This window comes from Planktophila warneckei (SeqCode) (genome assembly GCF_965234675.1).
GTDB classification, from domain to species: domain Bacteria; phylum Actinomycetota; class Actinomycetes; order Nanopelagicales; family Nanopelagicaceae; genus Planktophila; species Planktophila warneckei.
Window position 1 is genome coordinate 1,029,072 of the sequence record NZ_OZ248350.1, and the last position, 113,895, is coordinate 1,142,966.

The window sequence follows — 113,895 nt, forward strand, 5'->3', positions numbered from 1 at the left end:
CCAGCAGTACCAAGCAACAACGCTTCGCATACCCGCAAATTGATCTCCTAAAGCGTTGAGCGCCTTAGGCTTAATTGGCTCTGAATTTCCATGAAGGTTATCCCAACCGCGGCGCACTGCGAGGTCATCGACTGGCCAGACATCTAAACGACCAAGATGGAAGATCAAGAACATTTCTACGGTCCAGCGGCCAATTCCAAACAAAGGCACTAAATCGTTGATGATTTCTTCATCGGTCATATGTGTAAATTTGCGAAAGTTAATCTCACCAGACAGTGATGCGTCAGTTAATTCGCTAATTGTTCGAACCTTTGCACCAGTAAGCCCAATAGATTGCAGCTGCTTTAGTGAGAGTGCGCCGACTTTATAAGAGGTAATCGTTCCTCCGCATTTTTCCTGCAGGCGTCCTGAAATAGTTCGTGCGGCAGCGGTACTAACTTGTTGGGCAATTACCGCTCTAACTAAGGACTGATACTGAGTTACCTTCGGTTTCTCTAATCCAAATGTGCATGGCGCAAGGTTCTTAATTGCAGGGGCAAAGGCAGGATCAATCTTTATGATCTTTCGATTAATTGCTGCTAACTCTTTTGCGCGCTCCATTGCTGAAATTAAGCCTTTTTTACTATGCTTGATTTCAAATTCATTGGCCCGAAACCATCGACCTTTGCATCGATATCGTGATCTCCGGGTCCATCTACCAAACGGATATTGCGAACCTTTGTGCCAACCTTCAAGGTATTTGAACTGCCCTTTACCTTCATGTCTTTGATAATCGTTACATCATCACCATCGGACAACACATTTCCTGCTGAATCCTTGATGACGCGAGCCTGCTCCCCTACCTCTTCCGAAGGATTCCACTCGTGCGCACATTCAGGGCAGACAAGTAGTGCTCCCATTTCGTAGGAGTACTCAGACTTACATTCAGGACACGGAGGTAATTCGCTCATGCCCAAAGTTTAACTGCTAAAAAATAATTTGAGTTACGGGGAGTTAATCCGTGCTTGTGACGTAATCTTTCAGAGCTTGGCTCTCGGAGTCGAGTTCATCCACGTAATTCTTAACGACATCCCCGATAGAAACGATTGATACCAACGCACCATACCCATCAACAACAGGAAACGCTTACGTGCGGCCATGGACACGTAACAATAATTTAAAAAGAGTCGCCCTATAAGCCGGAAACTACGCTTCTACAAGGAATTGACCCATAAGCCCGCCGTCTTCATGGTTTGCCATGTGACAGTGATACATGAAGGGCCACTCAGAACTTGAATAGTCATCAAACTTGGCTATAAAAGTCACTTTCTCATTGCGTTGAATTGAGAAAGTATCTTTCCATCCTTGCTCATACACTGGAATAGCTCCACTACTACGGGAAACGATTTTGAACTGGACATCGTGAATATGAAATGAATGACCAAAAATCTCGTCGTTAGTAATGGTCCAAGCTTCCGTGGCCCCGAGCTTTACATGCTGATTTATAGTATCCATGTCATAACTTTTTCCATCAAATGTGAATGGTGTTCCAGGACCCTTGTCGGTTATCGCGATTGTGCGCGAATTCGTAACTTGAGCTCGAGTGGGGAATGCATTCTTAGTTAATACTGTTGGCAAAGTGGCAATTCCTTTTGATGTTGGCTTTACTACAATGATCTTCAAAACATCAAAATCATTGTTGTTCAATAAACTTCCAAATTGACCAGATTGAGCGGGCTCGCCGCCCCCATACCCAAAAGCCAATCCTTTATTAAACGCCTTCAATGAGAGCGAGGAACCAACTTTATTGTTGGATAAATCGATGAGAATCTCGTATCGCTCACCTGGGGTCATCAAAAGTCGCTTAATTGCGATGGGCTTATCCACCAAGCCACCGTCAGTAGCTATGACATGGAAAGACCTGCCATCTGAAATTCCCAAGTTATACACACGTTCGCTCTCCATATTAAGAATGCGAAGCCGTACATATTGAGCAGGTAGGGAAACTGTGGCATTAGCAACGCCGTTGGTGAGCATCGTGTCCCCATAAATCGTGGTTGTGCCAATTTGATTTGAAGAGGAAAGAGTGCGACTACCAAGTGCCAGAGGAATATCGTCCACTCCATATGTACGCGGAAGCGCCAAGGCCGCTTCGATGGAGTCCTGAACAAAAATGAATCCACCGGCACCAAGAGCTAATTGCTTCTGAGTGGTTTGGTGCATGTGCGGGTGATACCAGTAGGTGGCAGCGTTATTCATAACCTTGAACTTGGGCGACCAGGTCTTTCCAACTTTAATCTCCTGCATTGGTCCGCCATCCATCTCCGCGGGTAAATGCATTCCATGCCAGTGAGTTGTGGTTGATTCAGTAAGGTTGTTTGTAACATTCAACGTCACATTGTCGCCCTTATTCATAAACAAAGTAGGGCCCCAAAAGCCAGCACCGTTATAACTATATGTATTAGTGAGCGCCCCTTTTGCAATTTGTTTTGTTCCTTTGGAGAGCTTTAAGTTAAATACCTTGCCAGAAAGTTTCGGTGGGATCCAGAGCGCATTTGAAACAGAAGCAGCATCGGCGGATTGAGAGTTCAAGAAACTTGGCAATATAACCGCGCCAAGGCCTACTCCGCTTGCCTTTAAGAAACTCCTTCTATCGATTCCACCGCTGTTTACTCGGTTTTTAGTCATTATATTTCCCACTCTCTATTGGATGATTTAAACTCGATTACCAAAAAGAATTTTCCGATTAGTGGACTTCCGATTGGGAAAGCTCTGAGTCAATAACAGGGCCGAGAGATTCATACCATTTTTCATACCCCAAATTATTTAAATGTAAACCAAATGTTTCTGGATCTTCGCAATACTTTAACTCGAGTTTATCTTCTTCTTTACTCTTCAAAAGTGAAAATATGTCGTGATATACGAAGCCCAATCTTTCTAATTCTGGACGAATTTTTGCATTCACTTCGATCATACTTTGTGAGAATTCATCACTTCTGGGGGTAAGAGAATGCCAAATGATTGGAATGTTTGGCAATGCATTTTTTAGCTTGGTAGCGACATTCAATACATTTGCGATTACCTGCTCTTCTGGAAGGCGATGCTTTCCAAAATCATTTGTACCAATCATCACAATGAGAATTTCTGGTTGTGAAGCTACGATCGCAGGAATAAGTGCATCCAAGTCTTCGGTCGTATGTCCTGGAAAAGCAAAATTTGTAACATAATGCTTTTGCAACCAATATTGCCATGGTCCCCCATGCACAATGCTGTCTCCGGCAAATACGACTCTTCTTTTCATTAGATTCCTTCCTTCATCCAAAAATCCAAAGCCGCAGGGGCATAGTGCGCCCATGTGGCGTTTGAATGAGCGCCTTTATTTAAAACGCGTGTGACTAAATTCTTATTCTCTATATATCCGCGAGCTTTGATCTGTTTGTTAGCTAAATCTTGTGATCCCTCGTATAGAGCATCAAGACCTTTGGTTCCGCGGCTCATCCACAATTTATGTTTTCCCGGCAATGGGAACTCGTTCATCATTGTGTTTGCCAATGGATCCCCACCTATTACCCAGTGCGGGGAAAAACTGAGCGCTGTGTGAAAGAAGTCCGGTCTTTCAATAGTGGAATAAATAGCTGCCAATCCGCCCATGCTTGCGCCGATAATGGCTGTGCTCTCTGGTGAAATGTTCTGATTAATGCGTGAGGTAATTTGAGGAACGATTGTTTCTGTTATGTCAGCAATTAGTTGGTCAGCATCTAAATCAGCTAAAAAGCTATCAACTTGAACATTGTAAAGACCATAACTTTCAATCATCCAATTATCAGGATGCCCCATGAAACGTTTAGGGGTGTACTCCTTCAATCTGCCTAAATTATCTTCGTTATACGGGGTGTGATAAACGCAAATAACTGTAGGAGCAACGATGTTATTTTTTTTAGCGATTCTGACAGCTGATTGAGCCAACTCCCACGTTGCCCTCTGGTGTGGGTTGATTCCAATGTTTCTTTTATCTAGAACATTCTGGCCATCGAAGGCAACAATTATGTGTTTGCCGGGGTTCTTGGGTGTCCAATAGTCAACGGTGCGTTTTCCAATGCGCACCTTTTTAATGCTTCCACTGACACCGCGGACTTGGAACTCTTCAAGATCAATCACTGTTCATTAGCCCTTCGTCGATCCGCTGACTAAACCTGAAACAAGGTGCTTCTGGAGGAAAATGAAAAGTGTCATTACGGGAATTGTTGCCAATAAAGCACCTGCCGTGAATGGTCCCCAATTCTTTCCATATTGACCGTATATAAATTGTTGCAGGCCAACTGCGACTGTCATATTTTTTCCATCGAGGCCCAAAATTACTGAGGTAATGAGGTACTCATTAATTATTCCGATGAAGGAGAGCAAGAATGTGACGACGAAAATTGGTGTTGCCAATGGAATGATAATTTTCCTGAAGATTTCAAAATGTCCCGCTCCATCAATTTTTGCGGCTTCATCTATTTCAGTTGGCAAGGTGTCAAAGAAACTCTTCAACATCCAGGTGTTTACACCTAACGCAGATCCACCAAAAATTAGGATTAAGGGAAGTTGATGCCCTAAGCCTAAGAATGCAAAGCTTCTTCCGAAAGTATTGATAATTAAGAATAGAGTTGTAGCCGCAAGTAACTGCGGAAACATTTGTACAATCAAGATCGTTGAAAGGGTGAGCTTTCTTCCTCTAAATCTGTGGCGGCTGAGTGAATACGCAGCCAGGGCACCGATGATTACCTGCATCCCGGCTGCCGAGATGGCAATGATTAATGAGTTCTTGGACCATATACCAAAAGGTTTTTCCTTGTTATTAAAAAGCTGAACAAAGTTGTCCAATCCCTTGTGAACCGGAATCAACTGCTGAGTACTGATTTGACCGGTGATATCAAAGGCAGCTGAAATCATCCATACCAGTGGGAATAGAGCGAAGGCAGCTACGACAATTCCAACTACGTGGCGCCACAAAACCTTTTTAAGCCAGAAGCGCATTTTTCTATTTTTAGTGGAGTCATGTGATCTCATTTAATTGATCCCCTCCATAGTCTTCATTTTCTTCAAACCATAAATAGAGATCAGTCCAACAATTAAGAAGTTCAGAATAGAAAGAGCGCTTGCTAGTCCGTAGTTATTTCCCTCTTGTGAATTAAATGCGAGCTTGTATGTGTATGAGATCAAGATATCCGTGGCTCCGGCATTTCCATTTGAATTAGGAAATGTTGGTCCTCCACCAGTAAGTAAATAGATTGCACCAAAATTGTTTAGTGCCATTGCGATAGAGGCAACCAAAAGTGGAGCCACTGTTCTAACAACTAGCGGAAGTTTGATCTGAGTAAATGACTTATATGGGCTTGCTCCGTCAATTGCGGCCGCTTCTAAAATTTCACCAGGAATGGCTTGAATCGCGCCAGTAGTTATTAGGAACATATACGGGAAAGTGATCCATAGTTCAACAATCAATACCGCAACGCGAGCCCACCATGGGTGGGTTAACCATGGAATCGAGACATGAAACAGACGATCGATAACGCCAGTCTCTGCTGTAAAAAGACCCGACCAAACCAGAAGCGAGAGAACACTTGGAATTGCCATTGGAATAATGAAAATAGTTCTATAAAACCTTTTAGATCGAAGAGCGGGAAAATTGAAAATTAGAGCTAAGACCAGGCCCATCAGGAAGCCAATAAAAACAAGTAAGAATGCGTTGGCAAAGGTCCATACCAACACCGCTAATAAAGGCCTACGGATCTCCTTATCAGTGATGATTGATGAGAAATTTCGCCATCCAACATTTGCTTTCCAGCCTGGATACAAAACATCTCCGGATTTGCTCGCCATCTGCCCATTGTCATTTGGCGCATAGATTTCACCTGACAGATTATTTACCAGCTCATCTTTTGCTTCGTCGTACATGAAAGCTGGTTGAGAAACTTCCAGACTCTCTAGATCTTGTGGCTGCAGTGAGATCCCAGAATCTAAATTGATTACTAGATTTTGAAGTACCGCAATTTGTGCCTGGGTCTCGTCTGGGCTTAAAACCGTAAAGCCGCCCAACTTAACGACAGTTCCATCAGTCAAGATACTTCGTGGATCAGGAGATACGGGATTAACAGTTTTGCCATCGCTGAGCCAATAGTTTCCACTTTCATATTTGAACAAAACGAAAACTTTCTTTGAGCCTTCTTCAATAAGTGTTTGGTATCTGACTGGTTCTTGAGTGTCGATAGGTACTTTTGAATCCTGCACAATTGCAGCGATAGCTTGCTCTTTAGAAAGTTGATGGCCATTGGAGTCGTTTGTAAATGCGACCGCACCTGAATAAAAAGCTGGATAAATGTGAAAAAGGGTTAAAAGCAGGACGCCTGGCAATAAATACTTAGCCGGCGTGCTCTTGCTTATTGAATATGTGTAGAAGATCAGAGCTGCGGAGACATAGAAAAATATCGCTAGGAACCAGGCTTTATCCTGAAAAAGCTTCGTGCCCATCACCAGAAGGATCAGAATGAATCCAAAGGCGAACAGATACTTGCTTCCTTTTGATACAGCTTTGATATTCACGATCCCCCTCTCTGAAATTTAATCTAAGTTGCAAAATGCTGAAAGGGACCTTGGTGATTTACCCTCGTGCACCAAGGTCCCTTATCAAGCAGATTTAGCTGTTACCTAGAGCCTTGTTCAGGTTCTTTGATGCAGATTCCATGGCTGCACCAAACTTAGCTTTACCGCTTGCCCAATCAGCAAATGCGTTGTTCCAGTATGTCCACACCTGATTCATCTCTGAAACATTTGGCATTGGGATACAAACTGCACCGTATGCACCGAACTTTCCAGCAACGCTGTTTGGATCGATGCTTGAAGCTGCCTCAATATTTGCTGGGTAGCTGTTATTTGCTGCAGTGATTGCCTTGCTGAATGCAGCAGATTGAACTACTTCAACCAAATACTGCTTCGCCAAGAACTTGTTCTTGGCATATCGGTTCATATAAACAGCTGTAACACCACTGAATGCACGTGCTGTGCCACCGTTAATTGAAGGAATGCTTGAAATTTGATATTTCACGCCAGCTTTATCAAGCCCATCAATTGACCAAGGTCCAACAATCGCATATGGAGCTTTGCCATTTGAGAAGTTTGAACCATCATAAGTATTAGCCTTGTCAAAGATCTTCTTGTCTAGCCATGAATCCATAAGCGATGCATTCTTCGCAAGCGCCTTTGAATTCAAACCAACCTGCTTAGTATTTGTATATGAACCATTCTTGTTTGCGAAAACATATCCGCCTAATGAATCAAAGAATGGCTGCATGAAGTAACCATCAAGGTGAGTAACGATTCCAACATTTGCCTTGCCTGATGAAATTAGTGATGTTGCTGTGCTCTCAAGCTCTTTCCAACTCTTTGGCGCACCAGCTGGTACAAGACTCAAGTTTGTTGCGAGAGCAATATTGCTAACAGCGATTGGAATTCCCCACTGCTGATAGTTGAAAGTAACTCCGGAAAGAACCGCAGATGGGTATGAAGCTTTGTTAACAACAGAACTCAAAGAAGTAACAACACCTGACTTAACTAATGAACCAGTGTTGTCATGAGAGGCAGTAAATAGATCTGGACCCGCACCAGCTGGACCGAGCTTGCTCATTCCGCAATCTCCAAGGCCACACTTTGCGACGATATTTACAGATACGCCTGTCTTTGCTGACCATGCTGCAGATGCAGCCTTGTATGAGGCCTCTTCACCAGAGTTAACCCATACGGTGATTGACCCGGCTGCCTGTGCAGGCGCCATCGAACCGAAAAATGCTAGAGAAACACCCAGGAGACCAACTCCCAAACGATGCAACTTCATAAATCCCCCTTAGTTCCTTTAATTCGTCGACGCGCGTCGACAATGATGTAATGTACATACAGCCAAAGTAAGAGTCAAGGGTTGCGGCCCATGTTTTGTGAGTTAGGAGTTCGCTAGTGACAACACGTGCTGATGTTGCGAAGTTAGCTGGCGTCTCTGAAAGCACCGTCTCCTACGTACTCTCAGGAAAGCGCCCAATCAGTGAGGCGACCAAAAAGCGTGTTCTATCTGCGATCGATCAGGCTGGATATAAATCAAATTATGCGGCGGCGGCCTTAGCAGGCGGAGCTCCACGGATGGTCACCATGATGATCTCGAACTTGTTCACGACCCCTTCATCTCGAATTAATGGTGCCCTCGTCGACGGAATCGTCGACGGAGTCCGAGAATCTGGTTTCCACAGCGTTATCTGGCCGGTTTCAAATGATGATGACGCCGATGTGAATCTTTTGATGAAATCTAACTTTTCCGGTGGCGTGATTTTGATGAACGTCAAGGAAAACGATCAGCGAGTACATCTTCTGAATCGAGAAAAGGTTACTTTTGTTGTTCTGGGGCGCACAGATGTTGGATTTAAGTACAACTTCGTAGATCGAGATTTTGAAAATGTTGACCGGATTGCCTTATCTAAATTGAAGGACCTTGGTCATACTCATATTGGAGTACTCCTGTCAGATGCCCCTATTCCTCAACATTTAAAAACTGAAGCCTCTCTTCTGAAACTTAAACTTAAGGCGATTGATATTCCAAATTCAGAAGAAAGTGGCGCTGATTTGGCAGCTCGTTTCAAAAAAGAGCATCCATCTATTACTGGAATTGTTTCACTACTGGATGCAGCCACTATCGGTTTTGTGAACTCCGCACAGGGTAATGGGTTGTCGATTCCTAAAGATCTTTCGATCATCGGCGTAAATATGCTTGAAAGCCAAGCAGAATCAACCCACCCCACTATTTCAACTGTAACTTTTGATGCATATGAGATGGCAAGATCATGCGGAAAAATGATGGTTGAATCAATCGAAGCAGGAAAAAACAATAAAAAGAAGCGTACTGAATTGTGGGTTGGCGACTTCGTTGACCGAGGATCGGCAACCCACATCCATTAACTAAATTAGCCGTTGGTTTTCTCAAACTCCCATAGATCAAGATCATCTAGATTCATAGGAGTAAAGCCCTTTGCCTCTAATGCTGATGCGATTTGAGCTCGGTGCTCGGTTGTGTGATGGATAGCCTGAGACAGGATGGTTGATCTCCAACGTTTAACAAGTTTGTCTTCAAAATTCGTGAATTCAATTTGGACATCATCGAGTTTTACGCATTCAGCTAATAAGGAATCAACTGTCGCTGCCTGTTCTTTCAAGCGTTGTAAATCAGCAATTGCATTGACATCTGCGATGCATGGATCACCTGGTTGCGTAAGCGCCGGCTTGCCGGATATTCGATATGCGTAATGGTCCGCACTATCGACTATGTGATGGGCAATCTCTGCTACAAACCAATCAGGGTTTGTAGCAAAAGCTTTTAATGCTTCATCCGGGAGAGTCTGTAGGTGCTCAATTGTCTTCTGATTAGCCCAGGCCATATGGGCAATTAAACGATCAAGTGCGATAGTCATAGTCGATTTTAACCTATTTAATTAAAAGAATTACAGGCCGTTTTTCTTTCGGAAGTATGCAACCAAAGCATTTGCATGACCATGTCCCATCTCAAACTTCTCTTTCAAGTGTGCCACTTGTTCCATATGCGCCAACTTCGAAACCTTCTTAAGTTCTTTCATCCAATGCTCAATCGGCTTTCCATACTTCTTTTCAATTGAAGGAAAGTACGACGCTGGACCCATTACCTTTTTCTCTGCCATGAATAAACCTTAAATTACATGGGAGGAAAAATAAAGAAGAGTCGCCCTTTAAGCCGGATCAGATATCCCGTTCTCTCCATGCCATAACCATAGAAGGCATTGACCCATAGGCAAACAAGGTTGCAATCATCAGATAACTTCCATCATTGCCTTCTGCTTGGAACATCTTTAATTCAGGCCCAAAAAATGTTAATGATAAGAGCGCAAGAACTACATAACCCATCCCATAGTAGGCATATCTAATTGACGTATTACGAACCTGTATTTGGCGCTCATCTAGTAGTTCATCAGGGGCATCTGCAATTGACCTCACGCTGATACGTAGGAGGGAGTAGCCACCAAGAACAATAAAGATTACAAGTATCGCTGTCACTGAATAGACAACTACCGAAGTTCCGTCAGACAAGTTCATATTCGTTTTCAAGGTTGGCCAGTAACTCCCCATTGCCACTGCAATAAGGCCCACGACCATTAGGGCAACAAGGACTCTGCGATTTCGCTGAGGTCGAAGCCATCCGTATTTTGAGTTCTCATCAGCTAGTAAGGATTTCACTCCTTTTTCAGTGACGCCTTCAAACCAGTAAAACTTATTCTTCTTAGACATCGTTACTTTCCTTTCTTAAATGGGGTCAGTGAAAAGAGCTCTGAAACCTCTTGGTTTAGAGATTTAGCAATACGGATAGCCAGAACAAGTGAGGGACTGTATTCCTCACGTTCTAGATAACCAATGGTTTGGTAGTGCACCCCAGCCTTATCGGCAAGATCCTGCCTAGATAGCCCTAAGGCAACACGTGCTTCATCGATGCGGTTGTAGACCGGTTCTTCAGGATTGCGACTCATAGTTGTAGCATATATGCTATGTAGCATTAATACAACATTATGAAAGTGAGGCTGGACGTGTCGAGAAATCTAGTTATTGGCTTCATCCTTCTGCCGATAGGTATTTTAATAACCCCATTGCTACCCGAATTCGGTATTCCAATAATTTTGCTCAGCACTCGCTTTCTGCAGGAAAAGTACGAGTGGGCTCGTCGATTGAATGTCTGGGTTGATGCGAAGTTCAAAGCTGCAAAAGCTTGGTTTCGTAAACGTCGGAGTAAATAAAGAAGAGTCGACCTATAAGTCGGAGACGACATTGTTATGCGTGAGGTCACGCTCAATTCTTAAGTTTGCCCCCGCAATTGCCCCCAAAGAATTGCAAGTTAAATCATCACAATTAATGCCACAGCTGCCAGATCAACATATATGCACGCCCCCGCATACCACCATGGAACATATCGCTTTTCAGTTGCTAGATGCCATAAATCCCAAATCGCGTGAAGGAATAACCCCAATGCGACAAAAAGAATTTCTCCGGTAGCTAGGGATATTCCGAGAAGCAACACAGCAGCGATTAATTGAATATTGGTAAGCGGCAGGAATTTTCTATCCCAAATAATGGAGAAGGCGACATACACGGCTGCAGCTAGAACAAGCAATATTCTTGCCCAAGTGAGACTCGCATCATTATCAAAAAGTGGTTGATACAGACATATAAAACCTAGAACTATTGCACCAATAATTCCTCTGATGCCCAGGCCAATTTTTATGCCTTTACTTGAAAACGATTGCATTTTGTAATTATAAAAGAAGAGTCGCCCTATAAGCCGGAGGCAATTTATAGATTGTTGTCAGCCCATATACAAACAGCATCGTAATGAAACTTGCCTAACCCCTTCGCTATTTCCTCATAGTGGTCTCTATACGAGGACGGAAGGATGTAACTCATAGCAAGTGACTTATAAGCCTCTTTCGTTGGAGTCCAGAATTGAAGTATGAAATCGTAATGTTGCTTCACCAGAGCCTGAACGCTCTCATCCCCTGCTTGAACTCCCTCAGCCATTTTTGAAGCAAACTCAGATGTTAATTCGCCGAATACTTGAGTGAATTTCTGCTCTTCTTCTTTTGAATGATTGTTCTGATATTGCTCGGAATGGATACCAAATTTCACAAACTCATTCTAATTCGTGCCCACGTTTTTGCCCACATGCCCACGTTTTTGCCCACAAATAATCGCAAACTTTGTTTAGGTTTTGTTTAAACCTGTAATGGAAAAGTGACCATCTCCGCACGGGAAATGGCCACTAATCGCTAATTTAAAGAAGAGTCGCCCTATAAGCCGGATCCTGTCCTCTTGCGAGGGATCACCATCCATCTAGATCTGTAATTGCTTACAGATTCAAGCAACCTACCCGTTGACTTGAGCGAGCAGCTCTCAAACGCCAACTGCGTGGTCTTGCTTCAGGCGGGGTTTACATAGCTAACTGCATTACTGCAATTACTGGTGGTCTCTTACACCACCGTTTCACCCTTACCAACATTGCTGTTGGCGGTTTACTTTCTGTTGCACTGTTCCCGCGGATTGCTCCGGGTGGGAGTTACCCACCGCCTTGCTCTGCGAAGTCCGGACTTTCCTCGGTCCAGTCTAGAAATTAATCTAGAGCTACAACGCGGTGATCCGGGCGACTCTTCTAGTAATAAGGATACTTGCAATGCATGCGTTCTTGTAATCCCTTTAGAAATAGGCCACAGTTCACGAATGCAAACGGGACGAAGCGTTGTTTATGCGAAAAATGGTGGAGCTGCAGCAAGTCAGCCATTGGCGGTAAGTGCGGCAATTTCAATCTTGAAGCAAGGTGGCTCATTTATTGATGCCGCCATTGCGTTAAGCGCAGTCATATGTGTGGTCGAGCCAGGTGCTTCGCATCTTGGTGGAGATTCATTCTTAGTAACTCACCATGCAGCAAGTAAAACAAATCTTGCATTTAATGGAAGTGGCGAAGGATCGCATGCAGCCACAGCTGAAAACTATAAAGATGGAATTCCATTACACGGTTATAAGTCAGGAACAGTTCCAGGTTTAGTTTCAACTTGGTTTGAAGCACATGCTCGATACGGCACGATGCCTATGGCAACGCTTTTAGAGCAAGCGATTGATTATGCTGAAAATGGTTTTCCGGCAAATACAGGATTTGTTCGCAGAATTGTCGGGCATCTAGCGATAGCTCCAGATACCAATGTCTTTGAGGACATGGGTATCGATGTGAATGTGAAGATTGGTGATCTAGTTGTTCAAAAGGATCTTGCTAAATCTTTGCGAGAAATTGCCAAGGGTGGTCGCGAAGCTTTCTATGAAGGTCGAATCGCACAGCAATTAATCAAAGGCTCAGATGGTTGGTTTAACGCTGAAGATCTAAAAGCGCACATAACGCGCGTCCTAGATCCACTTTCAATTAAGTATCGCGATTTAACAATTTACGGACAACCTCCACCAACTCAGGGAATGATCTTGATGGAAGAGCTATTGCTGGGTGAACGTTTTGATCTAGCAGCTTTGTCAGAGGCGGATCGAATTCACGTTGGTGTGGAATCAAAGAAGATTGGTTTTGCTGATCGCAATGCAATCTTGGGAGATCCTGAATTTATCGATGTAAATGTTCAGAAGATCCTGTCTAAGGAAAATATTGATAAGCGCGCTGCTCAGATTTCAATGACAGCTGTAGCAAATGACATCGCACCTGTCTCTGAAGGTAGCGATACAACCTACTTTTTAGTGGCAGATAGCAATGGCAACGCAGTTTCTTGGATTCAATCTGTATTCCATGGCTTCGGAAGCTCGTGGGTAATTCCTGAAACCGGAATCATTTTGAACAACCGCTTAACTGGTTTTTCTCTAGATCCTGCATCTCCCAACATCATTGCTCCGGGCAAGCGCCCTGCCCATACTTTGAACGCGTTTACTGCTGTAAATCCTGACGGAACCTTGCATCTAGTGGGCGGAACACCTGGTGCAAATATTCAGGTACAAACAAATCTTCAATTGGTCGTCAATGTTGTAGATCTAAAGATGAATGTTCAGGAAGCAACTGAAGCTCCACGTTGGCAACATTTGAATGCTCCAGGTCAAAGCTCTGCAGAAGAAAGCGGCAGTGGAGTTCTGGAAGTAGAAAATCGCGTGCCTACTGCTGTTCTCGATGAACTACGCGCAAAAGGTCATGAGGTTAAACCGCTTGCTGCATGGGGACATGGCTCATCGGTCCAATTAATGCAGGTATTGCCTAATGGAACCTATGCATTTGGTTCTGACCCTCGTTGCGAAGGTCACGCATCAGGAATTTAAAGTGAGGCGAGAGCTTCATCAAGAACGCTTAGCGCATCCTTAAGAAGTTCATCTGTAATCACAATTGGTGGCAAGAAGCGCACAACGTTTGAGTATGTACCAGCGGTGAGTACAAGTACTCCCTTGCTCTGACAGTACTTAACGATTGCATTCATTGCTGCAGTGTTTGGCTTCTTTGTTCCTGGCTCTACAAGTTCAATTGCTTGCATTGCACCGCGACCACGAACTTCGCCAATTACTGAGTATTTAGCTTGCATCGCGCGAAGTGAATCACCAAGAATCTGACCGATGTGGTTTGCGCGAGCAACAAGATTTTCAGCTTCCATAGTTTCGATTGCACCAAGTGCTGCAGCGCAAGCGATTGGATTTCCGCCGTATGTTCCACCAAGACCTGAAACATGTACAGAGTCCATGATTTCAGCGCGGCCAGTTACACCTGCAAGTGGAAGTCCACCTGCGATGCCCTTCGCTGTAACAACCATGTCTGGCACAACATTTTCATGCTCAACAGCAAACATGTGTCCTGTGCGAGCAAAACCTGTTTGAACTTCATCAGCGATAAAGATGATGCCGTTGTCAGTTGAGTACTTTGAAAGCGCTGGCAAGAAACCCTTAGGTGGAACGATGAATCCACCCTCACCTTGAATTGGTTCGATAAGAATTGCAGCAACGTTATGTGCGCCGATTTCCTTATCAATCTTGTGAGTAATCATTGCGATGGCATCTTCTGTAATTGTTGCTTGATCGCCAACCCAGTGGAATGAGTACGGCATTGGCACGCGATAAATCTCTGGTGCAAATGGACCGAAACCTTCCTTGTATGGCATGTTCTTTGCAGTCAAAGCCATTGTTAGGTTGGTACGTCCGTGGTAGCTGTGTTCGAAAACAACAATTGCTTGACGCTTTGTGTAGTGACGTGCAATCTTGATTGCATTTTCTACAGCTTCTGCACCTGAGTTAACAAGAAGAGACTTCTTCTTAAATGATCCTGGTGTCATTGCATTGAGCTTTTCGCATACTTCGATGTAACCGAGGTATGGAGCAACTGTGAAACAAGTATGTGTAAATGCTTGAACCTGATCGATTACACGATCGACGACACGTTGAGCAGAGTTACCAACATTTGTAACTCCGATGCCTGAACCAAGATCAATAATCTGGTTTCCGTCGATGTCTAGCAAAATCGCATCACTTGCGCGCTCGATCACCGCAGGAAATGCGAGACCTAGTCCCCCAGATGTCGCCTCACTGCGGCGCTGTAGCGCCTCGAGAGATTTTGGTCCCGGAATAGCGGTAACCAACCGACGCTCTTGAGTCAATGCGGTAAGTGTTGTCATGGGTAAAGTCTAAGCCATCATTTCCTACTCGCCAGTCCATTAGTTAGGCTTAGCAGATGAACTCAGAGTTAAGAAAAAGCGCTCCATTGCTCGATGCGTATCTGAGCTACTTCGAAACCCAGCGCACAGCATTCACAATTCCAGGTCACAAGCAGAAAGCGCATCGCTTAGATCAAGGTTTGGGAACTGTTGTAGACACAGATACTCCGTTGTACGGAGGCTTGGATGAGATCAAGTTAACTGAAGGAACGCTTAAGAAAGCAGAGGCGTTAGCCGCATCACTGTGGGGCGCTGATTACGCACGTTTTTCCACGGGTGGTTCCACACATGCAAATCAAGCGATCATCTTGGCGCTGGGAAAACCTGGTGACAAGATCGCGGTAACTCGAACTGCACACAGATCTGTTTTGAGCGCATTGGTACTGACAGGCTTGGAACCTATCTGGTTAACCCCTGAGATTGATTCAGCAACAGGTGTGCCGATGGGAATTCCAGTTTCAGAGCTTGAGCGCGTTTTAAATCAGAAGCCGATTGCTTTGTTGTTAACTGAACCCGGTTACTTAGGAACAATCTCAGAACTTTCTGCCCTGATTTCAAAGGCACACGAGCATTCGATTCCAGTGATTATTGATGCTGCGTGGGGTGCGCACTTTGGATTTAACGATGCGCTACCAAAGCATGTTTTGCAGTTAGGTGCTGATGCTTTGATTACAAGTGTTCATAAAGCGTTGCCTGGTTATAGCGCATCAGCATTACTTCTTGCTCAAGGAAAGTTACTCAACCTTGCTCGCATTGAGCAGAGTTTTGAGACAACTCATACAACTTCACCAGCTGGTGCGCCTCTTGCCTCAATCGATGGTTGCCGGGCATTGCTGCAAACCCGCGGTGATGAATTAACAGGACAATTGTTAGCGAATGTAAATACTTTTAAAGCTGCGATTCAGTCTCATTTTGATGCACCGATTTTCCTTAGTGCAGCAGATTTTCCAGCAGGTCGCTTTGATCCGGTAAAGATTGTTCTGCGTGCAAATGTTCTAGGTCTTTCAGGTGTAGATGTTGAAAAGCAGTTACAAAAGGCCAATATCCGCGTTGAAATGGCAGATCGCGACACCATCGTTTTCTTAGCAACTTTGGCAGATAACGCAGATGACTTTACAGTTTTGGAAGAAGCACTTGTCCCAATCTTGAAATCATTACAAGGACCAGCTCGCAAAACAACAACATCGCTAAGTTGGTCAGTTGTTCCGCAGATTGGAATTTCAACACGAGATGCCTACTTTGCGGATACTGAAACAGTGTCAGCAGCCAATGCCGTTGGTCGCATAAGTGCGGATTTAATTGCGCCGTATCCCCCAGGTGTTGCAGTTGTTGCCCCAGGAGAAGTTTTAACAGAACAGATTATTAATGGTTTAGCTGCAACTCAAAAAGCTGGCGTGCGAATTGCTTATGCAAGTGATTCAACACTTGCGACCTACCGAGTTACTAAGTAATTACTCAGGAAAATGGCAAGCAACCTGCTGCTTACCTAATGTAATTAGAGCTGGCTCAGTTGTTGTGCAAGCCTCTTGTGCTTTCCAGCAACGAGTACGGAAGCGACAACCTGAAGGTGGATTTGCCGGGCTTGGTACATCGCCAGTCAAAACAATTCTTGTTTGCTTGCGAACTCGCTCCTGCTTTGGATTAGCAAGAGGAACTGCAGAGATAAGTGCCTTTGTGTAAGGGTGCTTTGGATTATTGAAGATCTCTTCGCGAGTTCCAATTTCAACAATCTTTCCAAGGTACATAACTGCAACGCGTGCAGAGATATGTGAAACCACTGAAAGATCGTGAGCTACGAATAGGTAGCTAAAGCCAAACTTTTCGCGAAGATCATCAAGCAGGTTAAGGATCTGTGCCTGAACAGATACATCTAGCGCTGATACTGGCTCATCCAAAACAACAAGCTTTGGACGAGTCACTAATGCGCGAGCAATACCTACGCGCTGGCGCTGACCACCAGAAAACTCATGCGGGTAACGGTTTCCGAACTCACGTGAAAGACCACAGAGTTCGATCATCTCATCAACACGTGGATCTGAATCATCCTTTGCCATGCCATGAACGATTAGCGGCTCAGCAACAATCTGACGAACAGTCATGCGTGGATTTAAGGATGCGTATGGATCCTGGAAAACAATCTGCATGTCCTTGCGTACAGCGCGAATTTCCTCGCGAGACATTGCATGAATCTCTTTACCATCAAAGAAGATTTCTCCAGCTGTTGGATCTAGCAAGCGCAAAATCAAACGAGCAGTCGTTGATTTACCGCAACCAGATTCACCAACTAGTCCAAGGGTTTCTCCTGCTGCGATTTCAAATGAAATTCCATCAACTGCATGAATCTGACCAACAGTGCGCTTAAGCATTCCGCGTTGAATTGGGAACTTCTTTTCAAGGTTAGAAACTCTTAACAATGGCTCTGTCATTTGAGCACCTTCACAAAGTTAGGTTCATTAACACGGTGACAACGAACCAAACGGCCAGCCGCATACGTTTCAAGCTCTGGAACTTCTGTCTGGCACTTATCAATTGCAAACTCGCAACGAGCAGCAAATGCACAACCCTTTGGTGGGCGTGACATCACTGGAGGTGAACCAGGAATTGTGTACAAACGCTCTGATGAAAACTCATCCATCTGAGGAATCGACTTCATCAATCCCCATGTGTATGGCATCAATGGGCGTTCAAAGAGATCATCAACTGGTGCCTCTTCAACGATGCGTCCACCGTACATAACAGCTACGCGGTCACAGATACCTGCAACAACGCCAAGGTCGTGGGTAATAAGAAGAACTGCAACATTCAATTCGCGTGCAGATTTTTCAAGGATCTCGAGGATCTGTGCCTGGATAGTTACATCTAGCGCAGTTGTTGGCTCATCAGCGATCAGAAGCTCTGGATTACATGACAAAGCCATTGCAATCATTGCTCTTTGGCGCATTCCGCCTGAAAACTGGTGAGGGTAATCATCTACACGCTGTTGTGGATTTGGAACTCCCACAAGGTTCAGCATCTCAATTGAACGTTCCTTTGCAGCCTTAGCTGAAATACGCTCGTGTACGCGGATCATCTCTGAAATCTGATGACCAATTGTGTACACCGGATTAAGTGATGTCATTGGATCTTGGAAGATCATTGAAATCTCGCCACCACGAATTTCGCGAAGTTCGCGGTCAGGTGTTGTTAGTAGATCAATACCCTTCCAAAGAATTCTTCCCTTTGGATACACGGCAGGTGGCTTTGGAACAAGTCCCAAAATACTCATCGCAGTAACAGACTTACCTGAACCTGATTCACCCACAAGACCAACGATCTCACCCGGGTTAAGAGTTAATGACGCACCATTGATCGCTTGAACTACGCCATCGCTGGTGTTGAAGTGCACATGCAAATCATCAATGTGCAATAAAGGTTGTTGACTCACTTAACACCTCGCAACTTTGGATCAAGTGCATCGCGAAGTCCATCACCGATCAACACAATTGAAAGTGTTAGTAGAACTAGAACTGAACCAGGAATAAAGAATACGAATGGCTTGTCTGTTAGGTAGTTACGTGAGCTCGAAATCATCACACCAAGTGATGGAGTTGGTTCACGGAATCCGACACCTAAGAAGGCGTATACAGATTCGCTCAAAATTGCTCCAGCTACAGAGAATGCAAGAACAACAATGATTGGTGGAATCGCATTTGGCCCGATGTGGCGCAAAATGATTCGCTTTGTTGTGGCACCTGTTGCACGTGCGGCTTCAATGTATTCAAGTGATTTCACCTGCATCACCGATGCGCGGAATAAACGGGTTGTCGAATACCAACCGGTGAATACCAGCGCAGCGACGATCACCCAAAAAGATGAGCCAAATACAGTGATAATTGCAAAGCCGATCAATACGAAAGGAATAACCTGCCAGGTATCAATAAAGCGGCTGATAAGTGTGTCTACCCAACCACCGAAGTAGCCAGCGATACCACCAAGAGTTACACCAACTAATACTGAAATTGTTGTTACAACGATCGCGACTGTTAGCGATAAACGAATACCAAAGGTCACGCGAGTAAATACATCGCGACCTAGATCATCGGTTCCAAACCAGTGTCCATTTGATCCTGGGCTCACCAAAATATCTGGACCTAGTTCGTCGTACTTCCAACCACTTACAAATGGTCCGATAATTCCAGCCAAAATTAATGCAACAAGAATAACTAAACCAACAATTGAAATCTTGTTTCCAAAGAAACGCTTACGTACATCTTGCCAATATGACAGCGATACTGGAATCTGTTCTTCCATAGACATTAGTGCACCGCCTTTGCATCAATCTTGATCCGAGGATCGATAAGCGCATAACTTAAATCTACGATTAAATTTACAAAGGCACCAAATGCGATGACAACAATTGCAAGACCAAGCACAACAGGTGCATCTTGCGAAAGTGCAGAGTCGGCAATGGTTGAACCCATACCCGGAAGTGAGAAAACCTTTTCCGTCTGTACGGCAACACCAAAGATTGCAATCAATGAAGTTCCGTACACAGTTACAACTGGAATCAGCGCGTTTCGAAGTGCGTGGTGGAACCACACGCGACGAGCAGATAATCCCTTAGCAAAAGCTGTGCGGATGTAATCAGCACGTAAAACTTCAAGTAATGATGAACGAAGCATTCGGGCGATGAAGGCTGCATCTACCACCGCTACAACTAACGCGGGCAAGATAATTCCCTTCCAACTATCTGTTGGAATTACACCTAGCGTCCAGCTTTGTGGCCACGGTTTAAAGAAGTTAAGCCAATCCCATCCCAATTGGAAGGGAAGAACACCAAACAAGTATTGTGCCAAAAGACCCGATACGAATACTGGAATGCCTTGAATACCTACGGAAAACACTGTTCCGATGCGATCGCCGAGGGAGCCGCGCTTAATCGCGCTCGTTAGGCCTACGGTCAAAGCAATAATCAACTGGAATAGCGCACCCCAGAACAGCAGGCGTGCACTTGTTGAAAGACCATCATGCAAAATTGTGTTTACTGATTTGTCATTCTTGTATGAGTAGCCGAGATCGCCATGTAGAAGATTTCCCCAAAAGCGAAGGTACTGGGCATACAAAGGCTTATCTAAGCCATATTTTCTTTCGATGTTATCCAGGATCTCTTGGGGTAGGGCCTTTTCGCCGCTCTTTAATGAGATTGGATCACCCGGAATAATGAAGAAAAGCGCAAACATCAATGTCACAGCTGCCCAGACAACCACAAGGCTCTGAAGCAGACGTTTAATTGTGTATGTAAACATTTCTCGCAATCCTACTGAATTTGTGTGTATTACTGAAATTAACTGGTCGTAAATCGAAGTGAGGGGCTCTCTTTCGAGAGCCCCTCACTCTTTAAGAACTTAAATTAGTTCTTTACGATTTGATCGAAAACAATCATTCCAAGTGGAGTGATTGGGAATACTGATGTGCTTGATGCAAGCACTGCAGCGATTCCACGGTTTACGGTCTGTGTAATAACAACGTCATTACGTAGAGCTTGTACCTCAGCACGACGGTACTGGCTCTCAGCAAATGACTTGTTAGTTGATGAACGAGCTGAGTTAATCAATGAGTCAAATGTTGAGCTGCTGTAGCGCTCTAGGTTGTCTCCACCGATTGAGTTTGTGTGTAGCAATGGGTACAAGAAGTTGTCAGCGATTGCGTAGTCAGCGAACCAACCTGCGCGAATCATCTGTCCTTGTCCCTTACGCATCTTTGAGAAGTAAGTTCCGTCAGCTGCGAATGGATCGAGCTTTGCAGGAATTCCTACATCCTTAAGGTTTGCGATGATGATTGAAGCTACCTTGTCCCAACCAGCGCCATCGTTGTATGAAAGACGGATTGGAGCAGGAGTCTTGTTTCCAAGAGCAAGCCACTTCTTGTAATCAGCCTTTGCGCCATCTAGATCGCGTGAGTTAGTTAGTCCTTGACCTGACTTGTAGCCAGGAAGTCCTGGTGGAAGTAGACCTGAAGCAGGCTTACGTACACCCTGGTAGATAACTGATGAGATCTGATCGCGATCGATCGCCTTTGAAATTGCAGAACGTAGGTACTTGTTCTTTGTTCCACCAACGATTGGATCTTCCCAGTTGAAGCCCCAGTAGTCAGTTCCAAGAGTTGTCTTAACACCCTTAGTTCCCCACTTGCCTAGAAGCTCTGAGTAACGACCTGCTGGAATTGGGCCGTTGTCGCACTGACCTGATGCAAATGCGTTGTATGCAGCGTTTACATCAGATGAAATCTTGAATGTGACCTTTGAAAGAAGTGAAGCTTTTCCACCGTAGTTAGGGTTTGGCACGATTACAACTTCGCCACCTGCGCGCTTTGTAATTGCCTTGTCCAACATGAATGGACCGTTTCCAACTAGCTTTGTTCCATCTTCTTCAACCTTGTCAGATGCTCCGACCATTGAAGTTGGGATTGGTGAGAATACTGAGTGACCCACGATTGATGGCCAGTCTGCAGTTGGGTTTTCCATCTTTACTGTAAGTGTCATTGCCTTGTCATCTGCAACTACTGATGATGATGGGAATGCGCCCTTACCAGTTGAGTATGCATTCATACCCAAGATGAAGTCACCGTGGTATGCAACCTCTGAAGCCAACTTGGAATCCATTGAACGCTTCCAACCGTTGACGAATGATGAAGGTAGAACTGCTTCTCCGTTAGAGAACTTAAGTCCCTTCTTTAGTGTGAAGACCCAAGTCTTCGCACCATCTGTTGTCTTCCACTTTGACGCAACTTCACCGTAAAGGTTTCCGTTTGCATCTGTGTCTGTAAGACCATCAAATAGCATTGTTGCAACGTTGGCGCCTACGAGTGTTGATGTTAGAGCTGGATCGATGTGATCAGGCTCGCCAGCACCAAATAGCTGGCAATCAATGTAAGTAACTGATGCTGCTTCTGCTGCAACAACATTGCCACCGACTGCAAGGGCAAGAGCAGCAAGTACTGCAGCGCTGCGCTTTCCTAGTGTCTGTACCTTCATGTAAACCATCCTTTAAATTATCTGCATTGACGAGGGTCATTGCATGGTTGGAGGGCTATTTGCTCTCCGAGGGTGGCCTTACTCTAGGCGAAATGTCCGTTTTTCCCAAGATTTATGCGTAACGATTGCATTAACTATGCGTAAAACGCACATTTGTCCAAGCCGGCCCTAACTCCTCGAAATCCGAGTTCAGGTCAATGCCTTTCTCGGTGTCAAAGAGCTCATCTAAGTCATACGCCTTCTGTGCCTTCAGATCGGCCACCATCAGGTTGTACCCACCATGCGGTATCAAGAAGTTTCCAGATACATAAAAAATGAATCTACTTCCATCGGCCAAAGGATATGAATCAGAGGAATCCCAATCGCCTGAGTTAAAGAAGTATCGAAGTGATGGCCGACGATCGTAGAAACCTTTATAGATCGCATCGTGGTCATTGTCTTGAACCCGGGTGTAAAGAAATGATTGATTATCAAGTGCAATTGGGTAGTAAGAGCTTCGACCTGCTCCGGCACGCATCGTCGTCATTACTCCATCGATCAAAGTGAAGATTGAACCATCTCGTTCAAAGAGAATTATTTTTCCATCAGGTGAATAAAAGGGCATCGACGATTTGGGTTGACCTGGCGTCAAATACTTCTTGTGGCCTCCGCCCTTAGAAACAGTAGCCAGTACTCCGTTTTCCTTATAGATAATGGTGTCGCCGTTAGGTGAGAACTTCGGATCTTCATCGCGAGCGCCATTAGGTCCAGTAAGGTTTGTAGGCTCGCTCCACACCTGCCCGTCCCAATGGGAAACAAATACATCCCAATCCTTTTCAGGCAACGCAGCGTTGGATCCCATGAAGGTGATTGTTTGCCCATCTGTTGAAAAGTGAGCATTGATGGGTGAGACCATTCCGCTCCACTGGGATCCGATCTGAGTTTGTCGACCGGTTGGAAGATCAACCATCCATAAGGTCGCATCCCATGCGTCGTACGAGCTGTAGCGGTGATAGATCAAGGTTCCATCAAGAGAAGGCAGCGCACTTCTAGAGTGAGTAATAAGAATGGAAGAAAGCGCGGCAACCACGGCAACAACCGCCGTTACCGCGACACGCCTCTTCATAAATCCTCCGTATAACCCCTTGACCAGGTACTGGAATTCTGTAAGGTAACCTAACACAAAGCGGTAGGTTTCCTAACACAACGGCGTGGGCTTTTTGTGGACTTACCCAAGTACGCGACAGGAGTAGTACATGATGAAAAAGCGCTTGTTAGCTTCATTTGCAATCTTTGCACTTGCAGCAGGAAGCATGGTTGCAGCTTCAACTACAGCAACCGCAGCAGGAACTCGCACAGTAACTGTGTGGTCTCCTTATAAGGGTGGCAATCTGGATCTATGGAATGCAGCGATCAAGCGGATTGAAGCTGCAAACCCAGGTCTTAAGGTCACATCCGTCGGATCAATCGACATGGCTAAATCACTTGCAGCGATTAATGCAGGTAATGGCCCAGATATTTCAGTATCGAATGGTGCAGGTAACTTGGGCTGGTTCTGCGGAACAGGCGCTTGGCAAAACCTCAACACATTAATCGCTGGTTCAAATGGCCTTAATATGAAATCAACATTTAGTGCGGCTGCTGTGAACTCAACAATTTCAAACAATGTTCGTTGCGCGCTTCCTTTGAACTCAGAAGTTTTTGCATTCTTCTGGAACAAGGATCTATTGGCGAAGGCTGGATACAAGTCAGCGCCAAAGACAACAACTGAACTTCTAGAGGCTTCAAAGGATCTAACAACATTTAACGCTGATGGCAGCATCAAGACTGCGGGCTTTGTTCCATGGGCTGGTTACTACGGCTTCGATATGGATTCAATGTGGCTTGGTCAAATGTTTGGTGCCAAGTGGTACGCAGGAGACCGTTCATCTGCATTTGGTTCAGATCCAAAGTGGGCTAAGGCTTTTGCTTGGCAGAAGGATTTCATCGCAAAGGTTTACGGTGGTGGAAACTTTGAAAAGGGAAGCAAGCTACTTACAAAGTTTGTTGCTTCACGTGGTGGCGAATGGGGAACAGATCATGACTTCATGACTGGCCGCGTTGCTATGAAGTGGGATGCAAACTGGATGGCACCAATGTTCTGTACAGGTGACGATTGGTCAATGGCAGATAAGTGCACATCAAAGGTGAACTTCGGTATCGCCGGATTCCCAACTTCACCAGATAACACTTCAGCATTTGGCTCAGGTGTTGTTGGCGAAGCACAGATGGGTATCTCAAAGGGCTCAAAGAATGTAAAGGATGCTTGGATCGTAATGAAGGCTCTAGCAACCGATACAAAGCTTGCAGCCGCGTGGGATGAAGCAAATGGTGCTCCATCAACACTACTTTCAAAGGATGCACGTCCTGCGAAGTATCCAGCGTGGTACCAACCAATTTACGATGTTGCAGCTAATCCAAAGTCTGCTTATCACTCAATGAAGAACACCGGTGAGCACCTTGAAGAAGCTCTTCTTCAAGACCTCATGGCATCTTGGCAAGCTGGAGACACCTCAAATATCAAGTCAGCACTTTCAGACTTGGCTTCAAAGGTGAACCAGATCATTTCGAGAAATAGCTAAACCGGAAAACACCTAGTTCATGTCGCAAACGAGGGTAAACGCAAGCGCCCCTTTCCAAAAGAAAGGGGCGCTTGCGCCACCACGTAAAAAACTAAAGGTTCCTCGCCTTTTCATTTTCCTATGCCTATCCCCATGGCTATTTGGAATTATCTTCTTCACCGCATATCCAATGGTGACCTCTTTCTACCAATCTTTTACGAAATTCAATTTAATTGAATCACCGAAGTGGATTGGGTTGGACAACTTTCACCGTATGTTTTTTGAGGATGATGATTTTTGGAAGGCTTTGAAAAATACTGTTTGGATTTCTGCAATCAGTATTCCTTTACGTATTTGCTTTGCGATATTTACAGCCTGGGTTCTAACCAAACCAAAGCGTGGTCGTAATATTTACCGCACCATCTTCTTTTTGCCTTCAATGGTTCCTGCTGTTGCCGGAACAATGGCATTCACATATATCTTCAATCCCGCTTACGGACCAATTAATAAATTGCTAGAAGCCGTCGGAGTAGATGAACCTCCATTTTGGTTTCTAGATCCAGACTGGTCCAAGTGGGGACTGATTCTTTTGGGACTTTGGGGAATCGGCGACACAATGATCATCTTCTTAGCTGGTCTATTGGATGTTCCGAAATCTCTATATGAAGCTGCAGAGCTTGAAGGCGCTAGCGGATGGCAGTCCTTCCGTTACATAACCCTTCCTCTGATGACGCCCGTTATTTTCTTCTCAACAGTTACCGGCGTTATTGGCAGCTTTCAATACTTTACCCAGGCCTACGTGGCCTCTGGGCAGGTCAATGATTATTCGCACTCGATGTATTTCTACGCAACGCACATCTATTACAGCGCATTTAAAGCATATGAAATGGGTTATGCGTCAGCACTTGCTTGGGTTCTCCTTGTCATTACCTTGTTGTGCACTTTGGTCATTCTAAAAACCCAAAAACGTTGGGTTCATTATCCGAATGGATCCTTATTCAAATGAGCATCTTCACAGCAGAACAAATCGCGCAGATTGATGCTCAATCGATTAAAGCCCGTCGTGCAAAGAAGTGGAACAACTTTTTGCACATGGTTGGAAATCACTCTCTTCTTATTGCCCTTTCTGCAATTTTTATCCTTCCCCTTTACTTAGTGCTAGTCATCTCGCTCATGAGCAAAGGACAGGCCGAGACAAGATCTCTGTGGCCCCACCCTTTTATTTGGCACAACTACATTGAAGTCTTTACAGCTGTTCCCTTTTTAAAGTGGACCCTGAACACTCTATTTGTCTCAATTATGGGAACCATTGGAACGGTTGTATCTAGCGTTCCACCTGCATATGTTTTATCTCGTTTACAGTGGAAGGGCCGTCAAACAACCTTTCTTATTATTCTGTCGACGATGATGCTTCCTGGCCAGGTAACGATGATTCCCGTTTACATCATCTTCTCAAAGTTGCACTGGATTCCATCATTTCTTCCATTAATCGTTCCCAGCTTCTTTGCAAGTGCTTTTTCAATCTTCCTGCTTCGTCAATTTTTCACATCAATTCCTGATGAAATTTCTGATGCAGCACGTATCGATGGATGCTCTGAATTTAAATTAATGATGAGGATCATCGTTCCGCTTGCCAAGCCTGCGATTTCAGCAATTGCTCTCTTTGCTTTCTTGGGATCTTGGAATGATTTCTTTGGTCCGCTTCTATACATCGTTGAAAATCAAGATTTATGGACTTTGGGAATTGGTTTGAATGCATTCCAAGGTGAACACCATGTTGATACAAATATGATGATGACAGCTTCTGCGCTTTTTATGGCTCCTGTTATCGTTATCTTCTTCTTCTCACAAAAAGTCTTCATCGAAGGCGTGACTTTGACTGGAGTTAAAGGCTAAATGCACGCCACACCTGCTGTCCCATCTCTGATTCGCGAGCTCAATGAGCGCAGTGTCTTAGATACCTTGCGCGCCAATGGCGCTTTGCATGCAGCAGAAATCGCCCGTCATATCGGCCTATCAAAGCCAACAACAGCAGACATTCTTCGATCTCTCATCGAAACGGGACTTATTCAGGAGTACACACCTGGTGAGGATGATCCAAAGAGAGCGCGTTCAGTTTATGAAGCGGTTAGCGATCTAAAAGTTTCACTGGCAATTGACATCGGTTCTCGTTTTATTCGTGCCGCTGTTGGTGACCTTAATGAAAAGATGCTTGCTGAAACTTCGGTAGCTGTAAAGTCACTAGTCCTAAAGGACTTAATTGCGGTTATGCATACCGCTGTTGATTCAGTCTTAAAAGAATCGGGTTACTCACTCAAGGATGTTGCATCTCTTGTTGTAGGAACGCCAGGTGTTGTTGATCAAAACACTGGAGTTGTTGCAATCGCAGGAACAATCGCTGCACTAGATGGAGTGAATCTTGCAGATCTACTGAAGAAAGAGTTTGGCATCGCTCCTATCGTTGAAAATGACATTAACTTGGTGACCGTGGCTGAACAAGCCGCAGGCCACGGAAGAGGAATCGAAAACTTTGCAGTGCTTTCAGTTGGTTCAGGATTAGGTTCTGGACTTGTTCTCAATGGAAAGATTCATCGTGGACATCGCGGAGCTGCAGGAGAAATCTTCTATGTTCCTTTTGGTGATCCATTAGATACTCATCGCGATGCAACTAACCCATCTGGCGATCGAATCGCTGAACTTACTCGTGGGCTTGCCAAAAAATTCAAGGACTCAGTTTTGCAAGAGCCATACTCAACAGTTGAAATATTGAAGGCGGCCAAGGAAGGTGATGAGCTAGCTAAAGCTGTTATCAACTTAGAGGCGGAGCGCATTGCTTTGTATGTTGCTGCAATTTCAGCGGTCACAGATGTTGAGCTCATTGTTTTATCTGGAGGTATTGGACGCCAGGCATCTTTCTTCCTTGATCCAATTAAGAAATTAGTTGGGGCAATCGTGCCTTTCCCTCCACGTATTGAAGTTTCCACTCTTGGAGATACCGGAATCTTGGTAGGAGCGTTAAATATCGCTACGGCAAAGAGTTGTGATGCGGTGTTCCAGGATAAGCACAAGAGTTCGCACCCACTTGCTGGGTCCATGTAATGAAACTTGCCGTAATTGGCGGGGGTTCTACATATACCCCCGAATTAATCGATGGTGTCATTAAACGCCATGCCCGGTTACCGATTACGCATATTCATCTGGTTGATATTGAGCCAACAAAGCTTGCAATTATCGCCGCATTTGCGAAAAGAATGCTCAAAGCAGCACACGTAGATATTGAAATTGAGTTTGGAACTGATCTTCGTGCAGGTGTTCGCGGTGCAACCTTTGTTGTTTCGCAGTTTCGTGTAGGAACACAAGCTGCGCGTCACCGCGATGAATTGCTGGGACGCAAATACGGTTTAGTGGGCCAAGAGACTGTTGGAGTTGGTGGATTTGCAAAGGCTCTGCGCACAATCCCTGCGGCACTTAAGGTCGCACAAACTATTGCCGAAGAAGCCCCACATGCGATTCTGCTTAACTTTACAAATCCTGCAGGCCTAATTACTCAAGCGCTTATTCAGCAAGTGCCACAAGTAACAACAGTTGGACTATGCAATGTTCCATGGAATACCCGTATGGAGGTTGCAGATGCAATGGGTGTTTCTTCAAATGAAGTTAATTTTGATTACATTGGCCTGAATCATCTTTCCTGGATCCGCGGCGTTGAAGTAAATGGGCAAGATCGAAGTATTGACGCAATTAAAGCATTTCGCGGGTTAACAATTGATAAGGCAAAGCCGGGCGACTCCCCTGCGTGGACTCAAAGCTCAATTGATATGTTGCAGGCAATTCCTAATTACTATCTTTTGTATTACTACTCTGAAAAAGAGTGGATTGACTACCAATCAAAGAATCCAACTCGAGCCAGTGAGGTAATGAAGATTGAGGAAGTGCTCATCGAGAAATTTAAAGATGAGGCGCTTGTAACAAAGCCGGAAGAGTTAATGCAACGTGGTGGGGCGTATTACAGCGATTCAGCAGCAGAATTGATGGCTGATATTCACACTGATGCTGGCACAACCCACATCGTAAATACTCTTAATAACGGCGCCGTACCTGGTTTTCCAGATGATGCAGTCATGGAAATCCCTGCAGTTATTAGCGCTAAGGGAGCAAAGTCGATCAACACTTCAGCAATGCGCGGAGATATCGATGGGCTTGTGCGTTCGGTGAAAGATTTTGAAATGCTAACGATTCAAGCTGCAGTCCACGGAGATGAAGAAAGTGCTTTGCGTGCCTTAATAACAAATCCAATCGGCCCAGATATTGCTCAAGCACGTGACCTGTGGGCTGATCTTCGTAAAGAAAATGCCGGAATGATCGGTTTGTTCAATGAGTAAGGTGATTCTTGGAATTGATGGCGGAGGAACTAAAACTCACGCCTGTGTTGTAGATCTAGAAGGAAATGTCTTAGGCACCGCCGCAAATGGTGGAGCTAATTGGGAGCGTTCAGGAATCAATGCCGTTCAAAATAGTTTGAACGCAATTATTAATGAGGCTCTTGATTCGGCATCAGTTACTCGTGCAGATATCGTCGATTCAACTTTTGCATTAGCTGGAATTGATTGGGAAGAGGATCTCGATCTCTTTAAGCCGGTAACAGCTGCGTTAGATCTGGAAAATCGCTGCACAATTATTAATGACTCATTTGCTGCCCTATTCGCGGGCGCACCAAATGGAATTGGATGTGTATCGATCGCAGGCACCGGCGGAAAATCAGCTGGTCGCGATGGTGTGCGAACCGTTCAAACAATGGGAATGGATTTAGGAGAAGGTGGTGGCGCTGGTCAGCTAATTGGATTAACACTCGATAGCATCGCTCGTTCATTCCATGGAATATCACCGCGCACTCAACTTTTTTCTTCGGTTCCACGGGCGTTGGGCTATGAGGATCCAAAAGCTTTTTTCACCGCAATTGCGCGGGACAGAGTTCATCCAGATGAATCACTTGCGCCCATTATCTTTGATCTGGCCAATAGTGGCGATGTGGCTGCAATAGATGTGGTTATCCATGTTGCCAAGCAACATGCGCGAGATATACAGGGAATAGTTCTGCAATTGAACTTTCCTGCCGGTGCTATCCCTGTGGTTCGCGCAGGAGGCCTCCACACAGCGAACTGCAGTGTCTTTAACAACGCTTTTGAAGCCGAACTGCGCGCACTCATCCCCAACGCAGCAATGTCTGTCTTAGAGATTGCACCTGTCTATGGAGCTGTTGTGCATGCTGCAAATCGCTACTTCGGAAACACACCTGAAGTATTTATCTCTCAACTCCATAAGGCAGCACAGAAAGTCGAGATCTAATGAGCATCATTACCTTGAACTCTCAACAACAAGATATCGCCGATACATTTTGGTCAGATCACGACACAAATTTGAACTTCGAGATAACAGTTGTTTCATCACGCCCAACACATCTCGAGGGATACACAATTAGTGCATCTCGCAATGGTTCAACCATTGCCGCAACTATTGGAATCGCGCTGGATCATTCTCTTCGATATGCACTCAATCGCTTGCTTCGCTGGTCTACAGGATCAGAAGGTGCGTTGTCAGTTGATGAGGGCCCAGATTTTCCGGTTCGAGGAGTAGTTGAAGGTTTCTATGGAAAGCCATGGAGTCATGAACAACGTCTTCGCGGATTAAAAAACTTTGGTGATTTCAACATGAACACCTACTTTTTGGCTCCAAAGGATGTTCCATGGCAACGATTCAACTGGCGCCAACCTTTTGATGCAGATTTCTTGGCAAAGACAGCAGAGCTCACAGAGGTTGGTCGCAATAATGCGATCGACATAGTCACCTGCGTATCTCCGGGGCTTTCCGTGAAGTACAGTGATGAAAATGATGTAGACGCTGTAATTACTAGATACAAACAACTCTTTGAACTAGGTGCACGCCATTTTGGAATGCTTTGGGATGACATTGCTTGGGAACTTCAGCACCAAGAAGATATAGATACCTATGTTTCTACCGCTGCCGCACATGCGGATTTCACAAACCGTGTATGGAACAAGCTACTCGCCTTAGATTCCAAGGTTTCCTTAACCGTCTGCCCAATGCATTATTCAGGTCGGGGTAATGAGCCTTACCTACAAGAACTTGGAAAATCATTGCACGCTCGTATTAATTTAATGTGGACTGGTCGATCCATTATCTCTGAGTACCTAGATATCTCTGATGCTGTCATCTTTGAGCGCACAACACTTAGACCACCTCTGTACTGGGATAACTTTCCGGTTAACGATGGTGGGTTGCAGAAGAATCTGTACATCGGGCCGGTTCGTGGTCGCGAAGTAGGACTTCAAAAGTACTCTGCTGGCCTGGTTTCTAATCCAATGTTGCAATTTGAAATGTCCCAAATTCCACTATTCACCATTGGTGATTACTTGTGGAATACAGCCTCATACAACCCAGATCAATCATGGGAAAACGCTTTAGCTGCCCTCATTGAAGATGAAGATGACCGCATCGCGTTACGAAAGTTCCTTCGTACTTCAATGGGCACTGCAGTAGGTGGAGATCCTGCACCTGATCTTCGACAGGTATTCCGCAGAGGTGTAACCCACTGGCGCGCTGGCCGACTCCAAGAGGCTGGACAAGAGTTTATTGCTGCAGGAAAAGAGATAGTTGAAAATTTCGGTTACCTAATGTCGCCTGATTTTTCAAAGCCACTCATGATCGCTGAGATTGAAAAATGGTTAGAAAAGTACTTAATTGGTGGCGAGGTTTTAATCGGGCTCGGACAAATCATTTCTCGCTGCAGTTTTGATAAGTCAAAAGGATGTATCTGGGGCACTCAAAATCAAATAAGTGAGCTTGCAGAACTCAAGGAGCGCTTAGAAGCACACCGCAAGAATTTATTTGGCGATCAAATTGAAGGACCAATTAACGAATTAATGGCTGAGCTTCAAAGTTAGGGAGGATTTAATGACAACTGTATTTATTGGTGACAGCGTTACCGATTGTGGTCGTGATATTGAACCTCCCTTTGGTGATGGATATGTCCGCGAAATTTCACGTTCTGGTTTACTTGCCGGCGAGATTATTAATGTTGGAACCAGCGGACACCGATTGGTTGACCTCGAAAAACGTTGGTTAAAGGATGTCATCGAGCACAAGCCAGCTTTAGTATCTATTGCAATCGGTATAAACGATACGTGGCGCCGTTATGACGACAACGATCCAACCAGTGTTGAAGATTTTAAGGATCGTTACCATCGATTACTAACGTGGACCAAAGCAGAGTTAAATCCACGTTTCGTATTGTGTGAACCATTTCTTTTGTCTGTGCGCGAAGAGATGAATACCTGGAGAGAAGACTTGAATCCAAAGATTCAGGTTGTTCATGAAATGGCAAAGGAATTCAACGCAGTCCTGGTGCCATTTGACCAGCATTTCAATTCGTTAGCCCAAACGATGCCAATGTCGGATTTAGCAGATGATGGAATTCATCCATCGCCATACGGTCATGAAGAGATGGCGAAGCTATGGTTGAAATCTGTCGGATTAATGTAGGTGTGATTGCTCGTTAAGAGTTCGTAGTGCTCGAAGGCCGTCACTTGGCCAGATCGAAACTGTTGTTATTGAGCACGGTGAAACATCAATATGGAAGATGCTTTCGGCCGGTCCACCAATTACCAACTTGGCTGCGGTCTTAATAGTTCCATTATGAGTTACTACTGCAACGCGCTGTCCTGGATATTCAGCTGCAATCTGACTTAACGCAGCATCAATACGAACTGCAACATTGTCGTAGGACTCTCCTTCGGGAGGTGCAAAACCGGTTGATGAAAGCCAGGCCTGATAATCAGCTGGGTATTTTTCCTTCACTTCATCAATTGATAATCCATCCCAAATTCCAAATGAACATTCGATCCATGCCTCTTCAAAGGTAATTGGTAATCCAGATGCTCGTGAGACCGCTTCAGCGGTTTGAGTTGTTCGCTTTAAAGGTGACGCAATAATTACTTCTGGATTTAATTTTGCAACAGCGGCTGCAACTTTTTCTGCCTGTTCTAAACCAATATGTGTTAGCTCAGGATTAAGCGGGCCATCACCTGAAAACTTCTTAAATGGAGTTAGAACAGTCTCGCCATGGCGAATCAAGAAAATAGTTGTTGCTTTTTCACTTGATAACAAACGTTCAGTTAAGTAATTCTGCTGAATCTGTACTACTTCTCCGCCACCTGCTTGTTGGTCAAGTGCTTTATTTGCAAGCCGATCGGCATGTGAATTTTCATCACGCGGAATCCAGGTGTAGGTAACAAGTGATGGGTTGTGAGCCGAACGAGCAGATTGTGCAAGAACGCGCATATCAGCGTGCTTAATCTGCCAACGTCCAGACATTTGCTCGACAACTAATTTGCTATCCATCTTCACATCTACTGTCGCAGTTGGATCGATTTCATTGATTGCTGTTAAGCCAGCGATTAAACCGCTGTATTCGGCAACGTTATTTGTTGCTACTCCGATGAAGTCATACAGCTCAGCGATAATTTTGCCATTTTCAGTGATGACAGATCCGTAGCCAGCAGGGCCAGGATTGCCTCGTGATCCGCCATCAGCGGTTAATAGAAAATGTCGTGCCATTTAAACTCCACGCACCAAGATGCAACGGCACTCTTCGCAGCGCACAACTTCATCATCTGCCAATTCAGCGATTCGCTTTAATTCGATTGTGTTGATTGAAAGATTGCAACCAGTGCACGCGCCAGCAACTAGGGCTGCAGCACCTGCTCCGCCAGTTGTTTCACGAATCTTTTCGTATAGCTCTACTAACGCTTTTTCGATGCTCTGCAATGTCTCGCTGCGATCCTTTGCAATCGCATCTAAATCATTATTAATGGTTGCCATGGCGTTTTCTTTACGAATTTCAAGATCTGCAATCACTGCAGCATGATCTGCTTCTTCAGTTTTCAAAGCAGTGATGCGTGAATTAATTTCATCTACGCGCATCATGATTTCGAGCTCTACCTCTTCAAGCTCAGCGCGACGTGCACCAAGAGTTCCAACCTCGTGCTGAAGTTGTTCAAGTTCTTTAGGTGTTGCGCTTCCGCTAATCAGGCGAGCTTCATCACGGGTAATACGAGTAACGATCTGTTCAACATCACCTTCGGCACGTGCTAATTCGCGCTTCACATCATTGAGCTCAGTTTCTGCCGCAATGCGAAGGTCGAGTGCGTTGTTTGACTTAACCGTTGTGCTCGCTAACTCTGCGAGCTCTGGAAGGGTCGAAGCCTTGTGGCGAAGAGATGTCACCTGTTGATCAAACCGCTGAATATCTAAAATTGAACGCTGGTCGCTTGGAGATGCCTTCATCGTTGTATTTCCCCTGACCGCTTATGTAAGTGTGGCTTAAGTTTAGGTGAGGCTGTAGTGATTGCCAAATAACCCTATTAGAGTTCAAGTATGGGTCTGGAAAAACGTGCATATCGAGACTCGCAGCGATTGAAAGATCAATTAATAACCATTTTCATTTGCGCCTTTGCCATTGTTTGGCTATTCCCAATTGCCTGGACCATATGGACCTCGATGCGTCCCTACTCTGAAGTCCTGATGCACGGGATTTTTTCCCTTCCATCACATGTGGGTTTAGATAATTACCTTGAAGCAATTCAACAAATGTTTATTGGCAAATACTTCTTCAACACAGCGGTGATATTGATTCCGGTGGTATTTGTAACTCTTTTTTTCGCCTCTGCAATAGCGTTTGTCATCACAAAATATGATTTCAAATTCAATCTTCCGCTTTTATTGCTTTTTACAGCGGGAAGTCTTTTGCCACCGCAAGTAATTTTTTTACCTATTTTCAAGATGTACATACTCATTGGATCCTGGCTTGGAAATAAGTCTATGCTGTATGACAACTATTTAGGAATTATCTTGATTCACATCGCCTTGCAAACAGGTTTTGCTACCTTCATTCTCAACTCTTACCTACGGACAATTCCTAAGGAGATTTCGGAGCAGGCCCAAGTAGATGGTGCCTCTATTTTTCAACATTACTTCGTAATCGTCTTGCCGATGATGAAGGCACCTTTGCTCACTCTTGGAATCCTTATATCGACCTGGGTTTACAACGATTTCTTCTGGGGCTTTGCAATGATGAAATCTGACTCACTTCGCCCAATGTCTACCGCATTAGGACGTATAGGGGCATTCCGACAACTCATTCCGGACCAAGGAGTCTTGGCAGCTGGATCGTTGATCGCAGCTTTGCCATTATTAATTTTGTATCTGTTCTTACGAAAACACTTTATGTCAGGCATAATTTTGGGACCCGTAGCAAAGGCGAAGTGAGGTAAAAGTGGGAAATCAACTTACTGTGCGTTCCTTCAAGCACATGGCATGGGCTAATAAGCAGATGCTTGAAATTCTAAAAGGGCTTCCAGATGAAGCGATTAACTTTTCTGCATGGAATCCAGACTGGACCGTCGGAACGATTGCGCACCACATCGTTATCGCCGAAGGCCGCCTAATCTCTCGCATTATTCAACAACCTGCACCAGCTGAGTTTGATCCCCCAAAGAACGCATCCGATATCGCTCAATTAATCTCGGTTTGCGCCGAACGGGATGCCCAACTGCTTTCACTTATTAATACCCCTGATGAGATGCGTAAATTTGTGCGATACGGGAATGAGGTTGAATTTCTTACGTCAACAATCCTTGTGCAGGCCGTTCATCATGCATCTGAACATCGTGCTCAGATTTCAGATATTTTGGCTGCAAACAATATGGATGTTCTTAATCTCGATGAGATTGATTTGTGGTCATTTGAAAAGTTTGAGCGCGGTTTGTAATAAGTAAAGGCCCCACGATTTCTCGTAGGGCCTTCCACTTAGGAGTGTGTGAATTACTTAGCTGCGATTGTTGAGATTTCGAACTCAAGCTTGATGTTTTCAGAAACTAGGATTCCGCCAGTTTCAAGAGCTGCGTTCCAGGTAAGACCGAAATCCTTACGGTTGATCTCTGACTCGCCTTCGAAACCGTAACGAGCGTTACCGAACGGATCAGTTGCTGTACCTGTGTACTCAAACTCGATTGTGACTGGCTTTGTAACATCCTTGATAGTCAGGTTGCCTTCAACTGCAAGCTTGTCTGATCCTGAATCCTTAACAGATGTTGATGCAAAAGTGATCTTTGGGAAGTTTGCTACATCAAAGAAATCAGCAGACTGTAGGTGACCATCGCGGTCTGCGCTGCGTGTATCTACTGATGCAACGTTGATCTCAATTGAAATTGATGCTGCACCATCAGCAACTGTTGCTGAACCTGTGTAGTCATTGAATGAACCACGAACCTTTGTAACCATCGCATGGCGTGCGCTAAAGCCCACGCGGCTGTGTGATGCATCGATTGCGTATGTTCCTGCTGGCAAAGTTGAAAGAACTGACATTGTTAAATCCTTTATTTGAAAGTGTGGAACCGCTTCTTGCGGTACCTGCGAACCATAACTCAATTTAGTTGAAGTTTCAACTAACTAGAAGTGAACAATAAAAAACAGATGCGAGTTATTCGCATCTGTTCCTTGTTTTACTTAACTTGTGGGCGGTGAGGGTTTCGAACCCCCGACATTCTCGGTGTAAACGAGACGCTCTACCACTGAGCTAACCACCCGATATTGCAGACCCAAATCTTAACTTACGAGTCCACAATTTCCTAAATCACGCTTACAGAGCAGCGATAGCCGCCTTGTAATCAGCGTTTTCACGCGCTGCCCAGCCATTCTTAACTTCCCAGCGAAGAACGCCTTCCTTATCTACAAGGAAACTGCCACGAAGTGCGCAACCCTTTGACTCTTCAAAAACTCCATACGCCTTTGCAACTTCACCATGTGGCCAGAAATCTGACAACACTGGAAATTGATAGCCCTCTTTTTCAGCAAAGACTCGTTGCACATATGCAGAGTCGCAAGAGATTGCTAAAACTTGTAGATCATCATTTTGGAATGAGGAAAGATCATCGCGAAGTGCGCACAATTCGCCGGTGCACACGCCAGTAAATGAAAATGGATAAAACATGATCAAAACATTCTTCTGTCCCTTAAATGAAGACAGAGTTACTTTTTCACCATGCTGGTTTGCCAATTCAAAATCTGGCGCTGCGTTTCCAATTGTTAATGTCATGGCGCCAAACTTACCGTTTGCCCGCCTTACGTGCCACTAATCGAGTGGCAGACCAATCGCCTGCGAGCGCAATTGTTGATGTAACACTCAAGCCCGCAATAGGTGCTGCATCTTGAATATCGCTGGGTTCAACATGTCCATCGCGACCCGCCTTGGGAGTTAAAACCCAAATTGGTCCAGTCTCAGAGAGATAGGTAAGGCCATCCATTAACTCATCAACGAGATCGCCATCGCCATCTCGCCACCACAGCAAAACACCATCGACTACCTCTGAAGTAGATCCCTCAAGAAATGCAGTTCCCGTGATCCCCATGATCTGATCTCGAATTGTGGAATCGCAATCGGAGTCATGGCCGACCTCCAAAACAAGGTGATCCTTGGCAAATCCCATCCGTGTAGGCACGGGCTAAGTCCACACAACTTCCCGCCTGTGCGCAAGAGGTAGGCACGCTCAATTTCACACCTCTTCAATTTCCACTTACGGGGTAGTAAGGACGAGAATAGGCACATGAGCGAAAACTTCGAAGCGCCCGACCTCAATATTGAACAGCTAGTCGATACCGACCCATCTGAGTCTGCTGAATGGAGAGCCTCCTTTGATGCCGCTCTCAAGGCGGCTGGTCCGGTTCGCGCTCGCTACCTCATGCTCAACCTGCTGCAACATGCACGTGAAAAGAATGTAGGAATCTCAGCGCTTCGAACAACTGATTACATCAACACAATCGCTCCAGAGCATGAAGCACCATTTCCTGGTGATGAAGATTTAGAACGCAAGATTCGTCGCATCAACCGTTGGAATGCAGCGATGTTGGTTCACCGCGCACAGCGTCCAGGTGTTGGAGTTGGTGGACACATCTCTACCTACGCATCATCTGCTGCGTTGTATGAAGTTGGTTTCAACCACTTCTTCCGCGGACAGGATCACCCAGGTGGCGGAGATCAGATTTTCTTCCAGGGCCACGCAAGTCCCGGAATGTATGCACGCGCATTTTTAGAGGGTCGTTTATCTGAAGATCAGTTAGATGGTTTCCGTCAGGAGCTTTCACATCCAGGTGGCGGACTTTCTTCTTACCCTCACCCACGTTTGATGCCAGACTTTTGGCAGTTCCCAACTGTGTCAATGGGTATCGGACCATTGAATGCGATTTACCAAGCACGTTACAACCGTTATCTACATAACCGCGGAATCAAAGATACAAGTGATCAAAATGTGTGGGCATTCCTTGGTGATGGCGAAGTTGATGAGGTCGACACATTAGGTGCGATCGGTCTTGCAACTCGCGAAAAGTTAGACAACTTAACCTTTGTTATTAACTGTAACTTGCAACGTCTAGATGGACCTGTTCGCGGTAACGGAAAGATTATTCAAGAGCTTGAAGCGATCTTCGGTGGCGCTGGATGGAATGTAATTAAGGTTGTTTGGGGTCGCGGTTGGGATCCACTTCTTGCTCAAGATCGCGAAGGCGCACTTGTTAAGTTGATGAATGAAACCCTTGATGGCGATTACCAAACATTTAAGGCTGAATCAGGAAAGTTTGTTCGCGATAATTTCTTTGGTCGCGATCCACGCACCGCTGCAATGGTTTCAAGCTGGTCAGATGATCAGATCTGGAACCTCAAGCGCGGTGGCCATGATTACAAGAAGCTATTTGCTGCATATACAGCTGCAACCCAAAAGAATGGCCGCCCAACAGTGATTTTGGCTAAGACTGTTAAGGGTTGGACTCTTGGTTCACACTTCGAAGGTCGTAACTCAACGCACCAGATGAAGAAGATGACGCTGGAAGATATTCAGAAGTTCCGCGACACATTGCACCTAGATATTCCAGATGAGAAGTTGGATAAGTACCTACCTCCTTATTACAAGCCAGCTGCTGATTCTCCAGAAGCAAAGTACGTTGCAGAGCGTCGCGCAGAACTAGGTGGATCAATTCCACGTCGTCGCGCAAAGTCTCGTCCATTAACAATGCCTGCTGACACTGTCTATGACTCTGTGAAGCGCGGTTCAGGACAACAAGAGATCGCAACAACAATGGCCTTTGTTCGTATGTTGAAGGATCTTGTTAAGGATCCCGGACTTGGTGCACGCATCGTTCCGATCATTCCTGATGAAGCTCGTACCTTTGGTATGGATTCATTGTTCCCAACGATGAAGATTTACTCACCTCATGGACAGCAGTACACCGCGGTAGACCGCGAGCTCATGCTTTCTTACAAGGAATCAACTTCGGGTGTAATTCTTCACGAAGGTATTAATGAAGCAGGATCTGTTGCTTCATTTACAGCAGTTGGTTCTTCATACTCAACACATGATGAGCCAATGATTCCTATCTACATCTTCTACTCAATGTTTGGATTCCAGCGCACAGGCGATGCATTCTGGGCAGCGGCAGATCAGATGGTTCGCGGATTTGTAGTTGGTGCAACAGCAGGACGTACAACTCTTAATGGTGAAGGTCTGCAACACGAAGATGGTCACTCACTTCTTCTTGCTGCTACTAACCCTGCAGTAGTTGCCTACGATCCAGCATTTGCTTACGAACTAGGACACATTGTTAAAGATGGTCTACGTCGTATGTATGGTGAAAACAGCGAAAACATTTTCTACTACTTAACTGTTTACAACGAGCCATACATGCATCCTGCTGAGCCAGAGAACCTTGATGTAGCAGGCCTGCTCAAGGGAATTTACTTGTACTCACCTGCAAAGAATGCTCGCAAGAAGAGCGCGCAGATCTTGGCATCTGGTGTTGGAGTCAACTGGGCTGTAAAGGCGCAGCAACTACTTGCAGATGATTGGGGCGTTAACGCTTCAGTGTGGTCTGTAACTTCATGGAATGAGCTTCGTCGTGATGGCCTAGAAACAGATCGCCACAACCTGCTGAATCCAACAGATCCTCGCAAGGCGTACATCACCACAAAGCTTGCTGATGCAAAGGGTCCGGTCATCGCTGTCAGCGACTTTATGCGCGCAGTTCAGGACCAGGTTGCTCCATGGGTAGATCAGCCGTTCTACTCACTTGGTACAGATGGCTTTGGTTTGTCAGATACACGCGGTGCGCTTCGTCGTCACTTCAAGGTAGATGCTGAATCAATCGCAGTTGCTGTATTGCAGCAACTCTGTAACCAAGGTGATATCAAGCAAAGCATTGTCACGCAGGCTATGGCTAAGTATCGTATCCACGATGTCTCAGCTGCAGATGCTGGCAATACAGAAGGCTCAGGTTGATCTCTAGAATTCCAATCACAGATATCTCCCCCGCGGTTTACTTCGGGGGAGAATTTGTTGCGGTGAAAGCCATTGCCGGAGAAATAATTTCAGTAGGCGCAACAATCATCATTGAAGGCCATGAAACATTAACCGCTGAAGTTTGCTTATTTAACGGTAAGAACAAGATGGTGGATTGCCAGCCGCTAGTTCAAAACTGGCCAGGCACCGATCGCTACGAAGGTTCTTTCACAGTTCCAGCTGAAGGCGATTTTCACTTTGTTGTTAAAGCATCAAGCACATCCCAATATCGCACCGTTACAGGTGAATCAGATAAGTATCCGGTGCGTGCTGATCGTGATCGCGCATTAATTGGCGCTTGGTACGAATTCTTTCCTCGCAGCGAAGGTGCCATTAGAAATGCAGATGGATCGGTAACTAGCGGAACATTTGCAACAGCAACCAAGCGTTTACCTGGTGTGGCTGCAATGGGCTTTGATGTTTTGTATTTACCTCCGGTGCATCCAATTGGAATTTCACACCGCAAGGGTAAGAACAACACCCTTGATGCAAAGGCAGATGATTGTGGAGTTCCTTGGGCAATTGGTAACGCCGATGGCGGACATGATGCGATTAATCCAGCGCTAGGAACAATGAAGGATTTTGAGGATTTCGTAAAGGCTGCAGGTAAGAATGGTTTAGAAATTGCCATGGATCTTGCACTTCAAACCTCACCTGATCATCCTTGGGTAAAGAGCAACCCTGAATGGTTTAACAAACGTGCTGATGGAACGATCGCATACGCAGAGAACCCACCAAAGAAGTACCAAGATATTTATCCAATTAACTTTGATGATGATTACGATGGTATTCGCAATGAAGTTCTTCGCATCATTCGTTTATGGGTTTCTAAGGGCGTAAAGATCTTCCGCGTGGATAACCCACACACAAAGCCAGTTCATTTTTGGCAGGATGTCATGACTATTGTGCGTGAAGAGAGCCCCGAGGTGGTTTTCTTAGCAGAAGCTTTTACGCGCCCAGCGATGATGCACGCACTGGGCAAAGCGGGATTCCATCAGTCATATACCTACTTCACCTGGCGCACTAGCAAGTGGGAGCTCACCGATTACGCCAAAGAGGTTTCACAAACCACCAGCGCATTCTTTAGACCAAATTTCTGGGTCAATACTCCAGATATCAATCCTTTCCACTTACAAAGTGGAAACCCTGCAATGTTTGCATTGCGCGCAGTTTTAGCTTCAACATTGACTCCTTCATGGGGAATGTATGCAGGATATGAACTATATGAACACCGCGCCTTCAAAGAGGGTGGCGAGGAGTACTTGGATTCTGAAAAGTACGAGATCAAGGTTCGCGATTGGGAAGGTGCGGGTAAGAAAGGTTTAACTCTTGCACCATTTATCGCACAACTAAACTCGATACGTAAAGCACATCCATCGCTGCAACGCCTGCGCAACTTAACCTTCCATGACACAGATTCAGATGCGATCATCGCTTATTCAAAGCGTGAAGGAAAAGATTTGATTTTGGTTGTTGTAAACCTTGATCCAAGTTATGCGCAAGGCACCACAGTTCATTGGAATATGCAGGCACTTGGTATCGATGGCCATGATTTTGAGGTTAAAGATTTATTAGATGGTGCGACTATGACCTGGAATCCCCATACATTTGTTTCGCTCAACCCAGCACGTCCTGTTGGCAAGGTTGCACACATCGTTCAGGTAAAGCTGTAACCATGGGGATCTTCTCGAAGTTCCTGGGTAAAGGCGGCAACAACGAGATTTCTCCTGCAACATTCTTAAATCCGCATTCATCACTTGGTGAGCTAGACCTTTATCTGATCGCTGAAGGCCGCCATGAACAGTTATGGAAAGCACTAGGAGCGCAAGTTAAGCGTGATGATTCGGGAGCATTGCTGGGCACTGCTTTTTCCGTCTGGGCACCTAACGCTCATGCCGTTTCATTAATTGGTGATCACAACTACTGGGATCGCAATACTCATCAAATGCACCGCTTAGGTTCTTCTGGGATCTGGGAAATCTTTATTGCAGATATTGGTGCGGGTACTAAGTACAAGTTTGCTGTTTGCGGTATTGATAGTCGATGGGTTGATCACGCAGATCCAATGGCACGCGCAACTGAAATTCCACCGTTGACCGCATCTGTTGTTGAAGAGTCCGCCTATCAATGGAATGACTCTGAATGGATCGCTCAGCGTTCACAATTCCAATCATGGCGATCTGCTGTATCTGTCTACGAAGTACACCTAGGTTCTTGGAAGCTTGGTTTGAACTACCGCGAGCTGGCAGTTGAGTTAGTTGATTATGTGAAGGCGCAAGGCTTTACCCATATTGAATTTCTTCCAGTGACAGAACATCCATACGGACCATCATGGGGTTATCAAGTAACTTCATTCTTTGCACCAACTTCTCGATTTGGTTCTCCTGATGAATTCAAGTTCTTAGTGGATGCATTGCACGCTGCTGGAATTGGCGTAATTCTGGATTGGGTTCCTGCGCACTTTCCAAAGGATGAATGGGCGCTGGCCAAGTTTGATGGCACTGCCTTGTACGAACATGCAGATCCTCGTTTAGGAGAACATCCAGACTGGGGCACATTGATCTTTAACTTTGGTCGTAACGAGGTACGTAACTTCTTAGTGGCAAGTGCTTTGTACTGGCTCACAGAGTTTCATATTGATGGACTTCGCGTTGATGCCGTTGCATCAATGTTGTATTTGGATTATTCGCGCGAAGAAGGTCAGTGGTTGCCCAACAAGCATGGCGGCCGTGAAAACCTAGAGGCGGTTCAGCTACTACAAGAGGCTACATCTACTGCTTATAAGACCCACCCTGGCATCATGATGATTGCTGAAGAGTCAACAGCATGGTCTGGCGTCACTGGCGATACATCTGGTGGCGGACTTGGCTTTGGATTTAAGTGGAATATGGGTTGGATGCATGACACATTGCAGTACTTGCAACAAGAGCCAATCCATCGCATGTACCACCATGATGAAATAACATTTTCAATCTTGTATGCGTGGAGCGAGAACTTCATGCTTCCGTTGTCACATGATGAAGTTGTGCATGGCAAGGGTCAATTAGTAAATAAATTCCCCGGAGATCGTTGGCAGAAACTGGCAACACTTCGCGCACTATATGGATTTATGTGGGCTCACCCAGGCAAGAAACTGCTCTTTATGGGTAGCGAGTTTGCTCAAAATGATGAATGGAATGAAAGTGCCGGATTGCAGTGGTACTTAACTGAGTTCGCAGAACACCAAGGAGTTCAAAAGGTTGTGGCTGACTTAAACGCTACATATAAGGAAACAGCTGCATTATGGGAGAAAGATACAAACCCAGAAGGATTTAGTTGGTTGGTCGGAAATGATGGCGCAGCAAATATTGTTGCCTTTGCTCGTTGGGATGATCATGCAACTGCCCTAGTAAGCGTTACTAATTTTTCTCCGGTGCCTCATGAGAGTTACCAACTGCCATTCCCATCAGCCGGAACATGGACCGAAGTATTAAATACCGATGATCTTGGTTATGGCGGTAGCGGAATTAGAAACGCTGATGTGGTTGTAGCTGAATCTCACATGGCTTCCGTGCGAATTCCACCACTTGCAACTGTGTGGTTTAAGCGCTCTTAAAGATCTTGGCGAAGTAAGGCACAGTCAAAAGCATCACTGCCGGAATTAATATCGCAATGGACAATGAGGTTGCTTGTGCCGTCCACGCGATCACCCAACGGACCGCGAACACCAATGAAATATTAATGACACCTATCTGGCCAATAACCACGCTAGAAGGGAATTTTGAGCGGGTATTTGCCGCATTCATGACTGATGGCCCCAAGAATGAGGATCCCAATCCTGCAATGGTGAAGCTGATGGAAAGTATGAGGATTACAAGCACCTTGTTGCCAGTACCAACTATCGATACCGCAGCAATTCCAGCAATAAAAGATAAGCCAGAAAGTAGCGAAGCTTTTACTGCTAATTCATGGATTGAGTAGCGCTCTAAGAGTTTATGAAGATTTAGGCGTCCTGTAATCATCGCGACTGTAAAGAGAATATAAGGAAGTGTATGAATTCCACTCTTAATTCCCATATCCTCTTTGACAAAGATTGCAGCCCAGTCACCAATTGAAAACTCGAGCATGATTGAGCACAGCAGCCCACCTGAAACGAGTCGATCAATCTTAAATCCCTTGAACATGTCTCGGGCGCGATGATCTGAATCTGGATTTGTATTTGCAGTAACTAAGTTTGGAGACAGTTGCTGAATGATGTACAACATTGCAACTAAACAAATAACGGCAAGAACATTTGAGTATGTCCCGAGCTCAACGCGATCAACCATGAAGCCAGCAAGAATTGAGGTGATCAACGCTCCACTACTCCAAAAACCACTGAGCAGAGTTACTACCTGTCGCTTTGTACGATCTTGGAAGTGAAAGCCTTGAGTGTTAATACAAATATGAAAGGCTGAAATAGATGCGCCCTGTAAAACTATGAAAATAAAGAAGAGCAAGCTAGAAGTGCTGTGGGTAAGGAAACTCAAACTTAAAGCCATGACGAGTGCGGCGATGCGCATTATTTGGCGTGCACCAAACTTATGAACCAGGTGGCCAACAATGATCAACGAGGTTAGGTTTCCAACAGATCCCAAACTCAGCAGCGAACCAAATTGACCATTTGATAGCTGCAGATTGGCTTTTACCTCTGGGAACCTGGGAACCCAGGACATAATTTGAATTCCGAAGAGGAAAAAGAGGGTTTTAAGAAGATTTAGCTCCCTGTCGGTGCTGAGAATCTTCATTAAAAGAGCGCACTAGCAAGCTCTTTACGCGCCGCTACCAATCGTGGATCGGATGGATCAACTAAGAGGAATAGATCAAGGAGGTGGTTCTTAATCTTCGTGCGATCTTCGCCTGACGTTACCTTAACTGCGTGCAGTAAACGTGTGTACGCCGCCTCAACTCCCCCATGAACAACTTCAACATCAGCAGCCTTTAGTTGAAGATCAATATTGCTGGGATCGGCTGTTGATTGTGCGATTACATCATCTAACTCTAAACCTTCGGTGCGCATCAGCAATTGCGTTTGAGCTAATCCAAGCTTTGCCAAATTCTCAGTAGGCTTTCGTGATAGCCACTTCTTATATGCGGCTTCTGCTGCAGGATAGTTTCCAGATTCCAAGGCATCCATCGCCTCTATTTCTTCTGGCTCCATTTGTTCAACAGGTGCTTCGCCAACTCCTTGTTCCGATGCAAGTGTTAAGACTTTATCTAGCACCATTCGAAGTTGTGCTTCGGGATAAACCTGTTCGAATAGCGGAACCATTTGTTCAGCAATGATTGCAACAGCGTAAGGAACATTCTTAGTTTGAAATGCTTGTGCAACTTCAGGATGAGTATCGATATTTACTCTCGCCAAACTCCATGCCGCTTTGTAATCTCTTTCGAGTTTGCCAAGAGTCATCGCCATATCTGCAGACTCTTTACTGCGAGGCGACCACATCAAAACAATGACTGGACGCACCAATGAAAGTGGCAAAATATCAGTACTTAGATTTTCAACTGTCACTTCAATTCCGGGCATCGGAATCGAGGTATCAACCTTTGGCTTAGTAAGTGAACTTAAATCAAAGGCTTGCCCGAAGTTAGGTGGCAAACTCATGTTGCCATCCTATCTATTCAACGACTATGTCTACGCCTGAATCTCGTCGCAACGGCAAAACTTCTGCGCAGTAATTGTCGGTGGCCTCTTCTAGCCCCACATCATGACCCACTTTTTCGCTCAAATACCAGCGGTTTTCAAGGATTTCATGGAACATCTGTGCACGTTCTACGCGACCACGCATATCTGCAGGTACGCGATTGATGATTGGCTCAAAGACATCGGTTAGCCATTTTTTAGCCATCTCATTTACCGTCATGCCAGTTGTATTTTCGCGAGCGCGGTAACGATCAAAGGATGCAAGCAATCTCTTGGCTTGCAGCTCTTCGGTTTCAAGACCGGTTAATTCACGCAAGCGCTGAGTGTGATACCCCGCCGCAACTAATTTTGGTTGGAAGGAGAGCATCTTGGTATCGCCATCGATAGTTACCGAAACCTCTTCAACTGCAAAACCTAAATCATGTAGTTGACGCATTGCGCGCTCTACCGCCTTGCGATCTGTAGGATCTAACAACTGGCGCTCTTTTAGCGCTGACCAAATTCTGCGGTATCTGCGGATAACTGCTTCAGATGCACGAACAGGTTCCATACCTGGATACAGCACACCTGACAGCGCAAGATCTTCTAATTCAGCGGCGACATTGAAGTGCACGATTTCAAGATCATGTTCACGCTGTCCATCGCTAAGAGTTTTCTGGAATTCTCCAGTTTCAGCATCAACTAGGTATGCCGCGAAACCTTCTGCATCACGTCTAAACAAGGTATTTGACAAAGAACAGTCGCCCCACCAGAAACCTAATAAGTGAAGTCGAACTAGAAGCAATGCAAGTGCGCTTGCCATTGTTGTAATTTCATGAGCGGTGACCGCACCTGATAACAAAACACGATACGGCAATGAGTATGGAAGAAATCGGGTAACAATGGCGCAAGGGAGCTCTTCGCCATTAGCATCTGTGCGACCTTCAACAACAGCTACCTGTTCAACACAAGGAGCTCCAAGATGTGTTAACTCGCGCAAAATCTTGTACTCGCGGTTGGCGAACTCAGCCACAGTTTCTTTGACCGCATATACCTCGGCATCTGGATCATTACTTGCTCTTACTAAGCGCACAACGTGCCGTGAAATACCGCGCTTTTCAGCAAGGGCTGGATCTTCAGGCCACTCCTCCAACGGAAGGTGCCAGGGCAGGCCAGTAACAGCAGCGATCTCCTCGCCTAATCCTGTAATGCGTAGCGCCATACTGCGTATTCTCTCTTATAAATGTGACAAGAACATGAACACCACGTCTCAAATAGTGTGAAGTAATCACTTTAGAATGCACCTATGGCTATTCCAGAGAGAATTAAGAAAGCAACTACCCGTTCACCTAAGTCTCAGAAATCACCTGTTGACTATGGCACTTTGGGTGAACCGATTAACCGCGCTCATCCCTTTTACTTTGGATTTATCGCAACCCTGGGAGCCCTTACTGCAATCATCTTGATGCGAGCACTCGCAAGCGTTTCGCAGATCTTTGTGCTGATCTTGATCGCACTGTTCTTGGCTACAGGTTTGAACCCAGCGGTTGAAGCTTTGCGCAAAAGAAATCTTTCCAGAAGCGCTGCCGTTACGGTTATTTTTTCATCTGTAATTTTATTTGTGATCTTCTTTGCCTCAATTGTGATTCCTCCGGTTGTAAGCCAAGGAACTCATTTGATCAATACCGCCCCGGCATTGCTTCAGGACTTAATGAAGAATGACACCATCAACCGTCTGAATGAACAGTTTGGTTTAATTGACACATTGCAGACAAAGTTAAAGTCCATTACATCTGATGGAACATTGCTAATCTCAACTTTCGGTGGAGTTATTGGTGTTGGAAAATCTGTTCTCTCGGGCTTCTTCACTGCACTAACTATCTTGGTATTGACCCTTTACTTCATCACTTCACTTCCACAAGCAATTGATCTTGGGCTTTCACTAGTTCCTGCAAGCCGTCGCGATCGAGTAGGCCGACTAACTCATGCGATTATCGCTCGCGTTGGCTCCTTCGTTGGAAGTCAGATTCTGATCGCTGCAATGGCTGCTGTATTTGTAGTTGTTTTATCAACAGTTCTTGGAATGCCTTCGCCAATCGCGATTGGAATGATTGTTCTAGTTGCTGCCTTAATCCCGTTGATCGGACACTTCTTAGGGTGTGGAATCGTCACCTTGATCGCATTAACTCAATCAGTGTGGGTTGGTGTCATCGCATTTGTTGCCTACGTGGTTTATGTACAGATTGAAAACTATGTAGTGACTCCACGCATCATGAAGCGCACGCTGTCAGTGCCGGGAGCGGTAACGATCATTTCTGCGCTGATTGGCTCATCATTACTTGGTCTTGTTGGTGGCTTACTTGCAGTGCCAGTAGCGGCATCAATCATCTTGATTCTTGATGAAGTCGTTATTCCTCGAGCAAATAACAGCTAGAACTCAAGCGGAAGTGGCGCAGGTGCGCCGGTAACTATTGAGGTAATTTCAGATAAAACACGATGTACCGAAGGTTCGCCAAGCCATAAATGCTTTGCTTCATCTACTGCAATGATGTTGAGCTTTGGAACAATAGCAAAACGTTCACGGGCTGCCGCTGGTTGAAGATAATCATCGAGTTCAGGAACGAGCGCTGTAATTGGTCGCGGATCTGAATTCCAGTACTCAAGTTGTTCATTAGTAGTTGTGCGAAGTGGTGGACTTAAAAGAATCAAACCTTTATGACGAGGATCCTTTGCGTGCTGTAACGCTAAATCAGTCCCGAATGACCACCCTGTTACCCAGACATTTTCTAATTTCAAAGTATCAAAGCAGTACGAAAGCATCGCCTCCACATCAAAGTGTTCAGCTTTTCCATTATCGAATTCACCTGTACTACTTCCGGCCTCACTTGTTGTTCCGCGGGTGTTAAAGCGAACAACGGTGATGCCAGCCATTGCAGGTAATCGATTTGCCGCTTTCTTGTACACATGGCTATCCATCATCCCGCCAGCTGTTGGCAGCGGATGAAGGCACAAAATTGCACCCTTTGATGGCCCAACAGGAGCAGCCACTTCGCCAATCAGATCAACACCATCTGCAGTGACTACATGAAATGGGGTGCGCACAGATTCAAAGACACTGCTTGGTCTTACCGTCTGGCTCATGCTTCAAATCCTATCTATTGCCGACTAGGCTTGTTGTCATGTCCAAGAAATTTAACTCTCATAATCCTGCAACTGGTGAAGTAGCTGGAACATATCCAATCTATTCCGCCAAAGAGGTTGCAGCTGTCGTAACAAGAGCCCGCGAAGCCAGTGTTGCATGGGAGAAGTTAGGTTTTGCCGGCCGCAAAAAGGTGCTGCTTTCATGGAGCAACTTCATCATTAATAATGTCGATCAGATCGCAGCACTTGTTTCACTAGAAACAGGAAAGCCTCTGGGCGATGCAAAACTTGAAGCATCAATCGCTGTAAGTCATATTGGTTGGGCCGCACGCCATGCAGAAGACATTATGCGCACTTCATACCGAGCACCTGGTGCGCTGATGGCCAATATGTCTGCAACAGTTGAACGTTCACCATTAGGCGTTGTTGGAGTTATCGGACCATGGAACTATCCAATCTTTACTCCTGTTGGTTCGATTGTTTACGCACTTGCTGCCGGAAACTCTGTTGTATTTAAGCCAAGTGAGTACACACCTGGCGTAGGCGTGTGGCTGCAGGAAAGCTTTAATTCCATTGCACCCTTTGCAGATATCTTCACAACGATCACAGGTCTGGCAGATACCGGAAATGCCTTGTGCACCAGTGCAATCGATAAGTTGTCATTTACTGGTTCTACCCGCACTGCAAAGTTAGTTGCTGCAGCATGTGCAACAAATATGACACCAGTCGTGTTGGAGTGTGGCGGCAAGGATCCAGTTATCGTGGCAGCAGATGCCAACCTTGATCGCGCAGTTGATGCAACGATCTGGTCTGCTATGGCTAACGCAGGTCAATCATGTATCGGTGCAGAGCGTGTATATGTAGATGAGCGAGTAGCAGATGCATTTATTGCAAAATCTGTGGCGCTTGCTGAAACTTTGCATTCAGGTGCACCTGGAGATGGAAATTATGGCCCTGCGACAATGCCTTCACAGATCAAGGTGATCGCAGCTCATATAAAGGCAGCGATTAAAGATGGCGGAAGTTTTGCTTACGGATCAATGAAATCTGTTCAGGAGCCATTTGTTCAACCAGTAATTTTGGTTGATGTGCCAGAGGATTCTGCGGCGGTTCGCGAAGAAACCTTTGGGCCAATCATCATTATCAACCGCGTATCGTCAATGCAGCAAGCGATTGAGCTTTCAAATGCATCTCGATATGGATTAGGTGCAAATGTGTGGTCAAAGCGCCAAGGTAAGAAGATTGCTTCGCAGTTAAAGTGCGGAATGGTTGCGATTAATTCAACCTTTGCCTTTGCAGCTATCTCATCAGTTCCATTTGGTGGAGTTAAAGACAGTGGATATGGCCGTGTTCATGGACCAGAAGGATTACTTGAATACACATATCCCCGCACCGTTGTTCGCACACGATTTAATGTTCCACTGCGTCCACTTAGTTTTAAGCGAACCGCTGGTGAAGAGAAGATTATTGTGAAGCTTACAAAAGCGTTAAAGGGTCGATTGGGTTAATACCTAGGAGCGTTACGAGTTCGTTCAGTATTTGGGCGACGCTTATCTTTCTTTGCCCAACACGCAGTGTGCCAATGTCTGCGTCCATCTTCATCGTATTCAAGCCAGGCAACAACATGTGGAGTTGCAAGAGGAATTAATTGATCACATCCCGGGCAGCGATATGGCTTAGTAGAACCAGAGCCAGTTAATCGACGAACAGTGTAAACACCATCACTGTGTTCTTCAGTGCTCTCACCCGTTGAGGCGATGTTGATCTCCCGAGGTTCTTCGGGCTTTTGTCGCTTCTTTGGGTAGTTTCTACGCGGGCTCACAGGTGTATTTTCGCATAGTAAAGTGGCCCCATGAGCCTCATCGAAGTAAAAGGGCTAAAGAAAAGTTACGGGGATGTTCATGCCGTGCGCGGTGTTGATCTGGAAATCGCACAAGGTGAGATTTTTTCACTTCTGGGACCTAATGGTGCTGGCAAGACAACAACTGTCGAAATTCTTGAAGGATTTAGAACTCGTGATGCTGGCTCTGTTTCAGTCCTTGGCTTTGATCCTCAAACTCGCGGTCATGAATCTCGTGTGTGGCGCAATCGCATCGGAATTGTTTTACAAAACTCTGCAGATGCTGGTGATTTAACAGTTTTAGAAACAATCAATCACTTCAGCGGGTACTACTCCAATCCTCGAAATGTCGATGAGGTAGTTCATTCAGTTGGATTAACTGAAAAAGAGAACGCGTTGATCCGCAATCTTTCAGGTGGTCAGCGCCGTCGCCTAGATGTAGCCCTTGGAATTATTGGAAATCCAGAGCTTCTGTTTTTAGATGAGCCAACTACTGGGTTTGATCCTGAAGCCCGTCGTGCTTTTTGGGCTCTCATTCAGCAGCTGCGCACCGATGGAACATCGATTGTGCTGACAACTCATTACTTGGATGAGGCAGAGGCGTTGGCAGATCGCGTTGCGGTGATCAATAAGGGCGTCATTATCGAAGTTTCCACCCCATCTGAACTTGGCGGCCGAGCAACAGCGCAGGCAACTGTTCAGTGGCGTGATGGAGATTCCATCAAATCTGAAAAATCAGATAACCCGACCGCTTTGGTGGCACAGCTGTCATCCAAGTTCGGTGGCGAGGTTCCGGAGTTAATTGTTTTCCGTCCATCACTTGAAGATATTTACCTTGAAATGATTGGAGGTACTCATGAATAAGGTTCCGAGTGCTCTTCAGTTAGGTCTTCGCCGCGGCAACTTAGAGATTAAGCAGTTTATGCGCCAACGCGAATCTGTTGTATTTACCCTGTTATTTCCAGTTATTTTGCTGGCAATCTTTGGATCAGTCTTTAAAGACACAATCGCACCTGGTGTAACTTTTTCTCAGTACTTTGTTGCAGGAATGATCGCATCAGGTTTGGTTAATACTGGTTTTCAAGCACTTGCAATCATGATTCCAGTCGAGCGTGATTTTGGAACATTAAAGCGTCTGCGCGGAACACCGATGCCAGCATCTAGCTACTTCATTGGTAAGACAATTTTGGTACTTGTGAGCACTGTAATTCAGATTCTTTTGCTGCTTGGCTTTGGTTTACTTTTCTTTGGCTTGAATCTGCCAAGTGACCCAGCAAAATGGTTTACCTTTGCTTGGTTAGTTGTATTAGGTAGCGCTTGTTCTACCGCCTTAGGAATCGCATTTTCAATTGTTCCAAAGAGCGGCCGCGGAGCATCAGCGGTTGTTTCGCCAATCGTAATTATTCTGCAGTTCTTCAGCGGAGTGTTCTTTGTCTTCACTCAACTTCCATCATGGATGCAACAGGTTGCTGCAATCTTCCCGCTGAAGTGGCTCACCCAAGGTATGCGCTCTGTTTTCCTACCTGACTCATTTGCTGGACAAGAGGTCGCAAAGAGCTGGGAGACTGAAAAGACATTAGCGATTCTTCTGGTGTGGCTGGCAATCGGTATTTTCTTCAGTGTTCGTATGTTCAAGTGGGATCGTGCTTAAGAAGGTATTAGCAGCGACACTGGCAGTGCTGATCTGTATGCCAGTAGCAGGCGCTGCTTCTACAACATCTTTAGCCAAGGCTAAAGCGAAGATAACTCCATCCCCATCCCCTGTATGGCCGCCAAAGGGATTCATTAAGAGTAAAGATGGAAATACCTACGCAAAGATTCCTACCGCTAAAGAGTTAGTGGGACTTGCCTCCAATGACAAGGTTTTAACGCGTGCACTAGCAAAGACAGTTGATGGCGTTCCGGTGTGCGAAAAATACTCATGTGGAGCGGTACAGGTCGCATCAACAATCGGTTGTACCTGGTGGATTGTTACCGCCGATGTTAAAGGTGCGGTTTCTGAAGAGGATAAAACTCTGAAGGTTTTTGGAACTGTGCGAACAACCCTTGGCGAAACCGGTCCCAAGAAGTACGCAACGATATTAATCGTTAGCGGCGAACCAATTGAACTTCACCATTCAATTGCAAATGTGAAAGCTGCTTGCCGCCATGATGTTCCAGATGAAAAAGTTCCTGGAAATACCTACACAATCAAGCCTTAGCGGTTAGCTCCTGGAACCCAGAGCTGATCTCCGATTTCCTTATTTGCATAACGGGCAAGCACAAATAGTAGATCTGAACAACGGTTCAAATACTTTGCTGTTAATGGATTTACTCCGCCACCAAATGCGTGAATAGCAGCCCATGTGCAACGCTCTGCGCGACGAACAACAGTACGAGCTACATGCAAATGAGCTGCTGATGCAGTACCGGATGGCAAAACAAATGAACGCAATGACTCAAGATCGGCGTTGAACTTATCGATCTGCGCTTCCAGATATGTAATTTGAGATTCAAGAACGCGCAAAGGTTCGAAAGCTGGTGAATCTACAACTGGGGTACATAGATCGGCACCCACATCAAATAGATCATTTTGAATACGCACAAGAAGTGCGCGCATATCCTCGGTTAATTGATCAGTTGCAAGCACAACACCGATTGTTGAGTTTGCCTCATCAACTGTTGCATACGCTTCGAGGCGAGGATCATTCTTGGAGGTACGACTCATATCCCCCAGAGATGTAGTTCCGTCATCGCCAGTCTTTGTGTAAATGCGCGTTAAATTAACCATGTCCGTAGCCTATAAGTAGACTGCACCCATGGCATCCCACGATCGCTTCCGCATTATTGGCGGAACCTCCTTACGCGGAGAAGTCTCTGTAACAGGTGCCAAGAACTCTGTTTTAAAGCTCATGGCCGCCTCTTTGCTGGCTGCGGGCAGCACGACCATTAGAAATGTTCCAGATATCGCCGATGTAGACATCATGGCTGATCTGTTAACCCGTCTTGGCTGCACAGTTGTACGCGGCGCAGACACCGTAACAATCGATGTCCCACAAGAGCCTGCACACCGTGCTGATTACGATTTAGTGCGCAAGATGCGCGCATCAATCAACGTCTTGGGTCCATTAGTCGCACGAGTTGGCCAAGCAGATGTGGCACTTCCTGGTGGAGATGCAATTGGATCACGCGGATTAGATTTTCATATTAAGGGTCTTGAATCATTAGGTGCAAAGGCTCATATCGAACATGGTTATGTGATCGCGGAAGCGCCTAATGGATTAACTGGAGCACCAGTTGAATTAGATTTCCCAAGTGTTGGTGCAACTGAAAATATTATGACCGCTGCAGTGTTGGCAAAGGGTGTTACAACCATTGATAACGCTGCTCGCGAACCTGACATCGTTGATCTTGGTGAGTTCCTAATTTCCATGGGTGCAAAGATCGAAGGTCTTGGCTCTCCGCTAATCACAATCACCGGCGTTGAAGTTTTACATCCAACTGATCACACAACGATTACCGATCGCATCATCACCGGTACCTGGGCATTTGCAGCTGCAATGACAAAGGGCGACATCACAATCCATGGTGCGCGACCAGAACATCTGGAACTTCCATTAGAAAAATTAGCATCAGCTGGCGCGATCATCACATCAACCGCCGATGGCATCCGCGTAAAGATGGATGTTCGTCCGCAAGCAATTGATGTTGCAACACTTCCTTACCCAGGTTTCCCAACCGACTTACTTCCAATGGTTATTGCACTGAACGCCGTTGCCGAAGGTCATTCATTAGTTACTGAAAATGTTTTTGAATCACGCTTCATGTTCGTTAACGAGCTCAGCCGTTTAGGCGCCCAAGTCAGCGTTGATGGCCACCACGCCTCAATTACAGGCGTAGAACTGCTCTCTGGCGCTCCCGTCGAAGCCCATGACATTCGTGCGGGCGCAGGTCTCATCTTGGCGGCCCTTGTCGCCGACGGTGAAACAACTGTCGATCAGGCATTCCACGTTGATCGCGGTTATCCAAACTTTGCCGAGCAGTTACAAAGCCTCGGCGCCAAGGTAACCCGCGAATAGTTTTATTGCATAAAAAAAGTAATTCTTAGCGTAGAAAAGTGTGTAGTTGCTTCTTCATCTTTTCGCAGCTGAGAATTACTTTTTTATAAATTACTTAACGGACTCCGTAAGAATTGAGACGCGGTTGTTTGAAACCGATAGAAAACCACCGGAGACATTGAACTGTGTGTCTTCGCCGTTTGTTCCATGGATGACGACCTGACCGTCAACTAGTACTCCAAAGAGCGGTGCGTGATCGGTGAGAACACCGATGTCACCTTCGACTGTGCGAGCAGAAACAGAAGTTGCTTCGCCCGACCAGACGCGCTCTGTTGGAGATACGAGTTCGACTTTAAGTGTCATGGTGGATTACTTCGCCAAGCTTGCTGCTAGTTCAGCTGCGTTGCGCTCAACATCTGCAAGACCACCACACATGAAGAATGCCTGCTCTGGAATGTGATCATACTTTCCATCTGCAAGTGCTTCGAATGCTTCGATTGTCTCTGATAGCGGAACGAATGATCCGTCGATTCCTGTAAACACCTTCGCTACGAATGTGTTCTGTGAAAGGAAGCGCTGGATACGACGTGCGCGGCCCACAAGTACGCGGTCATCTTCTGACAATTCATCGATACCGAGAATTGCAATGATGTCCTGTAGATCCTTGTAACGCTGCAGGATCTGCTTGATGCGGTTAGCAACACGGAAGTGGTGCTCGCCGATGTAGCGTGGATCCAAGATGCGTGATGTTGAGTCAAGTGGATCCACAGCTGGGTAGATACCAAGCTCTGAAATCGGACGAGACAACACTGTTGTTGCATCTAAGTGCGCGAAAGTAGTGTGCGGCGCTGGGTCTGTAATATCGTCAGCAGGAACATAAATTGCCTGCATAGATGTAATTGAGTGACCACGTGTTGATGTGATGCGCTCCTGTAGCTGACCCATTTCATCTGCAAGTGTTGGCTGGTAACCCACAGCAGATGGCATACGGCCTAGAAGTGTTGAAACCTCAGAACCTGCCTGTGTGAAACGGAAGATGTTATCGATGAACAGAAGTACGTCCTGCTTTTGAACATCGCGGAAGTACTCAGCCATTGTTAGCGCTGACAATGCAACACGTAGACGCGTTCCAGGTGGTTCATCCATCTGACCGAACACTAACGCCGTCTTATTGATAACGCCGGTTTCAGTCATTTCAAGGAACAAGTCGTTACCTTCACGAGTACGCTCACCAACACCGGCGAATACAGATACACCACCGAAGTTTTCAGCTACACGGTAAATCATTTCCTGAATCAAAACTGTCTTACCTACACCTGCACCACCGAATAGACCGATCTTTCCACCCTTTACATATGGTGTTAGTAGATCGATAACCTTGATACCGGTTTCAAACATCTCAGTCTTTGATTCCAACTGATCGAATGCTGGTGCATCACGGTGAATTGGCCAACGCTCTTTGATGTCGAGTGAAGAGGTTGGAACATCTAGTGATTCGCCAAGTGTGTTGAACACGTGACCCTTTGTTACATCACCAACAGGAACTGAGATCGGTGTTCCTGTATCTGAAACTTCTGCGCCACGGACCATACCGTCAGTTGGCTGCATTGAGATTGCGCGCACGAGGTTATCGCCAATGTGCTGAGCAACTTCAAGTGTCAAGGTACGAGTAGTACCTGACATGGTTGTCTCTACATGTAGCGCATTAAAGATCGCTGGCATTGAATCGGCTGGGAATTCAATATCCACCACCGGTCCGATAACGCGAGCTACGCGGCCCTTTTTTGAGTTCGACATCATTCACTCCCTGCACTAGCTGAGGCCAACGCGTCTGCGCCGCCAACAATTTCACTGATCTCTTGAGTAATTTCGGCCTGACGAGCCGCGTTCGCAAGTCGTGTTAACGACTTGATTAGATCATCAGCATTGTCAGTTGCTGACTTCATAGCGCGACGGCGAGCTGCATGCTCTGAAGCTGCAGATTGCAACATCGCGTTAAATACTCGAGCCTCAATGTAACGAGGTAGCAATGCATCAAGCACTACACCTGCATTAGGTTCGAATTCATACATTGGTAGCAATCCAGTTGGAACTGGTGCATCGCTTTCTACAACCTCGAGAGGAAGCATGCGCTTTGCCATTGCATTCTGGATAAGCATTGACTTGAACTCGGTAAAGACGATGTGGATCTCATCAACACCAGCTGCTTCAGTTGTTGAATCAGCAACGAATGCTTGAATCAACGCATCTGCAACCTCTTTAGCGTTTTCATATGTTGGGTTATCTGAGAAACCTGTCCACTGTCCTGCAATCTCGCGATCACGGAACTTGTAGTAACCAACAGCTTTACGTCCAACTAGGTACGGCTTAACTTCAAGACCGCGTTCGCGAAGAAGTGCAGCTAACTGCTCCCCTTCCTTGATCGCGTTGTTTGAGTAAGCGCCAGCCATTCCACGGTCTGCAGAGATAATCAAAATCGCAGCGCGCTTTGGATTTTCGTGAGGCGTAGTTAATGGATGGTTTGTTGAAGAGTAGGTAGCAACTGCAGATACCGCACGGGTCAACTCATTGGCATAAGGAGTTGAAGCTGCGACTCGTTGCTGCGCCTTAACGATACGAGAAGCAGAGATTAACTCCATTGCTTTCGTAATCTTTTTAGTCGCTTTAACGGATCGCATCCGTCGGCGATATATGCGAAGTTGAGCACCCATGAGTTACTTCTTCACCGCCGGTGGAACGTGCTTAGTAATTTGCTCTGCGCCTTCGCCATCTAGGGCTTCAGCTGGAGCTTCATTAATAGCTTGTGCTGCAGATGACTTGAACTGCTTCTTGAATGCAGTTACAGCCTCTTCCATCTTTGCGATGGTGTCATCATCTAGCTGCTTAGTCTCAGAGATAACAGAGTTGATCTCCTTGCGTTCGCGAGCGATGAAGTCCAAAAGCTCTGCTTCGAAGCGACGAATATCTGCGACAGCAACATCATCAAGCTTTCCAGTAGTACCCGCCCAGATTGAAACGATCTGACGTTCCAATGAGTATGGTGAGTACTGACCCTGCTTAAGAAGTTCAACCATGCGTGCGCCGCGCTCAAGCTGAGCCTTTGATGCAGCATCAAGATCTGAACCGAAAGCAGCGAAGGCTTCGAGTTCACGGTACTGAGCAAGGTCAAGACGTAGACGACCAGCGATCTTCTTCATCGCCTTTGTCTGTGCTGAAGAACCAACACGTGAAACAGAAACACCTACGTTGATCGCTGGGCGAACACCGGCGTTAAACAAATCTGTTTCGAAGAAGCACTGACCATCAGTAATCGAAATAACGTTTGTAGGAATGAACGCAGAAACGTCATTTCCCTTTGTTTCGATGATTGGCAAACCGGTCATTGAACCGCCGCCCAATTCATCTGAAAGCTTTGCGCAACGCTCTAGCAAACGTGAGTGTAAGTAGAAAACATCGCCTGGGTACGCTTCGCGGCCTGGTGGACGACGAAGTAGAAGTGAGACTGAACGGTAAGCCTCAGCTTGCTTTGATAAATCATCAAACACGATTAGTACATGCTCGCCGTTGTACATCCAGTGCTGACCAATTGCAGAACCGGTGTAAGGAGCTAAGTACTTGAAACCTGCTGGATCTGATGCAGGTGAAGCAACGATTGTTGTGTACTCCATTGCGCCAGCTTCTTCGAGAGCGCCCTTAACAGCTGCAATCGTTGAACCCTTCTGACCAATAGCTACATAAATACACTTAACCTGCTTCTTCTTATCGCCAGATTTCCAGTTTTCCTTCTGGTTAATAATTGTGTCTACAGCAACCGCTGTCTTACCTGTCTGACGGTCACCAATGATCAACTGGCGCTGTCCGCGACCAATCGCTGTCATCGCATCGATCGCCTTGATACCAGTTGCAAGTGGCTCCTTAACAGGTTGGCGCTGAACTACAGAGGGAGCCTGTAGTTCTAGTGCACGACGTGCTTCAGCCTTGATCTCGCCCTTGCCATCAATTGGATTTCCAAGTGCGTCAACAACGCGACCTAGGAAACCATCGCCCACTGGTACAGAGAGAATTTCACCAGTACGACGAACAGATGTTCCTTCTTCAATTCCTGTTGTACTACCCAAAATAACGGTACCGATTTCACGGACGTCTAGGTTGAGTGCGAGGCCGAGTGTGCCGTTTGCAAACTGCAACAACTCATTCGCCATTGTTGATGGCAACCCTTCAACACGTGCGATTCCGTCGCCTGCTTGGCTAACGGTTCCCACTTCGTCGCGAGCTGCAACGCCTGGATCGTATGACTTAACGAAGTTCGCTAAGGCACCCTGAATCTCTTCAGGATTGATCTTTAGGTCTGCCATGTGTTTCTCCCTTTATTTGCTTCCAGCAAGAGCACGTGCGGCTCCAGCCAAACGATTTGAAACTGATCCATCGACGATCTCATCTGCGAACTTCACTGAAACTCCACCAAGAACTGATGGATCGATTTCAATATTGATGCGAACAGGTTGTCCAACCTTGCTAGTTAGAGTTGTAGTTAGACGATCAAGTTGTGCAGGTGTTAGTGGAGCTGCAACGCGAACCAACGCAATAACGCGGTTACGACGAGCTGCTAGCGCCCATTGGTAATCAGCAAAAGCTGACTCAATGCTGCGGCCTCTCCATGCATTCACCATCTGTGAAACAAGCTTTACAGTTGAACCAGATGCGCCCTTGAGAATGTCAGCGACTAAGGTCGCCTTGGCATTCGTAGCATCTGATGTCAGCGCTTTACGTAGTTCTGATGAACCAGCAAAGGCTGCTGCAGCTATGAAAATTTCATCCTCTACACGATCTAGTTCGCCTGCAATGTTGGCAGCTGATGCTTCTGCTTCGATTGCTAGCTGTTCTAGAACAAGTACAAGATCCTTTGGTGCTGACCAGCGAAGGCTTGAAAGCTCGGTAACTAAACCAAGTGCAAGTGCGCCGATCTTCTTTCCAAATAGTTCAGAGATAAATGCTGCCTTTGCCTTTCCATCTCGTGATGGATCGGTAAGTGCGCGACGTACAGCAATGTTTGTGCTGAGTACATCTGCAACAAAGAAAAGCTCAGAGCTCAAAGCAGATGCACTGTTTGCATCTACGCCTTTGACGGCAGCATCAAGCGATGCACGTGAAGCCACAAGTGACTTACGGCTGCTACCTCCGAAGTGAGCTCTCATCTTTACTGCTTCCTTATCTCTACTTAGATTTTTCTAAATCTTCTAAGAAGCGATCAACGATTCGTGATTGACGAGCTTGATCATCCAAAGCTTCTCCAACAATCTTTGAAGCAAGTTCAACTGCAAGTGCACCGACTTCATTGCGAAGTGAGGTAACCGCTTGTTGACGTTCTGCTTCGATTGAAGCGTGAGCAGTTGCAGTAATGCGAGCTGCCTCTTCTTGTGCCTTCGCACGAAGATCTTCAATGATTGCTGCACCTTGAACACGAGCTTCTTCACGAAGAGTCTGTGCTTCTGACTGTGCCTTAGATAGCTGTTCGGTGTACTGAACAAGCGCACGCTGAGCTTCAGCCTGTGCCTTTTCTGCACGCTCGATGCCACCTTGAATTGCCTGCGTACGCGCTTCGAATGCCTTTTCAAACATTGGCACAACGAACTTGCGCAGCACATAGAACAGAAGACTGAACGCGATCGCACCTACTACTAATTCAGCAGTGTGAGGAACGAGAGGGTTCACCTTCTCTTCAGCAGCTAAGTTAACAAATTGCATCAGTTTTCCTTAATTTTTAGTATTAAAAATCGATTAAGTATTAGAGAACGAATGCGAGAACGAGACCGAAGAGTGCGAGAGCTTCAGCAAGCGCGAAACCTAGGAACGCGATTGGCTGTAGAACGCTACGTGCTTCTGGCTGACGTGCAACACCGTTGATGTATGCGGCGAAGATAAGTCCAGTTGCTACACCGGGACCGATTGCTGCGAGGCCAAAACCAACAAGGTTGAGTGTGCCTTCCATTTATTTCTCCTTATTTCCTATTAGTGCTCGTCGGCAAGGGCGCCGGCGATGTATAGAGCTGCGAGCAGAGTAAAGATGTACGCCTGCAAGCATTGGACCATGAATTCAAAGAAGGTCAACACAATGCCGATACCGAAGGCAAATGGGCTGATCAACTTCAAACCAATAACACCTTGAAGGAGATGTTCTCCACCCAAGATAAACACGAGCAACAACAAGTGGCCCGCAAACATATTTGCAAAAAGACGAAGTGAAAGCGTTAGAGGACGAACAACAAAGAAGGTAAGAATTTCAAGAGGTGTAATCAAAATGTATGCAGCCTTTGGAACACCAGGCATGAACAAGATTTCCTTGAAGTACTTAAACGCACCTTGCTTACGAACACCTACATAGTGGAAAACGATGTAGGTAGATAACGCCAAAATGTATGGGAATGAAACGTGAGACATCGTTGGGAACTGAATCAATGGAATAATTCCGAACAAGTTGTTAACCAAGATGAATGTAAACAAAGTAAATAGATACGGCACGAAACGTAAGAAGTCGTGGCCGATTACATCCTTTGCCAAGTTTTCACGAACAAATGAGTAAACAGATTCGCCAGCAAATTGGAACTTGCTTGGAATGATCGCTGCTTTGCGTGAAGACAAAATGAAGAATGTTGAAATCAAAACAACTGAAAACAAAACTAAAAGAATTGGCTTGGTTGTATAAACATTGTCACCAAAAATAGGTGGAAGTTGGAAGTCTTTGCTGCTTGGTGGGACGAATCCTTCACCCTCAGCTGAACGCAGTAGAACGCGCACGCATACTCCTCAATGGTTGATACAACGGGAAGACGGGGCAACCCTATGGGAGACGGGTTATTTATGAGAAATCGAAATCGGCCCTACAGATGTGAGATTGAGCGTGGAGCCAGGGCTATTCGCGGCCGAAGCGCAGCCAGACGAGGTAGATCGCCCCGCTGATTCCCACGAGCAGGCCGATTAGGGTGAAGATCCCCTTATCCAGCCACTTATCCAGGCCGTAGCCGATGCCTCCCCAGAAAACTAGGCCTGAAAGGAGGTATCCAAAGATGGACCACATTGCATTCTCTTCGCGGTTAGCCATGGTTACTCCTTATTGCTTGGTCTCGGGCAGAGGTAAATGTAGGCGCAGTTTCATGTAGCTGGCAATCTCGCCCCATAGCCAGGCGATGGTCAGGGCCACGGCGGTCACACCAAAGGCGGTGCGGTTGATGGTGGCTCGATCGGTGTACTTGGCGATCGCCCACAGCAGTGCGCCAAGCGCAAACAACTTGGCAAAGTAAGAAAACATCGCCATCGCCATAGTTGAGATCGGATCTAGATTTCGAGTCATTCGTGACACGGCAATGTGGATGACAAAAAAGATGATGACAACAAATTGAGCAAGGAGCGCTCCCCAAAATCCACTTGAACCTTGAACCACAGCAGAGACCGCAATTGCAACCAAGCTAACAATCAAGGTTGGAACAAATGCTCCGCGCAATAGCAAGGACTCATTACTTTTTTCGCTCATGCATCAACCTTCTTCGGATTTTTCTTGAATGAAAGAAGTGACAGTGTTGCCGCAGCTAAAACAACAGCAGTGATAGTTGCAACCCACCATGGTGCAAAAGCTAAAACAGTTACCGGGAATGCGATCGTTGCAGTTGAAAGATAAAGAATCAGCGCAGTTTTGTTTGTTGAATTACCTGCACTGAGCAAACGGTGATGCAGGTGCAAATTATCTGGTGCAAAGGGAGACTTGCCAGCCTTTACTCGACGACTTACCGCAAGCAATAAATCTAAGAATGGAATTGCAAGCACTGCGAATGGAAGAAGCAGCGGCAACAATGTTGGTCCAAGTTTTTCTGCTGAAATTGCATTTGGGTCAACTTGTCCTGTTAATGTAATTGCAGCTGCAGATAGCAACAGACCTAACAACATCGAACCGCTATCCCCCATAAAAATCTTTGCCGGGCTTATGTTATGAGGCAAGAAACCAAGGCAAATACCTACTAATACAGCGGTTATTAGCGATGGTGCACCTGCGCGACTAAAGCCGTAATCAACAGCTAATAGATAAGCAAAGGCAAAGAAGGCAATGCCTGAGATTGCAACGATCCCCGCTGCCAATCCATCCATGCCATCAATAAAGTTAACTGCGTTAATAACAACTAACACGATTAGAACAGTTACTAACTGCCCAATACTTGGTGGCAATGTGATGACGCCATTGATCGGAAGCCACAAGATTTGGATTCCGTATAACAACAAGATTCCCGCTGTGAAAACCTGACCTGCAAGTTTTGTCAGCGCATCTAATTCAAAGCGATCATCTGCCATTCCAAGTAGAACAATTGCTGTTGCTGCCAAGAAAATTCCTTGAGCTTCATGTCCAAAAGATTTTCCAACCAGCGGAAGGTGATTAACAATTGCAAAGGTAAATGCCATTGCGGCCCACATAGCAACGCCACCCCAACGGGCGGTAGGTGTGCTGTGAATATCGCGAGCACGAACTCCGGCAACGGCACCTAAGCGAACAGCTTGTGAGCGAACAATCGGAGTAATCAGGTAACACAAAGCAGCTGAGATCAGCAGTGTTATCAAATACTCGCGCATTGGTAAGAGTTATGCCTGGTAAATAGGAAAACGTGAAGTCAGTGCATGAACATCAGTTTTGATTGCTGCATGTGCTGCTGCATCATCAGTTTTGATTGCACGTGAAATCAATGAGGCGATCTGCTTCATCTCTTCAACACCCATACCTTGGGTTGTTGTTGCAGGTGAACCAACGCGAATTCCACTTGTAATGCCTGGCTTTTCTGGATCGTAAGGAATTGAGTTCTTATTCATAACAATTCCAGCAGCTCCACAACGCTCATCGGCAACCTTGCCAGTTACGCCAGTGCTGCGAATATCCATAAGTGCCAAGTGGGTTTCAGTTCCACCAGAAACTGCTCGCATGCCTTCTGCTTCAAGTGCTGCAGCTAATGCCTTTGCGTTAACAATTACATCCTTTGCATACTTTTGATATGCAGGAGTTGCGCACTCTGCGAGCGCAACTGCCTTTCCGGCAACTGCAGACATGATTGGACCGCCCTGCATTCCAGGGAAAACAGCTTTATCAATCGCTGCAGCATGTTCAGCCTTAGCCAAAATCATTCCGCCGCGTGGTCCACGCAAAACCTTGTGTGTTGTAAATGAAACAACATCTGCATACGGAACAGGTGAAGGGATCGCCTTACCTGCAACTAAACCAATGAAGTGCGCTGCATCTACCCACATAATTGCGCCAACTTCATCGCAAATAGCGCGAATCTTTTCAAAATCAATCAGTGATGGGTAAGCAGTAGCTCCTGAACAGATCATCTTTGGCTTTGTGGCGATTGCTTGATCACGTAGCTGGTCGTAATCAATTAGTTCGTTGTCCTGGCGAACACCGTATGACTCGACGTTAAACCACTTACCTGAAAAGTTAACTGGAGATCCATGAGTTAAGTGACCACCATGTGGAAGTGACATCGCAAGAACTGTGTCCCCTGGCTTTGTAAATGCTTGGTACACCGCAACATTTGCTGAAGCTCCCGAGTGTGGCTGCACATTTGCATGCTCTGCACCGAACAATGACTTTGCACGTTCGATCGCAAGGTATTCCGCCTTATCAACCTCTTCGCAGCCACCGTAGTAGCGCTTCCCTGGATAACCTTCGGCATACTTATTAGAAAGTGTTGACCCAAGTGCAGCAAGTACTGCGCGCGATGTGAAGTTTTCTGATGCGATTAACTGCAGATTGGTCTGTTGACGCTTGAGTTCAGATAAAAGAACCGCTGCGATATCAGGGTCCTGCTGAGTTAAAAGGTTGAAATCTGGGCCATAAAAGGTTTCGGACATGCCCAAACCCTATAGGGCGATGGGCTTACGCGCCCGTAGCGCCAGGAACGATTGCCTGAATTTCCTCGAGCGAGACCGCGCCGATACGAAGTACCCGGACTCCAGTTTCATCCGCCTCAACAACCGTTGAGATTGGACCCTTGCGCAGGGTTCCATAATCAAACTTCAAGGCGACATCTGAATCTAAAACCATGACATCGCTGAGCATCTTTGGCGCAGGCATTCCCTTTCGTGCCGCGCTAGCAACCGCTAGTGGACCGGTTTGTGCAACTAAAGCTTTTGCAAACTTTGCTTTCGGAATTCGTACGCTGACTCGATCTAGTTGGTTGTTATCACCAAGATCCCAACTAAGACCAATTTGTGGGCGCAAATTCAATGAAACCATTCCGGGCCAAAACTTTTTCATCAATCCTTTTATTTCAGGGGTTATTTCGCGAACAACACCTTCTACAGTCTTTGTGCTTCCAACAATTACTTGAGCTGCGGTAAACAACGGATCTCCGCGAAGCACATGCATCGCGCGAACTGAGTCTGCTCTAAATGCATCGCACACATATGCATAACTATGTTCCATTGGAATCACGATGATAAAACCATCGGCGATCGCTTTGGCAGCCTTGTTAACGTGACGAGTTAACTCACCTTTCTTAAGATCAATGTCCTTCGCCATGGCTACCTCCTCACCGCACTAGTCCAACGTGGTCGTCCTACTAGGTCATCATGCAGGGCAATTTCTAGAAAATCTATAGCCAACACATCTGCAATTGCAGGACCTTGCTCTTCAGTATGTTCAATCACCAATACTCCCCCGCTTTTTAACAAACGAGAAGCTGCGGTGATAAAGATCTTTGGAATTTCCATTCCAGTTGGTCCACCGAAAAGAGCCACATGTGGCTCGAACGCTGCAACATCACGTGGCAACTGCTGAGAATCTGGAACATATGGAGGGTTAGCAATTACGACATCGCACTTAATTCCAGGCAATACATCGGCAACATCGCCTTCTACGACTCGAACATTTTCAGCGATTACAGAGACGTTTTTCTTAAGCCAGACAAGGGCTTCAGGACTTTTTTCAACAGCAATGACACGTGTTGTTGGAGCCTCAGTTGCAATAGCTAACGACAGCGCACCAGATCCTGCACCTAAATCAATCACGCTTACTGGTGCAGGAAGATTTTCAATATGCTGCAAAACAGCTTCCACCAATAGCTCTGATTCAGGGCGTGGAACCAATACACCTGGACCCACTTCAATATTTAAATATCTAAACCCAGCAACCCCTGTTAGATATTGCAACGGCTCAAAGTTCAGACGACGATCTAATAAATCAAAGAACTGTTCTTCTAATACATCTTTATCTTCGATGCCCAGCAACGTTGATTCAACTAAAACTGGGTTATGAAGATCCATACGTGACAGACCTAGAACATGAGCAAGCAGGTGTTCGGCATCAACTTCGGAAATACCAGACTCAGCTAACTGAGACTTTGCATCCCGTAGTAGCTGCTTAATATTCATATTAGTTTGCGTTAGCCAAACGTGCTGCTTTGTCAGCATCAAGCAAGGTTTGGATCATGTCATCCAAGTCGCCATTGAGAACCGCATCCAAGTTATTTGCCTTGTAGTTAACGCGGTGATCACTGATGCGGTTTTCTGGAAAGTTGTAGGTACGGATTCGCTCTGAACGATCCACTGTACGAACCTGGCTCTTGCGCTCGGCAGATGCAATTGCTTCAGCTTTTTCTTGAGCATCTGCAAGCAAACGTGCACGCAAGATACGTAGCGCAGATTCTTTGTTTTGTAGCTGGCTCTTTTCATTCTGACAAGAGACAACAATTCCAGTTGGAACGTGGGTTAAACGCACAGCAGAGTCAGTTGTATTAACTGATTGTCCGCCAGGACCTGATGAGCGGTAAACATCTACGCGCACATCATTCATGTTTAGCTCGACATCAACCTCTTCTGCTTCAGGCAAAATAAGCACGCCCGCCGCTGAAGTATGAATTCTTCCCTGGCTTTCAGTTTCAGGCACACGTTGCACACGGTGCACGCCGCCTTCAAACTTCAAGCGTGCATAAGGAGATTCTCCAGGTGCTGCGGTTCCTTTTGATTTAACAGCTACAGAAATATCTTTGTACCCGCCCATTTCACTTTCGGTGGCATCAATGATTTCAACTTTCCAGTTGTGCTTTTCCGCATAACGCATGTACATACGCAAAAGATCTCCAGCAAAGAGCGCTGACTCATCTCCACCAGCACCAGCTTTAACCTCCAAAATAACATCGCGATCATCATTGGGATCACGTGGCAGTAACAACTCTTCTAACTTTTCAGCGGCTGCATCACGTGCTGCCTCTAGCGCTGGAATTTCAGCTGCAAAATCAGGATCTACATCTGCAAGCTCTGCAGCAGCTAATAAATCCTCTTCTGACGATTTCCATGCTTTAAAACCAGCAACAACTGGACCCAACTGTGCATAACGGCGCCCGAGCTTTCGCGCATTTGCTTGATCTTCGTGAATAGAAGGATCAGCCATCTTCGCTTCTAGTTCTGCGTACTCACGCACCATTTCATGTGCTGATGCAAAGCGATCATTGCTCATCGACTGCTCCTTTCTATTTCGTTGGCACTTCTTAATTAAACATTAGGGAAATAAAAAAAACCGCGACCGCAACCCGACAAGGGCTGCGATGCGGTTTCTTTAGAAAGCTAGTTCTTCTTACCGAAGCGCTCTTCGAACTTAGCCACGCGACCACCAGTATCAAGGATGCGCTGCTTACCTGTGTAGAACGGGTGGCAGACTGAGCAAACTTCAACATAGATTGAACCGCTTGCAACTGTTGAACGAGTTACGAACTTCTCGCCGCAACCACAAGTTACTTGGGTCTCTTTGTACTCTGGGTGGATATCTGGCTTCATGGTTATTCCTTCTTTAATGCTTGGGTCTCATGTGAGTGAACCAAGCGGATGATTAACAGACCCCAAGGGTAGGCGAAAAGCCCACAATTGAGAAATTTACGCTTACTTTGAGTCGTCTGGACCCGAAGTTGTCTTCTGAATCTGCATCAAAAACTCGACGTTGGACTTAGTGCCCTTCATCTTCTCAAGTAACAGTTCCAAAGCAGCCTGTGGCTCTAGTGCGTGAAGAACGCGACGTAGCTTCCAGACAATGTTGAGCTCTTCTGAACCCATAAGGATTTCTTCCTTACGTGTACCTGAAGCAACAACGTTAACCGCAGGGAAGATGCGCTTATCAGCCATCTTGCGATCAAGGATGAGCTCCATGTTTCCAGTTCCCTTGAACTCTTCGAAGATAACTTCATCCATACGAGAACCTGTATCAACAAGTGCTGTTGCAAGAATCGTTAGTGATCCGCCATCTTCAATGTTACGAGCAGCTCCGAAGAACTTCTTTGGTGGATACAAAGCAGCTGAATCAACACCACCAGAAAGGATTCGGCCTGATGCAGGTGCTGCAATGTTGTATGCGCGACCAAGACGAGTAATTGAGTCAAGTAGAACAACTACATCGTGACCTAGTTCAACTAATCGCTTTGCGCGCTCGATAGCAAGCTCTGCGATTGTTGTGTGATCATCAGCAGGACGATCGAAGGTTGAAGCAATAACTTCACCCTTAACGCTGCGCTGCATATCTGTAACTTCTTCTGGACGCTCATCAACAAGAACAACCATCAAGTGACACTCTGGGTTATTTGTTGTGATCGCGTTAGCAATTGATTGCAGAACCATTGTCTTACCAGCCTTTGGGGGCGAAACGATAAGACCACGTTGACCCTTACCAATTGGTGCAATCAAATCGATGACACGTGTTGTAAGCACATTTGGCTCAGTCTCAAGGCGCAAACGCTCCTGAGGATAAAGCGGAGTTAGCTTTCCGAATTCAACACGGTTACGTGCCTCTTCAGGAGTCATTCCGTTAACAGTTTCTAGAGTGATCAAAGCGTTGAACTTCTGCTTTGTTTCACCTTCACGAGGCTGGCGAACCTGACCTGTTACAACATCTCCCTTGCGCAGACCGTTCTTACGAACCTGCTGCAGTGAAACGTAAACATCATTAGGGCCTGGCAGGTATCCACCTGTGCGGATAAATGCGTAGCTTTCGAGAATATCGAGTAAGCCACCTACTGGAACTAGAACATCATCTTCACCAATAACTGGCTCGCGCTCTTCGCGATGTCCTCGGTCACGGTTGCGATCACGATTGCGGTCACGTCCACGGTTGCGGTCGTTACGATCAAAGCGGCCACCACGATCGTTGCGATCATTTCCGCGATCGTTGTTTGACTGCGGCGCTGACTCATCATCGCCATCATCATCTGAATCTTGTGTGTTGTTTGAAGGCTTTGATTCCTTCTTGCGATTGTTACGCGCTTCGCGACGTGCTTCGCGTTCAGCCTTTGCAGCTTCGCGGTTCTTCGCCTGTAAATCAGCGATCGCCTCTACTAGTGCGTCCTTCTTCATCTTTGCTGCGCCTTCAACACCAAGTTGTGTAGCTACTGTCTTCAACTTTGGAAGGGTCATTGCAGCAAGCTCTGGACTCTGTGAGCGAACTGGTTCAATTTCTGTTGTCATGTATATCTTTTCGCTATTGGTTCTGGTCTCTAACTGAAAGTTTTAAAACTCGAGAACCTGGATTTTTGTTTTTTCTTGAGATTATCTGATGTGTTACTGGCTGCTAGATGAGCCGTTCAGATGAGTGAAGATTAGCAGGATTGCCCTGAAAATCCCAAAATTACGCTGTGACTACCGCTACCCCAGCGCGTGAGACGCCAAGAGAAATCATCTGGAACTTCTCCCCCGCAGCACGCTGAAGTTCAGCTGCCTCGGATTCCCCACCTGTGTGAAGAACCAAAACAGTTGGGCCCGCACCTGAAATAAATGCAGCTACCCCTGCTTTACGAAGCTTGGTCATTAAAGCAAAGCTCTGAGGCATCGCATCTTGGCGATACCCCTGGTGCAAATAATCTTCAGTAGCAGCAAGTAGTAGGTCTGGGCGATGTTGCAATGCTTGAACTAAAACCGCTGTATTAATTGAGTTTCGAACCGCATCCTGATGTGGAATTGATTCAGGCAACATCTTGCGCGCCTTTGATGTTGAAAGCTCTGTCGATGGAACGAATGCAAGAACACCAATACGTGGATCAACCTCAATGTTTAAGGATTGAGCAACAACATGTCCACGCTGGCTTTCCTGCCAAGCAATATTTGCACTGCCGTAAATCGCAGCTGTAACATTGTCAGGATGACCTTCCATTTCATTAGCGATGTTCAACATATCTTCATGGCTCATGCGCTCGTTGCCACCTAGAACAAGTGCGCGAGCAAGTGCTAATCCGCCAACAATTGCTGCAGCAGATGAACCAAGACCACGACCATGCGGAATTACATTTAATTGACGAAGTGCGATTCCGCGAGGACGTCCACCTAAGAAATCAAAACCTTTGTACATAGCTTTAATAACAAGGTTCTTATCTGTTGTAGGAACCGCATCTGCACCTTCACCGGTGACATCAATATCAACGCCCGCTTCATCCATAACCTGAGCCATGTAGCGATCATTCATTGTTAGCGCTAATCCAAGGCAGTCAAAACCAGGTCCTAAGTTCGCGCTAGTTGCGGGAACCTGAACCTGCATAGGTTGTGCCTTGAATGTTGGCTTCATTTTTTATGCAAGACCCAATGCTTTAGCTGCAAGCTTTGCGTTAACCGGAACAACAACTGGCTTCTTTGCAGATTCAAGTGCGTAAGGAATGTCCTTAAGTCCATGACCTGTAACGGTAATAACAATTGTCTTGCCCTGAGGAAGCTTTCCAGCCTTCTTGTACTTGATCAGACCGGCAAGTCCTGCAGCAGATGAAGGTTCAACGAAGATTCCTTCTTTAGCTGCAATTAAACGGTAAGCAGCCAAGATTTCGCGATCTGTTACAGAATCAATTACTCCGCCTGAAGAATCACGTGCATCAATTGCTTGCTGCCATGAAGCAGGGTTACCAATACGAATAGCGGTTGCAATTGTTTCTGGATTCTTAACAATCTTGCCCTTAACAATTGGCGCAGATCCTGCTGCTTGGAAGCCGTACATCATTGGAAGTTTTGTTGAAAGGCCATCCTTGTTGTACTCCTTGTAGCCCTTCCAATATGCAGTGATGTTTCCTGCATTTCCAACTGGAAGTGCGTGAATATCTGGTGCATCGCCCAACATGTCTACAACTTCAAAGCTTGCAGTCTTCTGGCCTTCGATACGGAATGGGTTAACTGAGTTAACAAGTGCAACTGGGTAGTTTTCTGACAGTTCGCGAGCAAGTGTTAAGCAATCATCAAAGTTGCCGTTAACCTGCAAAATTGTTGAATCATGAATAACCGCTTGAGCTAACTTGCCCATTGCGATCTTGCCCTTAGGAATTAAAACCGCTGGACGCATTCCAGCCTTAACTGCGTAAGCAGCAGCGGATGCAGATGTGTTTCCAGTTGATGCACAGATAACAGCCTTAGCGCCATCTTCTGCAGCCTTTGAAATCGCCATTGTCATTCCGCGATCTTTAAATGAACCGGTTGGGTTTAGACCCTCGTACTTAATCCACACATTATTGCCCAGCAGTTCTGAAAGGTTGCATGCATAAATAAGTGGAGTTCCACCTTCGCGCAGTGAAACGATCGGAGTCTTGTCACTTACAGGAAGACGATGACGGTACTCCTCGATTACTCCACGCCACTGATGAGCGCCAGCTGGTTTCTTTTTCGGAAAGATTGCCATTAGATCTGTGCTCCTTCGACGCGGATTACGCTTTCAACTTTGCTAACAATGTCCATCTTCTTTAACTTCTCAACACATGCATCTAAAGCATCTTCTGATGCAGCGTGAGTTACAACGATCAATTCAGCATCTTCACCTAAACCTGCTTGGCGAACAGTTTGGATAGAAACATTTTCGCTGGCAAATGTCTGTGCAATAGAAGCTAAAACACCTGATTTATCAGCAACATGCAGGCGCACAAAGAACTGTGATTTAACAGCGCCAATAGGTGCGATATCTAGATCTGCGTAATCTGATTCACCGTATCCAACAGTTGAATATGCAGCATGGCGTGCAACTGCAACAAGGTCGCCCAAGATTGCAGATGCAGTAGGTGCTCCGCCTGCTCCGCGACCGTAGAACATCAACTGACCAGCAGCTTCAGATTCAACATAGATCGCATTGAATGCGTTGCGCACAGATGCCAATGGGTGGGACAAAGGCAAGATCACCGGATGCACACGCACTGAGATCTCATCTTTAACAGTTAGCTCTGCGATCGCAAGCAACTTGATAACACTGTTCATAGATTTTGCTGCTTGCACATCATCAGATGAAATCTGTGAAATTCCTTCGCAGTAAACCTCATCAATAACAACTGTGCTGTGGAAGGCAAGGCTGGCAAGCAGTGCGGCCTTTGCGGCAGCATCATGACCTTCAACATCAGCAGTTGGATCTGCTTCTGCGTAACCAAGCTTCTGTGCTTCCTTTAATACCTCGTCGAAGGCGCGGCCTTCTTCATGCATCTTTGTAAGAATGTAATTTGTTGTGCCGTTAACAATTCCCATAACGCGAGTGATTTGATCACCAGCAAGAGATTCGCGCATTGAACGAATAATTGGAATCGCACCAGCAACTGCTGCTTCGTAATACAGATCTACTTTGGCCGCATCTGCCGCGTTAAATAATTCGTGACCATGAGTTGCAAGCAACGCCTTGTTTGCTGTGATGACAGATTTGCCATTCTTAATCGCTTCAAGGATCAAAGACTTAGCAGGTTCGATTCCGCCCATTACCTCGATGATGATGTTGATGCTTGGGTCTGAAACGATTGATTGCAGATCTGTTGTAACTAATGATGCATCTACGCCTTCGCGGGCACCAGCTGTGCGAACGCCGACCTTGCTCAACTTCAGCAGTGCGCCTGAGCGCTCTGAAAGCTCTTGTTCGTCATCTTGGAGCAGGCGAGCAACCTGGCTGCCCACAACGCCGCAGCCGAGCATGCCAATAGATAATGTTTTGACGCCCGAATTCATGGGCTCATTCTTTCACAGATGGGTTGAACGGCGTTAAATATCCAGCGCTAAAAGATCTTCAATACTCTCTCGGCGAACAATTACGCGAGCTTTTCCATCTTTTACTGCAACAACTGATGGACGAGGCACATGGTTGTAGTTGCTCGCCATGCTGCGTCCATACGCACCTGTTGCAGGAACAGCTAGCAAATCCCCCGGCACGATGTCTTCGGGCAAATCAATCTCACGAATAATGATGTCGCCAGTTTCGCAATGCTTTCCGACTAAACGGCTTGAAACATTTTTAGCTGTGCTGGTGCGGTTAGCAAGAATTGTTGTGTACTCAGCTCCGTACAGTGATGGGCGAATATTGTCGCTCATGCCGCCATCAACTGAAATGTAACGTCGGTGTGTGCCATTTTCTAATGTCACATCTTTAACTGTGCCAACTTCGTACAAGGTAAACATTGTTGGCCCAACAATTGCTCGTCCTGGTTCAATTGAAACAGTTGGCAGTTGCAAATTAAATGTTGCGCAGTGCTTCTTTACCGCGTTGGCTAGTGCCTGCATCGCATCACGTGGAACAACTGTTACGTCGCTTTCTAGGTAAGCGATTCCATATCCGCCACCGAGATCTAGCTCGGGCAACTCTTTCTTGAACTCATCGCGATACTTTGCAAGGAAGGTGACAAAGCGCTCTGCCAAGATTTCAAAGGATTCAAAGCCAAAGATCTGCGAACCAATGTGTGCGTGGAAGCCGCGAAGCTCTAATGAAGCATGTCCATGAACCGCGGTAATCGCCGCCCATGCTGCGCCGCTTGCGATTGAAAAACCAAACTTCACATCTTCATGTGCAGTGGCAATAGATTCGTGGGTGTGGGCTTCAATTCCTGGAGTTAAACGCAACAGCACACGCTGCACCTTGCCAGCCTTTGCCGCAGCTGTTGCCACTCGATCGATTTCATACATCGAATCAATAACAATTGTTTCTACGCCAACACTGATGGCCTTTTCAATTTCAGCAACTGATTTGTTGTTGCCATGAACTTCAATCTTTTTCGGATCAATTCCGCCGGCAAGGGCAACAGCCATTTCCCCGCCAGTGCTGACATCGATTCCGATACCTAAATCCTTGATCCAGCGTGCAACTTCGGTGCAGGAAAATGCTTTTGATGCGTAATACACAGTGCCTGCTTTATCGCCAAAGGCCTCTTGTAAAGCTGAGTTCCAGGCTAATGCGCGCGCACGAAAATCTGCTTCATCAATAAAAAATGTAGGTGTGCCAAATTCTTTAGCTAGCTCTTTAGCTGTAATTCCTGCAATAGAAAGCTCAGCACCATTTGTGACAGATGAGGACCACATGGGTTACATCCTCTCCGGTGCGCCAACACCCAATAGATCTAATCCATTGGCGATAACCTGCTTTGTTGCAGTACATAGTAATAAACGCGCAGTGTGCAGCGCAGTTAATTCTTCTTCGCCCATCGGAAGTACACGGCAATCGTTGTAGAAACCGTGATACGTACCGGCTAACTCTTCAAGGTATCGAGCAATGCGGTGTGGTTCGCGGAATTCAGCAGCGCTTGCAGCAACGCGAGGGAATTCGGCAAGGGCGCCTAGTAATTCATTTTCGCGATCATGCACTAACTGACCTGGGTCAAAATCCTTTAGTTCCAGCGATGCACCAAGCTCTTGTGCATTACGAAGTACTGCAGCAATACGAGCATGCGCGTACTGAACGTAATAAACAGGATTCTCATTTGTATTGCGCTTCAAAACATCTAGATCCATCACCATTGGAGTGTCCACTGGGTAACGAATCAATGTGTAACGAGCAGCATCAACGCCAACCTTTTCAACAAGCTCTTCTAAAGTAATGATTGTTCCCGCGCGCTTAGAAAGCTTTACTTCCTCGCCGCCTTCCATGATTTTTACAAGCTGACCAATAAGAACATGGATGTTGTATTCGGGGTCATCGCCAGCGCATGCAGCGGTTGCCTTTAAACGACCGATGTAACCGTGGTGATCTGCACCCAACATGTAAATACAGATATCAAAGCCACGTTCGCGCTTGTTAATGTAATAAGCGGTATCTGATGCAAAGTAGGTAAGTGAGCCATCGCTCTTTGTCATTACGCGATCTTTGTCATCGCCAAAATCAGTTGTGCGCAGCCAAACAGCGCCATCAACTTCAAATACATGGCCTTGTGCACGCAGCTTTTCCATACCGTGTTCAACTGAACCTTCATCATGCAGCGAACGCTCTGAGAACCACACATCAAAGTGGGTGTTGAAGGTATCTAGAACTCGTTGCTGATCCTTGAGCTGTAATTGATAAGCAGCTTCACGGAATGCAACGAAACGTTCTGATTCAGGCAAAGCTTTAATGCCAGCATTTTGTGCAACAACCTCTGCTGCTAAATCTTTAATGTAATCGCCCTGATAACCATTTTCTGGAACAGGATTTCCGAGTGCAACAGCTTCAACTGATTGACCAAAGAAATCCATTTGGTTACCGCGGTCATTGATATAGAACTCGCGTGTAACAGATGCACCAGCTGCGGTTAATACACGACCAAGCGCATCACCAACGGCAGCCCAACGTGTGTGACCTAAGTGCAACGGGCCAGTTGGGTTAGCTGAAATAAATTCCAAGTTGATCTTTACTCCTGCGAGCGCAGATCCTTTTCCATAATCCTTTGTTGACTTCAAAATTGTTTCAACAAGAACCGCTTGGCTTGCACGATTTAAAGTGATGTTAATAAATCCAGGTCCTGCAATATCAACCTTTGAAATTCCTTCAACACCAGTCAGTTGTGCCGCAATAATCTCTGCCACTTCGCGAGGATTTTTGCCAGCAGGCTTTGCCAACTGCAGTGCAATAGAAGATGCATAATCGCCATGATCGCGATCCTTAGGACGCTCCAGCTTTATCGCCTCTGGGGTCTGGCCACTCAGGGATCCGGCATCGATTGCTCGGCTGATAGCAGCCTTGATCGCGCTCTCTAAAATCTCAATTTGTGATGGCACTGAGCAAGGTTAGCGTGTGGGGTGGCGAGCGTTATCAAATCGTTAAGTGAAAACTGCACTTTTGACCGTATTCGGTAGTGACCTTTCAGCGTACGAGGACTACTTTTACCTCACTACTCACCCACACCAAAGGAATGGAAACAATTTCATTCTGGGTGATTTACCCCCGAAAGGTCGTTTATTAGATGACAAAGCGTCGTAACGCAGTCGTAGCTGTAATTTCAGCTGCAGTACTTGCACTAACTGGCTTCGTATCTGTTTCGTCTGCAACAGCAGCGTCAGTACAAGTTGGCGTAATTCTTCCAGATGCAGCTTCTTCAGCTCGCTGGGAAACAGCAGACCGTAAGTTCCTTGCAGCAGCATTCAAGGCTGCAAAGGTAACTGCAGATATTCAGAACGCAAATGGCGACAAGGCTAAGTTCGCAACTATTGCTGATCAGATGATGGCAAAGGGCGTAAAGGTTTTGATCATGGCTGGACTTGATTCACCATCAACAGCTGCTATCCAGGCAAAGGCTAAGAAGGCTGGCATCAAGACAATCGATTACGATCGTCTAACACTTGCTGGTTCAGCTTCATACTACGTTTCATTCGACAACGTAGCAGTGGGCAAGCTTCAGGGTCAGGGCATCAAGGCATGTCTAGACAAGGCTGGAAAGAAGACAGCTTCAATCGTTTACCTAAACGGTTCACCAACAGACAACAACGCAACATTGTTCAAGCAGGGTTATGACTCAGTTCTACGCCCATTGATCAACTCAAAGGCGTACACACTTGTTGATGACCAAGCTGTTCCAGATTGGGACAACGCAAAGGGTGGCGTAATTTTCGAGCAGCAGCTAACAAAGGCAGGCGGAAAGCTTGATGCAGTTGTATCAGCTAACGAAGGTCTTGGACTAGCAGCAGTAGCAGTACTAAAGAAGAACGGTCTAAACGGCAAGGTATGCGTATCAGGTCAGGATGCAACAGCAGACGGACTTGCAGCGATCCTTACAGGTGACCTTTCAAACACTGTTTACAAGGCTGTAAAGCAGGAAGCAAACGGAGCTGCAGCTCTTGCGATCGCATTGATCAAGGGAACTAAGGTTACAAACGCAACTGGAAAGACAAACGATGGAAAGCGCGATGTTCCATCAGTTCTTCTAGTACCAGTTGGAATCACAAAGGCAAACGTAAAGACAGTTATTGCTGATGGATTCCAGTCACGCGCTGATGTTTGCAAGATTGCAACAGAGGCTGTTTGTAAGGCAAACGGTATCTAATTCATTAGAAACCAATCTGTTTTACAGATGAATAATTGAGTGGTTCCGGCCTGAGAGTTATCTCGGGCCGGAACTGCTTTATTTACAGCAATACCTAATACTCTAAGCAAAGTTCATAGCAACAGATCCACTAAGGGAGCACACTTCATGAGCGAACCAATTCTTTCGCTTCGCGGAATTAATAAATCCTTCGGTCCAGTGCACGTTCTTAAGAACGTTGATTTTGATGCATACGCTGGCCAGGTAACAGCTCTTGTGGGTGATAACGGTGCGGGTAAGTCAACACTTATCAAATGCATCGCCGGCATTTATCAAGCCGAAGAAGGCGAGTTCCATTTTGAAGGGAACAAGGTTGAAGTAACCGGTCCTCGAGATGCAACTGCACTTGGAATCGAAATTGTGTATCAAGATTTAGCTCTGTGCGATAACTTGGACATTGTTCACAATATGTTCTTGGGCCGCGAGGTTAAAAAGGGTGTAGTTCTTAATGAATCAAATATGGAATCACTTGCTCGCAAGACTTTAGATAGCTTGAGCGTTCGAACTGTTAAATCAATCCGCCAAAATGTTTCATCACTATCTGGTGGACAACGTCAAACAGTTGCAATCGCTCGCGCAGTATTGTGGAACAGCAAGGTAGTAATTCTCGATGAGCCAACAGCAGCACTTGGTGTTGCTCAGACCGAACAGGTTCTTAACCTTGTTCGTCGCCTTGCAGATAATGGTTTGGCAGTAATTCTGATTAGCCACAACCTCAACGATATTTTCCAGGTTGCAGACAACATTGCAGCTTTGTACTTGGGAACCATGGCCGGACAGGTCAAGAAGAGTGAAGTAACAACAAACCAGGTAATTGAATTAATAACTACAGGTAAGTCAGGAGGTGCAAAGTGAGTAACGATGTAATCGTAGAGAAAGAGTCACTTGGCACAGTTGCCCATAACTATTGGAGCAAGGTAAAGGCTGGCGATATCGGTTCACTTCCAGCGGTACTTGGATTGATTGCACTTGCTGCAATCTTCACAACAATGTCTGAGTTCTTCTTCACCAACCGTAACTTTGCCAACCTTTTGACTCAGGCAGCACCTGTCATTGTTATTGCTATGGGCTTGGTTTTCGTCCTATTACTGGGCGAGATCGATCTTTCAGCTGGTTACGCATCTGGTGTGGCTGGAGCGGTTCTTGTTCTGCTTATTACTAACCATGACTTCCCTTGGTATGCAGCACTTGCAATCAGTATTGGCGTTGGAGCGGTCCTTGGTCTCTTGATGGGAACACTTGTTTCACGAATCGGTATTCCATCATTCGTAGTTACCTTGTCGGCATTCCTTGCCTTCCAGGGAATCTTGCTTCTGCTTGCAGGTGAGGGCGGAACAATTCCAATTGATAACAATGTTATTTTGGCTGTAGAAAACAGCAACCTGACACCAACTCAGGGTTGGATTTTGTACTTCGGCGTTAGCGCGGCATATGTATTGATGGGACTGAATCGCATCAACTCTCGCCGTCGCGCAGGTTTAAAGGCTGAACTTCTAAACCTTTGGATCATCAAGACTGTTGGTCTTTTGGTAATCACCGGAGCTGCGGTCTTTGCACTGAACCAAGAGCGTGGAAATCCTCCGGTGATTAGTACTCGCGGAATTCCAATTGTTGTTCCTATTATTTTGGCAATCCTTGTTGCAGGCACCTTCCTGCTTGGAAGCACTGCATGGGGTCGTCACTTATATGCAGTTGGTGGCAACGCTGAAGCTGCACGTCGTGCAGGTATCAACGTTAAGCGCATTCGCACATCTGCTTTCGTTTTGTGTTCATCGCTTGCAGCGGTTGCTGGAATGCTCTTCGCATCTCGCATGAACTCAATCTCTCCTTCAACTGGTGGTAGTTCAACACTTCTTTACGCTGTTGGTGCAGCTGTGATCGGTGGAGTTTCACTATTCGGTGGAAAAGGAAAGATGCGCGATGCAATCCTTGGTGGATTAGTTGTTGCAGTTATTGATAACGGCATGGGACTACTTGGTTACGGCGCAGGAATTCAATTCTTGGTAACTGGTGCGGTTCTGTTGGTATCAGCAAGCGTTGATGCGATCTCGCGTAGAGGAAACCTCTCAAACTAAAGTAAAACAAGCATTAATAAAAAGAACCCCTGGTTAAGTTAATAACCAGGGGTTCTTTTTATGAGGATCTAATTACTTCAAGCCCATCAAGTGCTCTAGGGCAAGTTGATCAACGGCCTCGTAGCCATATCCGCGCTTGCCAGCTGCTTCAACATCAAATGAATCCTTTGCAAGATCCTTCCACGTTTCTCCTGGTGCAAGTGTTGGTTCAGTAAGACCTGGAATGTTTGATTCCTTCATCGCTGCAATAACACGTGAATCTGCGCGGAAGGCTGCTGCGCGCTCCTTAAGAGCAAGGTAGGTACGCATATTTGCAGATGCTGACTCCCACACACCCTTGTCATCTTCAGTGCGTGCTGGCTTGTAATCAAAGTGCTTTGGACCTGTGTAGTTATAACGCTCTAGAAGATCTACCAAGAAGAACGCTGACTTTAGATCTCCGTGACCGAACACTAAATCTTGGTCGTATTTTGGACCGTGCTGTCCGTTAAGGTCGATGTGGAATAACTTCTTGTGCCACAACGCCTGTGCGATTCCATGAACAAAGTTAAGTCCCGCCATTTGTTCGTGACCAACCTCTGGGTTCAAACCAACAAGCTCTGGGCGATCTAGCGAATTAATAAATGCAAGTGCGTGACCAATAGTTGGCAAGAAGATATCGCCACGTGGTTCATTTGGCTTTGGTTCAATTGCAAACTTAATGTCATAACCGTTATCAGTTACAAACTCGCCAAGTGTGTTAAACGCTTCACGGAAGCGATCTAGTGCAACGTATGCATCCTTTGCGCCATCTGATTCAGCACCTTCACGGCCGCCCCAGCAGACATATGTTGTCGCACCGAGTTCAACTGCAAGTTCAATGTTCTTCATGACCTTGCGAATTGCGTAGCGACGAATATCTTTGTCATTTGAAGTAAATGCGCCATCCTTGAAAACAGGATGTGTAAATAAATTTGTAGTCGCCATTGGCACCTTCATGCCAGTTTCAGCAAGGGCCTTCTTAAAGCGATCGATGTGACCACGGCGTGCGCTGTCATCACTTCCAAATGGGATCAGATCATCATCATGGAAGGTCACGCCATATGCGCCTCGGGCTGCAAGCTCATTAACGGTACGAACTGGGTCCAAAGCGTCGCGTGTGGCATCTCCAAAGGGGTCACGTGCCTGCCAACCGACCGTCCAGAGGCCAAATGTGAACTTATCTGCAGGAGTTGGGGTCAATGACATGGCGTAAGCCCTTCTATCTATCTCGCGTGGAGATGCTTCGTTTTGGAACATTGCTAACTTACCTCTAATCTTGTCCCCTATCCATACGGAAGTGGTAACACTTTGGTAAGGATTTGCGGGAGTGGTGAAATGGCAGACACGCAGGTCTTAGGAACCTGTGTCTTCGGACGTGCGGGTTCAAGTCCCGCCTCCCGCACACAGCTATAAGCAAGAAGTTAAAGTTAACTCATGGCAAAAAAGTCACCAGCCAAAATCAAAATGGAAGCCGCTGAAATAAAGCGCGCCGCTGCTGCTCGCCGTGAAGAGAAGAAAATAAAGAATGTCTGTGCCGTGACTAATGGCGATGTTGATCTGGATTACTACGCATCCGTTGATGGGGCGTGGGTTGATATCGGACTTGCTGCTCCCGCTCGTCGCGCCTTAATTGATGATGGAATGTTCAAGTTATCTGATTTACGAAAGACCTCATTAGATGCCGTTAAAGAGTTGCATGGCATGGGGCCAAATGCGATTCGAATTTTGATCAACGAAATGAAGAAAGCAGATCTTTCCTTTAGGAAATGAAGCTGGTGCAAGTAATTACTTAATTCGCTGGAGCATTACCTTCATCTGTTCGATCTGCGCAGTCTGCAAAGTGACTATGTCCTGGCCAAATTTTTTGATTGTTGAGTTTGTGGCATCTTCAATCATTTGAGTCATATGCAAGGCTCCATCATGATGGCCTGTCATTCCAAGTAACCACAAACGATCAAATTCAGAACCTGTAACTGATTTCAATCCAGCAAGCTCTGCTTCATCAAGCATTCCACCCATTTGACCATCCATAGTGTGGCCCATTTCCAAACCAGCGCCAGCTTCCTTAAGCCATTGCTTCATTTGAACAATTTCATCTGCCTGACCATCGCGAATAGCGGTTGCTAAAGCCAATAATTCTGCATCCTTGCTTTTTGTTAGAGCCAAATTCGAAATATCTACCGCTTGTTGGTGATGAGGAATCATCATCTGCAGAAACATAATGTCCGCGCCAGTTAAGTTACCGTTCTCGCGGCTTTCGTGGGAACCCATCATGGATGAATGGCCCATTCCAAAGAATCCATTGTGATCCTTCGACATTGCACTCATCGCGATGATTACGCCAACGAGAACAAGAATAATCGTGCCTAAGATTCCGGTCTTTTTATCAATATTTATCTGCACGGTTTGCTCCCTAGAGTTGTAACAACTGTACTTCCTGCGAAAGTTTTGCGCATTGCGAGCCTGCAACATGCAAATAGTTCGCAACTTTTCATTTGTATATTGATGTGATTGAGTTTGCCCTGTTCACGAGTCCTACGTACTAGCCCCGGCTTAGTAGGCGGCAACCCTCCAACGCGGTGGGGTGCTCCGGGTGACGAACTGGTCAGGAAACTGACAAGCGCGGTATTGATTAATTAGTTAAAAATTTCTAATTGATTACCTACCTTCGTTTGCAGCTGAATGACACCTACTGCGATGGAGAGATAACAATGTCTAACAACTGGTCCTTTGAAACACTGCAGATTCATGCAGGACAAACACCTGATCCAACAACTGGTGCACGCGCATTGCCGTTGTATCAAACAACTGCATACCAATTCCGTGATACAAAGCATGCAGCCGATCTATTTTCATTAGCTGAACTTGGAAATATCTACACCCGAATCATGAACCCAACGCAAGATGCTGTTGAACAGCGTATTGCCGCACTTGAAGGTGGCGTTGCCGCTCTTCTAGTCGCATCAGGTTCTGCCGCAACTACCTTTGCGATTCTTAATGTTGCAGAGGCTGGCGATCACATTGTTTCTAGCCCAAGCCTTTACGGTGGAACCTACAACTTGTTCCACTACACACTTCCAAAGTTTGGCGTTGAGGTTACTTTCGTAGATGACCCAAGCGATCCTGAAAGCTGGCGCAAGGCTGTTAAGCCAAATACAAAGGCGTTCTTCGGTGAGACAATTGCTAACCCAAAGAATGAAGTTTTGGACATAAAGACAGTTGCAGATGTTGCTCATGAAGTGGGTGTTCCACTAATCGTCGATAACACCGTTGCTACCCCGTATTTGATTAAGCCAATCGACTTCGGTGCTGACGTAGTTATCCACTCTGCAACTAAGTTCTTGTCAGGTCACGGAAACGCTGTAGTCGGCGCGATCGTTGATGCAGGAACCTTTGATTATGCAAAGTACCCAGAAAAGTTCAAGGGATTCAATGAACCAGATCCAAGCTACAACGGCATTGTGTACGCACAGGCTCTTGGAGTTGGTTCTGCCTTTGGTGCAAACCTTTCTTACATCTTCAAGATTCGTCTGCAACTGCTTCGTGATGTAGGAGCTGCAGTTGCTCCATTTAACGCATGGTTGCTTGCTCAGGGACTTGAAACATTGTCACTTCGAATCGAGCGTCACATTGAAAATGCCAAGGCGATTGCTACCTGGCTTGAAGCACATCCAAGTGTTTCCAAGGTTAACTACGCATCTCTTGCTTCATCACCATGGAACAAGTTGGCAACTAAGTACGCACCAAAGGGATCAGGGGCGGTTCTCTCCTTTGAACTTAAGGGCGGCGTTGAAGCGGGTAAGAAGTTTGTTGAATCACTGAAGTTGTTTAGCCATGTGGCAAATATCGGAGATGTTCGATCACTTGTTATCCACCCAGCAACTACAACTCACTCACAGCTTTCAGCTGATGAGCAGCTAGCAGCAGGTGTTACTCCAGGTTTGGTTCGCTTGAGCCTTGGCCTAGAAAACATCGACGATCTAAGGGCTGATCTTGAGATTGGTTTTTCTGCAGCTAAGTAACCGCACCAAGAATTAGAAAAAGGCCCCGACAGTCGACCATCGGGGCCTTTTTCTAATTCTTACAGTTAATTGCTGAATGCGTAGGCAATCAAAAGAACTCCGAAGGCACCTAACAAAAACTTGATCTCACGGCGGGCTAGAACCTTTAACGCCGCTGGCACAAATGTTGCGCCAATAATCAGTGCGCCAGGAATAAAAATTAATGCGCTATGTGAAGCGATATTTGGCTGACCCCATTGGTATCGAAGATTAATAAGCCCACACGCAAAGAGCAGGTAGCCGCCCATGCGATAGTTATTGATCCAGATATTTTCAGCAGCGTTATTTTCTTTTGAGGTGTTGTCCATTGGAAGAGTCTAGAAAGCCAAACAGGAGTGCCGCTTTCGCGACACTCCTGTTTCTTAGGATTCTTAAGTTAGATCCTAATTACTTTCGTAATTAGTGATCGTCCTTCATGCCTTCTGCCATTGACTTCATGCGAGCGATCTTCAGAATTGTTAGACCGAATACGCACTTAGCTAATACGTCAGCGATTGTGTAACCAACCTGCACGCCAACGAACTGCTCTGCAGTTGCATCTCCACCCATTCCTAGGATGTATGAGATTGGGTATACGCCCCATGTCGCAACTAGAAGTAGACGCAAACGACCGATAGTCGCTGCAACACCTTCTGGCTGACGATCTAGTGACTTACCGAGCTCTACGAACAATACGTACAGGATGTACAAGAATGGAATTGTTGATAGAACACCGTAAAGAACCTGTGTGTTCTGATCATTTGAAATTTCACCTGGGTAACCAAGCGCGATCATCGCAGCTGATGCTGGGACCAAACGCATGATTAGTGAGCGAGAAACTTCCTTAGCTAGTGCTAGTACTGCAATTACTTCTACTAGTAGTAGAGGCACAGTTAGTAGCCAGTCAACATAGCGGTATGCCTCATTGAATGAGCCCTGAGCACCGGAGATATTTACAGTCATATCTGCAGATGATTCATTGAATGAGTTGAAAATACGTAGGTAGTGGTAACCAGCAATGAATGTAACCATTGATGACATCACTAGTGCGTTGCGGTACTTAGCTAGTACGCGCTGTTGTGAAACGAGGGTGTAGATCGTGCATGCGAGCATTGAAACAAGTCCAAACGAGAATACGTTGTAGACCAGGTTCCACTGGTTGCTATCGAGTTTCAGCATTTATATATGCCTCCGTGAGGTTTTGTGGAGAGATCATTCGACCTCTGAAGTCTTCAGTCCACGGGAACCTCGAGGAGCCTCGTTGACCTTCGACAGTGATTAGTGTGAACCTGTTGCAAGGTGTTTGCACCTCGAAATGGGCAATTTCGTGACGATATCTTCTCCCTCAAAACTCAGAATGAGCGTAAAAAATGGCCAGGACCGAGGTTTCCACCCCAGCCCTGGCCACTTTAGGCAAAGCTACTTACTGACCTTCCCAGCGCTTCATTTCCGCTGCAAATGGGTCAAGACCCATTGGACCAAGCTTTAAGGCGTAGTTGTGGAACTTCTTCATGTTGAAGTTAGAGCCCAAACGAGCCTTCGCATCTTCACGAGCTGTCATCCAGACGCGCTCACCCACCTTGTAGGAAATCGCCTGGCCTGGCCAGCCAAGGTAACGATCAGTTTCGCTTCGTGAATGATCCTCATCTAGAAGTGCCTGCTCATTCAAAAGCTTGCGTGAACTTTCAGCGTTCCACACAACACCGTTGTCATCCTTGTATCCAAGATGCATTCCAATATCAACAACGATACGTGCGGCACGTAGTGCTTGCGCAGATAGGTAACCCATTTCAATTCCTGGCTCATCAAATGCACCAAGTTCATTCATAAAACGTTCTGCGTACAGCGCCCAACCCTCACCGTAACCGCTGATCCATGCTGCTTGGCGTTGGAATCGTGTTAAGCGATCCTTTTCGATTACAGCTGTACCAAATTGCAGATGGTGGCCCGGAACCGCTTCGTGGTACCAAGTAGAAACAAGGTGCCAGTTGCTGACATCGTTCTTGCCCAACATTGGAATCCAAGTTGTTCCTGGACGTGAAAGATCTTCTGATGGTGGGTTGTAATAAGGAGCAGATGCGCTACCTTCTGGCGCAAGGCGTGCTTCGCAAATTGCAACGCGTGGATCAATGTCGAAGAACTCGCCATTTAGTCGCTTCATCGCTGCATCAGTAAAATCTTGCAGATACTTAACAACATTTTCTGGCCCAACAACCTTGTACTTAGGGTCGTTATCAAGAGTGTCTGCAACCTCGCGAAGTGTCTTTGCAGATGGGTTAATTAACTTAGCAAGCTCCCACATACGATCATTGATCGCCTTGAGCTCTGCCTTGCCCCATTCATATGTTGCAGGAAGATCTAATTGCGCACCTGTGAAGTATCGTGCCCACACTGCATAACGATCCGCGCCAACCGCATCATTAGGTGTTGCGATTGGAAGGTACTTTGTACGTAAGAATTCAGCAGCCTCGGCAGATGCTTTTTCAGCAAGCTTTGCAGATTCATGCATCGCTGGATACTTTCCATCTGCATCAAAGTTCTTGCACATCGCGCTGTAGCCACCATTTGCATAGCTATCAAGCTGAGCGATTACGCCATTAACCTGACGCTGAGCAGTTGTTTTTCCTGCCTTTGCCACTGTCATGATTGTTTCGCACCATGACTTATAAGCGCCATCGACAGCTGCTAAGCGCTTGGCAATATTGTCGAAATCTTGCGCGCTGTTCTTTGGCATTAACTCAAAAATTGAACGGACATTTGATGGTGGAGATGTAAGCACATTCCACAAAACAAATGACTCTTGGCTGTCGTGAAGAGCAAGTCCTGATTCAAGACGTTCCGTCATTACAGCCTTTGCAATTCGATCGATCTCATCAATCGGTTCCATCGCTGACAACTTCTTTAAGGTCTCGCGGGTTAGATTTGCACTCACTTCGGCTGCTGCAATTGAGAAGTCATCTAACTTGTCCTGGTTCAAACCATTTCCAAGATAGGTACATCCCATTGGGCTTAGGGCAGCCTCTTGATCGATATAAACATCGCTGATTTCAAATATGGGTGATCTATGTGTCATGGCGCAAGTTTGGCAGTGGGGGCAGCCTTTGTCCACGGTTAATTAGCTGAAAGTGCCCTATGCTTAACAGATGAGTCAGACACCAGTTGCCCCACCAAAGCTTCGTGGCTGGTTTCATCTCGGTGCAACCCCGGCGGTCATAATCGCATCGCTTGTCCTATTTATATTGAGTAAGGAATCACTAAAGTTCGCGGTTGCGATTTATTCGATTACCGCAATTATGTTGTTTAGTGTTTCAGCGATTTATCACCGCGTCCCATGGATACCGGCCAAGAAAAAGATTTGGCGTCGTTGGGATCATGCAAACATTAATTTATTAATTGCAGGTTCCTACACACCATTTGCTGTTGCTTTGCTCGAAGGTCGCGATCGCACAATCCTTTTATCTGTTGTGTGGATCGGTGCTGCGATTGGTGTTGGTCTTCGAGTATTTTGGATCGGCGCACCACGTTGGTTATATGTAGCTAATTACTTATTGCTCGGTTGGGTTGCAGTTTTCTACACACCTGCTTTATATCGCGCGGGTGGTTTATGGGTATTACTTCCGATTGCTATCGGCGGGCTTTTCTATTCAGTAGGCGCAATCTTCTACGCGCTTAAGCGCCCAGGCCGCGAGGCTAAGTACTTTGGCTTCCATGAGCTGTTCCATATCTTTGTTTTAGCAGCGTGGATTAGTCAGTACATCGCAATTTCAGTCGCGATTTACAGTAAGTAAGCGTTTGCTCTAACCTAGGGCACCCCTAGAGATTTGAAATACGAGCAGCGAGGTTAGACATGGCCGAGAAGAAGAGCTTCCTTAACTGGGTTGGCTTTAGCGGAGAAGATGAGTCTTCCAAAGTACCTTCATCTGTCGATCGTATTCGCGAACTTGAAGCACAGATCGCAGATCTGAAGTCTCGTCGCGACATCACTGGCTTAACAAAAGAAGAGTTTGAAATCCTCGCAACTGAGACAGCGATGTCGATGATTAAATCTGCGCAGGCTCGCGAAAGTAAGGCGCAGGCTGCCGCATCTCGTTTAGTTGCTGAAACAACACGTGCAACAAAGGAAGAGCTAGAAGCTGCAGATGCAAAGGCACGTCAAATTCTTAGCGGAGCAGAAACGCGTGGACGAAAGTACATCCAAGCCGCTGAAACAGAAGCAGAGGAAAAGCTTGCGTTAGCTGAATCAGAGGCAGAAGCGCTGATGGAGAGTAAGAAGCGCGAGATTTCAACACTTGCAACAGCCGCTCGTCGCGAAGGTGAACGCATCATCACTGAAGCAACAACTGAAGTTTCTGGTTACCGTCAATGGTTATCTGGTGTTATCTCTGAAGCAGAGCGTTTGTATCGAATTCAAAAGCAATCATTAGATGCTGCAGAGTCTGCGATTCAGCAATCTCGTAACCGACTAGATGGTGCCTTCCAACGTCTGGAAGAGTTACAAAAGAGTGTGTTAGATAACCTCAATGCAGATGACACCTTAATAAACCCAGGTCCACTTAAGGTTTCAAGTCAGCGCACACGTCCGGCACTTGATGCTCCACGAAAGACAGTTAAGAAAACAGCGAAGAAGGCTGCAAAGAAAGCTCCTGCAAAAAAGAGCGCAGCTAAGAAATCTCCAAAACGTTAATTAACAGAATTTAAATACTCATGGCCACTCCCCGAGGCATCCGATACATACCTGCCATCGATGGCTTGCGTGCCGTAGCTGTAATTGCGGTGATGCTGTATCACCTTGGTTTTAAGTGGATTCCTGGTGGTTTCTTAGGTGTAGACCTCTTCTTTGTAATCTCTGGCTATGTCATTACGCGCTTACTGTTGGATTCAATTCAACGTAGCGGTGGCTTAGATCTTCGCGCCTTTTATGTTGCACGCGTTAGACGTTTACTTCCGCCACTAGTTTTCATGATCATCACAACAACCGTTGTTGTTGGATTATGGGCGCCCGACACAATGCGCAGATTCTTGGGTGACACTCCATTTGCATTATTCGGTGGAATGAACTGGTGGTTGGTATTTCGTCATACCGATTACTTCGAGGCAATTGGTCGACCACCGCTATTGCAGCACACATGGTCGTTAGGTGTTGAAGCTCAGTTCTACTTACTGTGGCCGTTGATTCTTCTATTGGTACTGAAGTACTTCGGCAAGAACAAGATCCCTGGCGCAGCCCTATTAATCGCCGCTTTTTCAGGCATTGCCTTACTAGTTGTTTCACTACAAGTGGATGCTGCAAGTGCATCACAGGTTAGCCATGTGTACTTCGGAACAGATACTCACAGTATTGGTTTGTTCTTAGGCGCAGCACTTGCGGTTAGTTGGATCCCGCAAAACTTGCAGGAAACTGTTAGTAAGAAGGCGCAAGATTTTATTGACGGAATCGGTGTTATAGGTCTGCTCGGAATCATTGCTTGTTTCCTCTTTGTTGATGAAACAGATCCAACTCTGTACAAACTTGCCTTCCCATTAGCCGGAATCTTTGGTTGCGCAATTATTACCTCGATTGTTCACCCTGCTTCGCGCTTTGCTCCGATTTTAAGTAGCAAACCCTTTGTATGGATCGGTGAACGTTCATATGCAATTTACTTGTGGCACTGGGTGGTTTTTCAGGTAACGCGACCTAATTACGATCTTGAAGGCTCTGAATGGGCTTTGTATGCACTGCGTATTCTTATTGTTTTCGCACTTGCTGATATTTCGCTACGTTTAGTGGAACTTCCAGTACGTACCGGCTTAATTGATTATTGGTTTAAAGGTATGAAGTACCGCACCAAGCGGGTACAACTTCGCCAAAAAGCTGGCGTAATTCTGATTGTGTTATCCGTTGCAACTCTGACCGCCACCGCTGCAACAAGTGCGATCGCTAAAGGTGATCGTCAGCTTGCAGAGCTAAAGGAACAACTTGAACAACCAACATCAACACCTGAAATTAAGGAGGGCGGACTTTGGGTTACGGGCGATTCAGTAATTCTTGGGATTCGATTTGAGTTAGATACTCGCCAACATATCGGTTTAATCAACGCTCGAGTTGGTCGGCAAGCACCTGAACTTCTAGAAGTTATTAAGCATGACAAGCTCAATATGCAAGGCTCAACTATTGTTTTGAATCTTGGTAACAACAACAAGTTAACCGAGGAACAAGTTGCCACAATCTTTGAGGCAATTGCAGATCAACCAAGAATTGTTGTTGTAAACACCGCTGTTCCTCGTGGCTGGCGCGATGAGAACAACGCACTCATTGCTCAATATGCAGCTCAGTACGGTGCTCAATTAGTGGATTGGGCCGCTGTCTCAGATGGTCATCCTGAGTACTTTGGACCAGATGGCGTGCACTTAGTTCCAACAGGTGTTCGTGCATATGTGGATGCGATCACCAGTAAGTTGTAAAAGTTTTCGATATAAAAAAGCCCCCACCAATCGGTGAGGGCTTTTTTACTTAATTACAGATTTACTTGAACTCTCCTGGAATTCCAAAAGCTGTAGCTGATGCAGTCTGTCCATCTGAGTACACAGATGAAACGCGGAATTGAGTCCATCCTGAATCACTTGCCTTTGTAACATTCTGAGTTAGTTGATCAGCTGGAACAGTTGCAATAACTGTCCATTCGCCTGTTCCGTTTGCACGAATTTCAACGTTATATCCTGTTAATCCATCAACAGCCATCGGAGCAACCCAGCGAAGCTTCAAGCCATCTGCGCTCTTGAGAGCAACAAACTTTGTTGGAGCTTCAACTGCTGCAACTGCAGTACCAGTTGACTCTGTTGCTGATGGTTCAGCTGAAGCACTTGGCTCTGCTGATTGTGAGATTGATGGTGCAGGACCTGCAGCATCATCTGAATCTGTTCCGGCCGACTTTGACCAAACGATCGCAACCAATACTGCGATACCGATTACAACAAACCATGCTGTGCGATTAGAAGTTGATTGCTTAGGTGCAGCAACAGGCTTTGCAGCTGCAGGTGCTGCAACAACTGGCTTTGCAACTACCGCTGCTGGTGCAGATGTAACGGCAACCGCTGCCTTCTTAACAACGCGCTTTGCAGGTGCCTTCTTCGCTACCTTTTTAACAGCAGCTTTCTTTGCAACCTTCTTTGCGCTCTTCTTTGCTACAGACTTCTTAGCGACCGCCTTCTTCGCAGTCTTCTTAACTGCAGCTTTCTTTGCGGTCTTCTTAACAACCTTCTTCTTGGCAACAGGCTTCTTCGCTGCTGTCTTCTTAACTACCTTCTTCTTAGCCACTGCTTTTTTAGCTGGTGACTTCTTCGCAGCTGTCTTCTTTGCAGGAGACTTCTTTGCTGCTTTCTTTGCGGTCTTCTTAACGGCCACGTCGAACTCCTTATGTTGCGGTACGCACGTAATTAACGTGCGTTATAGGGTCAAGGCTACCCCAGGCTCCCAAGCAATTGGATGACATGAGGTGCAATAGAACGAAGTGATTTTCCACGGTGACTGACTAAATCCTTTTCCTCTGCGCTCATTTGTGCGGAAGAAATACGCAACCCCAGCGGCTGGAAAATCGGGTCGTAGCCAAAACCATTCTCGCCCACTGGGGCGTGAAGAATATGGCCTTCAAATCGACCTTCCGCCACCTGTTCGCGGCCATCGGGCAATACCAAGGAAGCAACACACATGAAGTGCGCAGTGCGCTTTTCATCTGGAACATCTTTGAGTTGAGCTAAAACCTTTTCGAGGTTTGCTTGATCATTTCCATGTTCACCTGCCCAGCGCGCAGAAAAAATCCCAGGATCTCCATTTAATGCATCAACACATAACCCTGAATCATCTGCAATTGCAGGTAATCCAGTTGCTTGGCTGGTGTAACGCGCCTTGAGCAAAGAGTTCTCTTCAAAGGTCGAACCAGTTTCCTCGACATCAACTAAATCCGGAAATTGATCAACACCAATTAATTCAATCGCACCTGGAGCTAATGCATCCAGAATGCGACGGAACTCGGTGATCTTTCCTTGATTACGTGTTGCTAAGACAAGTTTGTGCGACATTACTTCGCAAGCACATCTTTCTGAAGTTGGCTAAGTGTTGAACAACCAGCTACAGCTAAATCAAGAAGTTGATTCAGCAGTGCGCGATCAAATGGTTCACCTTCGGCTGTTCCCTGAACTTCAATAAAGCGTCCATCGCCTGCAACAACAACATTCATATCGGTACCAGCGCGAACATCCTCTTCGTAACAAAGATCAAGCATCGGAACGCCATCAATAATTCCAACACTTACCGCTGCGACTGAATCATTGAGTGGCTTTGCGCTTTCCTTAATGTGTCCTTGTGACTTTGCCCAAGCGATTGCATCGGCAAGTGCAACATATGCACCTGTAATTGCGGCGGTACGTGTTCCACCATCTGCCTGCAATACATCGCAGTCGATAACAATTGTGTTTTCGCCAAGTTCCTTCATATTTACTACTGCACGCAAAGAACGACCAACAAGGCGTGAAATCTCTTGTGTACGTCCGCCTAACTTTCCTTTAACACTTTCACGATCAGAACGTGTGTGGGTTGCGCGTGGAAGCATTGAGTACTCAGATGTAACCCATCCATTACCGGTGTCCTTTAGCCAACGAGGAACACCTGGAGTAAATGAGGCAACGCACAAAACGCGGGTCTTGCCGAACTCAACTAAAACTGAGCCTTCAGCATGATCTAACCAACCACGAGTGAATTTAATCTCGCGAAGATCATTTACCGTGCGTCCATCATTGCGTGCCATTCATTGCTCCTTTAGTTATTAAAACCAATTGGTTATAGCGATTGGTGTTCGACCTTAGTTACCTCTGGACCTAGAAAACGTCGAGCTAAGGTTTCGAATGCCTTTGCATCACCGGTTGCTAAGAATCTATGTGTTGCTGGCGTAGAACTTTGCGGGCGCAATGAGCCGTTTTCTACAAGTGTTCGATACAAATCTTTTGCCGTTTCTTCAGCACTTGAAACTAAGGTCACGCCTTCGCCCATTACATAGGAAATAACTCCGGTAAGTAATGGGTAGTGCGTACAACCCAATACCAAGGTGTCGACCTTTGCATCCATGACAGGTGCTAGGTATTCGCGTGCAACCTTTGTAATTTCAGCTCCAGAAGTTTCTCCGCGTTCCACAAATTCAACAAACAGCGGGCAGGCAATTGAAGTTATGTTCAACTGTGGTGCTGCCGCAAATGCATCCAAGTAAGCCTTTGAATCGATAGTTGCGCGGGTTCCGATCACTCCAACATTTCCAGATCGAGTTGCAGCAACTGCACGTCGAACCGCTGGTTGAATAACTTCGATAACAGGAATTGAGTAACGTTCACGGGCATCTCGCAGCATTGCTGCAGATGCGGTGTTGCATGCGATGACAATTGCTTTTACACCTTGTTCGACTAGGTAATCCATTGTTTCAAGTGCGAATTCGCGAACTTCAGCAAGTGGTCGTGGACCATATGGACCACGCGCAGTATCGCCAATATAAAGAGTGGATTCATTGGGAAGTTGATCGAGGATTGCACGAGCAACGGTTAAACCGCCGACTCCTGAATCAAATATTCCAATAGGTGCATCACTCACAGGCTTAGCCTACCTTGAGCATGCGCAGTAATCAGCAAGTGAACTATTGAGAATCATCCATAAGCGCAGAAATTAAACTCTCTTGCAGCCAACCTAGCCAGCTATAGACCGCATAAACAGCACGCATTGGGTCATCTGGTGCCAATAGTTCCAAATCTTCATGTGAATTTTCTTCAACCTTTAATCGCACGCCCAATGCAAGACGAACATCATTCATCGCTCCTAACCACGCATTTGCACCATCGTGATCCAATTCGATTTCACCATTTATCGCTTCTTGTAAGTGCATCCGCATCGCCATTGCATGGGCTTGTTTCTTTTGTCGCAATGTTGATTCTGTGTAACGACGAAACTCTGATGCATCTACTTGATCGGCATATGCGTTAGGCAGAAGTCGAAGTAGGACTTCATCTTCAGGTGGGGTGTCATGAACAGTAATTCCAACCATCGCTGCAAGTGGATCATCGTTGTGGTGATCAACCCGCTCTGCCAATAGTTCGATGATTTGCTGAACTAAATTAGTAAGCACTTCACGTTCTGCTTCGGAAAATTTAGCTAGGTATGAGTTATCTCCATGCCGAAAGAATCCATGCTCGTTATCTGTCATAGCGCCTGATCGCCTCGCTGAAGCGTTGCCCATAAACCATATTCATGTAGCCGAGCAACATCATGCTCCATCTCTTCGCGGCTACCAGTAGATACAACCGCTTTCCCTTCGGTGTGTACCTTCATCATTAACTCATGAGCTTTTTCTTTGTTGTATCCAAAGAGCTCCATCAATACATATGTCACATAGGTCATTAAGTTAACGGGGTCATCCCACACAATAGTTACCCAGGGAATATCACCGTTGAAGATCGCTTTGAGCTCTTCTTCAATCTTGTCGTTGAGTTTGACCATGATTATCGAATCACAATGGCAAATTGTTCAGAGGCGATATCGCCAGTGATCTGAACTCGCATTGTGACTACTCCCCGCTTGCTTTCACTAGTTGTGAAGGTGAATAAACCATCGGCATCAGAGATTGATGCAGTACCAATATTTTGCCACTTTCCATTTACATTCTTCTGCAAGAAGGCGCTCTTGCCAACTAAACGTGGCAGTAACTGGGCCTTAATTGTGATCGGCATAGTTTTACGAGCCGAAACAGGTCGATCAATTTGAAGCTTGCTCTTCAATGTGATCTTTTGTTCGCTACTTACTGATTCTGCGCGCTCCCAAGTTCCAACCGTTGTAAATCGGATTGCAGCTGTAGAGCCCAATGTCATTGGTGTTGAAACTGTTCCATCTGCGGCTGTTACTAAATCAGTGATCTTGGTCCATGCGCTTTCATTGGAACGCTTAATTTCAAGTGAAACGGCAAGGCCTGCAATAGGTGTTAAATCCTTTAGTGTCAGCAATCCCTTTACAGTGAAGAGATCACCGTAATAAGTAGAGCCTTCGTTAACTCCCTCAAGCGTCATGGTGTTAATAACTGGATCTGGAGCGATTGCTAGAGCGGCATTTCTAATTTCAAGTGTTGCTGCGTTTTCTTCCATACCTAAGGTCCAAATTGCAGCGCCACCTAAGCGGTACTTCGCAACAAGTGCCATTCGATCCGCGTAGCTCTTTGCATTTTGATACCACACTGTGCGATTAACGGTGCAGGCAGTTGATGCACCTGATGCTGATAAACCGTTGTAACTTTGAGTGTAGTTATATGTCGCTTCACTAAATTTTTCATCAAAGGTTGGAGTTGCGCCGTCAATTGCAGCTTTTGCTGCTGCGTAATTCATTTTGAAGGTAGATGCCTTTGCTCCGCCGATTAATCCAGGAGGTGCTGATGTTGGGCACTTTCCATTGACAGAGGTGATCCAATCGCGACCATAACCGGGTAAGCCCACATAAATTTTTGAGGCAGACATAACGCTCAGTGCATAAAGAATTGTCTTTTCTGTCCACGTTAAAGGTCCCATTGGGCCAGGCTTTGCAACTGAATAGTCGTACGTCATGATTCGTAGACGATCAATACTGCTTGCAATATCCGCCCAGGCGTAGACAAAGTAACCTTTTTGTTTTTCCTTGGGGTCATATAAGTAAGGTGTAGAGACCGATAACAACTTCTTTTGTGCATGCAGGGCAACGCTTAACTCTTTAATAAATGCAATCCACCTAGGTGCGGTCTTGCTCCAGGTGGTATTTCCATCGACAAATGCGAAGCCTTCGTAATCTAAATCGATTCCATCAAAGTTATTTTTCATCACTAAATCAACGATTGTCTTGACCAACGTGGTGCGGGTTGTTGCACTTGCTAAGTAACCAGACAGCACCAACTTATCTGTTCCATCAGTCATCGTAGGAATTACTTGTAACCCCGCACGACGCATTAAACACACAGTGTCTGCCATCGGCCATGATGGATTTCCAGTTACATAATCATCGCGAATGAGAGTTGGACTTTTTAATGAGAACCAGAAAGGCATTACCTCTTTCATTAAATCCTTGTTAGTAAAAAGGTATGAACTTTCAATCGCCTGATTTTCTGCGGGGCCATATTGGGAGGCGTCACACACAGCTGATTGACCCGCAACCGTTGGTTGTGCAGTCGGAAGTTTTCGCACTAAGGGCAAAACTGTTTTTACTGAGTAATAAGGAATCCACCCTGACAAAATCTTGCGCGGTGCTTTATCAACTGCAAATGTTGGTTGAACAGCAGCGGTTGCTAGAAGTGTGAGTGTGAGAGCGAAGCCGAACAACCGCTTCATAATTACTTGTCTTCAGATGGTGGTTTCAATCCTGCATGAATTTCTTTGCAGGTTGGACAAATTGGATACTTTTCAGGATCTCGAGAAGGGATCCATTTCTTTCCACACAGCGCTGTAACCGCTTTACCTGTGACAGCTGATTCAACGATCTTTTCCTTCTTCACATAGTGAGAGAAACGATCGTGGCTGCCATCATCTTCAAGCAGTTCTTCCGATGGGCGGGTCAACAGATCGGTATCACCGTCTGTTCCGATTTTCTTAAAGATGCCCATGAGGTGGATAAGAATACCTTCGAGCACCCCAAAACTACGGGTAGAATTCGCAAATGAAGGACTTACTAAGAACCGAGCACCTATCGCGCGCTGATGTCGAATTACTTCTATCGACCGCCGCTGAATTTGCTGAGAATCCGCTTCGTTCACAGACCGCGCTAGCTAATAAAACAGTCGCGATTTACATGACAAAGCCTTCAACTCGTACACGTCTTGCCTCTGAAACCGCTGTTGCCCATCTTGGCGGCACACCAATCTTTATCCGTGGCGATGAGTTGCAACTTGGTCGCGGCGAAACTATCGCTGATACCGCTCGCATCATCAGCGGATATTGCAGCGCATTAATTATTCGTACCTTTGCTCAAGCAGATGTTGATGAACTAGGTGCAAATGCATCAATTCCGGTTATCAATGCTTTAACAGATGTTGATCATCCAACTCAGTTACTTGCAGACTGGTTAACAATTCGTGAAAATTTTGGAACAGATATTTCTGGTCGCAAATTTGTTTATCTTGGCGACGGAAACAACATGTCTCATGCCTGGTTAATCATGGGCGCAATCATGGGAGCACATGTTGTTGCTGCAACTCCATCAGGAAAGTGGGCACCAGATCCTGTTGTTGTTGCTGTTGCAAAAAATATTGCATCGCACAGTGGTGGAACAGTTGAAATTTCTAATGATCCAGAAGCAGCTTCCAAGGATGCATCTGTTTTGTATACAGATGTATGGATGTCGATGGGTGATTCAGAATCAGATCGCGCAGAAAAAGTGCTGGCACTCTCTCCATTTGCAGTTACAGAAAATTTAATGAAGTTAACAACAAAGGATTCGTTGTTCATGCACTGTTTGCCTGCTCACCGCGGTGAAGAGGTTGAAGCATCCGTCATCGATGGTCCTCGATCTGTCATTTGGAGAGAGGCATATCACCGCAGAACAACCATTCAATCGATTCTTTACCACCTAGTACGTGGTGACTTGAAGGGCTTCACGCACTAACATTTAGGGCATGCGCGTAGCCGTCCCGAAGGAAATCAAAGATGGAGAAAAGCGCGTTGCGCTTGTTCCAGATGTCATCAATAAATTAACTCGCTTAGGCCTTGATGTAGTTATCGAAGCTGGTGCGGGTACCCATTCACAAGCAACTGATGCTGATTTTGCAGCAGCCGGTGCCACTGTGAAGCAAGGCGATGTTCTTGCAGATGCCGATGTGGTTCTTTCAGTTCAACCGCTTACGCCACAACAGATGGCTACCTTGAAAAAAGGTGCGATCACAATCTCATTCTTATCACCAGTAACTGCAGTGGATTCAATTGATGCCGCTGCATCCGCCGGTGTTACAGCTTTTTCACTTGAACTAGTTCCTCGTATTTCTCGTGCGCAATCAATGGATGCATTAACCTCACAAGCTTTGTGTGCTGGTTACCGCGCAGCAATTGTTGGTGCAGAACTTTCACCTCGCTTCTTCCCAATGCTTATGACAGCAGCAGGAACAGTTACTCCGGCACAGGTACTAGTACTTGGTGCTGGTGTTGCTGGTTTGCAAGCAATTGCAACAGCTAGACGTTTAGGTGCGGTTGTTTCTGCATACGATGTTCGACCTGCATCTGCTGATGAAGTTCGTTCAATGGGTGCTGCATTTATTGAATTAGAACTTGAAGCACTTGAAGGTGCTGGTGGTTACGCACGTGAGATGACTGAAGAGCGCGCAGCTAAGCAACGTGAACTTCTGACTCCTTATATTGCAAAATCTCATGTTGTTATTACAACCGCTGCGGTTCCGGGTCGCCAAGCTCCACGTTTGATGACACAAGCGATGGTGGATTCAATGGCGCCAGGAACAATCATCGTTGACCTTGCTGCAGAAACTGGTGGCAATGTTGAAGGCTCAAAGCCAGGCGAGATTGTTGAAACATCTGGCGGAGTTCGCATTTGGGGCGGCAAAGATGTGCCTAGCCAGCTGCCATTCCACGCTTCATTCCTATATTCACGCAACGTTGTGAACCTTTTGTCACTGTTTACAGTGCCCGCAAAGGATGATCAAAAGGTGGCCTTTAACCTTGATTTTGAGGATGAAATTATCAACGGCGCTGCTGTTACACATGGCGGATCACGAAGAGGAGCAAAGTAATGAGTGCGATGGCGATTCTTTCGATCTTTGTGTTGGCTGTATTCGTTGGCTTTGAAGTTGTTTCTAAGGTGTCATCAACTCTGCACACACCGTTGATGTCAGGTGCGAATGCGATTCACGGAGTTATCTTGGTTGGCGCGATTATCGTGGCCGATCACAGTGAAACAAATCTTGAACTTGGACTTTCAATTGCGGCAATTATTTTGGCAACGATCAACATGGTGGGCGGTTTTGTTGTTACCGACCGAATGCTTGAGATGTTCAAAGGAAATAAAAAATGAGCCGCACCCTGTATGACCTCATTGGTTTGGCAGCGGGCGTTGCCTTCATTCTTGCGCTAAAGGGTTTGTCTCATCCAAAGACTGCGCGTCGAGGAAACTTGATCGGTGCATTTGGTGCGACCCTTGCAACTTTGGTTGTGTTTTTCTATGCAAACCCAGGTTCATCATTGCCACTTAACCACCTGGGATTAATTCTTGGTGCGATGGGTATTGGTTTGATTATTGGTGTACCTGCAGCACGCAAGGTTCAGATGACTCAGATGCCACAACTGGTTGCACTATTTAATGGTGTGGGTGGTGGCGCAGCTGCCTTGGTAGCGATCGTTGAGTACCTGCACCTTGGCGCAGAGGCAACAACAGCTGAAGTTATCTTCACTGTATTCACTGTGATTGTTGGCTGCGTTTCATTCAGCGGATCGATCATTACCTTCTTGAAGCTTCAAGAGTTGATGACTACACGACCTGTAATTTTCCCAGCGGGCCGCTTTATTATCGCTGCAACGCTAGTTTCAGTTATTGGCGTTGGAGGTTGGGTTGTTAATGCACTTGGCACTTCCCCACTGTTGATTCTTGCTGGTTTATCACTGTTATTCGGTGTGCTGTTTGTACTTCCAGTTGGTGGCGCAGATGTACCAATTGTTATCTCTTTGTTGAACGCATTTACCGGTTTAACGGTGGCGGCCAGCGGATATGTTCTTGATTCAACATTGTTGATCATTGCCGGAACACTTGTTGGTGCATCGGGAACTATCTTGACCCGTTTGATGGCAGAGGCAATGGGACGTTCATTGTTTGGAACTTTGTTCGGAGCCTTTACTGCCAAGCCGCAAGATGTTGCAGCTGCAGGAGAAGAGCGACCTGTTCGTTCTGGTTCACCTGACGATGTTGCAATCTTGCTCAACTACGCACGTCGCGTTGTCATCGTTCCAGGATTTGGTCTTGCTGTTGCACAAGCACAGCACACAGTTCGCGAATTAGCAGATTTGATGATTTCAAAGGGCATCGATGTTGCATACGGTATTCACCCTGTTGCAGGTCGTATGCCAGGACATATGAACGTTCTGCTTGCTGAAGCAAATGTTCCATACGATCAATTGGCTGAAATGGATGAAGTGAATCCAACATTCGGTCAGACAGATGTTGCGATCGTTATCGGTGCAAACGATGTTGTTAACCCTGCTGCACAGACAACTCCTGGTTGCCCAATTTACGGAATGCCAATTCTTGAGGTGAACCATGCAGCGAACATCATCTTCCTGAAGCGTTCAATGCGCCCAGGTTTTGCTGGCATCGAGAACGAGCTTCTGTACGATCCAAAGACAATGCTTTTGTTCGGTGATGCGAAGGCGTCATTAACCAAGGTTGTTTCTGCTCTCAAAGCCCTGTAAGCACCTAGGGTCTAACAGAGAGAGCTTTTCGCAGTAAAGAGATCTTTGAAATCGTATCTTTGTCTTAAGCGACCACGGTTTTTCAGGCTTACTGAATGTATTTAGGCCCTGGATTTCAAGGATCTTCTTTGCAAGGAAAGCGCTCCGGTTGCTGGTAGTTGAAAGTTCAATTAACCTTGGATTCTGAACTAAGGAGATCGAAATGCCTGCAGTAACCGTCAGCGACATCACCGTATTGCCACGCGTAAGCGAAGTAACTGGCGCGCGTGCACGCAAGGTGAAGAGCATTACGACAGCGCCTCAAGGTTTTGAGGGCGAAGGCTTTCCAGTTCGTCGTGCATTTGCAGGTGTAGATCTTGCAGAGTTGGATCCATTTATTCACTTGGATCAAATGGGTGAAGTTGAATACGCGCCAGGTGAACCAAAGGGAACTCCTTGGCACCCACACCGTGGATTTGAAACTGTTACATACATTATTGATGGAATCTTTGATCACCAAGATAACAATGGTGGTGGCGGAACGATTTCAAATGGCGATACACAATGGATGACAGCAGGCGCAGGAATTCTGCATATTGAAACCCCTCCAGAGAGTTTGGTTATGTCAGGTGGTTTGTTCCACGGATTCCAACTGTGGGTTAATTTGCCTGCTGCGAAGAAGTGGTCTCCTCCTGCGTATCAAGATGTTCGCGCAAAGGATGTTGCATTGTTGTCATCAGCAGATGGTGGCGCGCTGTTGCGTGTTATCGCTGGTGAAGTTGATGGGCACTTTGGTCCAGGTTCAACGCAGACTCCAATTACTTTGTTGCATGCAACTGTTGCCGCAGGCGCGGAGCTTCGTTTGCCGTGGCGCAAGGATTACAACGCACTTGTGTACACAATGGCAGGACATGGATTTGTTGGCGATGAAGCACGTCCTGTGCAAACAGGTCAGCTAACTGTTTTTGGTGAGGGCGACACAATTGTTGTGCGCGCTGCGAATCAGCAGGAGGCGCGTTCTCCAGAGCTTGAACTATTTATTCTTGGTGGAGCACCAATTAAAGAGCCTGTTGCATGGATGGGGCCTTTTGTAATGAATACAAAGCGCGAAGTTCTGCAGGCCTTTGAGGATTTCCAAAAGGGTTTATTGGGTTCAATTCCAGCGATCTATAAGGATGATGCAAAGCCAAAGGCGCCTTTGAACCGTAGCGGTGAGGGTGCGAAGTTGGGCGGGGATACAAAGCCGGCTTCCGAAACTTCGACTGCACAAGAAATTCTCGATGTGCATGGTGCGCCGACTGACATTCAAGAGGGCTAATCCACAGCTAGATTTCTAGCTACTAAGCATCAGCTCCAGTTGAACGCTAAATCGCAGTAAAGAGTTCTTCGAAATCGTATCTTTGTCTTAAGCGTCCACGATTGTGAGCGTAAACCGATAATAAAAGGCCCTGGATTTCGAGGAACTTCTTTACAAGATTTAGCTTCATGTGAATATCTTTTTAAATTGTCGGTGGCCACATCAATAGTTCGGTGCATGACAACCGCACTTCGGATTCCAACTGAGATCCTGGACGTTGAGGTTGCCGATTTATTGAAGGCTATCCCTGGTTACAAAGTTCTGGGTGAATTGATTGACATCAATCCGCGAATGCTGAGCGCTTCCGCGAAGGTTGATTACTTGGCGGCGCTTGATCGTCAGGAGTCTTGGTTCTACTCATTGAAGCAAGAGGCTTTGGTTGCAATCGCTGGCGAGGAACCAAATGAGGATGGCGGGATTTTCAACTGCGTAGATGATGAGGAGCGAGAGGATGTTGCAGCAGCGCTTCGATTGTCTCCAACGACTGCGCAAAATCGAATTGATGTGGCACGTGTATTAGTTGGCCATCTGCCAAATACTATTTCTGCACTTGCTTCAGGTGAAATTTCCGCTGCACACGCAACGGTTATTGCAAAGGAAACAGCCACGGCTATTCGAAATGGATTAAGTGAAGAGGGCGTATTCCGTGTAGAGCAAGCAGCATTGGCGCATGCGGAGTTCCATACTCCTGGGCAGGTTGCAAACAAGGTGAAAACAACTATTGCAAAGTTTTCTCCAGAAGATTTTGAGGAAATTGTTGAGCGGGCTCGTGATTCACGCAGAGTTTCTTGCTATCCAGAGGCTGACGGAATGGCCACTGTTGTTGCTATTTTGCCGGCCGAAGATGCACAAACAATTATGAAATCAATAGAGGCTTTTATTGTTAAGCGAAATCAAGAGGAAGAGTCCTGCACCTGCAATGTGAAGTTAAACTCTTCAAAAGGTTGCGTATTCCATTCTCGTGAAGATGCAGCAGAGTGGTCTGTGTTATCAGCTGATATGAAGCGGGCCGATGCGCTTACAGCTATTGCATCTCAAGCATTGGGTGCGCTGGCTGATGATGTGCGACCTCATCGCCGCCCAATTTCAATCAGCGTCGCCATTGATCTTCCAACATTGTTGGGATTAACGGAAAATCCAGGGCAACTTGCTGGCTACGGGGCGATTCCCGCTTCAGTTGCACGAAAATTAGCTGCCGATGGAACATGGCAAAGATTTATAAGTGATCCGACTACTGGAAATCTTTTGGATTTTGGTCGAGAAAAATATATTCCACCGCAAGAGCTTGTGGATTTCTTATTAGCTCGAGATCGAACCTGTCGTTTTCCTGGATGTGGAAGATCGGGCCAGCTCGCAGATATTGATCATGCGCAAAGTTGGGAAAGTGGAGGGGAAACAAACCCTGCAAATCTTGGATTGCTCTGTCGCCGACATCATCGAATGAAAACTCATGGTGGTTGGAAACTTGAAAGTAATGCTGATGGTTCATGCTCATGGGAATCCCCCCTTGGAAAGCATTACTTTGTGCCAGCGCGCCCGATTCTTGATGCCATCTAGAAGGTGAACTGTCATACTTCACCAATGATCTGGTGGCCTACTGAAGTTCCGACTGTGCAATACGGGTTGATTACACTTCGCAGGCCTGAAGAGAAAGATATTCTTCCTTTGTATGAAGGTGTTCAAGATCCAATAATTCCTAAATTCACTCGCATTCCAGCTAATTACCAAATGGCTAATGCTGAACATTATGTTCGTGAGCGCTCCCCTAATGGATTCACTATGCGCACAGAGCTTCAGTTAGCCCTTGAATACGATGGAAAATTTGCTGGTGCACTTTCTTTTCATACACTCGATCTTGAGGATGCGAAGGCCGAAATTGGTTATTGGGTAACGGCTGATGTTCGCGGCAAGGGAGTCGCTACTGCTGCAACCAAATTAATGACTCAATTTGGATTTGAAACTATTGGATTCCACCGAATTGAGGCTCTGGTTGTGGAATCGAACAAGGCATCTCTGAAAGTTCTAGCCAATGCTGGTTACCAACAAGAAGGTGTGTTGCGAGATAAGTGTGTGCAGGATGATGGCACCCGTGAGAACATGATCATGTTCGCAGCCATTAGAACTGATTCGGAAAACTAAGAGTGGAATCTCTGGCAATAGTCGTTGCAGTGCTTTTCCTTATTGCTATGTTCGCAGGACCAATCGCAATTGGATTGTCCTCGGATGTATTAACTCGCACACTAAGCGGAAAATCTGGATTCCTATTTGCCCTGCTTCGTTTTTCTCGAAAGTTTCTACACATAATCCTTGTAACTCTAGGAACTCTAGTTGGAGCACAATTTCTAATTCTTTCAGGGCTGCCACTTTTCCCACGACTAGTCGGCTTAACAGCTGTAGTTACTTCCTACATTGCTTTACGTCGCGAATACTTCCCAGAGAGTTTTATAGTTGGAGATCTACTAAAGCGCGTTGGATACAAAGGGCGCAATGGAAGATCATCAGGAAATGATGGACATGGCCCCGAAGGCCAGCACTAACGCCTTTACGCCTTTACGCCTTTACGCCTTTACGCCTTTACGCCTTTACGCCTTTACGCCTTTACCGAACTCTCACCAATTCGCAATCTAACGTTGACTCTCAGACACTTTCTAGCCTCCTCTATCCACATTAATGTGGCTGGTTCTTAAACTCCAAAGGGTAGGAATATTTTGCCCTCATGAACAGAAAAATTAATCATGACTACGACAATTTTCACAGCGATTCAAAACCCCAATCAGGAACTTCACAATTCCTCCTAAATCCCAATAAATCAACTGCACATGGAGAATTGGCAACACCGCAATCACGTTTGATTGCATTAATAATCGATGCACTAATTTTCGGGCTTGGTTTCGGAGTGGTATGGATTATTTGGTTTATCACTCTGGCGGAAAAAGGAACGACTCCTGGTCATCATTTGATGGGACAAGTAGTTGTTGATTCAGAAACAGGCATTCCATTCGGGTGGAAAAAGATGGTAATTCGCGAAGTGCTCATTAAGGGCGTACTGCATTGGGTGCTTGGCAGCTTCCTCTTTATGGCCAATTACATTATTGACGGTGCCTTTATTCTCACCAGCACTCAGCGCACGCTGCATGATTTGGCCGTTGGGTCTCAAGTAATTCAACGCAGCGATAAAACAATTTTGCGAAAGTTAAATGTCGATGAGGTCGACAACTGGCTCAATAAATAACCATTCTTGAGGCGCCGATCGAGGGCGGTGCTCATGGAAAATAAAACCGATCGAAGCTTTGTAGACATGGCTTCGGTCGGTTTTTCGTTCGTTGTGGAGGTTTCGCGCAAAAGCGCTCAACCATCACGCCTCACTCGGATATATGAAAGTGCAAGCACTTTCATACTCCTCTTTCGTTGTGGAGGTGCCGGGAATCGAACCCGGGTCCTTCGGTATTAAAACAGGGCTTCTACGGGCGTAGTGTGATTAACGTTTTCTCAGCCCCGGGGTTTTTACACACATTTCCCCGACAAGCTCAGTTGCAAAAATGTTCTCCTTCATCGTCTGCAACACCAATGAAGTGAAAAGCCCCCTAGTCGACGCTAGATTCCAGGTCGAGAGCGGCACCTGGGCTAACGGATTTGAACTTGCTTATGCAGCTAGTTCGAAATCAGACGATTTAACGTCTGCATTTATTTTTTTGCACGGATTATTGGTTAACGAGATCATTCCGGCTTCCTCGGCCCGCTTCCCCTGCCTCAACATCCAAAGTCGAGACCGTTCACCCCCAAGATTTAAAGTGATTTCACACTTACAACTTGGAGAAAAAGAAACGTATTTCTTATCCCCTATTTAATTGTCAATACATCTATAGAACATTGAGCTGGGCACTTTAATTCCCAACTTTCTGCGCCGTCGCAACGTTGCCTCAAAAATTGAGGTATCGAAGCGGCGGTGAATAAAGTGTAAATCAGAAAAGCGGGAAGGTGTTAATCCTCGTATTTTGAGGCAGCGCGAGAGGCCTTGCCGCTCATTGCACGCGAAACTACACGTGAGACTTCACGATCGGCCTCGCGTTCCTTAATCGCTTCACGCTTGTCATGAGCCTTTTTACCTTTAGCAATAGCAATCTCAACCTTGGCTCTTCCATCTTTGAAGTACAACTGAAGTGGCACAAGGGTTGTTCCGGAATCCTTTAACTTGCCAATCAATTTGTTGAGCTCTTGCTTGTGAACAAGAAGTTTGCGATCACGACGTGGTGTGTGGTTTGTCCATGTTCCTTCGGTGTACTCAGGAATATGAACACCCATCAACCACAGTTCGCCGTTATTCACCATGGCGAAACCATCGATCAGCGATGCGCGGCCAGCACGAAGTGATTTAACTTCAGTACCAGTAAGCACCAATCCGCACTCGATTACATCAGCGATTGAATAATCGTGACGTGCCTTCTTATTTTGGGCAATGACCTTGCGGCCTACCTCTTTAACCATGCCGCATCACCGCCTCATGTTCATAGCAACTCAACTATTGAATCGCAGGAGCCAATTCTCTCACTCTGTTCGGTACGGGCACGCCAAATCCTTGTTCCCCACACGCTTAAGTTGAAATCGCTTGAGCGCTCATACTCCTTGGATTGGGAATCACTCAAAATTACTGTAAGCAGGAAACTCGCCCAATAAATCTAAAAGGAATTGGCAACAAAAAGAGCCCCCAATTTCTCAGGAGCTCTTCTTGTTAAAAATGTGGGAATTAGACCTTGAGGTAACGGCGAAGCGTAATTACCGAAGCCAGGATTGAAACAACCAAGCCTGTAGCAAGTAGGTATGCAGATGAAACCCAGACCTCGCCCCAACCAAAGAACTTGGTAAAGGAAAGCAGTGGAGCAACCTTTGAATCAACAACGCTCTTTAATCCTGCAAGCAATCCAGTTGCAAGCGCCCAACCGATAACTGCAGAGATAACACCTTCAAGCAAGAATGGAAGTTGGATTGACCAAGAGGATGCGCCAACAAGTTTCATAACACCGGTTTCACGGCGACGGTTAAATGCTGCAATACGCAATGTATTAGAGATCAATAACGCCGCAGTTAATACAGATGCAAGACCAACTGCAAGTGCACCATTTCGAAGCACCGCTAACAATCTAAAGAACTTCTCCAAAATTGTGCGTTGATCCTGAACGACATCAACACCAGGTCGACCACTAAAGGCGCTAACAATTACTGAAAATTGTGTTGGATCCTTGAGCTTTACACGGAATGACTCTGGCAATTGATCTGCAGTCACATTTTGTGCGATCGCTGAATCCTTGAAGCGCTCCTGGAAGCGTGTGTATGCCTGTGATTGTGATTCATAGAAAACGCTATCAACAACAGTCATCGCTTGAAGATCCTGTTGAATTGAAAGACGCTGATCAGCTGTTACAACACCAGCTGCACATGAAGGTGAATCTGAAAGGTTTCCGCAAAGGAAAACAGATACTTCAATCTTGTCGTACCAATAATCCTTCATTGCGCCTACCTGAGCGTTTGAAAGAAGTCCGATACCAAGAAGTGACAATGAGATCGCTGTTGTCACAACAACAGCAAAGGTCATAGTTAAGTTACGACGGAGGCCAATTCGAACCTCGCTTAGAAGAAACCGTGCGCGCATGTTCTCTCTCCGTCCTTAACCCGTGTACCCATAAACGCCACGAACCTGGTCGCGGATTACATGTCCACCATCGAGTTCGATAACGCGCTTGCGCATCTGATCCACGATGCCAGCATCATGTGTTGCCATCAAAACTGTTGTGCCCTCGCGGTTAATGCGATCTAGCAACTTCATAATTCCCACAGATGTTGCTGGGTCAAGGTTTCCTGTTGGCTCATCTGCAATAAGAATTGGTGGGCGGCTTACATATGCGCGAGCAATCGCTACACGCTGTTGCTCACCACCTGAAATCTCTGATGGCAAACGATCGCCCTTATCTTCCAAGCCAACTAGTTCTAGAACTTCAGGAACCTCACGGTTGATTTCCTTTTGTGAGTATCCAAGTACGTGCAAAGTAAATGCAACGTTTTCAGTAATTGTCTTGTTGGGAAGCAAACGGAAATCTTGGAAAACAGTTCCGACTGAGCGACGAAGCTCTGGAACCTTGTGCTTTGCCAATGTTCCTAAATCTTTTCCAGCCACATGGATCGCGCCAGAGGATGGACGCTCTTCGCGAAGAACCAATCGCAGGAATGTTGACTTACCTGAACCTGAAAGACCAACGAGGAATACGAACTCGCCCTTCACAATTTCAAGATTTACAGAGTCAAGAGCTGGGCGCTCCTGGCCTGGATAAATCTTGGTGACATTTTCAAAGCGAATCATTAAATCTCCCATTGCATCTGCGGGGTGGAATATCGGGGAACCACCTTCGACCTGCGCTTAGTTTAAGGAAGCCAGGCGGAAATGCTCGGATCTAACGCGAGTTTGAGCCTGAAGAATCTGTGAGATTTCTCGAATTCTGGGCTTAATCAATTTTCTAGGTAAGCAATTCCTCGAAATCCTGGGTCTGGCCATTGCCACATAGATATTCGGAATCGAACAATTAAGACAAAGATACGATTTCTTAGAATTCTTACCTTCAAAAATTGCTTAATTCCGCTGGAAATCTTGGGTGGTTTAGAGGAATTGCTTAGCGAGGAAATTAGATCAGCGAGTTCTCAGTAATTATGAACTGCGGCGCCAACGAATTCCGGCTTCGATGAACTCATCGATTTCGCCATTTAATACCGCTGATGTATTTCCAGTTTCGTAATCTGTGCGCAGATCCTTCACCATTTGATACGGCGCTAATACATATGAACGCATCTGATTTCCCCATGAACCTGAGTTATCACCCTTTAGCGCATTGATCTTTGCCTGCTCTTCTTGGCGGCGACGTTCTAGAAGCTTTGATTGCAACACGGCCATTGCTGTTGCTTTGTTTTGAATCTGAGAGCGCTCATTCTGACAAGAGACCACAATTCCCGTTGCAATATGAGTTAAACGAACCGCAGAGTCTGTGGTGTTAACGCCTTGCCCACCAGGACCTGATGAACGGTACACATCCACACGAATATCTTTTTCATCAATCTCAATGTGATCGCTTTGTTCAACTACAGGAACAACTTCAACACCTGCAAATGATGTGTGGCGGCGACTCTGTGAATCAAAAGGTGAAATACGAACAAGTCGGTGAGTTCCTTGTTCTACAGACAAAGTTCCGTATGCATATGGTGCTGAAACTTTAAATGTTGTTGATTTAATTCCCGCTTCTTCAGCGTATGAGGTTTCAAGAACATCCACCTTGAAGTTATGGCGTTCGCAGTAACGCAGGTACATGCGCATAATCATTTCGGCCCAATCAGCGGCCTCAACTCCACCTGCTTCAGATCGAATGGTGATCAAAGCATCGCGATCGTCGTACTCGCCATTCAACAATGTTTGAACTTCTAATTCACTAACAGACTTCTTGACTGCATCTAGTTCTTTCTCAGCATCTTCTATTCCGCCTGGCTCACCAGCGGCTAATTCGAAAAGGATTGGTAGATCTTCAACGCGTTGGCGAAGTCCTGACAACTTCGCGATCTCGGATTGAACACGAGATAAGCGGCTTGTGATCTTTTGTGCGGCTTCTGGGTCATCCCAAAGATTCGGAACGCCAGCTTCAACCTCTAACTCCTCTGCCTGCTTGCGAAGCTTTGGCAGATCTAAAACCTTTTCAATTGAAACGAGGGTCGCATCAACCGCATCTATCTCTAATTGATATTCGCGTGCAGCCATAGGGCAAGGATACTCGGCTCAACTGGTGCAGGCGAAATCCCAGTAAATACCTCGCAATTAATGAAGTCGAATTCCAAAGAGGTAGAAACCCTCTTGAACATCATTAGCAGTTCCCGCGGAGGCGGTTAGAAAGACTGAATCTGTTGAAGTAAATGGAACACGGAATGGCAAATTAACTTCAGATCTTGTGCCGATAGCAAGTGATTGACCATTACATTGATAATTAGTTAGCTGAATTCCCTTTAACTGCTGCCATTTCATATCACCTTGATCCCGACTCCATGAGTTGAGTTCTAGTAGAACTTCTAATCCACCTCGATTGCAATCAATAGGAATACTTGGGTGTGGGCGTCCAGTTGCTAAAGCCATGGGAACTGTGAACATATTTGCTTTGCCTTGGTAGTACGAAGCTTTATCAAGAGTGTGAACACCTCTTTGCGCGGCGGCTTCAGTTGCTTGCACCAATGATCTCTTTGCAACGATCAAAGCTGAAACATCTGTCATCACCATCAGGGAAGCAACGGTGATTACAAATAGTCCAATTACAACAACGGCGATTGAACCGGTTTCATCGCTTGAGAACTTTTTGAAGAAAGCCGTTAACCAAAATGATCTAAAACTCTTTTCGCTTTCTTTAGAAGCGGGTTCCATTTCCAAGAGATTTTCTGTATTTACAGCCATGGTGAAAGATGTTCCTGCGCGCTAGCACTGACGACTCGTCCAGTCTGTTCATCGGTAAAAGAGATTGTCAGTTTGATGCGACCATCGGCGGTCAGACAGGGAAATCGAGAGCAATCTATTCGAGTTCGAAGTGATGCAACTTCAGAATCCGTTAGGTGCCACTGGCGTGCAAGCAACTGAGTCGCTTTGCCTGATAAATCTCTCGCTGCATCATCATTTTCACTTATTACATAAACACGAAGTATCTCTCGGGCCATAGAACGAGCAATCTCCTCATTGGCGCTGACAGAGGAAAAGTGGTTCAAATAGATGAAAATAGGAATGAACAACGGAATAGCCAAGGCAACAAATTCAACTGTTGCGCTTCCAGTTTCTGATTTGAAGGCATAGAAAAGCCTAGGGATTACCTTTATTAACCTTCTCTTCACAACCACCCGCTTCCATTTTCATGTAACTTCATTAGCAACTCTTCATACATCTGTGTTGCGAATTCACTTTGCCTCTTGGCTGGCATCTAGTTGTTTGTGGGCTCAACGACTGCGATACCAACAACATCTGTGGCTGGTGCACCGCCCATAAGTTCCACTAATCCCGGCACCAATTGAGGCAATGTTTGAGATCGATGGGTCACAAGTAACTGAATTTTCTCGATTCGGCCACCGACCTCTAATAGCTCATCGCCGCTTTGATATTGGTGAGAAATAGCCCGAGCGGCTGCATCTCCTTGGGCTAATGCCAGATCTGCATTGCGAATGTTTGTAGCAACGATTATCTGAACTCCGATCAGAAAAAGAACGAGCATCGGAATCAGCACAAGGGCGCTTTCTACATTTCCCTCTTCCTTCGCGACAAGTTTCAAAAACCCTTGCCAGGTACGCACATCCCGTTTTGTTTGTAACTTTGAATTAGTTTGAGCGTTCGAATCCGCTTTCACATCACAATCAGAGTCAAATAACTTTTGGAACTTCTTCACAATAATCATGAGGCACTCTTAACGAATGCCGTTCATGGAATCCAAGGAGTCCTTCAGAATCGCGGTAAGACGTGGAGCTGCGATTGTCCAAATCGCTGTAACCAAACCTGTTGTCATGAGCACAACTAGCACCCATCCTGGAACATCTCCGCGCTCATCCTTCAATCGTGCAAAGAATGAATCGTGCATAGTTATTAGACGATTACGAAATGAGAGTTCAGCTAGTACCGCCTTCTCGGAAAACTTGTTCATTGGTGCTCCTCCTAATGTGTGTGGTTGATATGTGTGGTTGATATGTGTGGTTGATATGTGTGGTTGATATGTGTGGTTGATATGTGTGGTTGATATGTGTGGTTGATATGTGTGGTTGCTTAGTACTAAAAAAGAATTGTGTCTCGAGGCTCATTTGTTGAATCAGATCGGTGATGGGTTGTGGATTTCGCACTTGTCTTGAGTGACCCCCACTGGCATTGGCACAACGGGTGGCGCGCAATTCGAATTGGTTGCCCATGCATTGGCGAGGTGTAGTCAAAACACAACTGCACACCTGTGAAATCTGATGCGCCGGTATCAATCAACTGCAATATTGCCTGAACCGCAGAGCCCGCAATTTGATATGTAAGGGCAACTGGGATGTCGGCTGACTCTGCCGAAATCGGAATTAACTCTTGAACTCCGTACCGCTCATGTTTTCCAAGCGCTAAACACCTAGCGCAAGGAGATTTGCCAGGAAAAACCATAGGGCCCACATATGCAGCTCCCCCTGCACTTTGGCCAACCAATAAATGATCATGTCCATCACGTATTAACTGAGTAATGAGTTCATCTGAATGCTCAGCAACGATCACGCGCAGATTCCGCTCTGGTATTGGCGTTGCAATACTTCCCTTTACATTTTTTGATGCAGTTGGGAATAGCGCCCACTCACGAGAGAGTTCTTCAATTCGTGATGAGAAATTGAGTCCAAAGTCGGTAATTCGAAGTACCCCAGTGCCTAAATCTCTATCGCCTATTGAATTCAGGACTCTGCGAGATGAGATTGAGAACTTGGTATGTGTAACTCCACTAGCTAGCAAAGCAGCGTAAATCAAGGTCGCTAGACGATTCTCCCCATGTATCTCTACGCCAAAACTCTGTCGCGCGGATAAAAGTTCCACACCTCCATCCACAACACCATCAATCCAGGTTGTTTGATTTAACTCAGAACTCATTCGAACCTGCAGCTGTTTGTAAGAGGCATCATTACTTTGATCCTCTGTATGTGCAGCCCGTTCTGCAATCGGTGATTGAAAGCGATTGTGAAGTTTGATTTTTGAAGTTTTCACATCAAGCAACTGAGCAATCTTTAACTGCTCGATTACTTTCTCAACAATCTCAATTGGTGCTTCGATTTCACAACTAATCTCTAAAGCTGAATGTTGTCCATCTAGTTTTGCAATTATCGCTCTTGCACCTGGATGATTGATTGAAATCGCCTGATGGGCAGATGTGATAAGTAAAGATTTCTTTTCTTCAGTTTCTGGATTACTGATTCGCGCACCTCGCTTGAGCCGCGGCTTACAGAGTTCTCCATTGTGAATTTCAGGAGTTTCAATTGAGATGCGAGTCACCCGTGCGGGATGAGAACCTCGGATATATCGACGAGTGATTTTCTGAGTGCTTGCTTCAACTGGTGAAAGGCTCTGGCCTTGATGTGAAGTGGTGTGATTGTTAATCGAAGGAGCGCGGCTTGAATCTGATTGTTGAGTTGTTTGTTTGGTCGTCATGCGGCGAACAATGCTGATTGCGAGCGCCTTGCGATTACGAACCCTTAAAAGCTGTGGAGTGCAGAGAAATTCTTTCCGTTAAGAAAGGCTCCAGTCACGGTGCGCTATTTCTCTTTCGATTGAGAGCGCAGCCTTAAAGCAAGAGGTTGTAAATCTCTTAGTCGTGAGGATGAAGCAACCTGGATGGAGTTTCTTGGCAAACAAAAGACCCCCGCACCGGATAGTGCGAGGGCCTTTCGTAACGCTAGACGTTTGCAGGTGAACGAGAGCTCACCTAAGCGAACGAAATTTAATTACTGTGCTTTGCCAAGAATGCGATTGACCTTGGTGCCACACACTGGGCAGATGCCTTGTGCCATGCGACGACCAGAGTCAGAAACCTTTACAGTTCCTTCGAATTCACGCTTCTCTTTGCACTTAACGCAGTAAGCGTCACCTTTGTATGTCTCTGCAGTCATTCTTTTCCTCCTATCGACGCTTGCGATCCCTTCGGGATGCTCCCCGTGTGGGGCAGGCGTTCGTGTATGAGGTTACTCGTCAACACGCTCATTTGAGCGTATCTAGGCACCTTTATTTAGAAGTTTTTTAAGGGCTTCTGGGGCGGCGAGCGCGTTTTCAGCCGCCTCATACCCGCTCAGATAGGACTCGGCCAGCTCCTCCTGAGGAAATCTAGCCAGCATCGCCTTGAACTCGGGGCCGTGATCGAAGATATCGAGGTGGATCGCCTCATGGAAGAGGACGTAATCCAGGACGTACTCGGGAGCGCCCTTCAGGCGATCTGAGATCCGGATTGAGCGGTCGATCCCTGTGCAGGAACCCCAGCGCTCGCGCATCGCCCGCCAATTCACCGACGCCGGACGGGATGAAATCTCTGGGGCAAACTCTGAAAGCAGCTCTCCGATGCGCTTCTGGAGGCTCTCCTCGCTCATGGTGGCCGCTGCTTCCTGTGCGCGGATTTTGGCGACCATCTCGGGGACCATCGCACGCTCATCAGCCTTACTCATTCGAGCGGGAATGGAGACAACGATCCGTCCACCCTGACGATAAGCGGAGATATTTTTCTTGCGGCGGGTAGATCTGATGACGATGATCTCGCCCTCTGAGATTCCGGGCAGGGTTTCATCCTCAAGGGTTGGTTCGAAGCGATTCATCTGGTCATGGGAGTTCTCAAATTCAGACATTACGAACTCTCCATTTCTATTGCCCCAAAATCCAACTTAACCAACTTACCCAATCAACTCTGCCAGCCACTGCCGAACAAATGTTTTCAGTGGTCATTACCGAACCAAGAAAATAGTAGGACATCTCTCAACCAAACCTTGAGAGATTTACCACTTGGCGGCGCGAGTTCTTTTGAAACAAACTCTCCTTTACCTAACAAAAACCGGCTTTGTCAACGCGCTTCTCATTTGATAATCGGCCAAGAAACACTTACTTTACGACTACGAACTCCTCGGATAACAGTTCTACGTCAGCAAGGGGAAGGCTGACATAGAGCAAGTGACCGGGGAGTTCGCTTTTCTATTTCAAGGTGTTTTTGAAAGTGTTCAATGAATACATAG

Annotated in this window: 117 protein-coding genes, 2 tRNA genes, 2 other RNA genes and 1 riboswitch (1 of these 122 cut by a window edge); of the genes, 40 read left to right on the plus strand and 81 right to left on the minus strand. The window is 46.1% G+C overall.

What is annotated here, in order from left to right:
• The 8 genes from AC8GFU_RS05365 to AC8GFU_RS05400 all read right to left on the minus strand — a co-directional run.
• Window positions 1–600: the 5' portion of a DNA-3-methyladenine glycosylase family protein gene (locus AC8GFU_RS05365; RefSeq protein ID WP_506626119.1), read on the minus strand. 12 nt of this gene lie to the left of the window's left edge; only the first 600 of its 612 coding nucleotides appear in the window; it begins with the start codon at window positions 598–600; its stop codon lies beyond the left edge, outside the window.
• An 8-nt stretch (window positions 601–608) separates the two neighbouring features.
• Window positions 609–950, minus strand: a complete 342-nt coding sequence (locus AC8GFU_RS05370) for a zinc ribbon domain-containing protein YjdM (RefSeq protein WP_506626120.1) — start codon at window positions 948–950, stop codon at window positions 609–611.
• A gap of 235 nt (window positions 951–1,185) precedes the next feature.
• Window positions 1,186–2,667 (minus strand): multicopper oxidase family protein, encoded by a 1,482-nt coding sequence (locus AC8GFU_RS05375; RefSeq protein ID WP_506626121.1) that lies wholly within the window; start codon window positions 2,665–2,667, stop codon window positions 1,186–1,188.
• A gap of 58 nt (window positions 2,668–2,725) precedes the next feature.
• Window positions 2,726–3,280 carry a GDSL-type esterase/lipase family protein gene (locus AC8GFU_RS05380; protein WP_506626122.1) on the minus strand — a complete coding sequence of 185 codons (555 nt, stop codon included), beginning with the start codon at window positions 3,278–3,280 and terminating at the stop codon, window positions 2,726–2,728.
• Window positions 3,280–4,137: an alpha/beta hydrolase-fold protein gene (locus AC8GFU_RS05385; RefSeq protein ID WP_506626123.1), complete on the minus strand. Its 858-nt coding sequence runs from the start codon at window positions 4,135–4,137 to the stop codon at window positions 3,280–3,282. The genes AC8GFU_RS05380 and AC8GFU_RS05385 overlap by 1 nt, the downstream gene beginning before the upstream one ends.
• A gap of 6 nt (window positions 4,138–4,143) precedes the next feature.
• Window positions 4,144–4,998 (minus strand): sugar ABC transporter permease, encoded by an 855-nt coding sequence (locus AC8GFU_RS05390; protein WP_506626124.1) that lies wholly within the window; start codon window positions 4,996–4,998, stop codon window positions 4,144–4,146.
• 33 nt (window positions 4,999–5,031) lie between these two features.
• Window positions 5,032–6,492, minus strand: a complete 1,461-nt coding sequence (locus AC8GFU_RS05395; protein ID WP_506626125.1) for an ABC transporter permease subunit — start codon at window positions 6,490–6,492, stop codon at window positions 5,032–5,034.
• A gap of 166 nt (window positions 6,493–6,658) precedes the next feature.
• Window positions 6,659–7,852 carry a sugar ABC transporter substrate-binding protein gene (locus AC8GFU_RS05400; RefSeq protein WP_506626126.1) on the minus strand — a complete coding sequence of 398 codons (1,194 nt, stop codon included), beginning with the start codon at window positions 7,850–7,852 and terminating at the stop codon, window positions 6,659–6,661.
• Window positions 7,853–7,968: 116 nt separating this feature from the next.
• Between AC8GFU_RS05400 and AC8GFU_RS05405 the strand changes: the two genes are divergently transcribed.
• Window positions 7,969–8,958 (plus strand): LacI family DNA-binding transcriptional regulator, encoded by a 990-nt coding sequence (locus AC8GFU_RS05405; RefSeq protein ID WP_506626127.1) that lies wholly within the window; start codon window positions 7,969–7,971, stop codon window positions 8,956–8,958.
• Window positions 8,959–8,963: 5 nt separating this feature from the next.
• Here the strand turns inward: AC8GFU_RS05405 and AC8GFU_RS05410 are convergent, their stop codons facing one another.
• From AC8GFU_RS05410 to rnpB, 7 genes are all read right to left on the minus strand, one after another.
• Window positions 8,964–9,467: a DinB family protein gene (locus tag AC8GFU_RS05410; RefSeq protein ID WP_506626128.1), complete on the minus strand. Its 504-nt coding sequence runs from the start codon at window positions 9,465–9,467 to the stop codon at window positions 8,964–8,966.
• Window positions 9,468–9,497: 30 nt separating this feature from the next.
• Window positions 9,498–9,710 (minus strand): DUF4287 domain-containing protein, encoded by a 213-nt coding sequence (locus AC8GFU_RS05415; protein ID WP_506626129.1) that lies wholly within the window; start codon window positions 9,708–9,710, stop codon window positions 9,498–9,500.
• Between the two features lie 58 nt (window positions 9,711–9,768).
• Complete coding sequence (locus tag AC8GFU_RS05420) at window positions 9,769–10,314, minus strand: hypothetical protein (RefSeq protein ID WP_506626130.1); 546 nt, start codon at window positions 10,312–10,314, stop codon at window positions 9,769–9,771.
• 2 nt (window positions 10,315–10,316) lie between these two features.
• Window positions 10,317–10,550: a helix-turn-helix transcriptional regulator gene (locus tag AC8GFU_RS05425; protein WP_506626131.1), complete on the minus strand. Its 234-nt coding sequence runs from the start codon at window positions 10,548–10,550 to the stop codon at window positions 10,317–10,319.
• A gap of 362 nt (window positions 10,551–10,912) precedes the next feature.
• A complete protein-coding gene (locus AC8GFU_RS05430) occupies window positions 10,913–11,323 on the minus strand; it encodes a hypothetical protein (protein WP_506626132.1) in 411 nt (136 codons plus the stop codon).
• A gap of 44 nt (window positions 11,324–11,367) precedes the next feature.
• On the minus strand, window positions 11,368–11,700 hold the full coding sequence (locus tag AC8GFU_RS05435) for a TipAS antibiotic-recognition domain-containing protein (RefSeq protein ID WP_506626133.1): 333 nt from the start codon (window positions 11,698–11,700) through the stop codon (window positions 11,368–11,370).
• A gap of 148 nt (window positions 11,701–11,848) precedes the next feature.
• An RNA gene (gene rnpB, locus AC8GFU_RS05440) (RNase P RNA component class A) lies at window positions 11,849–12,219 on the minus strand.
• A gap of 69 nt (window positions 12,220–12,288) precedes the next feature.
• Here rnpB and AC8GFU_RS05445 point away from each other — a divergent pair.
• Window positions 12,289–13,869 carry a gamma-glutamyltransferase family protein gene (locus AC8GFU_RS05445; RefSeq protein ID WP_506626134.1) on the plus strand — a complete coding sequence of 527 codons (1,581 nt, stop codon included), beginning with the start codon at window positions 12,289–12,291 and terminating at the stop codon, window positions 13,867–13,869.
• On the opposite strand, the gene gabT is transcribed toward AC8GFU_RS05445, so the two are convergent.
• The gene (gene gabT, locus AC8GFU_RS05450; RefSeq protein WP_506626135.1) at window positions 13,866–15,206 is read right to left on the minus strand and encodes a 4-aminobutyrate--2-oxoglutarate transaminase; all 1,341 of its coding nucleotides are present in this window, start codon (window positions 15,204–15,206) and stop codon (window positions 13,866–13,868) included. The genes AC8GFU_RS05445 and gabT overlap by 4 nt on opposite strands.
• Before the next feature lie 56 nt (window positions 15,207–15,262).
• Between gabT and AC8GFU_RS05455 the strand changes: the two genes are divergently transcribed.
• Window positions 15,263–16,696, plus strand: coding sequence for an aminotransferase class I/II-fold pyridoxal phosphate-dependent enzyme (locus tag AC8GFU_RS05455; RefSeq protein ID WP_506626136.1), 1,434 nt, complete (start codon window positions 15,263–15,265; stop codon window positions 16,694–16,696).
• Here AC8GFU_RS05455 and AC8GFU_RS05460 read toward each other — a convergent pair whose 3' ends face one another.
• The 6 genes from AC8GFU_RS05460 to AC8GFU_RS05485 all read right to left on the minus strand — a co-directional run bounded on the left by AC8GFU_RS05460 (window position 16,697) and on the right by AC8GFU_RS05485 (window position 23,362).
• Window positions 16,697–17,671 carry an ABC transporter ATP-binding protein gene (locus AC8GFU_RS05460; RefSeq protein ID WP_506626137.1) on the minus strand — a complete coding sequence of 325 codons (975 nt, stop codon included), beginning with the start codon at window positions 17,669–17,671 and terminating at the stop codon, window positions 16,697–16,699.
• Complete coding sequence (locus AC8GFU_RS05465) at window positions 17,668–18,669, minus strand: ABC transporter ATP-binding protein (protein ID WP_506626138.1); 1,002 nt, start codon at window positions 18,667–18,669, stop codon at window positions 17,668–17,670. Before AC8GFU_RS05465 ends, AC8GFU_RS05460 begins: the two co-directional genes overlap by 4 nt.
• Entirely contained in the window at window positions 18,666–19,541 is an 876-nt protein-coding gene (locus AC8GFU_RS05470) for an ABC transporter permease (RefSeq protein WP_506626139.1), read from the minus strand. Before AC8GFU_RS05470 ends, AC8GFU_RS05465 begins: the two co-directional genes overlap by 4 nt.
• On the minus strand, window positions 19,541–20,530 hold the full coding sequence (locus AC8GFU_RS05475) for an ABC transporter permease (protein WP_506626140.1): 990 nt from the start codon (window positions 20,528–20,530) through the stop codon (window positions 19,541–19,543). The genes AC8GFU_RS05470 and AC8GFU_RS05475 overlap by 1 nt, the downstream gene beginning before the upstream one ends.
• Before the next feature lie 104 nt (window positions 20,531–20,634).
• A complete protein-coding gene (locus AC8GFU_RS05480; RefSeq protein ID WP_506626141.1) occupies window positions 20,635–22,257 on the minus strand; it encodes a peptide ABC transporter substrate-binding protein in 1,623 nt (540 codons plus the stop codon).
• A gap of 130 nt (window positions 22,258–22,387) precedes the next feature.
• Complete coding sequence (locus tag AC8GFU_RS05485; RefSeq protein WP_506626142.1) at window positions 22,388–23,362, minus strand: TolB family protein; 975 nt, start codon at window positions 23,360–23,362, stop codon at window positions 22,388–22,390.
• A 130-nt stretch (window positions 23,363–23,492) separates the two neighbouring features.
• Here AC8GFU_RS05485 and AC8GFU_RS05490 point away from each other — a divergent pair, with 130 nt between their 5' ends.
• The 8 genes from AC8GFU_RS05490 (at window position 23,493) to AC8GFU_RS05525 (ending at window position 32,396) form a co-directional block, all read left to right on the plus strand.
• Window positions 23,493–24,857: a type 2 periplasmic-binding domain-containing protein gene (locus AC8GFU_RS05490; RefSeq protein WP_506626143.1), complete on the plus strand. Its 1,365-nt coding sequence runs from the start codon at window positions 23,493–23,495 to the stop codon at window positions 24,855–24,857.
• Between the two features lie 253 nt (window positions 24,858–25,110).
• Window positions 25,111–25,842: a carbohydrate ABC transporter permease gene (locus AC8GFU_RS05495; protein WP_506626144.1), complete on the plus strand. Its 732-nt coding sequence runs from the start codon at window positions 25,111–25,113 to the stop codon at window positions 25,840–25,842.
• Window positions 25,839–26,732: a carbohydrate ABC transporter permease gene (locus AC8GFU_RS05500; RefSeq protein ID WP_506626145.1), complete on the plus strand. Its 894-nt coding sequence runs from the start codon at window positions 25,839–25,841 to the stop codon at window positions 26,730–26,732. Before AC8GFU_RS05495 ends, AC8GFU_RS05500 begins: the two co-directional genes overlap by 4 nt.
• Window positions 26,733–27,935: an ROK family transcriptional regulator gene (locus tag AC8GFU_RS05505; protein WP_506626146.1), complete on the plus strand. Its 1,203-nt coding sequence runs from the start codon at window positions 26,733–26,735 to the stop codon at window positions 27,933–27,935. It abuts the gene before it with no gap.
• A complete protein-coding gene (locus tag AC8GFU_RS05510) occupies window positions 27,935–29,218 on the plus strand; it encodes a 6-phospho-beta-glucosidase (RefSeq protein ID WP_506626147.1) in 1,284 nt (427 codons plus the stop codon). Before AC8GFU_RS05505 ends, AC8GFU_RS05510 begins: the two co-directional genes overlap by 1 nt.
• Window positions 29,211–30,182, plus strand: a complete 972-nt coding sequence (locus AC8GFU_RS05515; protein WP_506626148.1) for a BadF/BadG/BcrA/BcrD ATPase family protein — start codon at window positions 29,211–29,213, stop codon at window positions 30,180–30,182. The genes AC8GFU_RS05510 and AC8GFU_RS05515 overlap by 8 nt, the downstream gene beginning before the upstream one ends.
• The gene (locus AC8GFU_RS05520) at window positions 30,182–31,798 is read left to right on the plus strand and encodes a protein O-GlcNAcase (protein ID WP_506626149.1); all 1,617 of its coding nucleotides are present in this window, start codon (window positions 30,182–30,184) and stop codon (window positions 31,796–31,798) included. Before AC8GFU_RS05515 ends, AC8GFU_RS05520 begins: the two co-directional genes overlap by 1 nt.
• Before the next feature lie 10 nt (window positions 31,799–31,808).
• Window positions 31,809–32,396 (plus strand): SGNH/GDSL hydrolase family protein, encoded by a 588-nt coding sequence (locus AC8GFU_RS05525; RefSeq protein WP_506626150.1) that lies wholly within the window; start codon window positions 31,809–31,811, stop codon window positions 32,394–32,396.
• Here AC8GFU_RS05525 and AC8GFU_RS05530 read toward each other — a convergent pair.
• Together AC8GFU_RS05530 and AC8GFU_RS05535 are read right to left on the minus strand one after the other, a co-directional pair.
• The gene (locus AC8GFU_RS05530; RefSeq protein WP_506626151.1) at window positions 32,388–33,470 is read right to left on the minus strand and encodes a histidine phosphatase family protein; all 1,083 of its coding nucleotides are present in this window, start codon (window positions 33,468–33,470) and stop codon (window positions 32,388–32,390) included. The genes AC8GFU_RS05525 and AC8GFU_RS05530 overlap by 9 nt on opposite strands.
• Complete coding sequence (locus AC8GFU_RS05535) at window positions 33,471–34,199, minus strand: zinc ribbon domain-containing protein (protein ID WP_506626152.1); 729 nt, start codon at window positions 34,197–34,199, stop codon at window positions 33,471–33,473.
• 90 nt (window positions 34,200–34,289) lie between these two features.
• Here AC8GFU_RS05535 and AC8GFU_RS05540 point away from each other — a divergent pair, with 90 nt between their 5' ends.
• Window positions 34,290–35,180, plus strand: a complete 891-nt coding sequence (locus AC8GFU_RS05540; RefSeq protein WP_506626153.1) for a carbohydrate ABC transporter permease — start codon at window positions 34,290–34,292, stop codon at window positions 35,178–35,180.
• Between the two features lie 7 nt (window positions 35,181–35,187).
• Entirely contained in the window at window positions 35,188–35,682 is a 495-nt protein-coding gene (locus AC8GFU_RS05545) for a DinB family protein (protein ID WP_506626154.1), read from the plus strand.
• Window positions 35,683–35,735: 53 nt separating this feature from the next.
• Here the strand turns inward: AC8GFU_RS05545 and AC8GFU_RS05550 are convergent, their stop codons facing one another.
• The 4 genes from AC8GFU_RS05550 to AC8GFU_RS05565 form a co-directional block, all read right to left on the minus strand.
• Window positions 35,736–36,278 carry a YceI family protein gene (locus AC8GFU_RS05550; RefSeq protein ID WP_506626155.1) on the minus strand — a complete coding sequence of 181 codons (543 nt, stop codon included), beginning with the start codon at window positions 36,276–36,278 and terminating at the stop codon, window positions 35,736–35,738.
• 149 nt (window positions 36,279–36,427) lie between these two features.
• A tRNA-Val gene (locus AC8GFU_RS05555) sits at window positions 36,428–36,499 on the minus strand.
• Window positions 36,500–36,552: 53 nt separating this feature from the next.
• Window positions 36,553–37,008, minus strand: a complete 456-nt coding sequence (locus tag AC8GFU_RS05560) for a peroxiredoxin (RefSeq protein ID WP_506626156.1) — start codon at window positions 37,006–37,008, stop codon at window positions 36,553–36,555.
• Window positions 37,009–37,018: 10 nt separating this feature from the next.
• Entirely contained in the window at window positions 37,019–37,399 is a 381-nt protein-coding gene (locus AC8GFU_RS05565) for a DUF3052 domain-containing protein (RefSeq protein ID WP_506627172.1), read from the minus strand.
• Between the two features lie 117 nt (window positions 37,400–37,516).
• Between AC8GFU_RS05565 and aceE the strand changes: the two genes are divergently transcribed.
• Genes aceE through glgB form a run of 3 tightly spaced genes read left to right on the plus strand, consistent with a single transcriptional unit; the run spans window position 37,517 to window position 43,892 of the window.
• Window positions 37,517–40,237, plus strand: a complete 2,721-nt coding sequence (gene aceE, locus AC8GFU_RS05570; protein WP_506626157.1) for a pyruvate dehydrogenase (acetyl-transferring), homodimeric type — start codon at window positions 37,517–37,519, stop codon at window positions 40,235–40,237.
• A complete protein-coding gene (locus AC8GFU_RS05575) occupies window positions 40,234–41,970 on the plus strand; it encodes an alpha-1,4-glucan--maltose-1-phosphate maltosyltransferase (protein ID WP_506626158.1) in 1,737 nt (578 codons plus the stop codon). Before aceE ends, AC8GFU_RS05575 begins: the two co-directional genes overlap by 4 nt.
• Window positions 41,971–41,972: 2 nt before the next feature.
• A complete protein-coding gene (gene glgB, locus AC8GFU_RS05580) occupies window positions 41,973–43,892 on the plus strand; it encodes a 1,4-alpha-glucan branching protein GlgB (protein ID WP_506626159.1) in 1,920 nt (639 codons plus the stop codon).
• Here glgB and AC8GFU_RS05585 read toward each other — a convergent pair.
• From AC8GFU_RS05585 to AC8GFU_RS05595, 3 genes are read right to left on the minus strand one after another with little or no spacing between them, the layout of a single operon-like run.
• Window positions 43,879–45,063: an MFS transporter gene (locus tag AC8GFU_RS05585; protein ID WP_506626160.1), complete on the minus strand. Its 1,185-nt coding sequence runs from the start codon at window positions 45,061–45,063 to the stop codon at window positions 43,879–43,881. The two genes, glgB and AC8GFU_RS05585, sit on opposite strands and share 14 nt — an antisense overlap.
• Window positions 45,063–45,923 (minus strand): co-chaperone YbbN, encoded by an 861-nt coding sequence (locus AC8GFU_RS05590; RefSeq protein ID WP_506626161.1) that lies wholly within the window; start codon window positions 45,921–45,923, stop codon window positions 45,063–45,065. The genes AC8GFU_RS05585 and AC8GFU_RS05590 overlap by 1 nt, the downstream gene beginning before the upstream one ends.
• Window positions 45,924–45,936: 13 nt before the next feature.
• Complete coding sequence (locus tag AC8GFU_RS05595; RefSeq protein WP_506626162.1) at window positions 45,937–47,163, minus strand: DUF4032 domain-containing protein; 1,227 nt, start codon at window positions 47,161–47,163, stop codon at window positions 45,937–45,939.
• An 84-nt stretch (window positions 47,164–47,247) separates the two neighbouring features.
• Between AC8GFU_RS05595 and AC8GFU_RS05600 the strand changes: the two genes are divergently transcribed.
• Window positions 47,248–48,375, plus strand: coding sequence for an AI-2E family transporter (locus AC8GFU_RS05600; protein ID WP_506626163.1), 1,128 nt, complete (start codon window positions 47,248–47,250; stop codon window positions 48,373–48,375).
• On the opposite strand, the gene AC8GFU_RS05605 is transcribed toward AC8GFU_RS05600, so the two are convergent.
• Window positions 48,372–49,082: an alpha/beta hydrolase gene (locus AC8GFU_RS05605; RefSeq protein WP_506626164.1), complete on the minus strand. Its 711-nt coding sequence runs from the start codon at window positions 49,080–49,082 to the stop codon at window positions 48,372–48,374. The two genes, AC8GFU_RS05600 and AC8GFU_RS05605, sit on opposite strands and share 4 nt — an antisense overlap.
• A 38-nt stretch (window positions 49,083–49,120) precedes the next feature.
• Here AC8GFU_RS05605 and AC8GFU_RS05610 point away from each other — a divergent pair, with 38 nt between their 5' ends.
• The gene (locus AC8GFU_RS05610; RefSeq protein ID WP_506626165.1) at window positions 49,121–50,590 is read left to right on the plus strand and encodes an aldehyde dehydrogenase family protein; all 1,470 of its coding nucleotides are present in this window, start codon (window positions 49,121–49,123) and stop codon (window positions 50,588–50,590) included.
• On the opposite strand, the gene AC8GFU_RS05615 is transcribed toward AC8GFU_RS05610, so the two are convergent.
• Window positions 50,587–50,904 (minus strand): Rv1322 family protein, encoded by a 318-nt coding sequence (locus AC8GFU_RS05615; RefSeq protein WP_506626166.1) that lies wholly within the window; start codon window positions 50,902–50,904, stop codon window positions 50,587–50,589. The genes AC8GFU_RS05610 and AC8GFU_RS05615 overlap by 4 nt on opposite strands.
• A 30-nt stretch (window positions 50,905–50,934) precedes the next feature.
• Between AC8GFU_RS05615 and AC8GFU_RS05620 the strand changes: the two genes are divergently transcribed.
• Genes AC8GFU_RS05620 through AC8GFU_RS05630 form a run of 3 tightly spaced genes read left to right on the plus strand, consistent with a single transcriptional unit; the run spans window position 50,935 to window position 53,123 of the window.
• Entirely contained in the window at window positions 50,935–51,786 is an 852-nt protein-coding gene (locus AC8GFU_RS05620) for an ABC transporter ATP-binding protein (RefSeq protein WP_506626167.1), read from the plus strand.
• A complete protein-coding gene (locus AC8GFU_RS05625) occupies window positions 51,779–52,573 on the plus strand; it encodes an ABC transporter permease (RefSeq protein ID WP_506626168.1) in 795 nt (264 codons plus the stop codon). Before AC8GFU_RS05620 ends, AC8GFU_RS05625 begins: the two co-directional genes overlap by 8 nt.
• Complete coding sequence (locus AC8GFU_RS05630) at window positions 52,566–53,123, plus strand: hypothetical protein (protein WP_506626169.1); 558 nt, start codon at window positions 52,566–52,568, stop codon at window positions 53,121–53,123. Before AC8GFU_RS05625 ends, AC8GFU_RS05630 begins: the two co-directional genes overlap by 8 nt.
• Here the strand turns inward: AC8GFU_RS05630 and AC8GFU_RS05635 are convergent.
• On the minus strand, window positions 53,120–53,692 hold the full coding sequence (locus AC8GFU_RS05635; protein ID WP_506626170.1) for a cob(I)yrinic acid a,c-diamide adenosyltransferase: 573 nt from the start codon (window positions 53,690–53,692) through the stop codon (window positions 53,120–53,122). The two genes, AC8GFU_RS05630 and AC8GFU_RS05635, sit on opposite strands and share 4 nt — an antisense overlap.
• Before the next feature lie 28 nt (window positions 53,693–53,720).
• Between AC8GFU_RS05635 and murA the strand changes: the two genes are divergently transcribed.
• Window positions 53,721–54,980, plus strand: a complete 1,260-nt coding sequence (gene murA / locus AC8GFU_RS05640; RefSeq protein ID WP_506626171.1) for a UDP-N-acetylglucosamine 1-carboxyvinyltransferase — start codon at window positions 53,721–53,723, stop codon at window positions 54,978–54,980.
• Window positions 54,981–55,070: 90 nt separating this feature from the next.
• On the opposite strand, the gene AC8GFU_RS05645 is transcribed toward murA, so the two are convergent.
• The 22 genes from AC8GFU_RS05645 to argS form a co-directional block, all read right to left on the minus strand.
• Window positions 55,071–55,322, minus strand: coding sequence for a F0F1 ATP synthase subunit epsilon (locus AC8GFU_RS05645; RefSeq protein WP_506626172.1), 252 nt, complete (start codon window positions 55,320–55,322; stop codon window positions 55,071–55,073).
• Window positions 55,323–55,328: 6 nt separating this feature from the next.
• Complete coding sequence (gene atpD, locus AC8GFU_RS05650) at window positions 55,329–56,756, minus strand: F0F1 ATP synthase subunit beta (RefSeq protein WP_506626173.1); 1,428 nt, start codon at window positions 56,754–56,756, stop codon at window positions 55,329–55,331.
• On the minus strand, window positions 56,756–57,670 hold the full coding sequence (locus AC8GFU_RS05655; RefSeq protein ID WP_506626174.1) for a F0F1 ATP synthase subunit gamma: 915 nt from the start codon (window positions 57,668–57,670) through the stop codon (window positions 56,756–56,758). The genes atpD and AC8GFU_RS05655 overlap by 1 nt, the downstream gene beginning before the upstream one ends.
• A 3-nt stretch (window positions 57,671–57,673) precedes the next feature.
• A complete protein-coding gene (atpA, locus tag AC8GFU_RS05660) occupies window positions 57,674–59,314 on the minus strand; it encodes a F0F1 ATP synthase subunit alpha (RefSeq protein ID WP_506626175.1) in 1,641 nt (546 codons plus the stop codon).
• Between the two features lie 12 nt (window positions 59,315–59,326).
• Entirely contained in the window at window positions 59,327–60,154 is an 828-nt protein-coding gene (locus AC8GFU_RS05665) for a F0F1 ATP synthase subunit delta (RefSeq protein ID WP_506626176.1), read from the minus strand.
• Between the two features lie 19 nt (window positions 60,155–60,173).
• Window positions 60,174–60,704, minus strand: coding sequence for a F0F1 ATP synthase subunit B (locus AC8GFU_RS05670; protein WP_506626177.1), 531 nt, complete (start codon window positions 60,702–60,704; stop codon window positions 60,174–60,176).
• A gap of 40 nt (window positions 60,705–60,744) precedes the next feature.
• Window positions 60,745–60,948 carry an ATP synthase F0 subunit C gene (gene atpE, locus AC8GFU_RS05675; protein ID WP_506626178.1) on the minus strand — a complete coding sequence of 68 codons (204 nt, stop codon included), beginning with the start codon at window positions 60,946–60,948 and terminating at the stop codon, window positions 60,745–60,747.
• 20 nt (window positions 60,949–60,968) lie between these two features.
• Window positions 60,969–61,754, minus strand: coding sequence for a F0F1 ATP synthase subunit A (gene atpB, locus AC8GFU_RS05680; protein WP_506626179.1), 786 nt, complete (start codon window positions 61,752–61,754; stop codon window positions 60,969–60,971).
• Window positions 61,755–61,869: 115 nt separating this feature from the next.
• Window positions 61,870–62,058, minus strand: a complete 189-nt coding sequence (locus AC8GFU_RS05685; RefSeq protein ID WP_506626180.1) for a hypothetical protein — start codon at window positions 62,056–62,058, stop codon at window positions 61,870–61,872.
• 9 nt (window positions 62,059–62,067) lie between these two features.
• Complete coding sequence (locus tag AC8GFU_RS05690) at window positions 62,068–62,487, minus strand: Cg1360 family ATP-synthase-associated protein (RefSeq protein ID WP_506626181.1); 420 nt, start codon at window positions 62,485–62,487, stop codon at window positions 62,068–62,070.
• Entirely contained in the window at window positions 62,484–63,572 is a 1,089-nt protein-coding gene (locus AC8GFU_RS05695; RefSeq protein WP_506626182.1) for a glycosyltransferase family 4 protein, read from the minus strand. The genes AC8GFU_RS05690 and AC8GFU_RS05695 overlap by 4 nt, the downstream gene beginning before the upstream one ends.
• Before the next feature lie 9 nt (window positions 63,573–63,581).
• The gene (gene glyA, locus AC8GFU_RS05700; protein WP_506626183.1) at window positions 63,582–64,844 is read right to left on the minus strand and encodes a serine hydroxymethyltransferase; all 1,263 of its coding nucleotides are present in this window, start codon (window positions 64,842–64,844) and stop codon (window positions 63,582–63,584) included.
• A gap of 25 nt (window positions 64,845–64,869) precedes the next feature.
• Entirely contained in the window at window positions 64,870–65,514 is a 645-nt protein-coding gene (locus AC8GFU_RS05705) for an L-threonylcarbamoyladenylate synthase (RefSeq protein ID WP_506626184.1), read from the minus strand.
• A 2-nt stretch (window positions 65,515–65,516) separates the two neighbouring features.
• On the minus strand, window positions 65,517–66,365 hold the full coding sequence (gene prmC, locus AC8GFU_RS05710) for a peptide chain release factor N(5)-glutamine methyltransferase (RefSeq protein ID WP_506626185.1): 849 nt from the start codon (window positions 66,363–66,365) through the stop codon (window positions 65,517–65,519).
• Between the two features lies 1 nt (window position 66,366).
• A complete protein-coding gene (gene prfA, locus AC8GFU_RS05715) occupies window positions 66,367–67,449 on the minus strand; it encodes a peptide chain release factor 1 (RefSeq protein WP_506626186.1) in 1,083 nt (360 codons plus the stop codon).
• 107 nt (window positions 67,450–67,556) lie between these two features.
• On the minus strand, window positions 67,557–67,766 hold the full coding sequence (gene rpmE, locus AC8GFU_RS05720; RefSeq protein WP_506626187.1) for a 50S ribosomal protein L31: 210 nt from the start codon (window positions 67,764–67,766) through the stop codon (window positions 67,557–67,559).
• Window positions 67,767–67,868: 102 nt separating this feature from the next.
• A complete protein-coding gene (gene rho / locus AC8GFU_RS05725) occupies window positions 67,869–69,440 on the minus strand; it encodes a transcription termination factor Rho (protein ID WP_506626188.1) in 1,572 nt (523 codons plus the stop codon).
• A gap of 160 nt (window positions 69,441–69,600) precedes the next feature.
• A complete protein-coding gene (gene thrB, locus AC8GFU_RS05730; RefSeq protein WP_506626189.1) occupies window positions 69,601–70,530 on the minus strand; it encodes a homoserine kinase in 930 nt (309 codons plus the stop codon).
• A 3-nt stretch (window positions 70,531–70,533) separates the two neighbouring features.
• Entirely contained in the window at window positions 70,534–71,622 is a 1,089-nt protein-coding gene (thrC, locus tag AC8GFU_RS05735) for a threonine synthase (RefSeq protein ID WP_506626190.1), read from the minus strand.
• Complete coding sequence (locus AC8GFU_RS05740; RefSeq protein ID WP_506626191.1) at window positions 71,622–72,917, minus strand: homoserine dehydrogenase; 1,296 nt, start codon at window positions 72,915–72,917, stop codon at window positions 71,622–71,624. The genes thrC and AC8GFU_RS05740 overlap by 1 nt, the downstream gene beginning before the upstream one ends.
• A gap of 33 nt (window positions 72,918–72,950) precedes the next feature.
• Window positions 72,951–74,258 carry a diaminopimelate decarboxylase gene (lysA, locus tag AC8GFU_RS05745; RefSeq protein WP_506626192.1) on the minus strand — a complete coding sequence of 436 codons (1,308 nt, stop codon included), beginning with the start codon at window positions 74,256–74,258 and terminating at the stop codon, window positions 72,951–72,953.
• Between the two features lie 3 nt (window positions 74,259–74,261).
• Complete coding sequence (gene argS / locus AC8GFU_RS05750) at window positions 74,262–75,926, minus strand: arginine--tRNA ligase (protein WP_506626193.1); 1,665 nt, start codon at window positions 75,924–75,926, stop codon at window positions 74,262–74,264.
• A gap of 185 nt (window positions 75,927–76,111) precedes the next feature.
• Here argS and AC8GFU_RS05755 point away from each other — a divergent pair, with 185 nt between their 5' ends.
• The 3 genes from AC8GFU_RS05755 (at window position 76,112) to AC8GFU_RS05765 (ending at window position 79,302) form a co-directional block, all read left to right on the plus strand.
• Window positions 76,112–77,188: a sugar ABC transporter substrate-binding protein gene (locus AC8GFU_RS05755; RefSeq protein WP_506626194.1), complete on the plus strand. Its 1,077-nt coding sequence runs from the start codon at window positions 76,112–76,114 to the stop codon at window positions 77,186–77,188.
• 147 nt (window positions 77,189–77,335) lie between these two features.
• Window positions 77,336–78,082, plus strand: a complete 747-nt coding sequence (locus tag AC8GFU_RS05760; protein ID WP_506626195.1) for an ATP-binding cassette domain-containing protein — start codon at window positions 77,336–77,338, stop codon at window positions 78,080–78,082.
• On the plus strand, window positions 78,079–79,302 hold the full coding sequence (locus tag AC8GFU_RS05765; RefSeq protein WP_506626196.1) for a sugar ABC transporter permease: 1,224 nt from the start codon (window positions 78,079–78,081) through the stop codon (window positions 79,300–79,302). Before AC8GFU_RS05760 ends, AC8GFU_RS05765 begins: the two co-directional genes overlap by 4 nt.
• 72 nt (window positions 79,303–79,374) lie before the next feature.
• On the opposite strand, the gene xylA is transcribed toward AC8GFU_RS05765, so the two are convergent.
• Window positions 79,375–80,529, minus strand: coding sequence for a xylose isomerase (gene xylA, locus AC8GFU_RS05770; protein WP_506627173.1), 1,155 nt, complete (start codon window positions 80,527–80,529; stop codon window positions 79,375–79,377).
• Window positions 80,530–80,644: 115 nt separating this feature from the next.
• Here xylA and AC8GFU_RS05775 point away from each other — a divergent pair.
• Together AC8GFU_RS05775 and AC8GFU_RS05780 are read left to right on the plus strand one after the other, a co-directional pair.
• Window positions 80,645–80,725, plus strand: a tRNA-Leu gene (locus AC8GFU_RS05775).
• A 32-nt stretch (window positions 80,726–80,757) separates the two neighbouring features.
• Window positions 80,758–81,093: a helix-hairpin-helix domain-containing protein gene (locus AC8GFU_RS05780; RefSeq protein WP_506626197.1), complete on the plus strand. Its 336-nt coding sequence runs from the start codon at window positions 80,758–80,760 to the stop codon at window positions 81,091–81,093.
• Between the two features lie 15 nt (window positions 81,094–81,108).
• Here AC8GFU_RS05780 and AC8GFU_RS05785 read toward each other — a convergent pair whose 3' ends face one another.
• The gene (locus tag AC8GFU_RS05785; RefSeq protein WP_506626198.1) at window positions 81,109–81,726 is read right to left on the minus strand and encodes a DUF305 domain-containing protein; all 618 of its coding nucleotides are present in this window, start codon (window positions 81,724–81,726) and stop codon (window positions 81,109–81,111) included.
• Window positions 81,727–81,847: 121 nt separating this feature from the next.
• Window positions 81,848–81,952, plus strand: a riboswitch (SAM riboswitch).
• Between the two features lie 82 nt (window positions 81,953–82,034).
• Here AC8GFU_RS05785 and AC8GFU_RS05790 point away from each other — a divergent pair.
• Window positions 82,035–83,345, plus strand: coding sequence for a bifunctional o-acetylhomoserine/o-acetylserine sulfhydrylase (locus AC8GFU_RS05790; RefSeq protein ID WP_506627174.1), 1,311 nt, complete (start codon window positions 82,035–82,037; stop codon window positions 83,343–83,345).
• Between the two features lie 65 nt (window positions 83,346–83,410).
• Here AC8GFU_RS05790 and AC8GFU_RS05795 read toward each other — a convergent pair whose 3' ends face one another.
• From AC8GFU_RS05795 to AC8GFU_RS05805, 3 genes are all read right to left on the minus strand, one after another.
• Complete coding sequence (locus tag AC8GFU_RS05795) at window positions 83,411–83,692, minus strand: hypothetical protein (protein WP_506626199.1); 282 nt, start codon at window positions 83,690–83,692, stop codon at window positions 83,411–83,413.
• A 91-nt stretch (window positions 83,693–83,783) separates the two neighbouring features.
• Window positions 83,784–84,542 carry a bacteriorhodopsin-like gene (locus tag AC8GFU_RS05800; RefSeq protein ID WP_506626200.1) on the minus strand — a complete coding sequence of 253 codons (759 nt, stop codon included), beginning with the start codon at window positions 84,540–84,542 and terminating at the stop codon, window positions 83,784–83,786.
• A gap of 244 nt (window positions 84,543–84,786) precedes the next feature.
• Window positions 84,787–86,436 carry a DUF885 domain-containing protein gene (locus AC8GFU_RS05805; RefSeq protein ID WP_506626201.1) on the minus strand — a complete coding sequence of 550 codons (1,650 nt, stop codon included), beginning with the start codon at window positions 86,434–86,436 and terminating at the stop codon, window positions 84,787–84,789.
• A gap of 70 nt (window positions 86,437–86,506) precedes the next feature.
• On the opposite strand from AC8GFU_RS05805, the gene trhA reads away from it, so the two are divergent.
• The 3 genes from trhA to AC8GFU_RS05820 are packed head-to-tail and all read left to right on the plus strand — an operon-like array spanning window position 86,507 to window position 89,804.
• The gene (trhA, locus tag AC8GFU_RS05810; RefSeq protein WP_506626202.1) at window positions 86,507–87,151 is read left to right on the plus strand and encodes a PAQR family membrane homeostasis protein TrhA; all 645 of its coding nucleotides are present in this window, start codon (window positions 86,507–86,509) and stop codon (window positions 87,149–87,151) included.
• A 59-nt stretch (window positions 87,152–87,210) separates the two neighbouring features.
• On the plus strand, window positions 87,211–88,047 hold the full coding sequence (locus AC8GFU_RS05815) for a hypothetical protein (RefSeq protein ID WP_506626203.1): 837 nt from the start codon (window positions 87,211–87,213) through the stop codon (window positions 88,045–88,047).
• 20 nt (window positions 88,048–88,067) lie between these two features.
• Window positions 88,068–89,804, plus strand: coding sequence for an acyltransferase family protein (locus AC8GFU_RS05820; protein ID WP_506626204.1), 1,737 nt, complete (start codon window positions 88,068–88,070; stop codon window positions 89,802–89,804).
• Between the two features lie 61 nt (window positions 89,805–89,865).
• On the opposite strand, the gene AC8GFU_RS05825 is transcribed toward AC8GFU_RS05820, so the two are convergent.
• The 8 genes from AC8GFU_RS05825 to AC8GFU_RS05860 are packed head-to-tail and all read right to left on the minus strand — an operon-like array spanning window position 89,866 to window position 95,989.
• Window positions 89,866–90,744 carry a hypothetical protein gene (locus AC8GFU_RS05825; RefSeq protein WP_506626205.1) on the minus strand — a complete coding sequence of 293 codons (879 nt, stop codon included), beginning with the start codon at window positions 90,742–90,744 and terminating at the stop codon, window positions 89,866–89,868.
• A gap of 56 nt (window positions 90,745–90,800) precedes the next feature.
• Window positions 90,801–91,418 carry an XTP/dITP diphosphatase gene (locus tag AC8GFU_RS05830; RefSeq protein ID WP_506626206.1) on the minus strand — a complete coding sequence of 206 codons (618 nt, stop codon included), beginning with the start codon at window positions 91,416–91,418 and terminating at the stop codon, window positions 90,801–90,803.
• The gene (gene rph / locus AC8GFU_RS05835; protein WP_506626207.1) at window positions 91,418–92,143 is read right to left on the minus strand and encodes a ribonuclease PH; all 726 of its coding nucleotides are present in this window, start codon (window positions 92,141–92,143) and stop codon (window positions 91,418–91,420) included. Before rph ends, AC8GFU_RS05830 begins: the two co-directional genes overlap by 1 nt.
• Before the next feature lie 32 nt (window positions 92,144–92,175).
• Window positions 92,176–92,973 (minus strand): glutamate racemase, encoded by a 798-nt coding sequence (gene murI / locus AC8GFU_RS05840; RefSeq protein WP_506626208.1) that lies wholly within the window; start codon window positions 92,971–92,973, stop codon window positions 92,176–92,178.
• A gap of 43 nt (window positions 92,974–93,016) precedes the next feature.
• A complete protein-coding gene (locus AC8GFU_RS05845) occupies window positions 93,017–93,580 on the minus strand; it encodes a DUF2017 domain-containing protein (protein WP_506626209.1) in 564 nt (187 codons plus the stop codon).
• Window positions 93,577–93,873 (minus strand): ATP-dependent Clp protease adapter ClpS, encoded by a 297-nt coding sequence (clpS, locus tag AC8GFU_RS05850; protein ID WP_506626210.1) that lies wholly within the window; start codon window positions 93,871–93,873, stop codon window positions 93,577–93,579. Before clpS ends, AC8GFU_RS05845 begins: the two co-directional genes overlap by 4 nt.
• A 2-nt stretch (window positions 93,874–93,875) precedes the next feature.
• Window positions 93,876–95,717 carry a glycosyl hydrolase family 18 protein gene (locus tag AC8GFU_RS05855; RefSeq protein WP_506626211.1) on the minus strand — a complete coding sequence of 614 codons (1,842 nt, stop codon included), beginning with the start codon at window positions 95,715–95,717 and terminating at the stop codon, window positions 93,876–93,878.
• Between the two features lie 2 nt (window positions 95,718–95,719).
• A complete protein-coding gene (locus AC8GFU_RS05860; protein ID WP_506626212.1) occupies window positions 95,720–95,989 on the minus strand; it encodes a DUF3039 domain-containing protein in 270 nt (89 codons plus the stop codon).
• 53 nt (window positions 95,990–96,042) lie between these two features.
• Between AC8GFU_RS05860 and argF the strand changes: the two genes are divergently transcribed.
• The 9 genes from argF to AC8GFU_RS05905 all read left to right on the plus strand — a co-directional run bounded on the left by argF (window position 96,043) and on the right by AC8GFU_RS05905 (window position 104,356).
• The gene (gene argF / locus AC8GFU_RS05865) at window positions 96,043–96,987 is read left to right on the plus strand and encodes an ornithine carbamoyltransferase (RefSeq protein ID WP_506626213.1); all 945 of its coding nucleotides are present in this window, start codon (window positions 96,043–96,045) and stop codon (window positions 96,985–96,987) included.
• Between the two features lie 10 nt (window positions 96,988–96,997).
• Window positions 96,998–98,119, plus strand: coding sequence for a Re/Si-specific NAD(P)(+) transhydrogenase subunit alpha (locus AC8GFU_RS05870; protein ID WP_506626214.1), 1,122 nt, complete (start codon window positions 96,998–97,000; stop codon window positions 98,117–98,119).
• Window positions 98,119–98,400 carry an NAD(P) transhydrogenase subunit alpha part 2 gene (locus AC8GFU_RS05875; protein ID WP_506626215.1) on the plus strand — a complete coding sequence of 94 codons (282 nt, stop codon included), beginning with the start codon at window positions 98,119–98,121 and terminating at the stop codon, window positions 98,398–98,400. Before AC8GFU_RS05870 ends, AC8GFU_RS05875 begins: the two co-directional genes overlap by 1 nt.
• A complete protein-coding gene (locus AC8GFU_RS05880; RefSeq protein WP_506626216.1) occupies window positions 98,397–99,788 on the plus strand; it encodes an NAD(P)(+) transhydrogenase (Re/Si-specific) subunit beta in 1,392 nt (463 codons plus the stop codon). Before AC8GFU_RS05875 ends, AC8GFU_RS05880 begins: the two co-directional genes overlap by 4 nt.
• 202 nt (window positions 99,789–99,990) lie before the next feature.
• A complete protein-coding gene (locus AC8GFU_RS05885; RefSeq protein WP_506626217.1) occupies window positions 99,991–101,085 on the plus strand; it encodes a pirin family protein in 1,095 nt (364 codons plus the stop codon).
• Window positions 101,086–101,301: 216 nt separating this feature from the next.
• Window positions 101,302–102,681, plus strand: coding sequence for an HNH endonuclease signature motif containing protein (locus AC8GFU_RS05890; protein WP_506626218.1), 1,380 nt, complete (start codon window positions 101,302–101,304; stop codon window positions 102,679–102,681).
• 24 nt (window positions 102,682–102,705) lie between these two features.
• The gene (locus AC8GFU_RS05895) at window positions 102,706–103,263 is read left to right on the plus strand and encodes a GNAT family N-acetyltransferase (protein ID WP_506626219.1); all 558 of its coding nucleotides are present in this window, start codon (window positions 102,706–102,708) and stop codon (window positions 103,261–103,263) included.
• 2 nt (window positions 103,264–103,265) lie between these two features.
• Complete coding sequence (locus AC8GFU_RS05900) at window positions 103,266–103,661, plus strand: hypothetical protein (RefSeq protein WP_506626220.1); 396 nt, start codon at window positions 103,266–103,268, stop codon at window positions 103,659–103,661.
• 179 nt (window positions 103,662–103,840) lie between these two features.
• On the plus strand, window positions 103,841–104,356 hold the full coding sequence (locus AC8GFU_RS05905; RefSeq protein ID WP_506626221.1) for an RDD family protein: 516 nt from the start codon (window positions 103,841–103,843) through the stop codon (window positions 104,354–104,356).
• A 176-nt stretch (window positions 104,357–104,532) separates the two neighbouring features.
• On the opposite strand, the gene ssrA is transcribed toward AC8GFU_RS05905, so the two are convergent.
• From ssrA to AC8GFU_RS05965, 12 genes are all read right to left on the minus strand, one after another.
• Window positions 104,533–104,905, minus strand: a transfer-messenger RNA (tmRNA) gene (gene ssrA, locus AC8GFU_RS05910).
• A gap of 200 nt (window positions 104,906–105,105) precedes the next feature.
• Window positions 105,106–105,609 carry an SsrA-binding protein SmpB gene (gene smpB / locus AC8GFU_RS05915; protein WP_506626222.1) on the minus strand — a complete coding sequence of 168 codons (504 nt, stop codon included), beginning with the start codon at window positions 105,607–105,609 and terminating at the stop codon, window positions 105,106–105,108.
• A gap of 259 nt (window positions 105,610–105,868) precedes the next feature.
• Window positions 105,869–106,771 (minus strand): permease-like cell division protein FtsX, encoded by a 903-nt coding sequence (gene ftsX / locus AC8GFU_RS05920; protein WP_506626223.1) that lies wholly within the window; start codon window positions 106,769–106,771, stop codon window positions 105,869–105,871.
• Between the two features lie 15 nt (window positions 106,772–106,786).
• Entirely contained in the window at window positions 106,787–107,476 is a 690-nt protein-coding gene (gene ftsE / locus AC8GFU_RS05925) for a cell division ATP-binding protein FtsE (RefSeq protein ID WP_506626224.1), read from the minus strand.
• A gap of 342 nt (window positions 107,477–107,818) precedes the next feature.
• On the minus strand, window positions 107,819–108,913 hold the full coding sequence (gene prfB / locus AC8GFU_RS05930; RefSeq protein ID WP_506626225.1) for a peptide chain release factor 2: 1,095 nt from the start codon (window positions 108,911–108,913) through the stop codon (window positions 107,819–107,821).
• Between the two features lie 57 nt (window positions 108,914–108,970).
• Window positions 108,971–109,594 (minus strand): Tad domain-containing protein, encoded by a 624-nt coding sequence (locus tag AC8GFU_RS05935; RefSeq protein WP_506626226.1) that lies wholly within the window; start codon window positions 109,592–109,594, stop codon window positions 108,971–108,973.
• Entirely contained in the window at window positions 109,585–110,022 is a 438-nt protein-coding gene (locus tag AC8GFU_RS05940) for a TadE/TadG family type IV pilus assembly protein (RefSeq protein WP_506626227.1), read from the minus strand. Before AC8GFU_RS05940 ends, AC8GFU_RS05935 begins: the two co-directional genes overlap by 10 nt.
• Window positions 110,023–110,108: 86 nt before the next feature.
• Window positions 110,109–110,576 (minus strand): TadE/TadG family type IV pilus assembly protein, encoded by a 468-nt coding sequence (locus AC8GFU_RS05945; protein ID WP_506626228.1) that lies wholly within the window; start codon window positions 110,574–110,576, stop codon window positions 110,109–110,111.
• Between the two features lie 9 nt (window positions 110,577–110,585).
• Window positions 110,586–110,819 carry a hypothetical protein gene (locus AC8GFU_RS05950; protein ID WP_506627185.1) on the minus strand — a complete coding sequence of 78 codons (234 nt, stop codon included), beginning with the start codon at window positions 110,817–110,819 and terminating at the stop codon, window positions 110,586–110,588.
• 125 nt (window positions 110,820–110,944) lie between these two features.
• Entirely contained in the window at window positions 110,945–112,333 is a 1,389-nt protein-coding gene (locus tag AC8GFU_RS05955; protein WP_506626229.1) for a hypothetical protein, read from the minus strand.
• Between the two features lie 293 nt (window positions 112,334–112,626).
• Window positions 112,627–112,791: a DUF5679 domain-containing protein gene (locus AC8GFU_RS05960; protein ID WP_445821468.1), complete on the minus strand. Its 165-nt coding sequence runs from the start codon at window positions 112,789–112,791 to the stop codon at window positions 112,627–112,629.
• Window positions 112,792–112,893: 102 nt separating this feature from the next.
• Window positions 112,894–113,514, minus strand: a complete 621-nt coding sequence (locus AC8GFU_RS05965; RefSeq protein WP_506626230.1) for a M48 metallopeptidase family protein — start codon at window positions 113,512–113,514, stop codon at window positions 112,894–112,896.
• Window positions 113,515–113,895 lie beyond the last annotated feature (381 nt).

Bases quoted from the DNA above. Each gene is read 5' to 3' on its own strand.
- AC8GFU_RS05370 (WP_506626120.1), bottom strand. From the start codon at position 950: ATGAGCGAATTACCTCCGTGTCCTGAATGTAAGTCTGAGTACTCCTAC.
- AC8GFU_RS05375 (WP_506626121.1), bottom strand. From the start codon at position 2,667: ATGACTAAAAACCGAGTAAACAGCGGTGGAATCGATAGAAGGAGTTTC.
- AC8GFU_RS05380 (WP_506626122.1), bottom strand. From the start codon at position 3,280: ATGAAAAGAAGAGTCGTATTTGCCGGAGACAGCATTGTGCATGGGGGA.
- AC8GFU_RS05390 (WP_506626124.1), bottom strand. From the start codon at position 4,998: ATGCGCTTCTGGCTTAAAAAGGTTTTGTGGCGCCACGTAGTTGGAATT.
- AC8GFU_RS05395 (WP_506626125.1), bottom strand. From the start codon at position 6,492: ATGGGCACGAAGCTTTTTCAGGATAAAGCCTGGTTCCTAGCGATATTT.
- AC8GFU_RS05400 (WP_506626126.1), bottom strand. From the start codon at position 7,852: ATGAAGTTGCATCGTTTGGGAGTTGGTCTCCTGGGTGTTTCTCTAGCA.
- AC8GFU_RS05410 (WP_506626128.1), bottom strand. From the start codon at position 9,467: ATGACTATCGCACTTGATCGTTTAATTGCCCATATGGCCTGGGCTAAT.
- AC8GFU_RS05415 (WP_506626129.1), bottom strand. From the start codon at position 9,710: ATGGCAGAGAAAAAGGTAATGGGTCCAGCGTCGTACTTTCCTTCAATT.
- AC8GFU_RS05420 (WP_506626130.1), bottom strand. From the start codon at position 10,314: ATGTCTAAGAAGAATAAGTTTTACTGGTTTGAAGGCGTCACTGAAAAA.
- AC8GFU_RS05425 (WP_506626131.1), bottom strand. From the start codon at position 10,550: ATGAGTCGCAATCCTGAAGAACCGGTCTACAACCGCATCGATGAAGCA.
- AC8GFU_RS05430 (WP_506626132.1), bottom strand. From the start codon at position 11,323: ATGCAATCGTTTTCAAGTAAAGGCATAAAAATTGGCCTGGGCATCAGA.
- AC8GFU_RS05445 (WP_506626134.1), top strand. From the start codon at position 12,289: ATGCAAACGGGACGAAGCGTTGTTTATGCGAAAAATGGTGGAGCTGCA.
- gabT (WP_506626135.1), bottom strand. From the start codon at position 15,206: ATGACAACACTTACCGCATTGACTCAAGAGCGTCGGTTGGTTACCGCT.
- AC8GFU_RS05455 (WP_506626136.1), top strand. From the start codon at position 15,263: ATGAACTCAGAGTTAAGAAAAAGCGCTCCATTGCTCGATGCGTATCTG.
- AC8GFU_RS05460 (WP_506626137.1), bottom strand. From the start codon at position 17,671: ATGACAGAGCCATTGTTAAGAGTTTCTAACCTTGAAAAGAAGTTCCCA.
- AC8GFU_RS05470 (WP_506626139.1), bottom strand. From the start codon at position 19,541: ATGTCTATGGAAGAACAGATTCCAGTATCGCTGTCATATTGGCAAGAT.
- AC8GFU_RS05475 (WP_506626140.1), bottom strand. From the start codon at position 20,530: ATGTTTACATACACAATTAAACGTCTGCTTCAGAGCCTTGTGGTTGTC.
- AC8GFU_RS05480 (WP_506626141.1), bottom strand. From the start codon at position 22,257: ATGAAGGTACAGACACTAGGAAAGCGCAGCGCTGCAGTACTTGCTGCT.
- AC8GFU_RS05485 (WP_506626142.1), bottom strand. From the start codon at position 23,362: ATGAAGAGGCGTGTCGCGGTAACGGCGGTTGTTGCCGTGGTTGCCGCG.
- AC8GFU_RS05490 (WP_506626143.1), top strand. From the start codon at position 23,493: ATGATGAAAAAGCGCTTGTTAGCTTCATTTGCAATCTTTGCACTTGCA.
- AC8GFU_RS05495 (WP_506626144.1), top strand. From the start codon at position 25,111: ATGTTTTTTGAGGATGATGATTTTTGGAAGGCTTTGAAAAATACTGTT.
- AC8GFU_RS05500 (WP_506626145.1), top strand. From the start codon at position 25,839: ATGAGCATCTTCACAGCAGAACAAATCGCGCAGATTGATGCTCAATCG.
- AC8GFU_RS05505 (WP_506626146.1), top strand. From the start codon at position 26,733: ATGCACGCCACACCTGCTGTCCCATCTCTGATTCGCGAGCTCAATGAG.
- AC8GFU_RS05510 (WP_506626147.1), top strand. From the start codon at position 27,935: ATGAAACTTGCCGTAATTGGCGGGGGTTCTACATATACCCCCGAATTA.
- AC8GFU_RS05515 (WP_506626148.1), top strand. From the start codon at position 29,211: ATGAGTAAGGTGATTCTTGGAATTGATGGCGGAGGAACTAAAACTCAC.
- AC8GFU_RS05520 (WP_506626149.1), top strand. From the start codon at position 30,182: ATGAGCATCATTACCTTGAACTCTCAACAACAAGATATCGCCGATACA.
- AC8GFU_RS05525 (WP_506626150.1), top strand. From the start codon at position 31,809: ATGACAACTGTATTTATTGGTGACAGCGTTACCGATTGTGGTCGTGAT.
- AC8GFU_RS05530 (WP_506626151.1), bottom strand. From the start codon at position 33,470: ATGGCACGACATTTTCTATTAACCGCTGATGGCGGATCACGAGGCAAT.
- AC8GFU_RS05535 (WP_506626152.1), bottom strand. From the start codon at position 34,199: ATGAAGGCATCTCCAAGCGACCAGCGTTCAATTTTAGATATTCAGCGG.
- AC8GFU_RS05540 (WP_506626153.1), top strand. From the start codon at position 34,290: ATGGGTCTGGAAAAACGTGCATATCGAGACTCGCAGCGATTGAAAGAT.
- AC8GFU_RS05550 (WP_506626155.1), bottom strand. From the start codon at position 36,278: ATGTCAGTTCTTTCAACTTTGCCAGCAGGAACATACGCAATCGATGCA.
- AC8GFU_RS05560 (WP_506626156.1), bottom strand. From the start codon at position 37,008: ATGACATTAACAATTGGAAACGCAGCGCCAGATTTTGAATTGGCAAAC.
- AC8GFU_RS05565 (WP_506627172.1), bottom strand. From the start codon at position 37,399: ATGGGATTTGCCAAGGATCACCTTGTTTTGGAGGTCGGCCATGACTCC.
- aceE (WP_506626157.1), top strand. From the start codon at position 37,517: ATGAGCGAAAACTTCGAAGCGCCCGACCTCAATATTGAACAGCTAGTC.
- glgB (WP_506626159.1), top strand. From the start codon at position 41,973: ATGGGGATCTTCTCGAAGTTCCTGGGTAAAGGCGGCAACAACGAGATT.
- AC8GFU_RS05585 (WP_506626160.1), bottom strand. From the start codon at position 45,063: ATGAAGATTCTCAGCACCGACAGGGAGCTAAATCTTCTTAAAACCCTC.
- AC8GFU_RS05590 (WP_506626161.1), bottom strand. From the start codon at position 45,923: ATGAGTTTGCCACCTAACTTCGGGCAAGCCTTTGATTTAAGTTCACTT.
- AC8GFU_RS05595 (WP_506626162.1), bottom strand. From the start codon at position 47,163: ATGGCGCTACGCATTACAGGATTAGGCGAGGAGATCGCTGCTGTTACT.
- AC8GFU_RS05600 (WP_506626163.1), top strand. From the start codon at position 47,248: ATGGCTATTCCAGAGAGAATTAAGAAAGCAACTACCCGTTCACCTAAG.
- AC8GFU_RS05605 (WP_506626164.1), bottom strand. From the start codon at position 49,082: ATGAGCCAGACGGTAAGACCAAGCAGTGTCTTTGAATCTGTGCGCACC.
- AC8GFU_RS05610 (WP_506626165.1), top strand. From the start codon at position 49,121: ATGTCCAAGAAATTTAACTCTCATAATCCTGCAACTGGTGAAGTAGCT.
- AC8GFU_RS05620 (WP_506626167.1), top strand. From the start codon at position 50,935: ATGAGCCTCATCGAAGTAAAAGGGCTAAAGAAAAGTTACGGGGATGTT.
- AC8GFU_RS05625 (WP_506626168.1), top strand. From the start codon at position 51,779: ATGAATAAGGTTCCGAGTGCTCTTCAGTTAGGTCTTCGCCGCGGCAAC.
- AC8GFU_RS05635 (WP_506626170.1), bottom strand. From the start codon at position 53,692: ATGGTTAATTTAACGCGCATTTACACAAAGACTGGCGATGACGGAACT.
- murA (WP_506626171.1), top strand. From the start codon at position 53,721: ATGGCATCCCACGATCGCTTCCGCATTATTGGCGGAACCTCCTTACGC.
- AC8GFU_RS05645 (WP_506626172.1), bottom strand. From the start codon at position 55,322: ATGACACTTAAAGTCGAACTCGTATCTCCAACAGAGCGCGTCTGGTCG.
- atpD (WP_506626173.1), bottom strand. From the start codon at position 56,756: ATGTCGAACTCAAAAAAGGGCCGCGTAGCTCGCGTTATCGGACCGGTG.
- AC8GFU_RS05655 (WP_506626174.1), bottom strand. From the start codon at position 57,670: ATGGGTGCTCAACTTCGCATATATCGCCGACGGATGCGATCCGTTAAA.
- atpA (WP_506626175.1), bottom strand. From the start codon at position 59,314: ATGGCAGACCTAAAGATCAATCCTGAAGAGATTCAGGGTGCCTTAGCG.
- AC8GFU_RS05665 (WP_506626176.1), bottom strand. From the start codon at position 60,154: ATGAGAGCTCACTTCGGAGGTAGCAGCCGTAAGTCACTTGTGGCTTCA.
- AC8GFU_RS05670 (WP_506626177.1), bottom strand. From the start codon at position 60,704: ATGCAATTTGTTAACTTAGCTGCTGAAGAGAAGGTGAACCCTCTCGTT.
- atpE (WP_506626178.1), bottom strand. From the start codon at position 60,948: ATGGAAGGCACACTCAACCTTGTTGGTTTTGGCCTCGCAGCAATCGGT.
- AC8GFU_RS05685 (WP_506626180.1), bottom strand. From the start codon at position 62,058: ATGGCTAACCGCGAAGAGAATGCAATGTGGTCCATCTTTGGATACCTC.
- AC8GFU_RS05690 (WP_506626181.1), bottom strand. From the start codon at position 62,487: ATGAGCGAAAAAAGTAATGAGTCCTTGCTATTGCGCGGAGCATTTGTT.
- AC8GFU_RS05695 (WP_506626182.1), bottom strand. From the start codon at position 63,572: ATGCGCGAGTATTTGATAACACTGCTGATCTCAGCTGCTTTGTGTTAC.
- glyA (WP_506626183.1), bottom strand. From the start codon at position 64,844: ATGTCCGAAACCTTTTATGGCCCAGATTTCAACCTTTTAACTCAGCAG.
- AC8GFU_RS05705 (WP_506626184.1), bottom strand. From the start codon at position 65,514: ATGGCGAAGGACATTGATCTTAAGAAAGGTGAGTTAACTCGTCACGTT.
- prmC (WP_506626185.1), bottom strand. From the start codon at position 66,365: ATGAATATTAAGCAGCTACTACGGGATGCAAAGTCTCAGTTAGCTGAG.
- prfA (WP_506626186.1), bottom strand. From the start codon at position 67,449: ATGAGCAATGATCGCTTTGCATCAGCACATGAAATGGTGCGTGAGTAC.
- rpmE (WP_506626187.1), bottom strand. From the start codon at position 67,766: ATGAAGCCAGATATCCACCCAGAGTACAAAGAGACCCAAGTAACTTGT.
- rho (WP_506626188.1), bottom strand. From the start codon at position 69,440: ATGACAACAGAAATTGAACCAGTTCGCTCACAGAGTCCAGAGCTTGCT.
- thrB (WP_506626189.1), bottom strand. From the start codon at position 70,530: ATGAAGCCAACATTCAAGGCACAACCTATGCAGGTTCAGGTTCCCGCA.
- thrC (WP_506626190.1), bottom strand. From the start codon at position 71,622: ATGGCAATCTTTCCGAAAAAGAAACCAGCTGGCGCTCATCAGTGGCGT.
- AC8GFU_RS05740 (WP_506626191.1), bottom strand. From the start codon at position 72,917: ATGAATTCGGGCGTCAAAACATTATCTATTGGCATGCTCGGCTGCGGC.
- lysA (WP_506626192.1), bottom strand. From the start codon at position 74,258: ATGTGGTCCTCATCTGTCACAAATGGTGCTGAGCTTTCTATTGCAGGA.
- AC8GFU_RS05755 (WP_506626194.1), top strand. From the start codon at position 76,112: ATGACAAAGCGTCGTAACGCAGTCGTAGCTGTAATTTCAGCTGCAGTA.
- AC8GFU_RS05760 (WP_506626195.1), top strand. From the start codon at position 77,336: ATGAGCGAACCAATTCTTTCGCTTCGCGGAATTAATAAATCCTTCGGT.
- xylA (WP_506627173.1), bottom strand. From the start codon at position 80,529: ATGTCATTGACCCCAACTCCTGCAGATAAGTTCACATTTGGCCTCTGG.
- AC8GFU_RS05780 (WP_506626197.1), top strand. From the start codon at position 80,758: ATGGCAAAAAAGTCACCAGCCAAAATCAAAATGGAAGCCGCTGAAATA.
- AC8GFU_RS05790 (WP_506627174.1), top strand. From the start codon at position 82,035: ATGTCTAACAACTGGTCCTTTGAAACACTGCAGATTCATGCAGGACAA.
- AC8GFU_RS05795 (WP_506626199.1), bottom strand. From the start codon at position 83,692: ATGGACAACACCTCAAAAGAAAATAACGCTGCTGAAAATATCTGGATC.
- AC8GFU_RS05800 (WP_506626200.1), bottom strand. From the start codon at position 84,542: ATGCTGAAACTCGATAGCAACCAGTGGAACCTGGTCTACAACGTATTC.
- AC8GFU_RS05805 (WP_506626201.1), bottom strand. From the start codon at position 86,436: ATGACACATAGATCACCCATATTTGAAATCAGCGATGTTTATATCGAT.
- trhA (WP_506626202.1), top strand. From the start codon at position 86,507: ATGAGTCAGACACCAGTTGCCCCACCAAAGCTTCGTGGCTGGTTTCAT.
- AC8GFU_RS05815 (WP_506626203.1), top strand. From the start codon at position 87,211: ATGGCCGAGAAGAAGAGCTTCCTTAACTGGGTTGGCTTTAGCGGAGAA.
- AC8GFU_RS05820 (WP_506626204.1), top strand. From the start codon at position 88,068: ATGGCCACTCCCCGAGGCATCCGATACATACCTGCCATCGATGGCTTG.
- AC8GFU_RS05830 (WP_506626206.1), bottom strand. From the start codon at position 91,418: ATGTCGCACAAACTTGTCTTAGCAACACGTAATCAAGGAAAGATCACC.
- rph (WP_506626207.1), bottom strand. From the start codon at position 92,143: ATGGCACGCAATGATGGACGCACGGTAAATGATCTTCGCGAGATTAAA.
- AC8GFU_RS05845 (WP_506626209.1), bottom strand. From the start codon at position 93,580: ATGACAGATAACGAGCATGGATTCTTTCGGCATGGAGATAACTCATAC.
- clpS (WP_506626210.1), bottom strand. From the start codon at position 93,873: ATGGTCAAACTCAACGACAAGATTGAAGAAGAGCTCAAAGCGATCTTC.
- AC8GFU_RS05855 (WP_506626211.1), bottom strand. From the start codon at position 95,717: ATGAAGCGGTTGTTCGGCTTCGCTCTCACACTCACACTTCTAGCAACC.
- AC8GFU_RS05860 (WP_506626212.1), bottom strand. From the start codon at position 95,989: ATGGGCATCTTTAAGAAAATCGGAACAGACGGTGATACCGATCTGTTG.
- argF (WP_506626213.1), top strand. From the start codon at position 96,043: ATGAAGGACTTACTAAGAACCGAGCACCTATCGCGCGCTGATGTCGAA.
- AC8GFU_RS05870 (WP_506626214.1), top strand. From the start codon at position 96,998: ATGCGCGTAGCCGTCCCGAAGGAAATCAAAGATGGAGAAAAGCGCGTT.
- AC8GFU_RS05875 (WP_506626215.1), top strand. From the start codon at position 98,119: ATGAGTGCGATGGCGATTCTTTCGATCTTTGTGTTGGCTGTATTCGTT.
- AC8GFU_RS05880 (WP_506626216.1), top strand. From the start codon at position 98,397: ATGAGCCGCACCCTGTATGACCTCATTGGTTTGGCAGCGGGCGTTGCC.
- AC8GFU_RS05885 (WP_506626217.1), top strand. From the start codon at position 99,991: ATGCCTGCAGTAACCGTCAGCGACATCACCGTATTGCCACGCGTAAGC.
- AC8GFU_RS05890 (WP_506626218.1), top strand. From the start codon at position 101,302: ATGACAACCGCACTTCGGATTCCAACTGAGATCCTGGACGTTGAGGTT.
- AC8GFU_RS05895 (WP_506626219.1), top strand. From the start codon at position 102,706: ATGATCTGGTGGCCTACTGAAGTTCCGACTGTGCAATACGGGTTGATT.
- AC8GFU_RS05905 (WP_506626221.1), top strand. From the start codon at position 103,841: ATGAACAGAAAAATTAATCATGACTACGACAATTTTCACAGCGATTCA.
- smpB (WP_506626222.1), bottom strand. From the start codon at position 105,609: ATGGTTAAAGAGGTAGGCCGCAAGGTCATTGCCCAAAATAAGAAGGCA.
- ftsX (WP_506626223.1), bottom strand. From the start codon at position 106,771: ATGCGCGCACGGTTTCTTCTAAGCGAGGTTCGAATTGGCCTCCGTCGT.
- ftsE (WP_506626224.1), bottom strand. From the start codon at position 107,476: ATGATTCGCTTTGAAAATGTCACCAAGATTTATCCAGGCCAGGAGCGC.
- prfB (WP_506626225.1), bottom strand. From the start codon at position 108,913: ATGGCTGCACGCGAATATCAATTAGAGATAGATGCGGTTGATGCGACC.
- AC8GFU_RS05935 (WP_506626226.1), bottom strand. From the start codon at position 109,594: ATGGCTGTAAATACAGAAAATCTCTTGGAAATGGAACCCGCTTCTAAA.
- AC8GFU_RS05945 (WP_506626228.1), bottom strand. From the start codon at position 110,576: ATGATTATTGTGAAGAAGTTCCAAAAGTTATTTGACTCTGATTGTGAT.
- AC8GFU_RS05950 (WP_506627185.1), bottom strand. From the start codon at position 110,819: ATGAACAAGTTTTCCGAGAAGGCGGTACTAGCTGAACTCTCATTTCGT.
- AC8GFU_RS05955 (WP_506626229.1), bottom strand. From the start codon at position 112,333: ATGACGACCAAACAAACAACTCAACAATCAGATTCAAGCCGCGCTCCT.
- AC8GFU_RS05960 (WP_445821468.1), bottom strand. From the start codon at position 112,791: ATGACTGCAGAGACATACAAAGGTGACGCTTACTGCGTTAAGTGCAAA.
- AC8GFU_RS05965 (WP_506626230.1), bottom strand. From the start codon at position 113,514: ATGTCTGAATTTGAGAACTCCCATGACCAGATGAATCGCTTCGAACCA.